At 64.2% G+C, this 112,572-nt stretch carries 110 protein-coding genes and 1 tRNA gene (2 of these 111 running past the window's edge); 62 read left to right on the top strand and 49 right to left on the bottom strand.

Going from position 1 to position 112,572, the window contains the following annotated elements:
- From boxC to E1B25_RS15870, 7 genes are all read left to right on the top strand, one after another.
- A protein-coding gene (boxC, locus tag E1B25_RS15845; RefSeq protein ID WP_132830496.1) for a 2,3-epoxybenzoyl-CoA dihydrolase crosses the window boundary here: on the top strand, nt 1–629 show its end. 1,030 nt of this gene lie to the left of the window's left edge; only the last 629 of its 1,659 coding nucleotides appear in the window; its start codon lies beyond the left edge, outside the window; it ends in the stop codon at nt 627–629.
- A gap of 92 nt (nt 630–721) precedes the next feature.
- On the top strand, nt 722–2,173 hold the full coding sequence (boxB, locus tag E1B25_RS15850) for a benzoyl-CoA 2,3-epoxidase subunit BoxB (RefSeq protein ID WP_132830497.1): 1,452 nt from the start codon (nt 722–724) through the stop codon (nt 2,171–2,173).
- A 205-nt stretch (nt 2,174–2,378) separates the two neighbouring features.
- Nucleotides 2,379–2,555 (top strand): hypothetical protein, encoded by a 177-nt coding sequence (locus E1B25_RS22190; protein WP_165937641.1) that lies wholly within the window; start codon nt 2,379–2,381, stop codon nt 2,553–2,555.
- Nucleotides 2,552–3,748, top strand: a complete 1,197-nt coding sequence (boxA, locus tag E1B25_RS15855) for a benzoyl-CoA 2,3-epoxidase subunit BoxA (RefSeq protein WP_132830498.1) — start codon at nt 2,552–2,554, stop codon at nt 3,746–3,748. Before E1B25_RS22190 ends, boxA begins: the two co-directional genes overlap by 4 nt.
- Nucleotides 3,749–4,189, top strand: coding sequence for an acyl-CoA thioesterase (locus E1B25_RS15860; RefSeq protein ID WP_132830499.1), 441 nt, complete (start codon nt 3,749–3,751; stop codon nt 4,187–4,189). It abuts the gene before it with no gap.
- 133 nt (nt 4,190–4,322) lie between these two features.
- A complete protein-coding gene (locus E1B25_RS15865) occupies nt 4,323–5,240 on the top strand; it encodes a helix-turn-helix transcriptional regulator (protein ID WP_132830500.1) in 918 nt (305 codons plus the stop codon).
- Between the two features lie 2 nt (nt 5,241–5,242).
- Complete coding sequence (locus E1B25_RS15870; RefSeq protein WP_132830501.1) at nt 5,243–6,331, top strand: 3-hydroxyacyl-CoA dehydrogenase family protein; 1,089 nt, start codon at nt 5,243–5,245, stop codon at nt 6,329–6,331.
- Here E1B25_RS15870 and E1B25_RS15875 read toward each other — a convergent pair.
- A complete protein-coding gene (locus E1B25_RS15875) occupies nt 6,328–7,353 on the bottom strand; it encodes a LacI family DNA-binding transcriptional regulator (RefSeq protein WP_132830502.1) in 1,026 nt (341 codons plus the stop codon). The genes E1B25_RS15870 and E1B25_RS15875 overlap by 4 nt on opposite strands.
- Nucleotides 7,354–7,466: 113 nt before the next feature.
- Here E1B25_RS15875 and E1B25_RS15880 point away from each other — a divergent pair.
- Both E1B25_RS15880 and E1B25_RS15885 read left to right on the top strand, forming a co-directional pair.
- Nucleotides 7,467–7,543 (top strand) — tRNA-Arg (locus tag E1B25_RS15880).
- A 230-nt stretch (nt 7,544–7,773) separates the two neighbouring features.
- The gene (locus E1B25_RS15885) at nt 7,774–7,980 is read left to right on the top strand and encodes a cold-shock protein (RefSeq protein WP_132830503.1); all 207 of its coding nucleotides are present in this window, start codon (nt 7,774–7,776) and stop codon (nt 7,978–7,980) included.
- 577 nt (nt 7,981–8,557) lie between these two features.
- On the opposite strand, the gene E1B25_RS15895 is transcribed toward E1B25_RS15885, so the two are convergent.
- Both E1B25_RS15895 and E1B25_RS15900 read right to left on the bottom strand, forming a co-directional pair.
- Entirely contained in the window at nt 8,558–9,259 is a 702-nt protein-coding gene (locus E1B25_RS15895) for a winged helix-turn-helix domain-containing protein (RefSeq protein WP_132830505.1), read from the bottom strand.
- Nucleotides 9,231–9,530: a hypothetical protein gene (locus E1B25_RS15900; RefSeq protein WP_132830506.1), complete on the bottom strand. Its 300-nt coding sequence runs from the start codon at nt 9,528–9,530 to the stop codon at nt 9,231–9,233. The genes E1B25_RS15895 and E1B25_RS15900 overlap by 29 nt, the downstream gene beginning before the upstream one ends.
- 184 nt (nt 9,531–9,714) lie before the next feature.
- Between E1B25_RS15900 and E1B25_RS15905 the strand changes: the two genes are divergently transcribed.
- From E1B25_RS15905 to E1B25_RS15920, 4 genes are all read left to right on the top strand, one after another.
- Nucleotides 9,715–10,122, top strand: a complete 408-nt coding sequence (locus E1B25_RS15905; protein ID WP_132830507.1) for a hypothetical protein — start codon at nt 9,715–9,717, stop codon at nt 10,120–10,122.
- A gap of 254 nt (nt 10,123–10,376) precedes the next feature.
- On the top strand, nt 10,377–11,639 hold the full coding sequence (locus E1B25_RS15910; protein ID WP_132830508.1) for a SulP family inorganic anion transporter: 1,263 nt from the start codon (nt 10,377–10,379) through the stop codon (nt 11,637–11,639).
- 55 nt (nt 11,640–11,694) lie between these two features.
- A complete protein-coding gene (locus E1B25_RS15915; RefSeq protein WP_132830509.1) occupies nt 11,695–12,327 on the top strand; it encodes a ribonuclease HII in 633 nt (210 codons plus the stop codon).
- An 88-nt stretch (nt 12,328–12,415) separates the two neighbouring features.
- Entirely contained in the window at nt 12,416–13,522 is a 1,107-nt protein-coding gene (locus E1B25_RS15920; RefSeq protein ID WP_132830510.1) for a site-specific DNA-methyltransferase, read from the top strand.
- Between the two features lie 198 nt (nt 13,523–13,720).
- Here the strand turns inward: E1B25_RS15920 and E1B25_RS15925 are convergent, their stop codons facing one another.
- On the bottom strand, nt 13,721–14,863 hold the full coding sequence (locus tag E1B25_RS15925) for an alkane 1-monooxygenase (RefSeq protein ID WP_132830511.1): 1,143 nt from the start codon (nt 14,861–14,863) through the stop codon (nt 13,721–13,723).
- 66 nt (nt 14,864–14,929) lie between these two features.
- Complete coding sequence (locus tag E1B25_RS15930) at nt 14,930–15,997, bottom strand: A/G-specific adenine glycosylase (RefSeq protein WP_132830512.1); 1,068 nt, start codon at nt 15,995–15,997, stop codon at nt 14,930–14,932.
- Between the two features lie 93 nt (nt 15,998–16,090).
- Between E1B25_RS15930 and E1B25_RS15935 the strand changes: the two genes are divergently transcribed.
- Genes E1B25_RS15935 through E1B25_RS15945 form a run of 3 tightly spaced genes read left to right on the top strand, consistent with a single transcriptional unit; the run spans nt 16,091 to nt 18,366 of the window.
- The gene (locus tag E1B25_RS15935) at nt 16,091–16,597 is read left to right on the top strand and encodes a DUF721 domain-containing protein (protein ID WP_132830513.1); all 507 of its coding nucleotides are present in this window, start codon (nt 16,091–16,093) and stop codon (nt 16,595–16,597) included.
- A 36-nt stretch (nt 16,598–16,633) separates the two neighbouring features.
- Nucleotides 16,634–17,251, top strand: a complete 618-nt coding sequence (locus E1B25_RS15940) for a DsbA family protein (protein WP_132830514.1) — start codon at nt 16,634–16,636, stop codon at nt 17,249–17,251.
- Nucleotides 17,248–18,366, top strand: a complete 1,119-nt coding sequence (locus tag E1B25_RS15945) for a CaiB/BaiF CoA transferase family protein (RefSeq protein WP_132830515.1) — start codon at nt 17,248–17,250, stop codon at nt 18,364–18,366. Before E1B25_RS15940 ends, E1B25_RS15945 begins: the two co-directional genes overlap by 4 nt.
- Before the next feature lie 146 nt (nt 18,367–18,512).
- Here the strand turns inward: E1B25_RS15945 and lpxK are convergent, their stop codons facing one another.
- From lpxK to E1B25_RS15975, 6 genes are all read right to left on the bottom strand, one after another.
- Entirely contained in the window at nt 18,513–19,514 is a 1,002-nt protein-coding gene (lpxK, locus tag E1B25_RS15950; protein ID WP_132830516.1) for a tetraacyldisaccharide 4'-kinase, read from the bottom strand.
- Nucleotides 19,501–20,727: a 3-deoxy-D-manno-octulosonic acid transferase gene (locus tag E1B25_RS15955; RefSeq protein WP_165937642.1), complete on the bottom strand. Its 1,227-nt coding sequence runs from the start codon at nt 20,725–20,727 to the stop codon at nt 19,501–19,503. The genes lpxK and E1B25_RS15955 overlap by 14 nt, the downstream gene beginning before the upstream one ends.
- A 4-nt stretch (nt 20,728–20,731) precedes the next feature.
- Nucleotides 20,732–20,974, bottom strand: a complete 243-nt coding sequence (locus tag E1B25_RS15960) for a DUF4170 domain-containing protein (RefSeq protein WP_132830518.1) — start codon at nt 20,972–20,974, stop codon at nt 20,732–20,734.
- A gap of 123 nt (nt 20,975–21,097) precedes the next feature.
- Nucleotides 21,098–21,901 (bottom strand): 3'(2'),5'-bisphosphate nucleotidase CysQ, encoded by an 804-nt coding sequence (locus tag E1B25_RS15965; protein WP_132830519.1) that lies wholly within the window; start codon nt 21,899–21,901, stop codon nt 21,098–21,100.
- Nucleotides 21,888–23,234: a TldD/PmbA family protein gene (locus tag E1B25_RS15970; protein WP_132830520.1), complete on the bottom strand. Its 1,347-nt coding sequence runs from the start codon at nt 23,232–23,234 to the stop codon at nt 21,888–21,890. Before E1B25_RS15970 ends, E1B25_RS15965 begins: the two co-directional genes overlap by 14 nt.
- A 124-nt stretch (nt 23,235–23,358) precedes the next feature.
- Entirely contained in the window at nt 23,359–24,882 is a 1,524-nt protein-coding gene (locus E1B25_RS15975; protein ID WP_132830521.1) for a DUF2125 domain-containing protein, read from the bottom strand.
- Nucleotides 24,883–25,008: 126 nt separating this feature from the next.
- Between E1B25_RS15975 and E1B25_RS15980 the strand changes: the two genes are divergently transcribed.
- The 3 genes from E1B25_RS15980 to E1B25_RS15990 all read left to right on the top strand — a co-directional run bounded on the left by E1B25_RS15980 (nt 25,009) and on the right by E1B25_RS15990 (nt 27,728).
- Nucleotides 25,009–25,758, top strand: a complete 750-nt coding sequence (locus tag E1B25_RS15980) for an SDR family oxidoreductase (protein ID WP_132830522.1) — start codon at nt 25,009–25,011, stop codon at nt 25,756–25,758.
- Entirely contained in the window at nt 25,755–26,366 is a 612-nt protein-coding gene (locus E1B25_RS15985; RefSeq protein WP_132830523.1) for an enoyl-CoA hydratase/isomerase family protein, read from the top strand. The genes E1B25_RS15980 and E1B25_RS15985 overlap by 4 nt, the downstream gene beginning before the upstream one ends.
- 129 nt (nt 26,367–26,495) lie before the next feature.
- Nucleotides 26,496–27,728, top strand: coding sequence for a TIGR03862 family flavoprotein (locus E1B25_RS15990; RefSeq protein WP_132830524.1), 1,233 nt, complete (start codon nt 26,496–26,498; stop codon nt 27,726–27,728).
- On the opposite strand, the gene E1B25_RS15995 is transcribed toward E1B25_RS15990, so the two are convergent.
- The 5 genes from E1B25_RS15995 to E1B25_RS16015 all read right to left on the bottom strand — a co-directional run bounded on the left by E1B25_RS15995 (nt 27,698) and on the right by E1B25_RS16015 (nt 33,035).
- Nucleotides 27,698–28,288, bottom strand: a complete 591-nt coding sequence (locus tag E1B25_RS15995) for a glutathione S-transferase family protein (protein ID WP_132830525.1) — start codon at nt 28,286–28,288, stop codon at nt 27,698–27,700. The genes E1B25_RS15990 and E1B25_RS15995 overlap by 31 nt on opposite strands.
- Before the next feature lie 99 nt (nt 28,289–28,387).
- Nucleotides 28,388–29,416, bottom strand: coding sequence for a DNA polymerase III subunit delta (gene holA, locus E1B25_RS16000; RefSeq protein WP_132830526.1), 1,029 nt, complete (start codon nt 29,414–29,416; stop codon nt 28,388–28,390).
- Nucleotides 29,413–29,898, bottom strand: coding sequence for an LPS assembly lipoprotein LptE (gene lptE, locus E1B25_RS16005; protein ID WP_132830527.1), 486 nt, complete (start codon nt 29,896–29,898; stop codon nt 29,413–29,415). Before lptE ends, holA begins: the two co-directional genes overlap by 4 nt.
- Nucleotides 29,885–32,443: a leucine--tRNA ligase gene (gene leuS / locus E1B25_RS16010; protein ID WP_132830528.1), complete on the bottom strand. Its 2,559-nt coding sequence runs from the start codon at nt 32,441–32,443 to the stop codon at nt 29,885–29,887. The genes lptE and leuS overlap by 14 nt, the downstream gene beginning before the upstream one ends.
- Before the next feature lie 85 nt (nt 32,444–32,528).
- The gene (locus E1B25_RS16015; RefSeq protein ID WP_132830529.1) at nt 32,529–33,035 is read right to left on the bottom strand and encodes a DUF3576 domain-containing protein; all 507 of its coding nucleotides are present in this window, start codon (nt 33,033–33,035) and stop codon (nt 32,529–32,531) included.
- A 307-nt stretch (nt 33,036–33,342) separates the two neighbouring features.
- On the opposite strand from E1B25_RS16015, the gene E1B25_RS16020 reads away from it, so the two are divergent.
- Both E1B25_RS16020 and E1B25_RS16025 read left to right on the top strand, forming a co-directional pair.
- On the top strand, nt 33,343–34,338 hold the full coding sequence (locus tag E1B25_RS16020) for a porin (RefSeq protein WP_132830530.1): 996 nt from the start codon (nt 33,343–33,345) through the stop codon (nt 34,336–34,338).
- 127 nt (nt 34,339–34,465) lie between these two features.
- Nucleotides 34,466–35,125, top strand: coding sequence for a YggS family pyridoxal phosphate-dependent enzyme (locus E1B25_RS16025; protein ID WP_132830531.1), 660 nt, complete (start codon nt 34,466–34,468; stop codon nt 35,123–35,125).
- 6 nt (nt 35,126–35,131) lie between these two features.
- On the opposite strand, the gene E1B25_RS16030 is transcribed toward E1B25_RS16025, so the two are convergent.
- Together E1B25_RS16030 and ribA are read right to left on the bottom strand one after the other, a co-directional pair.
- Nucleotides 35,132–35,632 carry a L,D-transpeptidase family protein gene (locus E1B25_RS16030; protein ID WP_206338565.1) on the bottom strand — a complete coding sequence of 167 codons (501 nt, stop codon included), beginning with the start codon at nt 35,630–35,632 and terminating at the stop codon, nt 35,132–35,134.
- Nucleotides 35,629–36,720 carry a GTP cyclohydrolase II gene (ribA, locus tag E1B25_RS16035; RefSeq protein WP_132830532.1) on the bottom strand — a complete coding sequence of 364 codons (1,092 nt, stop codon included), beginning with the start codon at nt 36,718–36,720 and terminating at the stop codon, nt 35,629–35,631. The genes E1B25_RS16030 and ribA overlap by 4 nt, the downstream gene beginning before the upstream one ends.
- A 159-nt stretch (nt 36,721–36,879) precedes the next feature.
- On the opposite strand from ribA, the gene E1B25_RS16040 reads away from it, so the two are divergent.
- From E1B25_RS16040 to E1B25_RS16060, 5 genes are all read left to right on the top strand, one after another.
- Nucleotides 36,880–37,566 carry a response regulator transcription factor gene (locus tag E1B25_RS16040; protein WP_132830533.1) on the top strand — a complete coding sequence of 229 codons (687 nt, stop codon included), beginning with the start codon at nt 36,880–36,882 and terminating at the stop codon, nt 37,564–37,566.
- Nucleotides 37,567–37,818: 252 nt separating this feature from the next.
- Nucleotides 37,819–38,607 (top strand): exodeoxyribonuclease III, encoded by a 789-nt coding sequence (locus E1B25_RS16045; protein WP_132830534.1) that lies wholly within the window; start codon nt 37,819–37,821, stop codon nt 38,605–38,607.
- A 107-nt stretch (nt 38,608–38,714) separates the two neighbouring features.
- Nucleotides 38,715–39,632 carry a thioredoxin gene (trxA, locus tag E1B25_RS16050; protein WP_425358939.1) on the top strand — a complete coding sequence of 306 codons (918 nt, stop codon included), beginning with the start codon at nt 38,715–38,717 and terminating at the stop codon, nt 39,630–39,632.
- 27 nt (nt 39,633–39,659) lie between these two features.
- Nucleotides 39,660–40,301 carry an LON peptidase substrate-binding domain-containing protein gene (locus tag E1B25_RS16055; RefSeq protein ID WP_132830536.1) on the top strand — a complete coding sequence of 214 codons (642 nt, stop codon included), beginning with the start codon at nt 39,660–39,662 and terminating at the stop codon, nt 40,299–40,301.
- Nucleotides 40,298–40,504: a Trm112 family protein gene (locus E1B25_RS16060; protein WP_132830537.1), complete on the top strand. Its 207-nt coding sequence runs from the start codon at nt 40,298–40,300 to the stop codon at nt 40,502–40,504. The genes E1B25_RS16055 and E1B25_RS16060 overlap by 4 nt, the downstream gene beginning before the upstream one ends.
- Before the next feature lie 54 nt (nt 40,505–40,558).
- Here the strand turns inward: E1B25_RS16060 and E1B25_RS16065 are convergent, their stop codons facing one another.
- A complete protein-coding gene (locus tag E1B25_RS16065; protein WP_132830538.1) occupies nt 40,559–41,782 on the bottom strand; it encodes an FAD-dependent monooxygenase in 1,224 nt (407 codons plus the stop codon).
- An 85-nt stretch (nt 41,783–41,867) separates the two neighbouring features.
- Here E1B25_RS16065 and E1B25_RS16070 point away from each other — a divergent pair, with 85 nt between their 5' ends.
- From E1B25_RS16070 to E1B25_RS16085, 4 genes are all read left to right on the top strand, one after another.
- On the top strand, nt 41,868–43,199 hold the full coding sequence (locus E1B25_RS16070; RefSeq protein ID WP_132830539.1) for an amidase: 1,332 nt from the start codon (nt 41,868–41,870) through the stop codon (nt 43,197–43,199).
- Nucleotides 43,200–43,307: 108 nt separating this feature from the next.
- The gene (locus E1B25_RS16075) at nt 43,308–44,489 is read left to right on the top strand and encodes an aminotransferase class I/II-fold pyridoxal phosphate-dependent enzyme (RefSeq protein WP_132830540.1); all 1,182 of its coding nucleotides are present in this window, start codon (nt 43,308–43,310) and stop codon (nt 44,487–44,489) included.
- Nucleotides 44,490–44,512: 23 nt separating this feature from the next.
- On the top strand, nt 44,513–47,584 hold the full coding sequence (locus E1B25_RS16080; RefSeq protein WP_132830541.1) for a DNA translocase FtsK: 3,072 nt from the start codon (nt 44,513–44,515) through the stop codon (nt 47,582–47,584).
- A 41-nt stretch (nt 47,585–47,625) separates the two neighbouring features.
- Nucleotides 47,626–48,225, top strand: a complete 600-nt coding sequence (locus E1B25_RS16085) for a LolA family protein (protein WP_132830542.1) — start codon at nt 47,626–47,628, stop codon at nt 48,223–48,225.
- Between the two features lie 30 nt (nt 48,226–48,255).
- Here the strand turns inward: E1B25_RS16085 and E1B25_RS16090 are convergent, their stop codons facing one another.
- Complete coding sequence (locus E1B25_RS16090) at nt 48,256–48,834, bottom strand: transglycosylase SLT domain-containing protein (protein WP_132830543.1); 579 nt, start codon at nt 48,832–48,834, stop codon at nt 48,256–48,258.
- A 230-nt stretch (nt 48,835–49,064) separates the two neighbouring features.
- Here E1B25_RS16090 and hspQ point away from each other — a divergent pair, with 230 nt between their 5' ends.
- Nucleotides 49,065–49,391, top strand: coding sequence for a heat shock protein HspQ (hspQ, locus tag E1B25_RS16095; protein ID WP_132830544.1), 327 nt, complete (start codon nt 49,065–49,067; stop codon nt 49,389–49,391).
- Between the two features lie 288 nt (nt 49,392–49,679).
- Here hspQ and E1B25_RS16100 read toward each other — a convergent pair whose 3' ends face one another.
- Nucleotides 49,680–50,147: an ATP-binding protein gene (locus E1B25_RS16100; protein WP_165937643.1), complete on the bottom strand. Its 468-nt coding sequence runs from the start codon at nt 50,145–50,147 to the stop codon at nt 49,680–49,682.
- A 37-nt stretch (nt 50,148–50,184) separates the two neighbouring features.
- Nucleotides 50,185–50,523, bottom strand: coding sequence for an STAS domain-containing protein (locus E1B25_RS16105; RefSeq protein WP_132830546.1), 339 nt, complete (start codon nt 50,521–50,523; stop codon nt 50,185–50,187).
- 88 nt (nt 50,524–50,611) lie between these two features.
- Between E1B25_RS16105 and E1B25_RS16110 the strand changes: the two genes are divergently transcribed.
- Both E1B25_RS16110 and E1B25_RS16115 read left to right on the top strand, forming a co-directional pair.
- A complete protein-coding gene (locus E1B25_RS16110) occupies nt 50,612–51,784 on the top strand; it encodes a thiolase family protein (RefSeq protein ID WP_132830547.1) in 1,173 nt (390 codons plus the stop codon).
- A gap of 107 nt (nt 51,785–51,891) precedes the next feature.
- The gene (locus tag E1B25_RS16115; RefSeq protein WP_245510736.1) at nt 51,892–52,356 is read left to right on the top strand and encodes a GAF domain-containing protein; all 465 of its coding nucleotides are present in this window, start codon (nt 51,892–51,894) and stop codon (nt 52,354–52,356) included.
- Here E1B25_RS16115 and E1B25_RS16120 read toward each other — a convergent pair.
- Entirely contained in the window at nt 52,353–52,535 is a 183-nt protein-coding gene (locus tag E1B25_RS16120) for a hypothetical protein (RefSeq protein ID WP_132830548.1), read from the bottom strand. The two genes, E1B25_RS16115 and E1B25_RS16120, sit on opposite strands and share 4 nt — an antisense overlap.
- A 296-nt stretch (nt 52,536–52,831) precedes the next feature.
- Here E1B25_RS16120 and E1B25_RS16125 point away from each other — a divergent pair, with 296 nt between their 5' ends.
- The 4 genes from E1B25_RS16125 (at nt 52,832) to rarD (ending at nt 57,602) form a co-directional block, all read left to right on the top strand.
- A complete protein-coding gene (locus E1B25_RS16125; RefSeq protein ID WP_132830549.1) occupies nt 52,832–53,404 on the top strand; it encodes a helix-turn-helix domain-containing protein in 573 nt (190 codons plus the stop codon).
- 7 nt (nt 53,405–53,411) lie between these two features.
- Nucleotides 53,412–54,032 carry a LysE family translocator gene (locus E1B25_RS16130; RefSeq protein ID WP_132830550.1) on the top strand — a complete coding sequence of 207 codons (621 nt, stop codon included), beginning with the start codon at nt 53,412–53,414 and terminating at the stop codon, nt 54,030–54,032.
- Between the two features lie 86 nt (nt 54,033–54,118).
- On the top strand, nt 54,119–56,566 hold the full coding sequence (locus E1B25_RS16135) for a GcvT family protein (protein ID WP_132830551.1): 2,448 nt from the start codon (nt 54,119–54,121) through the stop codon (nt 56,564–56,566).
- A 118-nt stretch (nt 56,567–56,684) separates the two neighbouring features.
- Nucleotides 56,685–57,602, top strand: coding sequence for an EamA family transporter RarD (gene rarD, locus E1B25_RS16140; RefSeq protein WP_132830552.1), 918 nt, complete (start codon nt 56,685–56,687; stop codon nt 57,600–57,602).
- A gap of 6 nt (nt 57,603–57,608) precedes the next feature.
- Here rarD and E1B25_RS16145 read toward each other — a convergent pair whose 3' ends face one another.
- The gene (locus E1B25_RS16145; RefSeq protein ID WP_132830611.1) at nt 57,609–58,019 is read right to left on the bottom strand and encodes a nuclear transport factor 2 family protein; all 411 of its coding nucleotides are present in this window, start codon (nt 58,017–58,019) and stop codon (nt 57,609–57,611) included.
- A gap of 118 nt (nt 58,020–58,137) precedes the next feature.
- Between E1B25_RS16145 and E1B25_RS16150 the strand changes: the two genes are divergently transcribed.
- On the top strand, nt 58,138–58,782 hold the full coding sequence (locus E1B25_RS16150) for a pseudouridine synthase (protein WP_132830553.1): 645 nt from the start codon (nt 58,138–58,140) through the stop codon (nt 58,780–58,782).
- 21 nt (nt 58,783–58,803) lie between these two features.
- On the opposite strand, the gene E1B25_RS16155 is transcribed toward E1B25_RS16150, so the two are convergent.
- Both E1B25_RS16155 and E1B25_RS16160 read right to left on the bottom strand, forming a co-directional pair.
- The gene (locus tag E1B25_RS16155; RefSeq protein WP_132830554.1) at nt 58,804–59,649 is read right to left on the bottom strand and encodes an alpha-1,2-fucosyltransferase; all 846 of its coding nucleotides are present in this window, start codon (nt 59,647–59,649) and stop codon (nt 58,804–58,806) included.
- Nucleotides 59,650–59,812: 163 nt separating this feature from the next.
- Nucleotides 59,813–61,252 (bottom strand): aldehyde dehydrogenase family protein, encoded by a 1,440-nt coding sequence (locus E1B25_RS16160; RefSeq protein ID WP_132830555.1) that lies wholly within the window; start codon nt 61,250–61,252, stop codon nt 59,813–59,815.
- A 187-nt stretch (nt 61,253–61,439) separates the two neighbouring features.
- Between E1B25_RS16160 and E1B25_RS16165 the strand changes: the two genes are divergently transcribed.
- Nucleotides 61,440–62,093, top strand: coding sequence for a peroxiredoxin (locus E1B25_RS16165; protein WP_132830556.1), 654 nt, complete (start codon nt 61,440–61,442; stop codon nt 62,091–62,093).
- Here E1B25_RS16165 and E1B25_RS16170 read toward each other — a convergent pair.
- From E1B25_RS16170 to rbfA, 10 genes are all read right to left on the bottom strand, one after another.
- Nucleotides 62,090–62,809: a glycosyltransferase family 25 protein gene (locus E1B25_RS16170; protein ID WP_132830557.1), complete on the bottom strand. Its 720-nt coding sequence runs from the start codon at nt 62,807–62,809 to the stop codon at nt 62,090–62,092. The genes E1B25_RS16165 and E1B25_RS16170 overlap by 4 nt on opposite strands.
- Nucleotides 62,810–62,892: 83 nt before the next feature.
- Nucleotides 62,893–65,034, bottom strand: coding sequence for a polyribonucleotide nucleotidyltransferase (gene pnp / locus E1B25_RS16175; RefSeq protein ID WP_132830558.1), 2,142 nt, complete (start codon nt 65,032–65,034; stop codon nt 62,893–62,895).
- 190 nt (nt 65,035–65,224) lie between these two features.
- The gene (locus E1B25_RS16180; protein WP_206338566.1) at nt 65,225–65,851 is read right to left on the bottom strand and encodes a DUF2239 family protein; all 627 of its coding nucleotides are present in this window, start codon (nt 65,849–65,851) and stop codon (nt 65,225–65,227) included.
- 59 nt (nt 65,852–65,910) lie between these two features.
- Complete coding sequence (gene rpsO / locus E1B25_RS16185) at nt 65,911–66,180, bottom strand: 30S ribosomal protein S15 (protein ID WP_132830560.1); 270 nt, start codon at nt 66,178–66,180, stop codon at nt 65,911–65,913.
- Nucleotides 66,181–66,389: 209 nt separating this feature from the next.
- Nucleotides 66,390–67,565, bottom strand: a complete 1,176-nt coding sequence (locus E1B25_RS16190) for a calcium-binding protein (RefSeq protein WP_132830561.1) — start codon at nt 67,563–67,565, stop codon at nt 66,390–66,392.
- 80 nt (nt 67,566–67,645) lie between these two features.
- The gene (locus E1B25_RS16195; protein ID WP_132830562.1) at nt 67,646–68,167 is read right to left on the bottom strand and encodes a DUF1643 domain-containing protein; all 522 of its coding nucleotides are present in this window, start codon (nt 68,165–68,167) and stop codon (nt 67,646–67,648) included.
- Between the two features lie 110 nt (nt 68,168–68,277).
- On the bottom strand, nt 68,278–68,649 hold the full coding sequence (locus E1B25_RS16200) for a DsrE family protein (RefSeq protein ID WP_132830563.1): 372 nt from the start codon (nt 68,647–68,649) through the stop codon (nt 68,278–68,280).
- Between the two features lie 185 nt (nt 68,650–68,834).
- Entirely contained in the window at nt 68,835–69,740 is a 906-nt protein-coding gene (gene truB / locus E1B25_RS16205; RefSeq protein ID WP_132830564.1) for a tRNA pseudouridine(55) synthase TruB, read from the bottom strand.
- Nucleotides 69,741–69,828: 88 nt separating this feature from the next.
- A complete protein-coding gene (locus E1B25_RS16210; protein ID WP_132830565.1) occupies nt 69,829–70,566 on the bottom strand; it encodes a phosphodiester glycosidase family protein in 738 nt (245 codons plus the stop codon).
- Nucleotides 70,563–70,955, bottom strand: coding sequence for a 30S ribosome-binding factor RbfA (gene rbfA, locus E1B25_RS16215; protein ID WP_132830566.1), 393 nt, complete (start codon nt 70,953–70,955; stop codon nt 70,563–70,565). Before rbfA ends, E1B25_RS16210 begins: the two co-directional genes overlap by 4 nt.
- 90 nt (nt 70,956–71,045) lie before the next feature.
- Between rbfA and dapB the strand changes: the two genes are divergently transcribed.
- A complete protein-coding gene (dapB, locus tag E1B25_RS16220) occupies nt 71,046–71,855 on the top strand; it encodes a 4-hydroxy-tetrahydrodipicolinate reductase (protein WP_132830567.1) in 810 nt (269 codons plus the stop codon).
- 255 nt (nt 71,856–72,110) lie between these two features.
- Here dapB and E1B25_RS16225 read toward each other — a convergent pair whose 3' ends face one another.
- Nucleotides 72,111–72,317 carry a DUF1674 domain-containing protein gene (locus E1B25_RS16225; RefSeq protein ID WP_132830568.1) on the bottom strand — a complete coding sequence of 69 codons (207 nt, stop codon included), beginning with the start codon at nt 72,315–72,317 and terminating at the stop codon, nt 72,111–72,113.
- A gap of 86 nt (nt 72,318–72,403) precedes the next feature.
- Between E1B25_RS16225 and E1B25_RS16230 the strand changes: the two genes are divergently transcribed.
- The 7 genes from E1B25_RS16230 to E1B25_RS16260 all read left to right on the top strand — a co-directional run bounded on the left by E1B25_RS16230 (nt 72,404) and on the right by E1B25_RS16260 (nt 81,257).
- Nucleotides 72,404–73,669, top strand: coding sequence for an RsmB/NOP family class I SAM-dependent RNA methyltransferase (locus tag E1B25_RS16230; RefSeq protein ID WP_132830569.1), 1,266 nt, complete (start codon nt 72,404–72,406; stop codon nt 73,667–73,669).
- A gap of 81 nt (nt 73,670–73,750) precedes the next feature.
- A complete protein-coding gene (locus E1B25_RS16235) occupies nt 73,751–75,493 on the top strand; it encodes a heparinase II/III family protein (protein WP_132830570.1) in 1,743 nt (580 codons plus the stop codon).
- 264 nt (nt 75,494–75,757) lie between these two features.
- The gene (purH, locus tag E1B25_RS16240; RefSeq protein ID WP_132830571.1) at nt 75,758–77,347 is read left to right on the top strand and encodes a bifunctional phosphoribosylaminoimidazolecarboxamide formyltransferase/IMP cyclohydrolase; all 1,590 of its coding nucleotides are present in this window, start codon (nt 75,758–75,760) and stop codon (nt 77,345–77,347) included.
- A gap of 7 nt (nt 77,348–77,354) precedes the next feature.
- Nucleotides 77,355–77,849 carry a signal peptidase II gene (gene lspA, locus E1B25_RS16245; RefSeq protein ID WP_132830572.1) on the top strand — a complete coding sequence of 165 codons (495 nt, stop codon included), beginning with the start codon at nt 77,355–77,357 and terminating at the stop codon, nt 77,847–77,849.
- A gap of 53 nt (nt 77,850–77,902) precedes the next feature.
- Nucleotides 77,903–78,421, top strand: coding sequence for a DUF3035 domain-containing protein (locus E1B25_RS16250; RefSeq protein WP_132830573.1), 519 nt, complete (start codon nt 77,903–77,905; stop codon nt 78,419–78,421).
- Nucleotides 78,422–78,504: 83 nt separating this feature from the next.
- Entirely contained in the window at nt 78,505–79,947 is a 1,443-nt protein-coding gene (locus E1B25_RS16255; RefSeq protein ID WP_245510737.1) for a M16 family metallopeptidase, read from the top strand.
- Nucleotides 79,944–81,257 (top strand): M16 family metallopeptidase, encoded by a 1,314-nt coding sequence (locus tag E1B25_RS16260; RefSeq protein ID WP_132830574.1) that lies wholly within the window; start codon nt 79,944–79,946, stop codon nt 81,255–81,257. The genes E1B25_RS16255 and E1B25_RS16260 overlap by 4 nt, the downstream gene beginning before the upstream one ends.
- A gap of 41 nt (nt 81,258–81,298) precedes the next feature.
- Here the strand turns inward: E1B25_RS16260 and E1B25_RS16265 are convergent, their stop codons facing one another.
- The 3 genes from E1B25_RS16265 to deoC all read right to left on the bottom strand — a co-directional run bounded on the left by E1B25_RS16265 (nt 81,299) and on the right by deoC (nt 85,734).
- Nucleotides 81,299–82,144, bottom strand: a complete 846-nt coding sequence (locus tag E1B25_RS16265; RefSeq protein WP_132830575.1) for a glycosyltransferase family 2 protein — start codon at nt 82,142–82,144, stop codon at nt 81,299–81,301.
- Nucleotides 82,145–82,345: 201 nt separating this feature from the next.
- Nucleotides 82,346–84,688: an aldehyde dehydrogenase family protein gene (locus E1B25_RS16270; RefSeq protein ID WP_132830576.1), complete on the bottom strand. Its 2,343-nt coding sequence runs from the start codon at nt 84,686–84,688 to the stop codon at nt 82,346–82,348.
- A gap of 62 nt (nt 84,689–84,750) precedes the next feature.
- Entirely contained in the window at nt 84,751–85,734 is a 984-nt protein-coding gene (deoC, locus tag E1B25_RS16275; protein ID WP_425358940.1) for a deoxyribose-phosphate aldolase, read from the bottom strand.
- Nucleotides 85,735–85,986: 252 nt separating this feature from the next.
- On the opposite strand from deoC, the gene mutL reads away from it, so the two are divergent.
- The 5 genes from mutL (at nt 85,987) to E1B25_RS16300 (ending at nt 92,066) form a co-directional block, all read left to right on the top strand.
- A complete protein-coding gene (mutL, locus tag E1B25_RS16280; RefSeq protein WP_132830578.1) occupies nt 85,987–87,882 on the top strand; it encodes a DNA mismatch repair endonuclease MutL in 1,896 nt (631 codons plus the stop codon).
- A gap of 78 nt (nt 87,883–87,960) precedes the next feature.
- Nucleotides 87,961–89,397 carry a DNA recombination protein RmuC gene (locus tag E1B25_RS16285; RefSeq protein WP_132830579.1) on the top strand — a complete coding sequence of 479 codons (1,437 nt, stop codon included), beginning with the start codon at nt 87,961–87,963 and terminating at the stop codon, nt 89,395–89,397.
- 18 nt (nt 89,398–89,415) lie between these two features.
- A complete protein-coding gene (locus tag E1B25_RS16290; RefSeq protein ID WP_165937644.1) occupies nt 89,416–90,708 on the top strand; it encodes an adenylate/guanylate cyclase domain-containing protein in 1,293 nt (430 codons plus the stop codon).
- A gap of 84 nt (nt 90,709–90,792) precedes the next feature.
- On the top strand, nt 90,793–91,107 hold the full coding sequence (locus E1B25_RS16295; protein ID WP_132830581.1) for a DUF3775 domain-containing protein: 315 nt from the start codon (nt 90,793–90,795) through the stop codon (nt 91,105–91,107).
- 254 nt (nt 91,108–91,361) lie between these two features.
- Entirely contained in the window at nt 91,362–92,066 is a 705-nt protein-coding gene (locus E1B25_RS16300; protein WP_132830582.1) for a VIT1/CCC1 transporter family protein, read from the top strand.
- A gap of 183 nt (nt 92,067–92,249) precedes the next feature.
- Here the strand turns inward: E1B25_RS16300 and E1B25_RS16305 are convergent, their stop codons facing one another.
- The 6 genes from E1B25_RS16305 to E1B25_RS16330 form a co-directional block, all read right to left on the bottom strand.
- Nucleotides 92,250–93,392, bottom strand: a complete 1,143-nt coding sequence (locus tag E1B25_RS16305; RefSeq protein WP_132830583.1) for a saccharopine dehydrogenase family protein — start codon at nt 93,390–93,392, stop codon at nt 92,250–92,252.
- A 12-nt stretch (nt 93,393–93,404) separates the two neighbouring features.
- Complete coding sequence (locus E1B25_RS16310; protein ID WP_132830584.1) at nt 93,405–93,653, bottom strand: SemiSWEET family sugar transporter; 249 nt, start codon at nt 93,651–93,653, stop codon at nt 93,405–93,407.
- Nucleotides 93,654–93,655: 2 nt separating this feature from the next.
- Nucleotides 93,656–94,714, bottom strand: a complete 1,059-nt coding sequence (locus E1B25_RS16315; RefSeq protein WP_132830585.1) for a saccharopine dehydrogenase — start codon at nt 94,712–94,714, stop codon at nt 93,656–93,658.
- Between the two features lie 35 nt (nt 94,715–94,749).
- Nucleotides 94,750–95,415, bottom strand: coding sequence for a histidine phosphatase family protein (locus E1B25_RS16320; RefSeq protein WP_132830586.1), 666 nt, complete (start codon nt 95,413–95,415; stop codon nt 94,750–94,752).
- A 142-nt stretch (nt 95,416–95,557) separates the two neighbouring features.
- On the bottom strand, nt 95,558–96,259 hold the full coding sequence (locus E1B25_RS16325) for a response regulator transcription factor (RefSeq protein ID WP_132830587.1): 702 nt from the start codon (nt 96,257–96,259) through the stop codon (nt 95,558–95,560).
- Nucleotides 96,256–98,127, bottom strand: coding sequence for a hybrid sensor histidine kinase/response regulator (locus E1B25_RS16330; protein WP_425358941.1), 1,872 nt, complete (start codon nt 98,125–98,127; stop codon nt 96,256–96,258). The genes E1B25_RS16325 and E1B25_RS16330 overlap by 4 nt, the downstream gene beginning before the upstream one ends.
- Nucleotides 98,128–98,402: 275 nt before the next feature.
- Between E1B25_RS16330 and E1B25_RS16335 the strand changes: the two genes are divergently transcribed.
- From E1B25_RS16335 to E1B25_RS16370, 8 genes are all read left to right on the top strand, one after another.
- Nucleotides 98,403–100,376 carry an AMP-binding protein gene (locus tag E1B25_RS16335; protein ID WP_132830589.1) on the top strand — a complete coding sequence of 658 codons (1,974 nt, stop codon included), beginning with the start codon at nt 98,403–98,405 and terminating at the stop codon, nt 100,374–100,376.
- A 105-nt stretch (nt 100,377–100,481) separates the two neighbouring features.
- A complete protein-coding gene (locus E1B25_RS16340; protein ID WP_132830613.1) occupies nt 100,482–101,300 on the top strand; it encodes an ABC transporter ATP-binding protein in 819 nt (272 codons plus the stop codon).
- Nucleotides 101,301–101,347: 47 nt separating this feature from the next.
- Nucleotides 101,348–102,334, top strand: coding sequence for a branched-chain amino acid ABC transporter permease (locus E1B25_RS16345; protein WP_132830590.1), 987 nt, complete (start codon nt 101,348–101,350; stop codon nt 102,332–102,334).
- A 2-nt stretch (nt 102,335–102,336) separates the two neighbouring features.
- Nucleotides 102,337–102,591, top strand: coding sequence for a hypothetical protein (locus tag E1B25_RS16350; RefSeq protein ID WP_132830591.1), 255 nt, complete (start codon nt 102,337–102,339; stop codon nt 102,589–102,591).
- A 1-nt stretch (nt 102,592) separates the two neighbouring features.
- Nucleotides 102,593–103,669, top strand: a complete 1,077-nt coding sequence (locus E1B25_RS16355) for a branched-chain amino acid ABC transporter permease (RefSeq protein ID WP_132830592.1) — start codon at nt 102,593–102,595, stop codon at nt 103,667–103,669.
- An 80-nt stretch (nt 103,670–103,749) separates the two neighbouring features.
- A complete protein-coding gene (locus E1B25_RS16360) occupies nt 103,750–105,033 on the top strand; it encodes an ABC transporter substrate-binding protein (protein ID WP_132830593.1) in 1,284 nt (427 codons plus the stop codon).
- Between the two features lie 108 nt (nt 105,034–105,141).
- Nucleotides 105,142–105,966 carry an ABC transporter ATP-binding protein gene (locus E1B25_RS16365; protein ID WP_132830594.1) on the top strand — a complete coding sequence of 275 codons (825 nt, stop codon included), beginning with the start codon at nt 105,142–105,144 and terminating at the stop codon, nt 105,964–105,966.
- Nucleotides 105,967–106,086: 120 nt separating this feature from the next.
- On the top strand, nt 106,087–107,262 hold the full coding sequence (locus tag E1B25_RS16370; RefSeq protein ID WP_132830595.1) for a phenylacetate--CoA ligase family protein: 1,176 nt from the start codon (nt 106,087–106,089) through the stop codon (nt 107,260–107,262).
- A 29-nt stretch (nt 107,263–107,291) separates the two neighbouring features.
- Here the strand turns inward: E1B25_RS16370 and E1B25_RS16375 are convergent, their stop codons facing one another.
- Entirely contained in the window at nt 107,292–108,566 is a 1,275-nt protein-coding gene (locus E1B25_RS16375) for a DNA polymerase IV (protein ID WP_132830596.1), read from the bottom strand.
- A 71-nt stretch (nt 108,567–108,637) separates the two neighbouring features.
- Between E1B25_RS16375 and E1B25_RS16380 the strand changes: the two genes are divergently transcribed.
- Nucleotides 108,638–109,129 carry an NUDIX hydrolase gene (locus E1B25_RS16380; RefSeq protein WP_132830597.1) on the top strand — a complete coding sequence of 164 codons (492 nt, stop codon included), beginning with the start codon at nt 108,638–108,640 and terminating at the stop codon, nt 109,127–109,129.
- A gap of 171 nt (nt 109,130–109,300) precedes the next feature.
- On the opposite strand, the gene pyrF is transcribed toward E1B25_RS16380, so the two are convergent.
- Both pyrF and E1B25_RS16390 read right to left on the bottom strand, forming a co-directional pair.
- Nucleotides 109,301–109,996 carry an orotidine-5'-phosphate decarboxylase gene (gene pyrF / locus E1B25_RS16385; protein WP_132830598.1) on the bottom strand — a complete coding sequence of 232 codons (696 nt, stop codon included), beginning with the start codon at nt 109,994–109,996 and terminating at the stop codon, nt 109,301–109,303.
- An 89-nt stretch (nt 109,997–110,085) separates the two neighbouring features.
- Complete coding sequence (locus E1B25_RS16390) at nt 110,086–110,352, bottom strand: hypothetical protein (RefSeq protein ID WP_132830599.1); 267 nt, start codon at nt 110,350–110,352, stop codon at nt 110,086–110,088.
- A gap of 246 nt (nt 110,353–110,598) precedes the next feature.
- Here E1B25_RS16390 and clpB point away from each other — a divergent pair, with 246 nt between their 5' ends.
- Nucleotides 110,599–112,572, top strand: partial view of an ATP-dependent chaperone ClpB gene (gene clpB, locus E1B25_RS16395; protein ID WP_132830600.1) — the 5' portion only. It continues 645 nt past the right edge of the window; 1,974 of the gene's 2,619 nt are visible here — the first part of the coding sequence; the start codon lies at nt 110,599–110,601; its stop codon lies beyond the right edge, outside the window.

Raw genomic sequence — 112,572 nt, forward strand, 5'->3', positions numbered from 1 at the left:
ACAATGGCGATCACTGGCTGGCCAACGAGATCCTGAAATTCTGGAAACGCGTGCTCAAGCGGGTCGATCTGACCTCTCGCTCGATGGCGGCGATGGTGGAACACGGCAGTTGCTTTGCTGGCGTGCTGGCCGAACTGCTCTGGGCCTGCGATCGCGGCTATATGATGCTGGATGATTTTGAGGGCGACAATCGCCCGACGGCCACCGTCACGCTGACGCCGGGCAACTTCGGTCTGTACCCGATGAGCAACGATCTGACCCGGCTGCAAACCCGGTTCTTGGGCACGCCCGAGACCGTGGACGCGCTGAAGGCGAAGATCGGCGAGCCGATGGAGGCCGACGCGGCCGACAAGGCCGGGCTGATCACCTATGCCTTTGACGATATCGACTGGGAGGACGAGGTGCGTATCTTCCTTGAAGAGCGTGCCAGCTTCAGCCCCGATGCGATGACCGGGATGGAGGCCAACCTGCGCTTTCCCGGGCCAGAGACGATGGAAACCCGTATCTTTGGCCGCCTGACCGCGTGGCAGAACTGGATTTTCCAGCGGCCCAATGCGGTTGGCAAGGACGGGGCGCTGCAACGTTACGGCACCGGCATCCGCGGCGATTACAATATGGAACGGGTGTAACAACAGCGGGCGGGCCTTGGCCTGCCCGACGGCATTTTCCGGTGTAGGATGGGCAAGGGCCCGCCGCTCCGGGCTCAAACGGAGGAAAATTCATGCTCGATCTGATCAACGTCAGCTATGACACGCAAATCCCCAACAACGTCGGCCTCAGCTCGGACAAGCGGGTTCTCAAGGCGCTGGAGAAATGGCACCCCGGGTATATCAACTGGTGGTCCGACCTGATCCCGCAGAACTTTCAGCAATCGCTGGTCTATCTGCGCACCGCCGTTTCGGTCGACCCCAAGGGCTGGGCGAAATTCGACTATGTGAAGATGCCAGAATACCGCTGGGGCGTGCTGCTGGCACCGCAGGTCGAGGGGCGCACCATCCCCTGTGGCGAGCATTTTGGCGACCCGGCGTGGCAGGAAGTGCCCGGCGAATATCGCAACCTGCTGAAACGTCTGATCGTGATTCAGGGCGATACCGAGCCGGCCTCGGTCGAACAGCAACGCTTCCTTGGCCTGACCGCGCCGTCGCTTTACGACATGCGCAACCTGTTTCAGGTCAACGTCGAAGAGGGCCGCCACCTTTGGGCGATGGTCTATCTGCTGCACAAGTATTTCGGTCGCGATGGTCGCGAAGAGGCGGATGATCTGTTGCTGCGCTCGTCTGGCTCGGAAGAGGCACCGCGGATGCTGGGGGCCTTCAACGAGGAAACGCCGGATTGGCTGTCGTTCTTCATGTTCACCTATTTCACCGACCGCGACGGCAAGATGCAGCTGGAAAGCCTGGCGCAATCGGGCTTTGACCCGCTGTCGCGCACCTGCCGCTTCATGCTGACCGAAGAGGCGCACCACATGTTCGTGGGGGAAACCGGCGTCGGTCGGACCATCCAGAAGACCTGTGAGGTGATGAACGAGCACGGGATCGACGATCCCTATGATATCGACAAGATCCGCAGCTTTGGCGTGATCGACCTTCCGACGATCCAGAAGAAGCTGAACCTGCACTATACGCTGTCGCTCGACCTGTTCGGACAGGAGGTCTCGACCAATGCCGCCAATGCCTTTAACGCCGGCATCAAGGGTCGGTACATGGAGCATCGCGTCAAGGACGACCACAAGCTGACCGAAGACACCTACAAGGTCTGGGATATGGTCGACGGCAAGCTGGTGCAACATGACGTCCCGGCGCTGACCGCGATCAACATGCGCCTGCGCGATGACTATTCCCGCGATGCCGCCGGTGGAGTGTCGCGCTGGAACAAGATCATCGAAAAGGCCGGTGTCGCCTTCGAGATGAAGCTGCCGCACGAGGCCTTTAATCGCAAGATCGGGGTCTTTGCCGAAAAGCTGTTTGATCCAGAGGGCACACTGGTTACGGGCGCGGAGTATGACGCCGGCATGAAGGAGTGGCTGCCGACCCATGCGGATGGCGATTTCATCCAAAGCCTGATGAAGCCGGTCACCGAACCCGGCAAATATGCAAGCTGGATCGCGGCACCGAAGGTCGGGATCGACAACAAGCCGGGCGATTTTGAATACGTCAAGCTGCACATGGCCTGATACGTGACAGAGACCGGTCTGGGCCCCGCGCCCGGGCCGGGTGTCGCAAGCCGTCCGGCGGTTTTGCGGAGACCGGCAAAGACATGCTAGACAGGGAATCGAAAGCGCGCTTTCGGGATCCGGTCGGGCGGTCGGCTCTACACGAGCCGCAAGCAAGACGCGAACACGACTCAAGCACGACGCCAACACAACGGGAGCATCTGACATGACGATCAGCAGGACCAAATCCGAAACGCCCCGTTTGAACGCGCTGTCGGTCGAGATATCGCAGCTGAACGGGCCCTGCGTCGGCTGCGACGATTGCGGCGGCCTGTGCGTGGCGCTGATCGATGCGCTGGTCTTGCCGGACGTGATCCTGAGAAAAAAGCGCGAGAGCCAATGAACAAGCCGCTGAAACAGCACCTGATCGACCCCGAAATCTGCATCCGCTGCTATACCTGCGAAATGACCTGCCCGCTCGAGGCGATCGAGCATGACGACAACAACGTTGTGGTCGATGCCTCCAAGTGCAACTTTTGCATGGATTGCATTCCGGTCTGCCCCACCGGCTCGATCGACGAATGGCGGGTGGTAAACGATCCCTATTCGCTTGATGAGCAGTTCGAATGGGACGAATTGCCCGCGCAGGCGGATATCCAGACCGCCGGTGGCGAGGTCGAGACCGGGATGGAGGCACTGGACGAGGCCATGGCCGCGCTTTTGGCCGAGGCCCATGCCGGAGCTGGCGGCAAGGCGAAAGCGCCCGCCTCGGCCTCCAAGCCGACGGTCAACATGTACAACCTTGGCAAACCGGCAAAAGCGGTGGTGCAGGGCAACTATCGCCTGACATCGGAGGACTCCGACAGCGACGTGCGCCACATCATCCTTGATCTGGGCGGCCTGCCGTTCCCGGTGCTGGAGGGCCAAAGCGTCGGGATCATTCCGCCGGGCACCGATGACGAGGGCAAGCCGCACCTGCCACGTCTTTATTCCGTCTCCAGCCCGCGCGACGGGGAACGGCCGAATTTCAACAACCTGTCCTTGACCGTAAAACGGGACGAGGGTGGGCTTTGCTCCAACTATGTCTGCGATCTGAAAAAGGGCGACACGGTTCAACTGACCGGCCCGTTCGGGGCGACCTTTCTGATGCCCGAAGATCCGCAGGCGCGGCTGTTGATGATCTGCACCGGCACCGGCTCGGCCCCAATGCGTGCCTTTACCATGCGCCGCCAACGCTCTGTCGGGGCGAAATCGGGCGGCATGGTGATGTTCTTTGGCGCCCGCACCCCAGAAAGCCTGCCGTATTTCGGGCCACTGAACAAAGTGCCCGACACCCTGCTGAAGAAACATCTGGTGTTTTCACGCATCCCCGGCGCGGCCAAGGAATACGTGCAGGACCGCATGAGGGCCGAAGAGGATGTGGTGGCCGAGATGATCGCCGATCCCAACACGCATATTTACATCTGCGGCTTGCGCGGTATGGAGGAGGGCGTCGAAAAGACGCTGACCAATATCGCCGAAAGCATCGGCCAGCCTTGGGGCGCGCTGCGCGATACCATGCGCAACGAGGGCCGCTATCACGTGGAAACCTATTGAATGACACAGACCAACGAAGCGGCGGTGCCGCCGCCGTTCGAGCATGAGATTCGCGTCACCTGGGCCGATTGCGACCCGGCCAAGATCGCCTATACCGGGCGGCTGCCCTATTTCGCGCTGGATGCGATCGACGCCTGGTGGGAACATCACCTTGGCGGCGGCTGGTTTCATCTGGAACTTGATCTGGGTTTTGGCACACCCTTTGTGCATCTGAGTCTGGATTTCGTCTCGCCCGTGACGCCGCGCCATCGCCTGATCTGCAAGGTCTGGCCCAGCAAGCTGGGCACCAAGTCGATCGAGTTCCGGGTGGATGGCTATCAGGATGGCACGCTGTGCTTCAAAGGCCGGTTCGTGAATGTCTTTACGGTTTCCGAGACCTTTGCCTCGCAACCGGCTCCGCCCGAGATCCGCGCCCTCGTGACGCCTTTGCTGCGGCCATGACCTGCGCGCGCGACCTGTTGCGGGAATCTTCCGCAGGATAGTGCAGGTTTTGACTGTCGTTCGGGGAAAGGGTTTGAATGCGCCCGGACCCCGGTCTAGTTTTGTGCAATATTTTTCATAATCGACCGGTGGCATGACCGAAATCACCAATTTCCGAGGCGAGGCGACACCGCAATCGCAGGCAACCCGGGTCGAGGCCGAGGTTGCGGCGTTGATCCAGCGGGTTGGCGAGCGTGTGCGCCGGGCCCGCGAACGGCGCGGCATTCCGCGCCGGGTGCTGTCGGACATATCGGGGGTCTCGCCACGCTATCTGGCACAGCTTGAGGCTGGCGAGGGCAATATCTCCATCGGCCTGTTGCAGCGGGTGGCCTCGGCGCTTGATCATCGGATCGAATGGCTGATCGGCGAAGAGGATCCGTGGAACTCGGAGGCCTTGCGGGTGGCGGATATGTTCCGCAGTTCCAGCTCTGACGTGCAGCAGGCAATCCTGCGCCAGCTCAACCCGGAACCGGCCGAGACCCTGCGCGCCCGCCGCATTTGTCTTTTGGGCCTGCGCGGCGCCGGGAAATCGACCCTTGGCGCGCTGGCCGGACAGGCGCTGAACATCCCCTTTGTCGAACTCAACGGCGAGATCGAGGAACAGGCCGGCATGCCGGTCGACGAGGTGATGGCACTGTACGGGCAAGAAGGCTATCGTAAGCTCGAGGCGCAGGCGATCAGCCGCATCATCGCCACCCATGACAGCATGGTTCTGGCGGTCGCCGGTGGCATCGTGGCCGAGCCCGAGACCTATAACCTGTTGCTGGGCCATTTCCACACCATCTGGCTCAAGACCTCGCCCGACGAGCATATGTCGCGGGTGCGGGCGCAAGGGGACGAACGGCCAATGTCCGGCAACCCCGAAGCGATGGAGCAGCTCCGCTCGATCCTGACCAGTCGCGAAACGCTTTATGCCCGCGCGCAGGCGCAGCTGGATACCTCTGGTCGATCGGTCGAGACCTCGCTGGCGCAGTTGCTGGCGCTGATCGAAGATCGCAAGTTTCTGGGCTGAGCATGGACACCGCTCTGGTCGTCGGTGCCGGACCTGCCGGGGTGGCGGTCGCGCTGCTATTGAGGCGGGCGGGGTATCGTGTGGATCTGGCCGAGCTTGACGTGGATACCGCACGGCGGGTGCGCGATATGCTGGCGCAGGCCGGGCTGGATCTGGCGGTGATCGACGGGCCGGGTACTCCGCAATCCGCAACCCTTGTTGTCGAGGCGCTGGAGGAGGAGCCGGATCAGCGCGCCCCGGTGCTGGCCGATTTACTGGCCACCTGTCGCGCCGATTGCCTGCTGTTGTCCACCACGCTGACCGGGCTGACCGGGCGCGTTCTGGGGTTTCGCCTGTCTGCTCCCACTGCTTTGCGCCGGTTGGTCGAAATCGCCCCCGGCCCCGAAACCGAGACGCCGCAACTCGCCACCGCCTTTGCCTTGGCCCGCGTTCTGGGGCGTCAGGCCGTTGCGGCCCCCCTTGATCGCCCCTCGATCGGCACGCGGTTGATGCAGCGGCTGTACGAGATGGCGGACATGATGCTGATGGACGGTGCCATCCCGCATGAGCTGGACGAGGCGATGGTGGCGTTCGGCTGGGACATGGGCCTGTATGAGGCGCAGGATCTGGTCGGGCTGGCGCAGGCCTATGGCGCGCGCAAGGCGCAGGCGTCCACACGCGATCCGCGCCGCCGCTATATCCCGATTCAGGACCGTATGGTCGAGGAAGGACGGCTGGGCAAACTCGCCGGGGTGGGCTGGTATCGCTATCCCGGCGGCGGCGGCGCGGTGATTGATCCGCTGGTCGAGGATCTGGTGCGCGAAGAGGCTTGGTTCGCCGGCATCGCCCCGCGCCTGTTCACCGCGCAGGAGATGCAGGAGCGGCTGGCGCTGGCGCTTTTTCATGAGGGGGCATTGATGTTGGCCGATGGCACCGCCACCGCCGCTGGCGATATCGACACGGTCAGCGTTGCTGGCTTGGGTTTTCCTGCCGGGCGCGGCGGGGTGATGGCCTATGCCGAGGCGCTGGGCAGGGATGCGGTGCGGCAATCGCTGGAACCGCTCGCAGACGCGGACCCGGTGATCTGGGCACCGCTGCCGCCTTTGGCCTAGTCCCGCTTCAGCGTATCGCCAAAGCTGATCTTGGGGGTCAGAACGATCTGGCTCTCGACCTCGCGCGGTGGGGTTTCCAACCGCGCCACGATGATCTCTGCCGCCTTGCGGCCGATCTCCAACCGGCAGGCGTCCATCGTCGCCAGTTGCCGTGGGAGCCCCTGCAACAGTTCGACCCCGTTGAACCCGGCAAGCCCGATCTGACCGGGGATGTCGATGCCCTTTTCCAGCAGGTAAAGCAGCCCACCCGCCCCAATCATATCATTGGAGTAATACAGGAAATCCAGATCCGGCGTGCGCGCCAGCATCTCGGCGGTCATTTCCCGCCCCTTGGCGAGCGCCGAGCCGCCAGAATAAAATGCGCGGTCGGCAATCTCGATCCCGTGTTTGGCAAGCTTTTCGGTGAACCCCTCGAACCGTTTCCGCGCCCGGTGGTCCAGCGGCATCTTGGTGCCCAGAAAGCCGATTCGACGATAGCCGGCCTCGACGATGGCGCGGGCGATCTCGCGTCCGGCGCGGCGGTGCGAAATCCCGACCATGGCATCAATCGGCGTGCCGTCGGTGTCCATGATCTCGACCACCGGGATGCCTGCGGCCCTGAGCATGGCGCGGGCGGCCTCCGAATGTTCCAGCCCCGCGATGATCACGCCAGAGGGGCGCCACGACAGCATGTCATACAGCACCCGCTCCTCCTTTTCGGGCAGGTAGTCGGTGACGCCGATCACCGGCTGCAGCTCGGTATGTTCCAGCACCTTGTTGATGCCGGTCAAGACCTCGGGAAACACCATGTTGGACAGCGACGGGATGATCACCGCGATCAGGTTGACCCGATTCGAGGCCAGCGCGCCGGCGATCTTGTTAGGCACATAGCCCAGCTCTTTGGCGGCGGCGAGCACCCTTGCGCGGGTGGCCTTGGAGACATCACCGCGGTTGCGCAGAACCCGGCTGACCGTCATCTCCGAGACACCCGAAGCCTCGGAGACATCGCGCAGGGTGAGCGGGCGTTTGTTTTCAGCCGTCACGTTTGACCCTTTTTGTCGGAATGTCCCGACGTTACCGCGAAGCACCGATCCTGTTCAAGCATCTGTAAAAACGGTGACAAGTGGGATAAACCTGTCTAAACACCGGTTTCGTCGGCCCCGTGGCTCAACTGGATAGAGCAGCCCCCTCCTAAGGGGCAGGTTACTGGTTCGAATCCAGTCGGGGTCACCACCGCTTTTCCGTCTGTCACAGGGGCAATTTTTGGCCGACGCCGGGGCGGGTGCGCACAACGCGGCGACGCTTTTCCTTGCTATCTGAGCGCAAATCGCGTAGTGGCTAAATCTGCAACGTTTTTTCCGACCGCATCCTGTCTCCCGCAACGGCTTCAGTCTGCTTCTTCGAACTGACTGAGCCAGGTTGCCGCGTTCTGTGGGCAACACATACTATGAGGAGACGTCACGATGGCTAAAGGCACCGTGAAGTGGTTCAACCAAACTAAAGGCTTCGGCTTTATCGCACCCGAGTCCGGCGGCAAAGACATCTTTGTCCACATTTCCGCTGTTGAGCGGGCTGGCATCAGCCACCTCGACGACGGCCAAGCTGTGACCTTTGAGGTCGAAGCTGGTCGCGACGGGCGCGAATCTGCACGTGATCTGGCACTCGCCTGATCCGTTACGACACTGCGAAGGCCCGACCGTTTTGGTCGGGCCTGACCTTTTGGGGGGAAGATGGCGCGTAAGGATAAGTATGATGCAGTGTTTCGGGCCCCGGCACCGAAATCACTAAGCCCACACGACAGGGCGACCGCAGAATCAAAGCGGATTGTCGAGGCAGAGACCGCAAAACGCGCGACGCTCACCGCCACACTCAAGGCAGCGCGCCTGGCCAAAGAGGCCGGAGACGCAGCGCCCAAACCAAAGAAATCAGCCGCAAAGAAGCCTGAGCCGGAGACTGACGGCGCTTCCTGACGGCATGCCGACTCATCCGCAGCGGATAGTCAGCGGATGCTCTTCGGAGTGTGAACGGCGAAGAAATTCCTTTGCCGTTTTCGCGTTTCTGATCCCCCCCCTGTTCCTGATCATATTGGCCGCTCTCCAGTGGCGCACCCGCTTGCGGGCCACGCCTGATTCGCCGTTTGCGTGGGGGAAACCGTATCGCATCAAACCGGTCGAGGGAGCGCGCGGGCAAAGCCGGGTGCGAGTCCTTGTGGTCTCAGACGGGTTGGGTCGCCACCGTTGCAGACCCTCACACCATTCGGATCACATCCTTTTCGATCGCCAGCATATAGCCGCGCCGGGCGATGTTCTTGACCAGAAGTTCGCTCACCATCTGGTTGCCCAAGGTGTCGCGCAACCGCTTGATTCGCGTGGCCCCGGCGGCCTCGTCACAATCCGACGAATCGCGCCCCGAGACCACGGCTTCGATCTCGGCCCCTGACAGCACCTCGTCATCCAGCCGCGCCTCGGCCAGAACCGACAGGGTTTCCATTGCGGCGGCGGTCAGCTTGAAGTCCATGTTGTTGAGGTAAACGGTGTTTTCCTCGCGGCTGATCAGCAGCGAGTTGACCTGAATGCCGGCCCGTTCAACCTGAGCCATGCGTCGGTTCAGCCCGGCCAGCAGCACCAGAAACACCAGCGCGGCCACCATCATCGCGGTGGCAAAGACCAGCAGAACAAAGATCACCATACGGTAACTGGCCAGCGTATCGGCAAAGGCGGTGCCGGATTGGGCGAGGATTTCCAACAGCTTGATTTCGGTGCCACTGGTCAGATCGCTTTCGACAAACAGCCGCTCGACCCGCGCATTGAATGCGTTGGCGTCAGGTAGGGTCAGCAGCAACACCACGCCCGCGACGATCAGAATCGCTACGATGGCCGCGATGCCGACCACCACGATCCGGGCGCCGGGGCGGCGCGGCTCAGAACCGGAGATAGAAACGTCCGGCATTGGCCCTCCTCCCTTGCAGCCCTTCGGGGCCAAAGACCGACACCACATTCAGCAGTGTCCAGCCGTTCTGTTGCAGCCGGGCCGAAACCTCGGCCCGCGCAGATTGACGGTCGCAGCCGCCGCGCAGTTGCACAATGCCATAGTGCAGCTTCAGCGGGTTGTCGCGCTTGGCCTTGTAATCGGCATAGCACTCGGCCGCCGAGGCCGGGGCGGCCAATGCGGTTGCCACCAGACCGGCGATCAGGGCGATGGGGAGCAGGATCTGTTTCATTGGATCATCCTGACTGGAGAATGGCGGTCATTCAATAACCACAGGGCTTTGCGGTGGCTGTTATCCGATATCAGCGGGCCGTTATTGCCTGTCTGAGCGCCCCGGGGCGAGGGTGGATGCATCACCGCCACGGATCAAACACCGTCGGCACCGCAACGGATCGCACCCATGAAAGGATCCTCCAATGACACGCAAGGTTTTCTCGCACCGTTCCTTCATCGCCCTGATCTCGGGCCTCGCGCTGACAGTGGCCATCACCGGCGCCACCGCCGCCCCCGCCCGCGCTGATAACGACGCGGCGCGCATCTTTGCCGGTCTGGTCGGACTGGCGATCATCGGTGCCGCCATCGAGGACAGCCGCAATGATCGTGGCCCTGTCGTTCACCAGCGCAGGGTGGTGGTGCATCAGCCGCCGCAGCATGTTTATCAGCAGCCGCGTCCGGTCTATCAGGCACCACGCCCGGTCTATCAGCCGCCGCGCGCCTACGCGCCGCAGCATCAACATCACACCCGCGTTCAGACCCCGCCGCGGCGTCAGGTGATCGTGCGCAAAAGGGTCGTCAACAAGCGCATCGTGCATGTTCATCGCTGACATGCGGCAACACCCCCGACAGGGATTGCAAGGGTGGCCACCGGGGCCGCCCTTTTTTTGTATGGGGGAGTTGAAACTCACCCGCCTATCGCATCATATGCGCTGATCCTGATCCGGACAGGACCCCGCTTGGCTGCCGCGTTTGTTTCGACGCCCCAGCGGGGCCGCGCGCGACAGCGTACGCGACCGACGTCACCCCGAACCGGGCGACGCGGGGCCCTGCCCATCCAACCTCGACATGCATGGGCCGCGCAATGAAACCCAAGATTCTGACCACTTTGAAGACCTATACGATGCCCGATTTCAGCGCCGATGTGCTGGCGGGGATCACCGTGGCGATGGTGGCGCTGCCGCTCAGCCTTGCCATCGCCATCGCCTCGGGGGCTGACCCGGCGTCGGGTCTGATCACCGCGATTGTGGCGGGGTTCCTGATCTCGGCCTTTGGTGGCAGCCGGGTGCAGATCGGGGGGCCGACCGGGGCCTTTATCGTGGTGGTCTACGGGGTGGTCGCGCAACACGGCTATGACGGGCTGGTGCTTGCCACCCTCATGGCCGGGCTGATCCTGTTGGTCGCGGGTTATCTCAGGGCCGGCAGCCTGATTGCCTATGTGCCGGAACCGGTGATCAACGGCTTTACCATCGGGATCGGGGTGATCATCGCCACCAGCCAGATCAAGGATTTCTTTGGCTTTTCAATGGAAACGGTCCCTGCTGATTTCATCGAGAAGATACCGGCGCTTTGGCACGCGCGCGACACGGTCAACTGGGAAAGCTTTGGCATCGGGCTGTTGACGATGGTGGCGATCGTGGCGTTGCGGCGGCTGTTCCCGCGGTTTCCGGGGCTGATCGTTGCGGTCGGGCTGGGCTCGGCGCTTGCCGCGATCTTCACCTTGCCGATTGATACGATCTTTTCCCGGTTCGGGGCGCTGCCCGATCACCTGCCGATGCCGTCCCTTCCCGAACTGTCCTATGCGCGGGTGATCGAATTGCTGCCCTCTGCCGCGGTCATCGCCTTTCTTGCGGCGGTGGAATCGTTGCTCTCGGCGATGGTGTCGGACCGGATGATCGGCGGCAAACACCGCCCGAACGCGGAAGTGCGGGCACAGGGGCTGGCCAATATCGGCTCGGCCTTGTTCGGCGGGCTGCCTGCGACCGGGGCGATTGCCCGCACCGCCACCAACGTGCGCGCCGGCGGCAAGACGCCGGTGGCCGGGCTGGTGCACGCGCTGACCATTCTGGTGGTGATGATGGTGGCCGCGCCGCTGGCGGGCTATCTGGCGATGCCAGCGCTGGCCGCGTTGCTGATGCTGACGGCCTGGAACATGAGCGAGCCTGACAAATGGCACGTCTACATGAAGGCGCGGATGTCGGACCGGGTGCTGCTGCTGCTGACGCTGGTGTTGACGGTGGTCGCTGACTTGACCGTCGCAATCGGCGTCGGTGTGGCGGTTGGTCTGGCGCTGCGCTTGCGCCGCCGCGACGTGCCGCCCGCCGACTGGCACACGCCGGATCGTTGAGCGGATCAATCAATCCCTCTTGTGCTGCCCCGGGTGACGGGGCAGCAAGGCACGCATGAGCCATCCTGATTACAGCCTTGAACAGGCATTGCACGCGCAAGGGCACCTGCGCATCGCCGGCGTTGACGAGGTCGGCCGCGGCCCCATCGCCGGCCCGGTGACCGCAGCGGCCGTTATTTTGAACCCCGACGCCATTCCCCCGGGGCTGAACGATTCCAAAAAGCTTACCGCGCGCCGCCGCGAGACGCTGGACCAGCTGCTGCGCGACTCCGCCGAGTTTGCGATTGCCCATGCCAGCGTTGCAGAGATCGACGAGATCAACATCCTGCGCGCCAGCCATCTCGCGATGCAGCGCGCCGTTGCCGCGCTGGATCCGGCCCCCGATTTCCTGCTGATCGACGGCAATATGATCCCTGCCGGGCTCACCCTCCCGTCGCGCGCCGTGATCGGTGGCGACGCGCGCTCGGTGTCGATTTCGGCGGCCTCGATCATGGCCAAAACCCGCCGCGATCGGATGATGGTGGATTTGGCGCAACAGCATCCGGGTTATGGTTGGGAAAGAAACGCGGGATACCCGACGAAAAGCCATAAAGAGGCGCTGCAAAATCTCGGTGTCACCCCACACCATAGACATTCATTCAAACCGGTACACAATATCTTGTATCAAGAGAAATACCTAAGTGACTGATTCAAAAAAGAAATTGACGTCGAATCGGGATTGACTCATCCTTGTCGCTATAAAACGAGCGCACCAAAGCGCCGAATAGAGGCAGAAAATGACAAAAACCAAAACCAAGGGCGCCGCAGCGCTCCCGTTGAATACTATTCTGGATGGTGACTGCATCGAGGTGATGAACAGTCTGCCGGAGAGCAGTGTCGATCTTATCTTTGCGGATCCCCCCTACAACCTGCAGCTCAAGAACCAGTTGCACCGCCCCGACAACAGCCAGGTCGACGCGGTGGATGACCATTGGGATCAATTCGATTCCTTTGCTGCCTATGACAAGTTCACCCGCGAATGGCTCGCCGCCGCACGTCGGCTGCTCAAGCCGAACGGCGCGATCTGGGTGATCGGTTCCTATCACAACATCTTCCGGGTTGGTTCGGCGCTGCAAAATGAAGGCTATTGGATTCTTAACGATGTGGTCTGGCGCAAGGCCAACCCGATGCCGAATTTCCGGGGCAAACGGTTCACCAACGCGCATGAGACGATGATCTGGGCTTCGAAATCCGAAGGCGGCAAATACACTTTCAACTACGAGGCGCTCAAGGCGCTGAACGAGGGCATTCAGATGCGCTCGGACTGGGTCTTGCCGATCTGCACCGGGCACGAGCGGCTCAAGGACGACAACGGCGACAAGGCGCACCCCACGCAAAAGCCGGAATCGCTGTTGCACCGGGTTCTGGTCGGTTCGACCAACCCCGGCGATGTGGTGCTTGACCCGTTCTTTGGCACCGGCACCACCGGCGCCGTGGCCAAGATGCTGGGGCGTGAATTCATCGGGATCGAGCGCGAGGCCGCCTATCGCAAGGTTGCCGAAAAGCGCATCTCGCGGGTGCGCAAATTCGAACGCGACGCCCTGCAGGTCAGTGTCAGCAAACGCGCCGAACCGCGCGTGCCGTTCGGTCAACTGGTCGAACGTGGTATGCTGCGCCCGGGCGAAGAGCTGTTTTCGATGAACAAACGCTACAAGGCCAAGGTGCGCGCAGATGGCACGCTGGTCGGGGGCGAGGTCAAAGGTTCGATCCATCAGGTCGGCGCCGCGTTTGAGGGCGCGCCAAGCTGCAACGGCTGGACCTATTGGTGCTTCAAGAAAGAAGGCAAGGTCATCCCGATCGACGTTCTGCGCCAGCAGATACGTTCGGAAATGCGCGAGGCATAATCCCCAAGACTGACTCGGCAAAGACGACCACGACATGACCGCCGGTGCCCAAAGGCCGCTTGATGGCCCCTAAGTGGCACCGCACCTGGCCCCGCCGTTCTGGCGGGGCTTTTTTATGGGTGACTGTTTTTGTTGACGACTGTCGGACCCCGGCCTTTGGTGATCGTCACGCCAAAGGCGCAACAGCGCGCCGCGCCCTCAAAGGCTCCGCTTCGGCATCGGGTTCGTCGCCTTGGTATAGGGGGTCCAGTCGGTGATCTCGGGATAATACATCGCCCGCCAATGGCGCACGCGCGGGTTCATCACCCGGCGCCAAAGCGGCGGGATCATCGCCGCCACCGTCATGATCGGATAGCCATAGGGCAGTTGCGGCGCATCCGCGACGGTGTGGTTCTGCAACAGCGGGAACCGCCGGTCAGGTTTATAGTGATGGTCTGAGTGGCGCTGCAGGTTGATCAGCAGCCAGTTTGACACCTTTTGCGCCGCGTTCCACGAATGCTGTGGCAGGACATGTTCATAGGTGCCGTCACCCAGATACTTCCGCGTCAGCCCGTAGTGTTCGACATAATTGACCAGCTCCAACTGCCAGACCGCCACGCCCGCCTGAAGCAGGAACAGCCCCAGCCCGGCCCAGCCGCCCAGCAGACCCGCCAGCAGCAGCATCAAACCTTGCAGGCCCCAATAGCGCCAGAACGGGTTGGAGCCATCGCTCCAGCGTCGCCCCTTGCGCGCAAGCCGGGCCTTTTCAGCCCGGAAGGCCGATATCAGGCTTTGCCGCAGCACTCGCGGATAAAACCGGTGAAACCCCTCGTTATAGCGCGCGGTGACCGCATCGCGCGGGGTGCCGACATAGCTGTGATGCACCAGCAGATGTTCCGAGCGGAAATGAGAATACAGCACCATCGCCAGCAGGATATCGCCCAGCCCGCGCTCCAGCCGGTTCTTCTGATGCATCAGCTCATGGCTGTAATTGATCCCGATGGTGCCGGTGATCACGCCCATGCCAAAGAACAGCACGATCTTTTCAAGCACCGAAAGATGGTCGCTATGGGTGACATACCAGATCATCCCGAACAGCGTGAAAAACTGCAGCGGCACCCAGAGACTGGTCAGCGCCCGGTACCAAAGCAGATCCTCGGCCAGCGTTTCCGGGTCGGCATTCTCAAGATTCAGCCCGGCCACCTGATCAAGCGCGGCGAACAGATACCACGTGATCAACGGCAGCAAGATTACCGTCCAGCCCCCGGCGACCGCCCCCAGCCACGCGACGGGGATCAGCAGGAACGAGACCCAGAAGGGCAGGGCGCTTTGCCAGCGGGCCAGCTTTTCGCGGGGGATCATCGGGCACCTCGAGCAATTGTACGAAACAGGGGCGATTCTACCCAATTTTCCGAGGTTTGCACATGGTTACGCCACGCCGTCGCGCCACAGGTCATAGGCTTTGCGCATCACCGTCGGCAGGTCGCTGGGCCGAAACCCGGCTGCGGTGATGATCTCGCCTGTTTCCGGGTTCATGCGGTCGGGCAAAGGGGCGGTCTTGACCGTCAGGATCAGGTGGAAATGGGTAAAGGTATGGCGCACCTCGCCCGCCAGAGTGTCCCATTGCGCCGCGAACGGGGGGCGCTCTTGCGCGGTCTCGCCCCACTCGGAGCCGGGCCAGCCCAACATGCCGCCCAGCAGCCCCTTGTCGGGGCGGCGTTCCAGCAGCACCGCACCATCGTCGCGCCTTGCAAGATAGACGATGCCGCGCCGGGTCGGCTTGGGCTTCTTGGGGGTCTTTTTCGGCAGTTCCGCTGCCGTCCCTGCCGCCCGCGCACGGCAGGGGGCGCGCAGCGGGCAAATCCCGCAGGCCGGTGATTTCGGGGTGCAGATGGTGGCGCCCAGATCCATCACCGCCTGCGCGTAATCCCCCGGTCGGGTGGTGGGCGTATGGGTGGCGGCACGCGCCGTCAGTTCGGGCTTTGCGCCGGGCAGCGGGGTGTGGATGTCATGCAACCGCGCCATCACCCGTTCGACATTGCCATCCAGCACGGTTTCGGGCCGGTCAAAGGCGATGGCGGCAATGGCGGCGGCGGTATAGGGGCCGATGCCGGGCAACAGCCGCAGCGCCTCGGGGCTATCGGGAAAGCGGCCGTCCAGATCACTGACGACACGGCGGGCGCATTTCAACAGGTTGCGCGCGCGGGCGTAATATCCCAGCCCGGCCCATTCCCCCATCACCGTGCCATCCTCGGCCGCGGCCAGCGCAGTCACATCCGGCCACAGCGTGGTAAAGCGATGGAAATAGGCACGCACGGCGGCCACCGTGGTCTGTTGCAGCATCACCTCGGACAGCCAGACGCGATATGGGTCGGGGCGAACGCCCAACGCCCGCTCGGCCGGGCTCACCCGCCAGGGCAGGTCACGGGCATGGGCGTCATACCACGCCAGCAGCGCATCCGCGACGGGGCCGGCTTCGAGATCTGGGTCACGCAATCTTTATCCGCCTTTATCCGCTTGTTGTTCCGGTTTCGCTGGTACTTGGGTCTGTGGGGCATAGAATAATACCAAAGCAATGGGAATCCACGCATGGCTCGGCGCCAATCCACAACTCGGGGCTTCAAACGCACCGCGACGCTGCTAAACGAGCAGATTCGCCATGCGGGCGAAACCCGTGGCTTTGCCGTGACCCGCGTGCTGACCCATTGGGCCGAGATCGCCGGGCCCGATATCGCCACCATCGCCCGCCCGATCAAGATCGGCTATGGCCGGGGCGGGTTTGGCGCGACATTGACCGTGCTGACCACCGGCCCCCATGCGCCGATGCTGGAAATGCAAAAGGAGCAGCTGCGGGACCGGGTGAACGCGGTCTATGGCTATAACGCGATCAGCCGGGTGCGCATCACCCAGACCGCGCCCACCGGCTTTGCCGAAGGGCAGGCCCAGTTCGATGCCCCGCCGCCGAAACCACGCCCCGAACCGGGACCCGAGATTTGCAAGGCGGCCCATGAAACCGCAGGGGCCATCGCGGACGATGATCTGCGCGCGGCCCTTGAACGGCTGGGGCGCAACGTTCTATCCAAACGAAGAAATTGAGCCAAACGAAAAACCAAGATTGAGAAAGGGGTTCTGATGACCCGAATACTCCCCGCGATGCTTGCGGTCGTCCTGATGACGTTCGGTACAGCCAACGCCCAGGACGCGACCGAGGTCGACACCTCGACCATTGTCGAAATGACGCAAGGCGCCGAGGATGCGCCGGTGACGATCACCGAATACGCCTCCTACACCTGTCCGCACTGCGCCACCTTCGACCAAGGGCCCTATAAAAAGCTCAAGGCCGAATACATCGATACCGGCAAGGTGCGCTTCACCTATCGCGAGGTGTATTTCGACCGCTACGGTCTCTGGGCGTCGATGATCGCGCGCTGTGGTGGCCCCGAGAAATTCTTTGGCATCAGCGATCTGATCTTCAAGGGACAGTCGGACTGGGTGCGCGCCGGTGGCCCGACCGAAATCGTGGATGAGCTGCGCAAGATCGGTCGCCTTGCCGGGCTGGAGAATGACACGCTGGAGGCCTGCTTGCAGGACGGGGCCAAGGCGCAGACGCTGGTCGCTTGGTATCAAAAGAACGCCGAGGCCGATGGCATCAAGGCCACCCCCAGTTTCATCGTCAACGGGAAAAGCGTGTCGAATCAGTCCTGGGAAGATTTTAAGGCGCTGATCGAGGCGGAGCTGGCCAAGCAATGACCTCTCCCCTTTCCGGTTTGAAAGTCGTCGAACTGGCACGCATCCTGGCCGGCCCTTGGGCCGGTCAGACGTTGTCTGATCTGGGCGCCGAGGTGATCAAGGTGGAAAGCCCGCAGGGCGATGATACCCGCGCTTGGGGCCCGCCCTTTGTCGAGCGCGAGGGCGAGGTGTCGGCCGCCTATTTCCATAGCGCCAATCGCGGCAAAGCTTCGGTCATTGCCGACTTCACCACGCAAGAGGGCCGCGAAAAGGTGCGCGCGCTGGTCCGCGACGCCGATATCGTGATCGAAAATTTCAAACTGGGTGGTTTGAAGAAATACGGGCTCGATTATGGCAGCCTCAAACAGATCAATCCGCGGCTGATCTATTGCTCGATCACCGGCTTCGGACAGGACGGGCCCTATGCCCATCGCGCCGGCTATGATTTCATCATCCAGGGCATGTCCGGGCTGATGTCGATCACCGGAGAGCCGGAGGGTCAGCCGCAGAAATCCGGGGTGGCGATCACCGACATCTTCACCGGCATCTATTCGGTCGCCGGGATTCTGGCGGCATTGCATCAGCGTGAGCGCACCGGGCGTGGCCAGCATATCGACATGGCGCTGCTGGATGTGGCGGTGGCGGTGACCGCCAATCAGGCGATGAACTATCTCACCACCGGCACCCCTCCGGGGCGGCTTGGTAATGCCCATATGAACCTGACGCCCTATCAGGTGTTTGACTGTGCCGACGGGCATATCATCATCGCGACAGGCAACGACCCGCAATACCAGCGGCTGTGTCGCATCCTCGGGCTCGACGAGATGGCCGAGGCGCCGGAGTTCCTGCACAACAAGGACAGGATCGCCAATCGCCGGGTGATGATCGCGCGGCTGAACGGGGCCACGGCGCAGCGCAGCAAGAGCGACCTGCTCGCCGCCTGCGAGGCCGAGGGCGTGCCGGCTGGCCCGATCAACGACCTGGCCGAGGTGATGGCCGATCCGCAGGTGGTGGCGCGCGGCATGCAGATCATGCTTGACGGCGTGCCCGGCATACGGTCGCCGTTCAAATTCTCGGATGCCGAATTGTCGCTGCAAAAGGCCGCGCCGAAACTGGGTGCCGACGACGCCGCCTGATCGCCATCGGTCGCGGGGCTTTGTTAGGGCCCCGCACCAGCCGCGGCTCTGTCCGCTTCTTCTTGTTTCAAATACTCATGGCGCAACAGACGATCTTGCGCCGCCGGATCCGAAAAGAGGGCCGCGTTTGCGGCGTCATAGGGGCGTCAGGGCGGCGGCGGTGCCGCCTTGCGCAGCATGTCCTTGATCGCCTCGTCCTCCTCCACCCGCAACCGCACCGGCAAGGTGATCACCTTGCTGCGGAAATCGGCGGGCAGACGGACGGCGTCCTTTTCGGTGCTGACCAATTGCGCGCCAAGGAGTCTTGCCTCGGCCTCCAACCGGGTCATCAGCGCGTTTGATAGCGGCTGATGGTCATCCAGTGGCTCGGCCCGGCGCAGGTCCGCGCCAAGGCCACGCAGGGTGGCAAAGAACTTCTCGGGCTGCCCGATTCCGGCAAAGGCCAGCACCGGAGTTCCGGCCCAGTCCATGCCGGTCTCTAGCGGGCTCACCGCGCCGCGTGCATGTGGCACCGGGATCGCGGCTGACCAGATCCGGTCGAACTGCGCCTGTGCCTCTGGCGTCCCAAGGGACAGGACCAGATCGGCCCGCGCCAGCCCGGCGGCGACCGGTTCCCGCAACGGCCCGGCGGGCAGGCAGCGCCCGTTGCCAAAGCCCTGCGCGGCATCCACCACGACAATCGAGAGGGTTTTCTGGACCGAGGGGTTCTGAAACCCGTCATCCAGAACGATCACGCTGGCGCCCGCCTGCGCAGCCTTGCGCGCCCCGGCGGCCCGGTCCTTGGCCACCCAGACCTCGGCAAAGGCGGCCAGCAACAGCGGCTCGTCCCCGGTTTGCAGCGCGCGGTGGCGCGACGGGTCGACCCGCACCGGGCCGGACAGCTGCCCGCCATAGCCGCGGGTTACCACATGCGGATCATGGCCCAGGGCGCGCAACGCCTCGATGACCCAGATGACCGTCGGTGTCTTTCCGGTGCCGCCGGCGTTCAGGTTGCCGACACAGATCACCGGCACGCCGGGGGCAAATCCGGGCCCCTGCGCCACCCGTCGCGCCGTGGCGCGGGCATAAAGCGCGCCAAGCGGTGCCAGCAGCCGGGCTTGCCAGCCGGGGCGCTCCGGCGGCCGGGTCCAGAAGTCAGGCGCGCGCATCGCGGGTCTCCTTCTGCTCCAGCAGGTCCTGAATCAACTCGACAAGGCGATCGGTGAGGGCGGCGCTTTCGGTGATCGTGTCCCAGCCGGCCAGCGCCATCGCAGCGGCGTTATCGGGGGCTGAAAGCTGCACCACCGCCTGCGCCAAGCTGGCGGAATCGTGCACGATGCGGGCGGCCTGTGCCTGATTCAACCGCTCATAGGCTTCTGCATGGGCCGAGACATGGGGACCATACAGCACCGCCGATCCCAACGCGGTGGCGGCAAAGGGAGCCCGCCCGCTGGCCCCTTCGGTCAGGGATCCGGCCATGAATGTGACCGGGGCCATGCGGTACCAAAGGCCCAGATCCGAACTGTCGTCGCAGATCAGGATCTGCACCTCTTCGCCAATTGAATCGCCGCCGTGCCAGTCGGCAAACCGCAGCCCCGCTGCTCCGGCGGCATCGATCAGGGCACCGGCATCGCCGGGCTCGGCGGGGACGGCAACCAGCAGCAGCCGGTGCTGAAAGCGCAGCGCATCGCGATGGGCGGCCAGAACCGGGGCGAATTCCTCGGGCTGGAGATAGGCAGCCAGCCAGAGCGGCCGCGCCGACAGCACCTGAGTTGCCGCAGCCAGTGCGGTTTCTGGACAGGGCGGCGGGCTGACCCCCATGAGCAGGCGCGAATGTGCCTCAACCTCGGATCGGTGCAGGCCAAGGTGGCGCAGCTGTGCCGCGGCCCTGTCGCTTGTGGTCAGGATGGCGTCGAAACGCTCCAGGCAGGGACGGGTGGTATCGGTCAACCAGCCGGTGCGTCGATGCGGCAGGTCAGCGGTATCGAGATCGGCGATCACCATCAGGGTGCCACGATCGGCGGCCTGGCAGATCAGGTTCGGCATCAGATCGCCGCCGGTCCAAAGGCACAGATCAGGTGTCCAATGTTCGAGAAAGGCCCGCACCGTCTGCGGATGGTCCGACAGCAGCGGCAGTGGCGCGGGATCGCGCCCGGTGCCAGAGGCCGGGACGGTGGCATTCACGGTGATCAACAGATTGATCTCGGGGCGTTGGGCCCGCAACCGCGTTCCCAGATCGCGCAGCGCCAGATGCCGCTCGGGGCTGGTGGCGTGCATCCAGACCAGCGGCCCCCGAGGCCGTGGCGGCGGCTGATCCTGCGCCGGTTGCGCCGCCCGCCAGGACAGCGCGCGATAGGTCGCGAGCCCCAGCGAAAACCGCATGTGCTCAGCCCAGCTCTTCGGTGGAGGAGGCCTCTCGCTCTTCGTCGCGCAGCCGGTGGATGTGGGCAATGAAATAGCGCATATGCGCGTCATCCACGGTGCGCTGCGCCTCGGCTTTCCAAGCGGCATAGGCGCTGGCGTAATCGGGGAACATGCCGACGATATGGATGTTGTCGGGATCCTTGAATGTGCTTTTCGACGGGTCGATCAGTTCGCCACCGAAAACGAGGTGAAGACGTTGCGTCATGTCGGTATCCTTTGCAAATGGAAGGTCCGAATTGAGGGCCTCTGGGTTGGCGGCACCCTACGCCTTGGCGGTGCGGCGTCAAGGCGGGGCCCGGCGCGGATTGGCCCGGTGGCGGGCGCAGGCTCAGGTCGGGGCGATGTCGGGGTCGCGGGGCTCCAGTGCCGCGCTGAGCCGGTCATAAAGCGGCCGACCGGCGGCGATCACACCGTTGACCTGTGGCCGGGGATTGTTGAAGCGCAGCCGCGCACCGCGCCGGTCGGTGCAGATCGCCCCGGCCTCGTGCAGGATCAGATCCCCGGCGGCGACGTCCCATTCCCAACTGGGGCGCAGCGTCATCATGCCGTCGTAACGCCCCTGCGCCACCAGCGCCATGCGATAGGCCAGGGATGGGCGATAGGCCCGGCGAAAACCGGGCACCGCACCGGCGCGCCAGTGCTGCGCCGCCATGTTGGGGCGGGTGGCGAGGATTTCGGCCTGATCCAGATCTTGCGTATCACGGGGGGCAATGGCCGCGCCGTTGAGGCGCGCGCCTCTCCCGCGTGCGGCGCTGTAGAGCAGATCACACATCGGCAGATAGACCACCGCCGCCGTGACGACGCCGTGTTCGGCGACGGCCAGCGCATGGGCCCAGGTGCGGGCGCCTTCGGTAAAGGCGCGGGTGCCGTCGATCGGATCGATGATGAACACCCGGTCGCGCGCCAGCCGCTCGGCGTTGTCTTCGCTTTCCTCGGACAGCCAGCCGTAGTCGGGCCGCGCCGCGCGCAGCCGTTGTTCCAGCATGTCGTTGACGGCAAGATCCGCCTCGGTCACCGGGCCGGCGCCGCCGGGCTTGTCCCAGCGCCGGGCGTCGGGGCCGGTAAAGCTGCAGGCGATTTCGCCCGCCGCGCGCGCGGCCTCGGTCAGGAGGATGAGGTCAGCTTCCCGCAAGTGTCATGCCTTCGATCAGCAGCGAGGGCACCACGCGGGACAGATAGGCGCGCGCATCGTTGGCCGGTATGATCCGCAGCAACATCTCGCGCAGATTGCCGGCAATGGTGCATTCGTTGACCGGATAGGCGATTTCGCCGTTCTCGATCCAAAGACCCGCTGCGCCGCGCGAATAATCGCCGGTGTTGGGGTTGATGGTCGAGCCGATCAGCGAGGTCACCAGCAGGCCGGTGCCCATGTCGCGGATCAGGTCGGCGCGGCTGGCCTCGCCGGGGGTGAGCGAGATGTTCCAGTTCGCCGGCGACGGCGGCGAGGAGACCCCGCGCGCGGCGTTGCCGGTGGGGGCCATCCCCAGTTTGCGCGCACTGGCCAGATCCAACGTCCAGCCGGTGAGTATGCCGTTTTCCACGATGGCGCGGTCCCGCGTCGGCAAGCCTTCGGCGTCAAACGGGCGCGACCCGCCGATTCGGGGACGGTGCGGATTTTCGATCACCGACAGCTGTTCGGGCAGCACAAGTTTGCCCAGATCGTCCTTGAGCCAGGACGAGCCGCGCGCCACGGCCGCGCCATTGGAAGCCCCGAGCAGATGCCCGATCAGGGACGAGGCGATACGTTCGTCGAACAACACCGGGAATTGCCCGGTGCTGGGCTTGCGGGCACCAAGGCGCGCCACGGCACGTTCGCCGGCGCGCTGGCCGATGTCCGCCGGGCTGCGCAGATCGGCCTGAAAGGTGCGGCTGTCGCCGTCATAGTCGCGCTCCATCCCCGTACCGGTGCCGGCAATCGCAACGCAAGAGGTCGACCGCCCGCTGCGCTGGTAGCCGCCAGAGAACCCGTTGCTGGCGGCGATATGCACCGCGTGGCGGCTGTAGGAGGCCCCGGCAGCCTGAACCTGAGTCACGCCCTCGACGGCCAGCGCGGCGGCTTCGGCGGCCTGCGCATCGGCCTGCAACTCGGTCGGGGCCGGTTCGGGGGTCGGATCGTCAAGCTCCAGCGCGGCGGCGTCCCAGCCCTGCGCCAACTGGTCTGGATCGGCCAGCCCGGCATAGGGATCTTCGGGGGTTTCGCGGGCCATGGCGACCGCGCGCTCGGCCATTTCGGTCAGCGTTTCGGGCCGGGTGTCCGAGGACGACACATTGGCCTGTCGCCTCCCTATAAGGACGCGCAGGCCGATGTCGGTGCCTTCGGACCGCTCGGCCTTTTCCAGAGTGCCGGCGCGGATGTCGACCTCGACCGATCCGCCGCTGAGGGCGATGGCGTCGGCGGTCTCTGCGCCGGCCTTGCGGGCAGCGGTCAGGATGGCGTGGCACAGCTCTTCGAGGGATTGGGTCATGGGCGCCCTTGCTTGCAATTCTCAGGCCATGAGGTAGCCCCGGATGGCCCGCGCTGCAAGGGAGCGAACGGAAAACGGGGCCGGTATGACCCGGCCCCGCACCACGTCCCGCAGCGGGACAGGGTTATTTCAGGCGCTGTCCGTTGGCGAGGATATGGCCCTGATCGTTGATCTCGATCGTCGAGTTCAGCGTATCGGGTGCTCCGCCCGGCACCGCCATCATGCCCATCATCATGCGCGCGCCGGTGGCGTCGCCGTCCGACATCACCCCCATCTGGATCAGCTTGTCGATCAGCCCGTTGGCGCCGACCAGCTTCAGCTTGGCAGTGCCCGCCGGTGCGGGGATGCCGTCAAAGCTTTCCATGTCGGTGTTGTCAAAGGTGAAATCACCCGTGCCGGTCAATTCTGCACCGGCGGCCAAGACCCGCAGAGCGTTGATCGTCAGCGCGTGCAGCTCACCCGGAGGGGTGTCGCTGCTCTCGATGGTTTCGGCGATCGCGGGATCCAGCAGATCGGCCAGCAGCTTCAGCTTGCCGCTCAGATCGACGATGATCGTCGCCGGATCACGCGGCAGGATCGCGCCCGGATCGAAGATTCCCCAAAGCTGTTCCGGCATGGTGAAATCGGCGATGGTCAGACCAAAGGCAAAGGGTTGCTGCGCGTCCGACTTGGCAATCGGCATGTTGAGCGCAAAGGCCATCTTTTGCATTGCGATGGCGATTGGAAAGGGCAGTTCGGCCGTTTCCATCGTGATATCGCTCTGGTTCTGCGACACCTCATAGGCCAGATGCGCGGCATCCATCGCCACCGACAGCACGCCCCCCTGCGAGGCGGTGCGCATGGCGAACTGTTCGCCGTCGCCGGTGCCCGACATGTTGCCGGTGCCCGACGCATAGGTGAACCGACCGTCAAAGCCGAACCCGGAGTCCAGCATCCGGGGCAGATCAGAGGCGTCCATCTCCAGCGGCACACTGCCCGAGCCGGCGAAGCCGAGCTTTTGCAGGTCGCCCCGGAAGGTGGCGGCATCTTCGGACTCGGGATCGTCAAAGGCGAGGTCATAGGTCAGCGAGGTCGCGGTCATGCTCTGCTCATAGCTGCGCATGTCGCTCAGCCGCATGTGGGTGCTGCTGATCACGTTGTTCAGCGCCATGGTCATGCGCAGAGCCTCGGGCGGCATGGAGTCGCCGTCGACCGTGAGAGAGTCCATGCGCACACCGATGTTGGCCGATGTGTAGGCATAGGTCATGTCGTCGGGCGCGCCCGAGACCACCATCGCGGCCCCGGATTGGGTCAGCCCGATGACCGCGGTGACGTCTTCCTCGCCATCGGTGACATCAAATGTGATCGGCATCTGTGGCGGCATGACGACATTGACGGTGCCATCGCCATTCTCGGCGAATTGCAGCTGGTCCAGCAGGATCGAGACAGTGCCCTGGTCCTCGGGCAGTTGCAGCGCCATGCTGAGGTCGCTGACGGTCAGCGTGCCGCCGGTCATGCTTTCGCTGGCCGTGATCTGATAGCCAGCCGCAGACAGGTAGCCTTGCCAATCGGTCCAGACGTCCTGCGCAGCCACATCGGCGAGCGCACCATGGGCCGTGCACGACAGGACCAGCGCCATCGCTGAGCCGCGCGTAAGATAAGACATCATGCAAATATCCTCCTGGAAAATTCTGGCGTATGGTCTGTGTTGCGCGCGGGGGCGTCAAGGGGGAAGGACTGGACCGGCACGTCATCGCACAGTACCACTTGCGGCAGGATTTTTGGGAGACCATGCATGGACATGACGGGAAAGACGGTTCTGATCACCGGCGCCAGCCGGGGCATCGGGGCCGAGGCGGGCCGGGTTTTCGCAGCCGCTGGCGCCAATGTGATTTTGCTGGCGCGCAGCGCCGATGCTGTCGCGGCGCTGGCCGATGAGATCGGCCCGAACGCGGTGGCGCTGGGCGCGGATGTCAGTCGCTATGGCGATATGGAGACGGCGGTGCAGACTGCGCTCGACCGGTTTGGCGGACTTGACGTTCTGATCGGAAATGCCGGTGTGATCGATCCGATCACCCGCCTGTCCGAGGCCGACCCCGAGGACTGGGGGCAGGCGATCGACATCAATCTCAAGGGCATCTTTTACGGGATGCGCGCGGCGGTTCCGGCGATGCAGAAAACCGGTGGCGGAACCGTGCTGACGATCAGTTCGGGCGCCGCGCATAATCCGCTGGAGGGGTGGAGCGCCTATTGCAGTTCCAAGGCGGGCGCGGCGATGCTGACCGCCTGTCTCGACACCGAAGAACGCGGCAACGGTATCCGGGCGCTGGGCCTGAGCCCCGGCACCGTGGCAACCCAGATGCAGCGCGAGATCAAGGCCAGTGGCGTCAACCCGGTCAGCCAGCTTGAGTGGTCTGACCATGTCCCGGCGGACTGGCCGGCGCGCACGCTGTTGTGGATGTGCTCGGCCGATGCGGACGATTTTGTCGGCACCGAGATTTCCCTGCGGGATGAGGCGATTCGTCGTCGGGTGGGTCTGGTATGATCCGTCTGGAGCAGGACGACGGGCTGTGGATCGTCACCATCGACCGCCCGGAAAAGGCGAATTCGCTGACCCCCGAGATGCTGGAAGAACTGGCCCGCATCGCCGAGGATGCCGGCGATGCGCGCGCCTTGATCCTGACCGGGGTGGGCAAGGTGTTCAGCGCCGGGGCCGATCTGGAAGCGGCCCGCGCCGGGCTTGCCACCTCGCCGCTGTGGGAACGGCTTTCGGGGGCCATTGCGCGGCTGCCGGGGATGACCGTGGCTGCGCTGAACGGCACCTTGGCGGGCGGCGCCATGGGCATGGCGCTGGCCTGTGATCTGCGGATCGCGGTGCCCACCGCCAAGGTCTTTTACCCGGTGATGAAGCTGGGCTTTTTGCCGCAGCCCTCTGACCCCGGGCGGATGATCGCGCTGATCGGCCCGTCCCGGACCAAGCTGATCTTGATGGGCGGGCAGAAGATCACCGCGCAGGAGGCTTTTGCGTTTGGTCTGATCGACCGGATCGTGGAGCCCGAGGACCTGATGCCGACAGCGCGCGCGCTGGTTGCAGATACCTGTGCCGCCGATCCGCAGGTCGCCCGCGCCATCGCGGCGCTTTGTGCCTCCTGACCGGGGTGCCTGTGCTGGCGGCGGGAGCCTCCGGCGGGAGTATTTGGGTCAAGAAGAAGCCGGGATGATGCGCCCGGGCGATGAACGGGATCGGGTATCGGGCACGGTGCTTCAGGTTGGATCGGGAACATGAGCGAACGCAGCGCAGAGCCCCCCCCCCGCGCTGTGGTGGTGGGCGGAGGCCCGGCCGGGCTGATGGCGGCCGAGATGCTGGCGCGTGCCGGGATTTCTGTGCTGGTGGTCGAGGCCAAGCCGTCACTGGGGCGCAAGCTGTTGATGGCGGGGAAATCCGGGCTGAACCTGACCAAGGACGAGCCGCTTGACGATTTTCTGCGCGCTTATGGCGCGGCGGCAGACTGGCTGCGCCCGATGCTGGAGGCGTTCGGGCCGGATGAGGTGCAGGGCTGGGCCGCAGATCTGGGGCAGGCGGTGTTCACCGGCTCGACCGGGCGGGTGTTTCCGCAGGCGATGAAAGCCTCGCCGCTGTTGCGCGCTTGGTTGGCCCGGCTGGAGGGGCTGGGGGTGCGGTGGCGCACCCGCTGGCGCTGGACCGGCTGGGAGGGTGAGGCGTTGCGATTTGCCACGCCAGAAGGGCTGGTGCGGATCACGCCGGAGCTGACGGTGCTGGCGCTGGGCGGGGCGAGCTGGGCGCGGCTTGGCTCGGACGGGGCCTGGGCGGGGTCGCTGGCGGAGCGTGGTGTTGAGCTTGCCCCCTTTGCGCCGGCCAATGCGGGGCTTTGCGTGGCGTGGTCGGGTCCGATGCGGGCGCGGTTCGGGCAGCCGGTCAAAGGGGTGCGGTTCAGTGCCGGGCGGCTTACCTCGCGCGGCGAGGCGGTGATTTCAGAACGCGGGCTTGAGGGCGGTGGGATCTATCCGCTGACCCCGGCACTGCGCGCGGGGGCGCCGCTTTGGCTCGATCTGTTGCCTGATCTGACGCTTGAGGAGGTCAGCGCGCGGTTGCCCCGGTCGCGCGGCAAGGCAAGCCTGTCAAACCACCTGCGCAAGGCTTTGAGGCTTGATCCCGCGCGGCTGGCGCTGTTGCAGGAGTTCGGCCGCCCGTTGCCTGCCGACCCGGCGGATCTGGCGCGGCTGATCAAGGCGTTGCCGATACGTCATGACGGCCTGCGCCCGATGGACGAGGCGATTTCGACGGCCGGAGGGGTGACCCGAGCCGCGCTGGACGATGTGCTGATGCTGCGCGCCTGTCCCGGGACCTATTGCGTCGGCGAGATGTTGGACTGGGAGGCGCCGACAGGGGGCTATCTGTTGACCGCATGTCTGGCCACCGGGCGCTGGGCGGGCCGCGCGGCGGCGGCCCGGCTGTTGTCAGGTCAGGAGATCAACGCCAGCGTGCGGCCATAGGCGTCGCGCTTGCGCAGATCCTTGAAATAGGCCGTCATCACGTCGTTTTCGACCGGGAAGCCCGCGCTTTTTGCCCAGCCAAGGCAATGGACGCAAAGGATGTCGGCGAGCGTCATTTTATCGCCTTGCAGGAACGGCCCGACAAAGCGTTTGCCCAGACGATCCAGATTGCGTTGAAATTCCCACTTCAGGCTGTCGTCCACCGCCGGGATGCGCCGGTCTTCGGGAAGAACGCTGCGGTGGCGGGCCGCGGTCCACAGGACGGCGTCGAATTCATCCAGAATGGTGTGGGTCAGCGCATCTTGAAGGGCGCGGTCCACGGTCCCAGCCGGATAGGTCAGCGCGCCGTGCTTGTCGGCCAGATAGGTGATGATCGCGACCGAATCCGTCAGCACGGCATCGCCATCGACCAGAATCGGGATCTTGCCCGAAAGGTTCAGTGCCAGAGCCTCGGCGCTGTGCGGTTTGACGTCGTGCATCTCATAAGGCTGACCGATTTCTTCCAGCATCCACAAGACGCGGAAGGCGCGGCTTTGGACGGCACCGTAGACTTTGTACATACGTGTTTCCTTTTGTTTTCCAGCGCAACCTTGATCGGGAACCGCTCGCGCTGCAAGGGGGCAGGCGGCGCCGGTCGGCACCGGGGAAAGGTGCCCCGATCAGCGCGCCCGGCTGAGCATCGCCAAGCGAATCAGCGCGCGTTCCATCACCGCCATGGCGGGGGCGGTCTGCCCGGCCGAGCGCAGGTGCAGATCGGTGTCGGTCAGCAGGCTCAGCGCGGCCTCGAGATTGATCGCGCCCCAGCTTTGCGCTTGCCGCACGATCTGGTCGCGCCGTTTGCCATAGACCGGGGGGCGCAGCCTGCCGACGCCAGCTGCAGCGCCGCCACGATCCGAGGCGGCGGTGTAAAGCGTGCGGAAATGGCGTGTTGTCCCGATGCACAGCGAGACGGCGTTGGTTCCCTGAGCCTGCAACCGGCTGAGCAGCGGGCCGATCTCTCCGGCGCGCCCCTCGGCCACCACATTGATCACATCGTCAAGCGCCGCCTCGGTCGAGCGCGGTGCGCAGGCGTCGATATCCTCAAGCGAAACGGGGAGATCGTCGCCGAATTTGTACAGAGCCAGCTTTTCGATGGTCTGGGCGAAATCGCCAGGCCCAAGGGTGTTGGCCAGATCGGTCAGGGCCGCCATCGAATCGCGCGGCACATCGCGGATGCCCTTGTCGGCCAGCGTCCGCTCGATCTCGTCGCGCGAGGGGGGATCGTCATAGAGACCGACGGCGAAGGTTCTGGCGTGCCCCTCGAACGCCTTGCGCAGTTTCGAGGTCGCCTTGAGCGCACCGGCGGTCACCACGATCTGGGCATCGCCCGGCGCCCAATCTTTTAACGCGGCCTGGATCGCCGGGGCGGTACCGTCGCCGGCCTCTTCAACAAAGACGGCGCGGGCCCCGGGAAAGAACCCCACCGCCTTGACCGCGTCGAGCAGTTGCGCGGGATCCTTGCGCAGGTCGCCGCCGGACAGGCGGGTGAGGCGCATCTCTTCCTCGGCGGTTTCGCCCAGCAGCGTCTTGAGCAGCTGTTGCCGTTTGATCGCAACCCGCATCGCGTCGGCGCCATAGATCAGGATGCCGGTCTTGTCCGGGTCGGGCCGGGCGAAATAGCGGTCCGCCTCGCGCGCCGAAAGTTTCATTCCGGCAGGTCCGCCGTGGCATAGATCCGGGTCACGATCTGATCGGCGAGGATGACCATCAGCCGTTCGCTTGCATCGCTTTCGCCGGCGAGCGATTCGACGGTGGTGCCGGTGCCGGAATAGCCGGTGAAGTTCTTGACTTGACCCGAGGCGACGATGGTCCCGGTTTCAAGCGCGGTCAGGGTATAGTCGGCCTGACCCACAAGGCTGTACCGTGTGGTCTCGTTGGTGGCGGTTATCGCCTGTTCCTCGGTCGTGGTGCTGAGCTTGTAGCTGAGCTGATAGGCGGGCAGCGTCGCGCGGCCCAGCCTGTCTTCGAGGGTGCGCACCAGAACATATTCATCGGGCGACTCGGGGCTTTGAACCTCAACCCGCGCGCGCAGGGCGCTGCCGGTGCCGCCGGGCGCATAGATCGGCGTAAAGCCGCAGGCGGCGAGCGCCAGCGGCAGGATTAGAAGGCTTCTGCGGTCAAACGACGACATTCACGATCCGCCCGGGAACGACGATCACCTTTTTCGGCGCCGCCCCGTTCAGCGCCTTGTGCACAGCATTCACTGCCAGCGCGGCTTTTTCAATCTCTGCCTTGTCCATATCCTTGGGTACGCTGATTTCTCCGCGCCGTTTGCCGTTGACCTGAACCGGCAGGGTGACAGTATCGTCGACCAGCATCGCCGGATCGGCTTTCGGCCAGGGCGCGGTGGCGATCAGCCCCTCACCGGCAAGCAGGGTCCAGATTTCCTCGGACAGATGCGGGGTCATCGGGGCCATGAGCTGTGCCAGCACCAGCGCCGCCTGACGTTTGGCTGCACCGCCGGCGTTGGATTTCGCCAGTGTGTTGGTAAAGGCATAGAGTTTGGCGATCGCGGCGTTGAAGCCAAAGCTTTCGACCCCGCCGGTCACGTCATGGATGCATTTGTGCATCTCGCGCAAAAGGGCGGCGTCGTCATCGTTTGCGGGGGCCTCGGCGTCGATTCCGGCAGCGATGCGATAGACGCGGGACAGATGCTTGAACGCGGCCTCGGCCCCGGCGGCGGTCCATTCCACGTCGCGTTCCGGCGGGCTGTCGGACAGCACGAACCAGCGCGCGGTATCGGCGCCATAGGCCGAGATGATGCTGACCGGGTCGACCACGTTCTTCTTGGATTTCGACATCTTGGCAGAGGGGATGATCTCCAGCGCCTCGCCGGTGGCCTTCAGCTTGCCGTCCTCGACCTCTTCGGGCAGGTGATAGACCGGGCGACCTTTTGCGTCGCGGGTCTGATAGATCTCATGCGTTACCATGCCTTGGGTGAACAGCGCGTCAAACGGCTCAATCGCCTTTGCAGGCAGATGCCCGGTGCGGTTCATCGCGCGAGCGAAGAAGCGGGAATACAGCAGGTGCAGAATCGCGTGTTCGATGCCGCCGATATATTGATCGACATTCATCCAATAGTCGGCGTCTTCCATCACCGTCGGGGTGTCGGCATGCGGCGCGGTGAAGCGGGCATAATACCAAGACGAATCGACGAAGGTGTCCATCGTGTCGGTTTCGCGCCGGGCGGCGGCGCCACATTTCGGGCAGTTGCAATCGCGCCAGCTTGGGTGGCGGTCGAGCGGGTTGCCGGGAATAGAGAAATCGATCGCTTTGCCGTCTTCGTCATAGGGCAGCTTGATCGGAAGATTCTCTTTCTTTTCAGGGACAACGCCGCAGGTGTCGCAATGGATCACCGGGATCGGACAGCCCCAGTAGCGTTGCCGCGACAGGCCCCAGTCGCGCAGGCGGAACTGGGTCTTGCCCTGACCCAGACCGGCGTTTTCGGCCCAGGTGATGGTGGCGTCGATCGCCTCTTGCCCGGTGGCATCTTTGAGACCGGCGGGCTGGTCGATCCAGCGCACTTTCTCGGTTTTCGGCGGCACGAAGGCGGTGTTTTCGACCCGCGCATCGCTGTCCATGGCGGTAAAGGTGTCGATCACCGGCAGGTCGTATTTGCGGGCGAAATCAAGGTCGCGCTGGTCATGCGCAGGGCAGGCAAAGACGGCGCCGGTGCCATAGTCCATCAGCACGAAATTGGCGACCCAGACCGGTAGGGTCTGATCGGGGTACAGCGGGTGCTGCACCGTGATGCCGGTGTCAAAGCCGCGTTTCTCAGCCTTTTCCAGCTCGGCCTCGGAGGTGCCAAGCTTGCGGCATTCGGCGTTGAAGGCGGCGAGATCGGGATTGTCGGCCTCCAGCGCGCGCGACAGCGGGTGATCGGTGGACAGCGCGATAAAGCTGGCCCCGGCCAGCGTGTCGGGGCGGGTGGTATAAATCTCGATCCCGTCGTGGCCATGGATCGATTCGCTCAGCGCGAACCGCATTTGCAGCCCGCGCGACTTGCCGATCCAGTTTTCCTGCATCAGCCGCACCTTGGCGGGCCAGTTTTCCAGCCCGTCGAGCGCATCAAGCAGCTCTTCGGCCATGTCCGAGATCTTGAAGAACCATTGGGTCAACTCGCGGCGTTCAACCTCGGCGCCAGAACGCCAGCCCTTGCCGTCGATCACCTGTTCGTTGGCCAGAACCGTCATGTCGACCGGATCCCAGTTCACCACGGCGTTCTTGCGATAGACCAGCCCGGTGTCGAGCATGTCGAGGAACAGCGCCTGTTGCTGGCCGTAATATTCCGGGTCGCAGGTGGCGAATTCGCGGGACCAGTCGATCGACAGGCCCAGCGGCTTCATCTGGCCGCGCATGTCGGCAATGTTGCCATAGGTCCAGTCCTTGGGGTGGCCTCCGCTCGCCATGGCGGCGTTCTCGGCCGGCATACCAAAGGCATCCCAGCCCATCGGGTGCAGCACGTTGTGCCCGGTCGCCAGCTTATAGCGCGCGATCACGTCGCCCATGGTATAGTTGCGCACATGGCCCATGTGGATACGCCCCGACGGATAGGGGAACATCTCAAGCACGTAATATTTCGGCTTGTCGGCACTACGCCGCGCGGTAAAGATCCCGGCCTTGTCCCAGGCCTGCTGCCATTTGGCTTCGATTTCAGCGGCAGAGTAACGCGACATTGCTGCGGTCCTTTGAATGAAAACGCCGGGTAAAAACCCGGCGTGGTGTTACTGCGGTTTCGGCCCGGTTTCCAGAGCCAGCGTACTAGAGTCTCTTGTCGCGCACGCGCAACTGGCGGGCGCGGGTCAGGATCGCATCCTCGACCGCGCGGGCGGTGCCGGCGGACACCGGGGTGCCGCCTTTGGTTTGCAGTGCTACCTTGAGCGAGCGGGCGTCCAGCGCCGGATCGCTGATATGGATGGTGGCGCGATAGGCGCGTCCGCCCCCCGGCGGTGTGCCGTATCCGGTGGTGATCACACCGGTAAAGGGATCGACCGACTGCACCGGCAGGAAATCCAGCACATCAAGCGAGGCAGACCAGAGATACCGGTTCACCTGTACCCGTGTGTCAGCCTTGCCGCCGCCGAACAGATCCCAGATCGAGGAACGTTCGTAATCGCCGGCGGCTGATTCCCTGTTATGGGTGATTTGATCATCAATCGAGACCGTTTCAACGGCTTGGGCACGGCCCGGGCCACGACTGCAGGAGGCTGCAGCCAGACAGATGGTGACGATCAAGACCACCTTGGTCGGGTTCTTCAGAAAGGTCATTCAGGCAGCCCCGGCTTATCCACTCTGGCCTGTCCTACCCAACAGCGCCATGCTGGGCAAGGCTTTCGTGCGGCTCTCCGCTATGCAGTGTTTACAGCGCGGGGTGGGTAATCCGGCAATACAGTAGGGTAGGAGTGGTTTCGGGGCGTGTAACAGGACTGTGGCAAAGCTGCACCATCCGGAACCACTTTGATCCACGCCTGTCCGCAACTCTTGCCAAAATGGCCCCGAACAAGCGAAACCCCTTTCCATACCCACACCGGATTCCCCGGTTTGGGCGTATGAATTCAAAACCGAGGGAAAGACTATGAAAAAGGTTCTTTTCGCCACGACTGCACTGATCGCGACCGCGAGCATGGCTGCAGCCGAAGTGCGGATCAGCGGCTACGGCCGTTTTGGTATCGACTATAACGACGCCAACGATCGCGCTGTGAACGCAGTTCCCAGCACCACCATCACCAGCCGTCTGCGTCTGCAGTTCGACATGTCCACCGAAACCGATGGTGGCGTTGTTCTGGGCGCGCGTACTCGTGCACAAATCGAAAGCCGTGACAACGCTCCCGGCATTGGTGCCTTCAACGGCGCACGGTTCTATGCCAGCTACGGCGGCTTCACGCTGGGTGTTGGCAACATCATCGGCGCGATCGAAAACATGCCCGGCCTGTACCTGGAAACCCGTACCGCGGGCACTGGTATTGACGGCGCTGGCTTCGTCTCGCTGGTCACCAACGTGAGCAACGAGTACTTCAACTGGGATGCGTATTCGTCGGGTCTCGGTGGCGGTGGCGCCAACGGCGTCGAAGTTCTGTACACCTCGGGCGCCTTCAACGGCCACCTGTCGTACTCGACCAACAACGGTGCCGTTGCTGTTGACCGCGCTGCCGTAGGCGTGTCGTACACCTTTGGTGACTGGACTGCCGCTCTGGCCGCTCAAGACACCGACGAACTTTGGGGCGACAAAGTCGCAGTTTCCATCGCTGGCGATCTGGGTCAATACGGCGTTCGTCTGGCCTATGCCGACAACGAAGGCATCTCCAAATGGGGCCTGTACGGCAACATGGACATCGGCGCAGCGTCGAACGTCTTGGTTTGGGTCACCGAAGAAGACGCAGTTTCGGCTGCTGACGTTCTGGCCGGCCGTGGCGACAACCGCGACACCGCTCTGCTGGATCGTGGCGAAGGTACCTCCTACGGTATCCACTACTCCTATGACCTCGGTGGCGGCGCTTCCTTCGAAGCTGGCTGGCGTGAGTCGTCGGCAGACAACACCACCGTTCAGGCTGGTGTGTACTTCAGCTTCTAATAGCTGTCGTCACGTCTGACGTGATTTGGGCAGGTCTTCGGACCTGCCCTTTTTCTTTTTTGCGGCCCTTTTCATTTGTCGCCAACTGGTGTTTTCCTGCTGCCAGTACTGAAAAAGAGGGTCCGTCATGCCGCTGGAAGAGATCAAAACCCGCATCACCAAGGCCGAGGCCGAGGCCGGGCGCGCGCCGGGGGCGGTCAAGCTGATCGCCGTCTCCAAGGTGCAACCGCTGGAGCGGGTCGAGGCGGTGCTGGATCAAGGCCAACGCGTCTTTGGCGAGAACCGGGTGCAAGAGGCGGCGGGCAAATGGCCGGATTTCAAGACCCGCTATGACGGGGTCGAGCTGCACCTGATCGGCCCGTTGCAAAGCAACAAGGCGCGTCAGGCGATGGGCCTGTTCGACGTGATCCATTCGGTGGACCGGCCCAAGGTTGCCACCGCGCTGGCCCGTCTGGCGCAGGAAGAGGGGCATTGCCCCGCGCTGTTCATTCAAGTGAATACCGGCGAAGAACCACAAAAGGCCGGAATCCTGCCGAGCGAGGCCGATGCCTTTGTCGCGGAGTGCCGGGCGCTGGATCTGCCGCTCATGGGGCTGATGTGCATCCCGCCGGTCGACGAGGAATCGAGCCTGCATTTCGCGCTTTTGGCCAAGATCGCCGCGCGCAACGGGCTGACCGGGTTGTCGATGGGCATGAGCAGCGATTTCGAGACCGCCATCGCGCTGGGGGCCACCCATGTGCGCGTCGGATCAGCGATTTTCGGCGAACGTGTTCCCCCGGCGGCCTGAGAGTGCTTAACGCGCCGGTACGATGATCCGGCTGCCGGGCAGGACCCGTGCCGCCAGCCAGTGCAGATCGGCGCGGGAAAAGGCGATGCACCCTTCGGTCGGAGAACCGGGGCGGCGCCATTGATGCAGGAAGATCGCCGAGCCAGCGCCGGGCTGCGCCTCGGGCCAGTTCCAATCGGTGACCAGAACCAGATCATACAGCGGATCGGCGCGGCGCAACCGCTCGTGGCTGGGGGCATAGGGCGCGCGCACCCAAGTGTTATAGGCCGGATCGCGCCCATCGTCCGACCACAGATCGCGCGGCCCGATGGGCAGAGCCCAATCGTTCGGGCGCCTGATCCGGTCGGGCCGGTACAGCATGCCGACGATCCGATGGATGCCGACCGGCGTTGCGCCGTCGCCCTCGCGTTTGGCGGCAGAAATGCCGCCCTTGCCGATCGAACAGGGCAGCCGCCGTCCGGCAAAGCGCAGCCCCGTGGGCGTCAGAACCAGATCTTCGGGGCTCATAACAGGTGCCCGGATTTCGCGGCCTTGGTGGCCAGATAGGCGCGGTTGTACGCGGTTTCGCCCACTTTGAGCGGCACCCGTTCCGCCACGGTGATGCCGGTTTTTTCCATCATGGCGATCTTTTTCGGGTTGTTGGTCAGCAGCCGGACCGATGAAAAGCCCAGCCCGCGCAGGATGTCGGCACCAAGGCGGAAATCGCGTTCGTCATCCTCGAACCCCAGTCGGTGGTTGGCCTCGACCGTATCGAACCCCTGATCCTGCAGGGAATAGGCGCGCATCTTGTTGGCCAGCCCGATGCCGCGCCCCTCTTGGTTGAGATACAGCAGGATGCCCGCGCCTTCGGCCCCCATCTGCGCCAGCGCGGCGTGCAGTTGCGGGCCGCAATCGCATTTCAGGCTGCCCATCACATCGCCGGTGAAACAGGCCGAATGCAACCGCGCCAGCACCGGTTTGGAGCGGTCGGGGCGGCCGATTTCGATGGCGTAATGTTCTTCCGCGCCGTCCTCGGGGCGGTAGATATGCAAACGCCCCGCCTCCGAAGCCGCGATTGGCAGCCGCGCGTGGACCACCTCGTTCAGCGGGCTGCGTTCGCCCAGATGTGGCACCGCGAGTTGGTGATTGATCCGGGTCAGCCCATGCTCGGCGGCAAAGCGGGTCGCCTCCGCAATCGGCACCACCACGACGGCGGGCAGCAGGCGGGCGGATTTGGTCAGGGCGATGGCCAGACGGTGCAGCGCCGCGCTGCCGCCGCGCTGGCCATTGAGCGGACCTTTCATCGGCGCGTTCAGGTCGTCGGCGGGATCGGCCACCGCACGAATCCACGCCAGATCGGCCCCTTTGGGGATCTCGACCCGTGCCAGATCGCCATCATAGACCCGCGCCTTGAGCGTTTCGGCACGCCGCGCGGTGATGGCGATCACCGGATGTTCGCTCAGTGCGCGCAGATCGCCCAACCGCTCGGCCGTCAGCGTTTCGGCCGCCACGGCAAGCGCCGCGCCGTCCTCGCCGTCAAGGACCACGGGGACGCCCATGCGCAGGTCAGCACGCGCGCGGGCAAGAAGTTCGTTAATATCGGGCAGAAGGCTCATGTGTCAGGGTCCGGCTTTTGGTCGGGTTCTATCTAGGCGGTTTTGTCGGAATATGAAACAAATCCCCTGCAAGGGACACGTCAGCGTGAGCCGTTGCAGCAAAACTTGCCCTCGGTGGGTGCTGGGCTCATTTGGAAAGTAGTGAACAGGAGGACGCCCGTGCCACAGTTGAAAAAGATCTTGTTGGTGGACGATGACGAGGATCTGCGTGACGCGCTGAGCGAACAGCTTGTCATGACCGAGGATTTCGACGTGTTCGAAGCCAGCGATGGCCATGCCGCGATGGAGCGGGTGAAGGAATCGCTGTTTGATCTGGTGATGCTGGACGTGGGCCTGCCTGACACCGACGGGCGGGAACTGTGCCGCCTGATGCGCAAACAGGGGGTCAAGGCGCCGATCCTGATGCTGACCGGGCATGATACCGATTCCGACACCATTCTGGGGCTCGATGCGGGGGCCAACGATTACGTGTCCAAGCCGTTCAAATTCCCGGTTCTGCTGGCCCGCATCCGGGCCCAGTTGCGCCAGCACGAGCAATCAGAGGACGCGGTGTTCCAGCTTGGCCCCTATACGTTCAAGCCCGCGATGAAGATGTTGATCACCGGGGACGAGCGCAAGATCCGCTTGACTGAGAAGGAAACCAACATCCTGAAATTCCTCTATCGCTCGACCGAGGGGGTGGTTCCGCGCGATGTGCTGCTGCACGAGGTTTGGGGATATAACGCGGGGGTCACGACCCATACGCTGGAAACCCACATCTATCGTCTGCGCCAGAAGATCGAGCCGGACCCCTCTAATGCACGGCTTTTGGTCACGGAATCCGGCGGCTATCGCCTGATGGCCTGAACCGAGACAAAATTGACGTAGATCAAGGACGGTTGGCGCCCGACTTCCTTATCTGAAGCCATCCCGTGCATGTCCGGGTTCTGACATGCACCTCCCTGTTGGACTTGGCCGGGCCGTTGTGCCCGGTCTTTTTTTGTCTGGTGTTCGGGGGTGGGGTGTTCGGGCGAGTCCCGGTGGCGGCGCCGGCAAACTCCGGTTGTGGCGCGGGCAAAGGGGCCATACCTTGCCGGCAACGCGATCAGGAGAGACGTCATGCCCTTCAGCCTTGCCACTTGGAACATCAACTCGGTCCGCCTGCGCGAGGGGCTGGTCTGCAAGCTGATGCAGCAGGAGGCCCCCGATGTGCTGTGCCTGCAGGAATGCAAAAGCCCGGTGGACAAGATCCCGTTGGAGGGGTTTCGCGCGCTGGGATACACCCACATGGTCGCGCGCGGGCAAAAGGGCTATAACGGCGTGGCGATCCTGTCGAAACGACCGCTTGAGGACATGGGCGACATGGATTTCGCCGGGCTGGGCCATGCCCGTCATGTGGCGGCGCGGCTGGAAAACGGGGTGGTGATCCACAATTTCTATGTGCCCGCCGGCGGCGACAAACCCGACCGCGAGGTGAACGAGAAATTCGGCCAAAAGCTCGACTACCTCACCGAGATGCGCGACTGGTTTCGCACTGAAAGGTTCGGGAAATCGATCATGGTGGGGGATCTGAATATCGCCCCGCGCGAAGATGACGTCTGGGATCACAAGAAACTTCTCAAGGTGGTCAGCCATACCCCGGTCGAGGTCGCGCAACTGGCCGAAACGCAGGAGGCCGGAGGCTGGGTCGATGTCACCCGCTCGGACATCCCCGAGGGCCAGCTGTATTCTTGGTGGTCCTACCGCGCCCGCGACTGGGACGAGGCCGACAAGGGGCGGCGGCTGGATCACATCTGGGCCACCGCCGACATCGCCGGGGCCGGGCATGGCAGCCGCGTGTTGCGCGCGGCGCGCGGCTGGGAACAGCCCAGCGACCACGCCCCGGTGTTCGCCGAATTCGACCTGTGATCGCGGCGCGCCAAGGGCAATTGCGGCAAAGGCCCGATGCTTGCCCCTTGGTTTCTGCGCCCACAGCTTTCATATAGAACGCAAGCGCAAAGCGGAGAACTGAAATGATGGATATTCTCACAGGCAATGGTGCGGCACCGGCCGCCGACCTGATCAAGGATGCAACCGAGGCCACCTTCATGGCCGATGTGATCGAGGCCTCGAAAGAGCTGCCGATCATCGTCGATTTCTGGGCCCCTTGGTGTGGGCCGTGCAAGACGCTGGGCCCGCAGTTGGAAGAGGCCGTCAAGGCCGCCGGTGGGGCGGTGAAGATGGTCAAGGTCAACGTGGACGAGGCCCAGATGCTGGCCGGGCAATTGCAGATTCAGTCGATCCCGACCGTCTATGCCTTTTTCCAGGGCCAGCCGGTGGACGGGTTTCAGGGCGCGCAGCCGGCTTCGGAAATCAAGGCGTTCATCGACCGGGCGATCGAGGCTGGGGGCGGTGAAGCCGCCGGTGGGCATCTGGACGAGGCCGTCGCCGCCGCCGAAGAAATGCTGGCCGAGGGGGCCGCAGTCGATGCGGCGCAGACCTTTGCCGCGATCCTGGAGGAAGACCCCAACCATGCCGCCGCCTATGGCGGGCTGGTGCGGGCCCATATCGCAACCGGCGATCTGGATCAGGCCGAGGCAGTGCTGAACGGCGCCCCGGCCGAGATTTCGCATGCGCCGGAACTTGAGGCCGCGCATGCCCAGTTGGAACTGGCACGTCAGGCCGCGGATGCCGGCCCGGTGGCCGAGCTTTTGGCGGCGGTCGAGGCCGACGAGAGCAATCTTCAGGCGCGGTTCGATCTGGCCACGGCGCTGCATGCCAATGGCGATGTCGAGGCGGCGGTGGAGCAACTTCTGACCCTGTTTCGGCGCGACCGGGAGTGGAACGATGGTGCCGCCAAGGCCCAGCTGCTTACCATTTTCGAAGCGCTCAAGCCCAATGATCCCATCGTTCTGAACGGACGTCGCAGGCTCAGCTCGATGATATTTGCCTAATGCCGGTTCGGGGCTAGACTCATCGTGATGATGCAAACCTCTGATCTGCCCGATACCGTCGCTGTCTTTCCATTGCCCGGGGCGCTTTTGCTGCCCCGGTCACGATTGCCGCTGCATATCTTTGAACCGCGCTATCTGCAGATGTTGGAAGACGCGCTGAAGACGCCGCAGCGGTTGATCGGGATGGTCCAGCCCAGCCCATTGCCGGGTCGAGCAGACGCGCTGCACAGCATCGGTTGCGCTGGGCGCGTCACCCAGTTTTCGGAAACCGAGGATGGCCGCTATCTGATCACGCTGACGGGGATCAGCCGGTTCCGTCTGTTGCAGGAGGTGGACGGGTTCACCCCCTATCGCCGTGCTGCGGTGTCCTGGGACGGGTTCGAGCGTGATCTTGGCCGGGAGGAGCGCGACCCCGGCTTTGACCGCGACCAGTTTCTGGATCTGCTGGGGCGGTTCTTTGCCGCCCGCGAGCTGAATACCGACTGGGACACGTTGAAACAGGCCGAGGACGAGTTGCTGATCAACTCGCTGTCGATGTTGCTTGACTTCGAGCCTGAGGACAAGCAGGCCCTGCTTGAGGCGCCGTCGCTGGAAACGCGACGTGAAACGCTGGTCACGCTGATTGAGTTCACGATGCGTGGCGGATCGAGTGAGGAGATATTGCAATGACCGACGCCCCGACCAACCGCTCCGCTGTTTCGCCCCCCTTTGATCGCCGCATGTTGGAGGCGCTGATCTGTCCGCAGACCCAGACCACGCTGGACTACGACGCCGCAAATCAAGAGCTGATTTCCAAGGCGGCGGGTCTGGCCTTTCCGATCCGCAACGGCATTCCGGTAATGCTGGTGGACGAGGCGCGCACGCTGGACTGAAGGTGGACTGAACGGCGCGCGCCAACTCAGATCGCGCGGCTCATCTAGCCCGCGTCAGATCTGTTGTCCGCGCAGCAGGCGCGGCAATTCGCCGGTCAGACCGGCGGCTTCGCGTATAAAGCCACGGCGCAGGGCGGGGACGGAATTGACCAGCCCCATGCCCAGATCTCGACCCAGCCGCAGCAGCGGGTTGTCGTTCGAGAACAGCCTGTTGAACGCATCGGTCGCCAGCGCCAGCGTGGCGGTATCGAAATGGCGCCACTGCTGGTAACGCTCCAGCACGCTTAGCGCGCCGATATCTTCGCCCCGGCGGGCGGCATGAACCAGCACCTCGGCCAGCGCGGCGACATCGCGCAACCCGGCATTCAACCCCTGTCCCGCGATCGGATGCATGCCGTGCGCCGCATCCCCCACCAGCGCCAGCCGCTCGGCGATAAAGCTGTTGGCGACGGTCAGGCCCAGCGGATAGGTCCAGCGTGTGCCGGCCAGTTTGATTTCGCCCAGAAAATCGCCAAACCGGGGGCGCAGGGCGGCCAGATATTCGGCCTCGGGCAGGGCGTTGATCGCTTCGGCGGTCTCGGTCCGCTCGCTCCAGACGATCGAGCTGCGGTTGCCGGTCAACGGCAGAATCGCCAGCGGCCCCGGTGGCATGAAGAACTGATGCGCGACACCGTGGTGCGGCTTTTCGTGTTCGATCGCGCAGACCAGCGCGGTCTGGCCATAGCCCCAGCCGGTGCGGGTGATTCCGGCGCGTTTGGCGGTGCCGCTGTTGCGCCCGTCGCAGCCGACCAGCAGCTTGCCGGTCAGGGTGCGGCCATCTGCCAGCACCACCTCGACACCGCTGGGGCCGGTGGTTTGCGCGACCACGGTGCCGTCGATCTGGGTGACGCCCGGCTCATTGTCCAGCGCGTCGAGAAAGGCGCGGCGCAGGTGGCGATCCTCGACCATAAAGCCCATCGGGCCCTCTTCGATTTCGTCATGGTCGAAATGCATGAAAAACGGTGACGGGCCAGCGCCGGCGTGGCCATCGGTGACCTTGATATCCAGCATCGGTTGCGCCTGATCGGCGATCTTGTCCCAGACGCCGATCATCGCCAGCAGCCGTTGCGAGGCCAGCGCCAGCGCATAGGCGCGCCCGTCGAACCCGGCGTCCTTGCGCAGGGCCTCGGGCAGGGCATCAATCAGGGTAACGCGCTGTCCCGTCTGGGCCAGCGCCAAGGCCAGCGCGGGGCCGTTCAGCCCGCCGCCCACGATCACGATATCGGTGTCATTCGTCATGCCCCGCAATATGACCTCTGCTTCGGGATTGTCCATGCGCGACGCTGTCGCTACCGTCGCGAAAACGAAATCCAAGGGGAAAGACATGCGGGACTGGCTGACCATGACGGCGGGCGATTTGGGGCGCGGTATTGAACGGGGAGAGATTGACCCGGTCGCGCTGGCACAAACCTATCTGGAGGCCATCGACGCCGATCCGCAAACGTCGCGCATCTATGCCCGCGTCACCCATGACCGCGCCTTGGCCGAGGCCGGGGCGGCGCAGGCCCGCGCGCAGGCCGGGCGGCGGCTGTCACCGCTCGACGGGGTGCCGGTGAGCTGGAAGGATCTGTTCGACACCGCAGGCACGGCGACCGAGGCGGGCTCTGCCCTGCTCAAGGGGCGGGTGCCGCAGGCGGATGCGGCGGTGTTGCGCAACGCCACCGCGATGGGGCTGGTGTGTCTGGGCAAGACCCACATGAGCGAACTGGCGTTTTCCGGGCTGGGGCTGAACCCCAGCACCGCGACCGCGCCGAACGTGAACGATCCCGAGGGCGCGCCGGGGGGCTCGTCCTCGGGCGCGGCGGCCTCGGTGGCGTTCAATCTGGCGGCGGCGGGGATCGGCTCGGACACCGGCGGGTCGGTGCGCATCCCCTCGGTCTGGAACGATCTGGTGGGGCTCAAGACCACTTCGGGGCGGATCAGTCTCGACGGCGTGGTGCCGCTGTGTCTGAGGTTCGACACCGTGGGGCCGCTGGCGCGCTCGGTCGAGGATGCGGCGCTGTTGCTGGCGGCGCTGGAGGGCAAGCGGCGAGCGCCCGATCTTGCCGGTGCCACGCTGAAGGGGCGGCGGCTGGCGGTGCTGAACACCTTGGCGATGGATGACTTGCGCGAGGCCCCGGCGCGCGCCTTTGACGAAGCGGTGGCAAAGTTCCGCGAGGCCGGGGCCGTGATCACCGAGGTCGAGGTGCCGGAGCTGGTCGGAGCACATGCGCTGTCGCCAGCCTTGTTCACTGGCGAGGCCTATGGGCTGTGGCGCGATGTGATCGAGGCCAATCCCGACGCGATGTTCGGTGAGATCCGCGACCGGTTCCGCGCTGGCGCGAAGGTCTCGGCCCCTGATTACGTCGCGGCCTGGCAAAAGCTGGAGGCCGCCCGCGTTGCATGGGCTCGCGCGACCGCCGGATTTGACGCGGTAATTTGCCCGACCGCGCCGATTCTGCCACCCGAGGTGGACCGGCTGATGACCGACTCGGAGTATTACGTCACCGAGAACCTGCTGACCCTGCGCAACACGCGGGTGGGCAACCTGATGGGGCTTTGCGGGTTGACGCTGCCCACGGGTGTGCCGTCTTGCGGGGTGCAGCTGCTGGCGGCGCCCAATACCGAAGAGGCCCTGTTGCGGCTGGGCGCGGCGGCCGAGGCAGCGCTGGCCTGAATGCCACAATTCCCCGGTTGCCCCCCGGCTTAGGCTGGACGCAAGAGCCACATCCCTGTACCCTTTGGAGAAACGGGACGCCAATGATCCCGACCTTGAGGCAGAGATATGGACTTTCCCGAGCGGTTTTCGAACCTGCCGCCTTACGCGTTTCCGCGTCTGCGCACGCTGCTGGACTCTCACGAGCCCGGCGGTGACGTGGTGCATATGACGATCGGAGAACCCAAGCATGAATTTCCCGCTTGGGTGACCGAGACGATCACGGCCCATGCGGCAGAGTTCAACAGCTATCCGCCCAATGACGGCACGCCCGCGCTGCGCGGCGCGATTTCTGGCTGGCTCGGGCGCCGTTACGGTGTCGAGGCCGATCCCGACACGCAGGTGATGGCGCTGAACGGCACGCGCGAGGGGCTGTATAATGCCGCCATGGCGCTGTGCCCCGAGGTCAAGAATGGCCAACGCCCGGTGGTGCTGATCCCGAACCCGTTCTATCAGGTCTATATGATCGCGGCGCTTTCGGTGGGGGCCGAGCCGGTGTTCCTGCCCGCCACCTCCCTCACCGGGCAACTGCCGGATTTCAACGCGGTTTCCGAGGATGTCCTGAATCGCACCGCCATCGCCTATATCTGTTCGCCCGCCAATCCGCAGGGCGCAGTGGCAAGCCGGGATTACTGGGCCAATCTGATCGCGCTGGCGGAAAAGCATGATTTCCGCATCTTTGCCGATGAATGTTACTCCGAGATCTACCGCGATGCGCCGCCGGTGGGGGCGTTGAGCGTCGCGCGCGATATGGGGGCCGATCCGGAACGGGTCGTGCTGTTCAATTCGCTGTCGAAACGGTCGAATCTGCCCGGGCTGCGCTCGGGCTTTGTCGCCGGTGGGCCGGACAGCATGGCGCGGATCAAGACCTTGCGCGCCTATTCCGGGGCGCCGCTGCCGGGGCCGTTGCAGGCCGCCGCCGCAAGGGTCTGGTCGGACGAGGCGCATGTGGAAGAAAACCGCGCGCTCTATCAGGAGAAATACCGCATCGCCGATACGGTGATGGCGGGCATTCAGGGCTATCAAGCCCCTGAGGCGGGCTTTTTCCTGTGGTTGCCGGTCGAGGATGGCGAGGCCGCCGCGCTCAAGGCGTGGACGCAAACCGGGGTGCGTGTGCTGCCCGGCGCCTATCTTGCGCGCGAGGTGAATGGGCAGAACCCCGGCAAGGGGTACGTCAGGGTCGCGATGGTGGCCCCGAAGACTGAGTTGCAGCGCGGGCTGATCAAGCTCCGCGACTGTTTGTACGTATAAGAACGGCAGGACCGAGGGACAGCATGGCATTTCAATCGCGCAGCCGCGATCCTTTGCTGGATAGCAATATGCAGGCTCTGATCGAGAAACGTGGCAGAGAGCTGATCGGGATTGCCCTGATCTGTCTCGGGTTGGCGGCGGCGGCCATGATTGGCTCGTATACGCCGGACGATCCCAACTGGATGGTTTCGACCGATGCGCCGGTACAGAACTGGCTGGGGCGTCTGGGTGCCTCGATTGCCGCGCCGCTGTTCATGGTGGTGGGCGAGGGCAGCTGGGGCATCGCGCTGGTGCTGGTGGCTTGGGGGCTGCGCTATGCCCTGCACTATGGCGATGAGCGCGCGATGTCGCGGCTGATCTTTGCCCCAATCGCGGTGGCGCTGGGCGCGGTCTATGCCGCCACGCTGGTGCCGGGGGCGCAATGGCACGCGACGCACAGCTTTGGTCTGGGCGGGCTGTTCGGCGACACGGTGATGGGCGCGCTGCTGACGCTGTTGCCGATGGGGTCGCATTTCGCGGTCAAGCTGATGTCCTTGATTACGGCGCTGTCGATGCTGGCATTGGGGGCCTATGTGCTGGGCTTTACCCGGCCCGAGGTCACCCGCGTGCTGCGGTTCGCAATGATCGGTGTCGTGATGGTCTATGGCGCGATCGTTACCCTTGTGGGGCGCGGTGCAGGCGCTGCGGCGCAGGCGGCGCGGGAACGGCAGGCCTTGCGCGCCGAGCGCCGCGAGGCCGAGCGTCAGGCGCAGGCCGCCTATGAGGCCGAACTGGCCCTGCAGGAGGCCGCAGAGCCGGTGATCGAGGCGCCAGAACTGGTCGCGCATGCCGCGCCGGTGGCCGAAGAGCGCAGCAGTTTCCTGTCGCGCATGCCGGCGCTGATCCGTCGTCCCGAACCGATGCCCGAACCCGAACTGGTCGAGCCGGAGTGGGCCGCGCCCGATCAGGCGATGCCGGGCGATGACCGGATCCGCGCCAAGATCTCGGATGCGATCCGCGCCCGTGCTCGGACCGGATTCGTGGCCAAGCCCGTCGCCGATCCCACCCGACCCTTGACCAAGGGCCGCGGGCGCGGTCCGACGCCGCTGGTGCTGGATCGCGTCGGCGACACGAGCTTGCCGCCAGAACCGCCGGTGACCGGGCCGCAGGCCGGGTTGCCGCCTGAACTGCCGTTGACAGCCCCGATTTCTGCTCCGATTTCAACTTCGATTTCTGCGACCTTTGGCTCGGTTGCCGCCCCGATTGCTGCCCCGACTTCTGCGAGCGCCATGCCAATTCTGCGCGGCACATCGAACGCGTACTCTGTGCAGTCTGAGCCCTACCAAGCGACGGCGCAGGACATGATGCCCGAGCTGGCGGACGACGACGACCTGATGCCCGCGCCGATGTCGGAGCCGTCTGCCCCGATGCAGGCCGCAACGATTGCCCCGGTGCCGCAGGCCCGCCCCGTCCTGCCGCAGGTGCCGGTGGCCGAGCCGCGCAAGGTGGTCCAGAACATCCCGCGCAAGGTGGCCGTGCCGTCGCGCCGGGCCCAGGAAGAGGTGCAGCCAGCACTGGCCTTTGACGAGACCGAGGTTGAATTCGAACTGCCCCCGCTGGGCCTGCTGACCAACCCGTCCAATGAAGATTGCATGTATCTCAGCGACGAGGCGTTGGAGGAAAACGCCCGGATGCTGGAAAACGTGCTGGACGACTATGGCGTCAAGGGCGAGATCGTCTCGGTTCGCCCCGGCCCCGTGGTCACGATGTACGAATTGGAGCCAGCACCGGGCTTGAAAGCCAGCCGTGTCATCGGGCTTGCCGATGATATCGCGCGCTCGATGTCGGCGCTGTCCGCGCGCGTCTCGACCGTGCCGGGCCGGTCGGTGATCGGGATCGAACTGCCCAATGAGACCCGCGAGAAAGTGGTCCTGCGCGAGATCCTCTCGTCGCGCGATTTCGGTGACAGCAAGATGAGCCTGCCGCTGGCGCTGGGCAAGGATATCGGCGGCGGATCGGTGGTGGCGAATCTGGCCAAGATGCCTCACCTGCTGATCGCGGGGACCACCGGGTCGGGTAAATCGGTGGCGATCAACACCATGATCCTCAGCCTGCTGTACAAGCTGACGCCCGAGGAATGCCGGTTGATCATGATCGACCCCAAGATGTTGGAACTGTCGGTGTATGACGGCATTCCGCATCTGCTCTCTCCGGTGGTGACCGACCCGAAAAAGGCGGTTGTCGCGCTGAAGTGGACCGTGGGCGAGATGGAAGATCGCTATCGCAAGATGTCCAAGACCGGCGTGCGCAACATCGAGGGCTATAACGGTCGCGTGCGCGAGGCGCTGGCCAAGGGCGAGATGTTCTCGCGCACGGTGCAGACCGGATTTGACGATGATACCGGCGAGCCGGTGTTCGAAACCGAGGAATTCCAGCCCGTCGCGCTGCCCTATATCGTGGTGATCGTGGACGAGATGGCTGACCTGATGATGGTCGCCGGCAAAGAGATCGAAGCCTGCATCCAGCGTCTGGCGCAGATGGCGCGGGCCTCGGGCATCCACCTGATCATGGCGACGCAGCGCCCCTCGGTCGATGTCATCACCGGCACGATCAAGGCCAACTTCCCCACCCGGATTTCGTTCCAGGTGACCTCCAAGGTGGACAGTCGCACCATCCTTGGCGAACAGGGGGCCGAACAGCTTCTTGGGATGGGCGACATGCTGTATATGGCGGGCGGGGCCAAGATTACCCGCTGCCACGGCCCCTTCGTCTCGGACGAAGAGGTTGAGGAGGTCGTGACGCACCTCAAGCAGTTCGGTCCGCCGGATTATGTCAACAAGGTGCTCGACGGTCACGACGACGAAAAGGCCGACAATATCGACGCGGTGCTGGGCCTGTCCACCGGTGGCAATACCGACGTGGAGGATGCGCTCTACGATACCGCGGTGCAAATCGTCATCAAGGACCGCAAATGTTCCACCTCCTATATCCAGCGCAAACTGGCGATCGGCTATAACAAGGCCGCGCGTCTGGTCGAACAGATGGAGGACGAGGGGCTCGTCAGCCCGGCCAACCATGTCGGCAAGCGCGAGATCCTGGTGCCGGAACAGAACTAGCGACGGCTTACAATCGTCGGCTGCCTTCTTATGTTGAGCTTATGAAACAGATCCTTCTTGCCTGTGCGCTTTGCCTGAGTGCCCCCGCCGTCTGGGCGGCGGACAAACTGCCGCTGTCGGAGATTTCCGGCTATCTCAACGGTCTGAGTACCGCGAAAAGCCCGTTTACCCAGATCAACGATGACGGCAGCCTGTCCACCGGCACGCTGTATCTGTACCGTCCGGGCCGGGCGCGGTTCGAATACGATCCGCCCGACAGCGCCGTGGTGGTGGCCGGGGCCGGAACCGTGGCGATTCACGATCCGAAATCCAACCAGCCACCGGAAAGCTATCCGCTCAAACGGACGCCGCTCTCCATCATCTTGGCCGAAAACGTTAATCTGGGTCGCGCCAACATGGTGGTGGGGCATGGGTTCGACGGCACCTCGACCGTGGTGACGGCGCAGGACCCAGAGAACCCGGAGTATGGGCGGATCGAGCTGATGTTCACCGACAACCCGGTCGAGCTGCGCAAATGGGTGATCCATGACGGCGGCGGCGGGCAGACCACGGTGATTCTGGGGGCCTTGGAAACTGGCCTCAAGCTGAGTGGGGGGCTGTTCCTGCCCAATTCCAGCGCCGCAGGGGCGCAGGACCGCTAGACGCGGTCCTCCCCCCCTCCCCTGCTGGGATCAGTTGCAGGACTTGAGCTGGGCGCGATAGGTGCTGGCGCGCCGCTCCACGTCCGAGGCCACGCGCAACAGCCAGCTTTTGCTTTTGTGCGAGCCACGGGAATAACCGGTGTGCCCCTCGTGATAGGCAAGGTACTGGTTGCGCGCATCGGTGAGCGAGATGCCGTTGCGTTCATAGCTTCGTGTCATGTACCAGCCCATGAAATCAGAGGCATCGCGCATCCGGTCCCGCTTGGCCCGACGGTGGCCCGTGGCTTTCTGGTATTCTTCCCACGTGCCGTCGAGCGCCTGACTATAGCCATAGGCGCTGCTGGCCCGGCCCATGGGAATCACACCCAGTTTGTAGCGAAACGGGGTGCGGGCATCAGAGCGGAATTTGCTTTCCTGGTGAATGACCGCCATCTGCACATGCATCGGCACCCCCCATTTGCGCTCGGTGGCGCGAAAGGCGCGTTTGTACTTTGGTCGCTGCGCCAGAATGCTGCAGGCGTTGTCCAGATTGCGCGGTGGCGCCTTGTAGCCGCCGCCACAGGACGCCAGCAGCAAGACGATGATCAACATCCCCAGAGGTCTGTTCATTTGCCTCATGCCCTTTTTGCTGCCTCATGCCTTTTTTTACGGGATTTTAGCGCAAACCTTCGCGGGATGAAATCCTATTCGCAACGCAGTTCATGCGCGACCGGCCGCGGGCCCGGCCGCGGGTACTGTCACGGTCGCTTCCACAGACTGTTTCTGTGAAATTCCCGGCGCAGGGTTGGACAATGACGGGTAATTACGGTTAAGAACGGGCTGTAGGGGCAAAAAAACGCATGTTGAAGACTCGCGCGAAATATCATCTCGGACAGGTGGTCCGTCACAAGAAACACCCGTTTCGCGGTGTGGTCTTTGACGTGGATCCGGAATTTTCCAATTCTGATGAATGGTATGACGCGATTCCCGAAGAAAGCCGTCCGATCAAGGACCAGCCGTTCTATCACCTGCTGGCCGAGAACGAGAACAGCTATTACGTCGCCTATGTGTCCGAACAGAATCTGGTCGCGGACTATTCCGGCGAGCCGGTGGATCACCCCGATATCCCAGAAATGTTCGGTCCGTTCGAAGACGGCACCTATCCGCTGCATTTTCAGTTCAACTGACGCGGTAGGGTTAACCGCTTGGCCTGTTGCAGTGCGGCTTGGTTCCGCAGGGCTGGGCCCCTGACGACAAGGTGATCGCACGCCGGACCAATGGCCCGGAGCAGTCGAGTTTTCGAATCGCTCAATAGCCTCAGGGGATCAGCGGAACTGTGTGTGGAGGGGGGGGAGACCTCGGCGCCGCACACTGGGTGGGGGCACATACAGCGCGGTGCCGAGGGAAGCCTATTGCAGCTACCCCCCCTTTATGTGCGAGCAATCGGGCAGCAGTTTGATCCGAATGTGGCGGTTTCAGGGCGCCGGTGGCGCGCTGCGCTGCCGCTTGCGGCGGGGTCCGGTCAGGAAAAAGCGCATCAACAGGGTGTTGCGTGTGCCGCGCCGCTCATAGCGCAGCACATCGGTCAGCTGATGGATCAGGGACCAGCCAAAGCCACCCTCGGGCAGCGCGGCGCGGGGGCAATCCAGATCGACCGCCTGCATCGGTGGAACGTGTCCGCCGGGCAGCGGTCGGCCAAAGTCAGAAACGCAAAGATCCAGTCCGGTGGCGGAAAGCTGCGCGTCAATGTGGATCAAGCCGCCCCCCAGACCGGCATAGCCATGTTCGACCACATTGTTCACCACCTCGACCAGCGCCAGTTCCACATCCCCTGCATGCTGATCCGCCAGCCCGCGCGCGCGCAACTGCGACATCACCGTGGTGATCCCGTCCCGGACGGTTCTCTCGTTGGCCTTGAAGCTGTGCGAACTGTGATGAGACATCGCGGTGCATTGCTGGTCCGGTCCCTTGAGGCCCGGATCAGCCCTCCAACTCGGCCATGGCATCTTCGAGCGACGGGAACAGGGTAAAGACCGTGTCCATCCGGGTCAGTCGAAACACCTTGTCCACCATCGGGCGCAGCCCGGCGAGATCCAGCCGCCGCCCGGCCCCCAGCTGTTTCATCGCGGCGACGATCGCGCCCAGACCGCTGGAATCGATAAACGAGACATCCGACAGGTTCAGGATCACCCGATCCGGCCCACCCTCGGTTTCGACCCGCATATCTTCCTTGAACTGAATGGCGACGGCGGCATCGATCCGCTCGGCCTTGACGGAGACGATACGCGCGCCCCCCCTTTGGGTGCTGGTCAGGAACATGGCTTTCCTCTGGTGGCAATTCTGGCATGATCAGGCTAGAGCCGAAGTCTTACCAATCGGTTGTTCAGCGCCTTGAGGAGGGACTCAGATGAAAGAAGTTGTGATTGCGGGGGCTGCGCGCACGCCCATGGGAGGATTTCAGGGGGTCTATGACGGCGTTGAGGCTGCCAAGCTGGGCGGAGCCGCAATTCGCGCGGCGCTGGCCGGTGCCGGTCTTGCCACCGTGGACGAGGTCTTGATGGGCTGTGTTCTGCCCGCCGGTCAGGGTCAGGCCCCGGCGCGTCAGGCCGGGTTTGCCGGCGGTCTGGGCCAAGAAGTACCGGCCACCACGCTGAACAAGATGTGCGGTTCGGGCATGAAGGCGACGATGCTGGCCTTTGATCAGATCGCGCTGGGCCAGAATACCAGCATGATCGCCGGCGGCATGGAAAGCATGTCGAATGCGCCCTATCTGCTGCCCAAGATGCGCGGCGGTGCCCGGATCGGCCACGGCGAGGTGATCGACCACATGTTTCTCGACGGGCTCGAGGATGCCTATGACAAGGGGCGTCTGATGGGCACCTTTGCCGAGGACTGCGCCGAGGCGTTCCAGTTTACCCGCGAGGCACAGGATCAATATGCCATCGGCTCGCTCGACAACGCGCTGGAGGCTGAACGCTCTGGTGCGTTCGAGGACGAGATCACGCCCGTCACCATCCATGCCCGCACCGGCGAAACCATCGTGACCAAGGATGAACAGCCCGGCAAGGCGCGGCCGGAAAAGATCCCGATGCTGAAACCGGCCTTTCGCAAGGGCGGCACCGTCACGGCGGCGAATTCCTCTTCGATCTCCGACGGGGCGGCGGCCCTCGTGCTGGCTGCGCGCGATCATGCCGAGGTGCAGGGGCTGACCATCCGCGCCCGGATCCTTGGACATGCCTCGCATGCACAGGCACCGTCGCAGTTCGCTACCGCGCCGGTTCCGGCGGTGCGCAAGCTGCTTGAGCGGATCGGCTGGACGGTTGGTGATGTCGACCTGTGGGAGGTCAACGAGGCCTTTGCCGTTGTTCCCATGGCCTTCATGCACGAAATGGGCATCCCCCGCGACATCATGAACGTCAATGGCGGGGCCTGCGCGCTGGGCCACCCGATCGGTGCCAGCGGTGCGCGGATCATCGTTACCCTGCTGAACGCGTTGGAGAAACGCGGGCTCAAACGCGGGGTCGCCGCGATCTGCATCGGCGGCGGCGAGGGCACGGCCATCGCCATCGAACGGATCTGATCCGTTCTGGCCAACAGGTAACGCCATCGAACGGGTCTGACCCGTTCGGATCATCAGGCTGCGAGGCGGCACAGCGCCGCCTCATCCCCTTTACAGGAGCATCCCGCGTGAACGTCGATTATGACACGCTGTCCAGAACCATCGCGGCGCTGACCGAGGGCGAGACCGACGCCATCGCCCTGATGGCCACCATCGCCTGCGAGGTGCATCACTCCGACGACAGGTTCGACTGGACCGGGTTCTATCGCGTCGTGGCGCCGGAATTACTCAAGATCGGCCCCTATCAAGGCGGTCATGGCTGTCTGAGCATCCCGTTTTCACGCGGCGTCTGCGGCGCGGCAGCCCGCATCGGAACGGTGCAGCGCGTCGCGGATGTCGAGGCGTTTTCGGATCATATCGCCTGTTCCAGCTCGACCCGATCCGAACTGGTGCTGCCGGTGCATGATGGTGCCGGGCGGCTGATCGGGGTGTTCGACATCGACAGCGATCGACCGGACGCCTTTACCGCGCAGGACGCGCGCGAAATGGGTGCCATTCTGGAGCGGGCGTTTTCGCGGGTGATCTCGGATTAGTCGAACCGCGCCAACCGATCGATTTGTGGCGCCATGGTGCACCACTCGTCCTCGTCGGTCAGTACCCAGACCGCATCGCGTTCGGTCGCGTGCACGGTGATCCGGCCCGTGTCCGTGGCGATCAGATCGGGGTTCAGAAGGTTCAGAAACAGCGCGAGGGCCTCGGCGGTTATGCACATGGGGCATCTCCTTTGTGATGACTCGGCGACGCAGCCTGTCCTCCCGCAGCTGTGACAGGATCAGCCTAGCAGGGCCGATCTGACCGGGCGCAGGGAAAATGCCGCATCGCAGCAAATAGGGCAGGTATTCCGCCCTATAGCGGAGGATTGCCCGTGACCTGTGCAGAATCGCCTGAATGCTCCCGCTGATTTTGGGCGGTGGGGTGAAAAAAATGGTGCAAATTTCACCGAATCGCGCAACCATGAAAAAAGGCTAAAATTTTTCACGACGACAGCAGCGCCAAAGGCCCTCCACCATGATCCACGCCGCCCCGGACCAACCGCAGACGCTCGGCGCCGATCTGCGTGCGTTGCGTCGGGCGCGGGGGCTGACGCTGGCGGGTCTGGCAAAGCGGCTTGGGCGCTCTGTCGGCTGGCTCAGCCAGGTGGAGCGTGACCTGTCAGAACCCGCGATTGTCGACCTGCGCCAGATCGCTGGTGCGCTTGATGTGCCGCTCTCGCTGCTGTTCGCGCATGAGGCCCCGCGCGCGGACGAGGCGGGCTATGTCGTGCGCAAGGGCACCCGTCGCCCGCTGGGGTCAGGCGCCGCCGGGCTGACCGAGGAACTGCTGTCGCCCGATCTGACCGATGATTTCGAGATGATGCACTCCACCTTCGAGCCGCAGCAGCGAATTGACCAGTGGGTGACGCGCGCGACGCAGGAGCTGGGCTATCTGATCTCGGGCAAGCTGGATCTGGAGATCGGGGCGCGCGCCTTTACCATTCATCCCGGCGACAGCTTTCGCATCCGTGGCGAGCCGTTTCGCTGGGCCAACCCCTATGACGTGCCTGCGGTGGTGATCTGGGTGATCGCCCCGCCGGTCTATTGAGGATTCCATGAGTTTTCAGGCTTGGACTGTTTTCGCGCTGTTCTGGGTGGTCTTTGTCACCACACCGGGGCCAAACGCGGTCAACTGCATGTCAAACGGCATGGCGCTTGGCTTTCGTCGCGCCTTGGTCGGGGTGCTGGCGATCCTGACCCAAGCAACCGCGTTTCTGTTGCTTTCGGCGGCGGGAATCACGGCGCTGATTGCAGCCTCGCCCACGGCGTTTTTCGTGGCGAAACTGGTGGGGGCGGGCGTGCTGATCTGGCTTGGCATCCGGGGCTGGCGCAGCGCTGGCAACCCCGCCCCCAAGGCCGAGCGCCCGGCGCGCCATGTCTATCTGCACGCGCTGGCCATCGCCACGATCAACCCGAAAAGCGTGGCCGGCTATCTTGCAGCGTTTTCCACCTTTGTGCAGCCCGATGTGCCGATCTGGGACCAGATGATCATCATCCTGCCGACCGCGCTGACGCTTACCATGCTCAGCTATACCGGGTTCACCGCGCTGGGCGCGTTGATGGGCCGCGCGGCGCTGGGCGCGGTGTTCAACATCTGGGTGCGCCGGGTGCTGGCCGCCTGTTTCATTCTCTATGGCGTGTTGCTGGGCACCAGCGCCACGCCGCACGCCCCATGACAGTTATCGCGATTTTCCCCTCACGCCAGACCCGCCCCGTCGATGCTGCGGCGCGGCGCCCAACCGCATAAAGGGACACAGGCCCCATGACAGATCTTCCAACCCAAGCCCGCGTCGTCATTATCGGCGGCGGTGTCGTCGGCTGTTCCGTTGCCTATCACCTGAGCAAACTGGGCTGGCAGGACGTGGTCTTGCTGGAGCGCAAACAGCTGACCTCGGGCACCACATGGCATGCCGCCGGTCTGATCGCGCAGCTGCGCGCCACCGCCAATATGACCAAACTGGCGAAATACAGTCAGGAGCTTTACGGCGAGCTTGAGGGCGAGACAGGTGTCGCCACCGGGTTCAAACGGGTGGGGTCGATCACCGTCGCCTTGACCGAGGCGCGGCGTGAAGAGCTGTGGCGTCAGGCGGCGATGGCCCGCGCCTTTGGCGTCGAGGTCGAAGAGATCACGCCAGACGAGGTTGGCGCGCGCTATGCGCACCTGAACCTCGACGGGGTTCTGGGTGGCGTCTATTTGCCCAAGGACGGGCAGGGCGACCCGAGCAATATCGCGCTGGCCTTGGCCAAGGGCGCGCGCCAGCGCGGCGCGCTCGTGCAGGAACGCGTCAAGGTCGCAGGGATCACTCGGCAGGGCCGCCGCATCACCGGCGTGGACTGGCAGGGCGAGGATGGCAGCGCCGCGCATATCACTTGTGACATGATCGTCAATTGCGCTGGCATGTGGGGCCATCAGGTCGGGCGGATGACCGGCACCAACGTGCCGCTGCAGGCCTGCGAACATTTCTACATCGTGACCGAGGCGATCAAGGGGTTGAGCCGCCTGCCGGTGCTGCGGGTGCCGGATGAATGCGCCTATTACAAGGAAGACGCGGGCAAGATCCTGCTTGGCGCGTTCGAGCCGGTCAGCAAACCTTGGGGCATGGCGGGCATCCCCGACAGCTTTGAATTCGACCAGCTGCCCGAAGATTTCGATCACTTCGAGCCGATCCTAGAGGCGGCGGTGAAGCGGATGCCGATGCTGGCCGACGCGGGCATCCATACCTTCTTCAACGGACCGGAAAGCTTTACGCCCGACGATGCCTATCACCTTGGGCTGGCGCCCGAGATGGACAATGTCTGGGTCGCCGCCGGGTTCAACTCGGTCGGGATCCAGTCGGCGGGCGGGGCCGGAATGGCGCTGGCGCAATGGATGCAGGACGGCGAGAAACCCTTTGATCTGGGCGATGTGGATATCGCGCGGATGCAGCCGTTTCAGGGCAACAAACGCTATCTGGTCGAGCGTGCCACAGAAACGCTGGGCCTGCTCTATGCCGATCACTTCCCGTTTCGGCAAAAGGCCAGCGCACGCGGCCTGCGCCGCTCGCCCCTCCACGCCCATCTGGACGTGCGCGGCGCGGTGTTCGGCGAAACCGCCGGGTGGGAGCGGGCCAACTGGTTCGCCCGGCCCGGCCAGACAGCCGAGTACGCCTATTCGTGGAAACGGCAGACCTTCTTTGACAACGTGGCGCAGGAACTGGCCGCCGTGCGCAACAATATCGGGCTGTATGACATGACCAGTTTCGGAAAACTGCGCGTCGAGGGGCCAGAGGCCGAAGCCTTTCTCAACCATGTCTGCGGTGCCGACATGTCGGTGCCCGTGGGCAAGATCGTCTATACCCAGTTCCTCAACGCGCGCGGCGGGATTGAGGCCGACGTGACCGTGACCCGTCTGTCCGAGACCGCCTATCTTATCGTCACCCCCGCCGCGACCCGGCTGGCGGATGAGACATGGTTGCGCCGTCACATGGGGGCCCACCGCGCCGTGATCATCGACGTGACAGCGGGCGAGGCGGTGCTGGCGGTGATGGGGCCGAACGCGCGCAAGCTGATGCAGGCGGTGTCGCCCAATGACTTTTCCAACGCCACCAACCCGTTCGGCACCGCGCAAGAGATCGAGCTGGGCCTTGGCCTTGCCCGCGCGCATCGCGTCTCCTACGTGGGCGAACTGGGGTGGGAGATCTATGTCAGTGCCGATATGGCCGCCCATGCCTTTGAAACGCTGTGGCAGGCGGGCGAGGGGATGGGGCTGAAGCTGTGCGGCATGCACATGATGGACTGTGCCCGGATCGAAAAGGCGTTCCGCCATTTCGGCCATGACATCACCTGCGAGGATCACGTGCTGGAAGCGGGTCTGGGATTTGCCGTCAAGACCGACAAGCCCGCCTTCATTGGCCGCGACGCGGTGCTGCGCAAGCGCGAGACCGGGCTGGAACGGCGGTTGCTGCAATTCCGCCTGAGCGACCCCGAGCCGCTGCTCTATCACAACGAACCGATCCTGCGCGACGGTCAGATCGTCGGATACCTCAGCTCCGGCGCCTATGGCCATCACCTCGGCGGTGCCATCGGGATGGGCTATGTCCCCTGCACCGGCGAAACGGCGCAGCAGGTTCTGGCCTCGGCTTACGAAATTGACGTCGCGGGCACCCGTGTGCGGGCCGAGGCTTCGATGAAACCGATGTATGACCCCAAGTCAGAGCGGGTGCGGGCCTGAGCGCGCAGCGCCCTTTCACGCGCCCGCTGCGTCGGGCGTGTGATCCGGGAAGCATTTGGCCCCCATTGCGCCGCCTCGGAGGCTGACCTAAGGCTGAGGCCAGACAGGGAGCCCCGCGATGCCGTCGAAAACAGACCCCAGCAAACCGGAAAACACCGACAGCGCGCGGGGCTTTGCCTTTGCGCTGGCGGCCTATCTGATGTGGGGGGTGATGCCGCTGTATATGAAACAGCTGAGCCATATCTCCCCGATCGAGGTGGTGGCGCATCGGGTGATCTGGTCGGTGCCGCTGGCGGGCGTGTTGCTGATCGTGCTGGGGCGCACCGGGGATCTGCGCCGCGCGTTGGCCCATCCCAAGACGCTGGCGCAGGCCTGTCTGACCGCCACGCTGGTCTCGATCAACTGGGGCATCTATGTCTGGGCGATCACCACGGGCCATACGCTGGACGCGGCGCTGGGCTATTACATCAACCCGTTGTTCAGCGTGTTTCTTGGCGCGGTGTTTCTGCGCGAACGGCTGAACCGGGCGCAGATCGCCGCCATCGCATTGGCGGCGGTGGCGGTGATGATTCTCACGGTGCAGGCCGATCGCATGCCCTGGGCGGCGGTCGGGCTGACGTTCAGTTGGGGGTTCTATGCCTTTTTCAAGAAATCCCTGCCGGTGGGGCCGAATCAGGGGTTTCTGCTTGAGGTGTTGATCCTCACGCCGCCGGCGCTAGGTTGTATCATCTGGCTGTCCGCCAGCGGGGCCGGGCATTTCGGCGGGGCCACGATCGACACTGCGTTGTTGCTGGGCACCGGTGTCATCACGGCGGTGCCGCTGATCACCTATGCCAATGGGGCCAAGCTGCTCAGGCTGTCGACCATTGGCATCCTGCAATACATCACACCGACCATGATCTTTCTGATCGCCGTGTTCCTGTTCGACGAGCCAATGGGGCAGGCGCGGATGATCGCCTTTCCGATGATCTGGCTGGCGCTGGCAATCTATACCGGGGCGTTGCTCCGCCAAGCGCAGAGCCGCCGCAAGGGCTGAGGGCGCCTAGCTCAGGGCCTCGCGGAATTTCAGGAACCGCGGGTCTTTCATCACCCGGGCATTCATCGCCTCGCGCAGGGCGGCGACGGTTTTGAGCGGGCGCATCACCACCTCGAAGGTCTCGATCAACCCCTCCGCGTTCAGGGTGATCAGATCCACCCCCACGGCGTCCAGATCTCCGACCTTACACTGGAATTCCAGCGCCCAGTCGACCCCAGCGCCCATCACCCGGCGATAGCGGAAATCGGAAAACACCTGACCGACATGGCCCAGTACGGCGGCCACCGGTTCGCGCCCGGTCCATGTCGCCCAATAGGTCGGCGGCAGGAACCGTACATTTTCGGCCAGAATCTGTGCGATCCGCTCGTGATCGCCCGAGGCGACGATGTCCAGCGCCTGCGCGATCGTCGGGTGCATGTCGGGGTGCAGTTCTGTGCTCATTTCGGGCTCCTCATCTCTGGTTGCAGCTAGATTGGTTGCGGCGGCGCGCTGCGGCAAGCTTGACGTCGGGGCGGGTTTCGCTACGACCCGGGGGATGAGCGACTATGATCCCCCCACCGACCCGCTGGAATTCCTGTATGAGGATGCCCAACTTGTTGCCGTCAACAAACCCGCCGGCCTGCTCTCGGTGCCGGGGCGGGGCGAACATCTGGCCGATTGCCTGTCGAGCCGGGTGCAGGCCGCCTTTCCCGATGCGCTGGTGGTGCACCGGCTGGACCGGGACACCTCGGGCGTGATCCTCTTTGCCCTGACGCCCTATGCGCAGCGCAACCTGTCGATGCAGTTTGAAACCCGGACCGCGAAAAAGACCTATGTGGCGCGTCTTTGGGGGCAACTGGAGCCGAAACAGGGCACTGTCAATCTGCCGCTGATCGTCGACTGGCCCAACCGGCCACTGCAAAAGGTCTGCCACGAGACGGGCAAGCGGGCGATAACCGAGTGGAAAGTGGCGAAATACCGGGAGAATGAAACCCGCGTTCGCCTGTATCCCAGGACCGGGCGCACCCACCAGTTGCGGGTGCATATGCTGGCACTGGGCCATCCGATTCTGGGTGACCCGCTTTATGCCGAGGGCGCGGCGGGGGAGTTTCCCCGTCTGATGCTGCATTCTGAGGAGCTTCGGATCAAGAACCCCGAGGGCGGCGTCTCGCTCAAGCTGCGGGCCAAGGCCCCGTTCTGAGGGAGCCAGACCCTAGCAGGCTCAGGAGGTGATCCGGAGCCAATCTGGTGGTAGGATATCGGGGTTGTTCAGCTTGGGATCGCCGAACCATTGCACCGGGCCGGCCACGCGTTTGTCGTCGTGGGCGTTCAGCCAGGCCGCCCACCAGGAAAACGAGGAGTTGCCGATGATGTTGTGCCGACACAGCGACATCAGGCGCATATCCTCGAAATCCGCCTCTGGCCCGTTGAAATCGACCACCACCTTTTCCACCGGCAGCGGCAGGTTCTCTTTTGCCCAGTCCGGATCGTCGGAAAACACAAACACCGTGGGCGTGCCGGAAAGCCCGTCGAGCAGACGCTCGAGCGCCTTGGCGTAATAGGTCTCGTCGCAGACCGTGTGCGCGTTGAATGTGAGGTAGTCGCCGCGTCGCACATGCAGCGAGATGGCAAGGCCCTCACCGATGCGCGCGGCCATCTCGGCGTTCTGGGTCGAGAACGCGGCGGGAAAGGTGAAGGCGCGGCGGATCTGTTCGGCGATTTGGTTGAAATAACGTTCGCTTTGCCAATAGCCATGCAGATAGCTGTCATCGCCCCAAGTCTCGAACGCCGGATTGTACCCAAGGCCCCGTTCGCGGCGAAAGCGCGGGCTGCGTCCGAATAGCCGCCAAAACGCATAGGGAACGGGGCGCTCGGTGCGGTCCGGCGGCAGCGCATCGGGCGGGACCAGCGGCAAATCAAAGACGCGGGTCAGCACCCCTTCGCCCCGCCGCAGCGCGCCGCGCTCGTCCAGCGCCACCGGCACGCCCAATCGCGCAGCCAGACCGCAGGCGGCAGCATATTGGAACATCTGGTTGCCTAGGCGGCCATGCAGGCGGGTGATGATCATTGGCGGTTGCCCCCGTGGTTGCCCCGGACATAGCTTATCGGGCCACATCGGGGCCAGCGCGAAACGCGCGGATCTTGCCCTTGGCGGAGGGGGCGACCCCACACCCAAAAAGAAAGGCCGCCCGGGTGGGGCGGCCTTTCGCGCTGGGTCTTTGGCTTGGATCTTAGGACGGGGTCCAGCCGCTGACGGCCTTGATTTCGAGGAAATCCTCGATCCCGAAGATGCCGCCTTCGCGTCCGTTGCCGGATTTCTTCATGCCGCCAAAGGGCGAGCCCGGCGCGCGCGAGGTGCCGTTCATCTCGACCATGCCAGAGCGCAGGACGCGGGCCATGCGGTTGGCGCGGGCCCCATCTTGGGTCTGAACATAGTTGGTGAGACCATAGTCGGTATCATTGGCGATCCTGACCGCCTCTTCCTCGGTCTCGAACTTCATGATCGACAGCACGGGGCCGAAAATTTCTTCCCGCGCGATGGTCATGTCCGGGGTCACATCGGCAAAGATCGTCGGGCGCACGTAATAGCCCTTGTTGAAGTTTTCCGGTCGGCCGGGGCCTCCGGAGACCACACGGGCGCCTTCGGCGATGCCCTTTTCGATCAACCCCTGAATCTTGTCCCACTGCGCCTTGTTGACGACGGGGCCGATATGGCGGCCCTCGTCATGGGCGCTGCCGACGGTGATCTTGGCGGCGGTTTCGGCGGCGATCTCGACCGCTTGGTCATAGATTTCTGCCTGCACCATCATCCGCGACGGCGCGTTGCAGGATTGGCCGGTGTTGTTCATCATATGCAGCACGCCGCGTTTCACCGCCTTGTCGTCGGCATCGGCAAAGATCACGTTGGCGCCCTTGCCGCCCAGCTCCAGATGGACTTTTTTCAGCGTATCGGCGGCGTTCTTGGAGATCGCGATTCCGGCACGGGACGAGCCGGTAAAGCTGATCATGTCCACATCCGGATGCCCGGTGAGGCGAGTGCCGACGCCCATGCCGTCGCCATTGACCAGGTTGAAGACGCCGGCGGGGAAGCCGGCCTCGTGGATCAACTGGGCAAAGACCATGGCGTCCAGCGGGCTTTCTTCCGACGGTTTCAGCACCATGGTGCAGCCAGCGATGGCGGCGGCCCCGAATTTGAGCGTGACCTGGTTCATCGGCCAGTTCCACGGCGTGATCAACGCGGCAACGCCAACCGCCTCATAGATGATGCGGTCGTTGGGGGCGCGATCGCTAAGCGGGCGGTCGAATTCAAACGCCTTGGCGGCGCGGATGAAGTTTTTCAGGTGATAGGCCCCGGCGCCGACCTGCTGGGTGCGGGCCATCTCGATTGGTGCGCCCATGGCGACCGACATCGCCTGTGCCAGCTCTTCGCCCCGGGTCATGTAGATTTCGAGCAGCTTTTCGACCAGCGCGATCCGCGCTTCGACCGGGGTTGCCATCCAGCCCGGCAGCGCCGCCTTGGCGGCCGCGACGGCGGCGTCGGTATCGGCATCGCTCCCCAGCGAAATCACCGCGCAGGGCTCTTCGGTCGAGGGGTCGATCACCTCGTAATCGTGCGCCTGTGACGGGGCGACCCATTGGCCGTTGATGTAAAATTCACGTTTCTCGATCATGTCCGGTCTCTCCCAACCCGAGGGTTTTCCCTGACCCTGCGGTCAGGGATTCCGCGTCAATGTGTCATTGCTTCCGATTGGGAACAAGTCAGGGGATGCAACGGCGCATTCAAGATACTACATTCCTGTCGACGCGCGACAGAATCCACGGAACACAAAGCCAAATTTCATCATCAGGAGTAGACATATGGGCCTGCGTATCAACGATATCGTCCCGAATTTCACCGCCGAAACCGACCAGGGCGAAATCACCTTTCACGACTGGATCGGCGACAGCTGGGCCATCCTGTTTTCGCACCCGGCCGACTTTACCCCGGTTTGCACCACCGAATTCGGCGCCGTGTCGCAATTGGCCGACGAATGGGCCAAGCGCGGCACCAAGGTGATCGGCCTGTCGGTGGACAGCGCCGCCGAGCACGTGAAATGGAAGTCCGACATCGAAGGCTTCTCCGGTGCCAAGGCCAGCTTTCCGATCATCGCCGACACCGATCTGAAAGTGTCCAAGCTGTTCGACATGCTGCCCGCCGACGCCTATCTGCCCGATGGCAAGACCGCGGCTGACAGCGCCTCTGTCCGCTCGGTCTTTATCGTCAGCCCGGACAAGAAAATTCAGTTGATGATGATCTACCCGATGACGGTGGGCCGCAACTTTGCCGAGGTGCTGCGCGCGCTTGACGGTCTGCAACGCACCTACAAGCAGCCGCTGGCCACCCCGGCCAACTGGACCGCGGGTCAGGACGTGATCGTGGGGCTGGCGCTGGACGACGCCGCCGCCGAGGCCAAGTTCGGGAAACTGGACAAGAAGCTGCCGTATCTGCGCTTTGCCAAAAACCCGGCCTAAGCCGGTCGCTGTGGGCGCAGGGCAACCCGCGCCCGATAGACGGCCCGTTTGATTTCCCGCGCCAGCTTGCCGCTGGCGCGGGTTTTCTTTTGGATGGTCGACCCCCCCAGATCCGCCGTGAGTTCGCGCACGCCGCTGCCTGTCAGGCTGTGGATCGGCTGACCGGTGACCCAGTGCATCTGCAGCAGGGTATCCACCGGCCGGTCGAGGATCTGCGTCGCGTCCAGCAGGCGTGCCGCTGCGCCGCGCCCGACCACCTGTGCCACGGTCTGCAAGCCGATCTTACGGGGCAAGATCAGATCCAGCCCGTCGCGGTGCCCTAGGATTTGCGCCGCCCGTTCGCGTGGTTTCACCGGCAGGCGGATATAGCTGTCGGGCGTGACATGGTCCGCGATCAGGTCCAGCGCAGCGGTGAACCGGGCCGGGTCGATGGCGAGGTCGTCCTCGACGATCAGGGCATGGTCCCAACCCTCGGCCAGAATACGCCGCCAACAGCGTCGGTGGCTGAGGAAACAGCCAATCTCACCGGGCGCGAGCGCAAAGGGATAGGCCGGGGAAAAGGCATCTCCGGGCCGAATCATCACGCCGGTGACCTGCGCCGGATCGCGCCCGTCGACCGCCTCGATCAGCATCGGGTCGGGCAGGGTGCGCAACAGGGCCTCGGCATTCGGTCGCCGGGCGGTGCTGCTGGACATATGGATGATCAGCGCGTGCATGGATCTGTCATACCCCTGTCATCGGCAACGAAAAAGCCCCGGCATTTCTACCGGGGCTTTCAGTCTGGTCAGAGAGCTGCGAATCAGTCCGCGGCTTCGTCTTTCTTTTCGGGATCGACTTCTTCGCCGGTCTCTTGATCGACGATTTTCATCGACAGGCGCACCTTGCCGCGATCGTCAAAGCCGAGCAGCTTGACCCAAACCTCCTGGCCTTCCTTCAGCACGTCGGAAGGATGGTTCAGGCGGCGGTTTTCGATCTGGCTGACGTGCACGAGGCCGTCGCGCTTGCCGAAGAAGTTCACGAAGGCGCCGAAATCGACGATCTTCACGACCTTGCCCTTATAGACTTTGCCTTCTTCCGGCTCTGCCACGATCGAATAGATCATGTCATAGGCCTTTTGGATGGCATCGCCGTTCGCCGAGGCAATCTTGATGATGCCATCGTCGTTGATGTCGACCTTGGCACCCGACACTTCGACGATCTCGCGGATCACCTTGCCGCCGGACCCGATCACTTCACGGATCTTGTCGGTGGGGATCTGCATGGTCTCGATGCGCGGCGCGTGGACCGAGAAGTCAGCCGCGCCAGAAAGCGACTTGTTCATCTCGCCAAGGATGTGCATCCGGCCTTCTTTGGCCTGTGCCAGCGCCTTTTCCATGATTTCCGGCGTGATGCCGGCAATCTTGATGTCCATCTGCAGCGAGGTGATACCCTCTTCGGTGCCTGCGACCTTGAAGTCCATGTCGCCGAGGTGATCCTCGTCGCCCAGAATGTCGGTCAGCACCGCATAGGAGCCGTCGTCTTCCAGAATGAGACCCATGGCCACACCGGCCACAGCGGATTTCAGCGGAACGCCCGCATCCATCATCGACAGCGAGCCACCGCAGACCGACGCCATCGAGGACGAGCCGTTCGATTCGGTGATCTCGGACACGAGGCGCAGGGTGTAGGGGAAGTCGGTCGAGGCCGGCAGAACCGCCTGCAACGCGCGCCACGCCAGCTTGCCATGGCCGATCTCGCGACGGCCCGGGCCACTCACGCGGCCCACTTCGCCGACCGAATAGGGCGGGAAGTTATAGTGCAGCATGAAGTTCGATTTGAAGTTGCCGTGCAGCGCGTCGATGAACTGTTCGTCATCGCCGGTGCCCAGCGTGGTCACGACCAGCGCCTGGGTTTCGCCACGGGTGAACAGCGCCGACCCATGGGTGCGCGGCAGCAGCCCGTTTTCGCACACGATCGGGCGAACCTGATCCAGCGCGCGGCCGTCGATCCGGCGGCCGTTCTTGACCACGTCGGAACGCAGAACCGTCGATTCGAGCTTTTTCAGCGCGGCACCGAGGTTCTGGTCTGCCAGTTGCTCTTCGCTCAGCGTGGCGCGAATCGCGTCTTTGGCGGCCGAGACAGCATTCTGACGTGCCTGCTTGTCGGTGATGGCATAGGCCGCACGCATCTTGTCTTCGCCCGCAGCCTTGGCGGCGTCAAACAAAGCAGAGTAATTCGGCGGGGTGAAGTCGAACGGCTCTTTTGCCGCGTCTTCGGCCAAATCAATGATCAGGTCGATCACCGGCTGAATCTGCTCGTGGGCAAAGGTGACGGCGCCCAGCATTTCGGCTTCCGACAGCTCATAAGCTTCGGATTCGACCATCATCACGGCGTCTTTGGTCCCGGCAACCACCAGATCGAGCCGCTGCTCGGGGTTGTTGCGCAGGTTGTGCATGTCTTCGACTTCTGGGTTGAGGATGTATTCGCCATCCACATAACCCACGCGACAGCCTGCGATCGGCCCCATGAAGGGCACGCCAGACACGGTCAGCGCGGCGCTTGCGGCGATCATCGCCACGACGTCGGGGTCGTTGACCAGATCGTGGCTCAGCACGGTGCACATCACCAGCACTTCATGTTTGAAGCCGGGGACGAACAGCGGACGGATCGGCCGGTCGATCAGACGCGCGGTCAGCGTCTCTTTCTCGGTCGGACGCGCCTCGCGCTTGAAAAAGCCACCAGGCACTTTGCCGGCGGCATAGTATTTTTCCTGGTAATGCACGGTCAGCGGAAAGAAATCCTGCCCGGGCTTGGGTTCTTTGGCGAAGGTCACGTTGGCCATCACGCGGGTTTCACCCAGCGTCGCGATGACCGAGCCGTCGGCCTGACGGGCAATCTTGCCCGTTTCGAGAGTAAGGGTGTCTTCGCCCCACTCGATTGATTTCGTTGTCACGTTAAACATCATCGTATCCTGTTAGGGAGCACTCCCGGCCTTCCGGGTCTCCCGTTTGTGTGGCGGCCCCATTGCCGCCGACCCCTGTTGATCTTCATGTCGCGCGCCGGGGTCCGGGCACACGGTCTCAGATGCAGGCCGCATACAGGAGAATGCTGCACATTGAAAGGATTGATGCGGGTGGGGGTGGCTTGAGCGGTCAGGGTGTGGCGGGTTCGGCGGCCAACTGACGGGCATAGGCGCGGATGTCGTCGGGCCAAGTTGAAAGCCGAGCAGTAAACGTCGCCATGTCGTCGGCAAAGAGGGCGCGGGCGGCCTCTTCGAAACCGGGCAGATCCCCCGCCATAGCCGAGAGGAAGCGATAGCAGGCTTCGCGCGCCGCGCGGGCCTCGGTGGCGCCGCCGTCTTGTCGGCGGGCGGCCTCGACCAGCCGGCGCAGCGCAGCAGAGGCGCCGCCGGGCTGTGCCGCCAGCCAGTCCCAGTGGCGCGGCAACAGCGTGACCTCGCGCGCGACTACGCCCAGTTTGGGTCGACCGCGGCGGGGTTTCTGCGGGGCGGGATCTTGGGCGGCGTCAGGATCAGGATCGGGGGCGGGTCCGGGGGCGGGGGCGGGGGACAACCGGGCTGTGATCTCGGCCGCGCTGCCGCGCAGATCCAGATCGATCACCGCGCCGGTCTTGTCATCGAACACCTGAACCTGTGGCGATGTGGTCGATTTCAGCGCCAACGCCACCTCGGCCAGCGGGCCGGAGGCGATCCGCGAGGTGCCGGAAAACGCGGTGCAGGGTCTGGAGCGCGGCCCGGCAGGCAACTGCCCTCTAGACAAAGAAAAACCGCGCCCCGGATAAGGGGACGCGGCCAATTGATCCGTCGTTGCGGCTGCGCTTAGCGGCGCAGGCCCAGACGCTTGATCAGGTCCTGATACCGGGCATCGTCTTTGCCCTTCAGGTAGTCCAGCAGCTTGCGGCGCAGGGCCACCATCTTCAGAAGGCCACGGCGACCGTGGTTGTCCTTCTTGTGGATCTTGAAGTGCTCGGTCAGGGTGGCAATCCGCGAGCTGAGGATCGCGACCTGAACTTCGGGCGAACCGGTGTCGCCCTCTTTGGTCGCGTATTCTTTCATCAGCCGTGTTTTTTCTTCAGCAGTAATCGACATCGGGGTCTCCTTTAAAAGGTTAGAGTGGATGGCGCAGGCCGGGATGTCGTCCAGCACAGGCCCATGGAGAAACACCGGTCCGGGCGGGGTAACCCGTTGCCGGAGCGGATGCAGGCGTATAGGCGGATTCCCCGTTGATGCAAAGGAAAATCGGCACGGCGGCGGGGGGCCGGGGTCTGGCCCGGGATCTGCCCGGCCTCAGACCGCCATCAGGTCGGGGTCAAATCGGGCATATCGGCGTAATCGACCAGCTCGATATCGCCTGCCGACATCGCCCCGCTGCTGTACACATGCGCCAGTTCGCCGCCGTTCACCAGAATATGGCTTAACCCCGGCGTCAGCGGGTCGGCCAGCACTTCGATTTCCGGGTCGGGATCGGATTTCATGTCCCAGACCAGCGTCAGCTGATCCTCGGCCGGGTTGTAATCCGTCAGCTCTGCCGCTTCGCCGTCCAGAATCCAATCGCCCAGCACGATGCTGTCGCCATCCTCGCCCGCCGTCACCACGTCGCCGGCCCCGGTTACGATGGTGTCGGCCCCCGCTCCGCCATTTAGAAAATCGGCATTCAGGAAATCGCTGCCCGCCAGCCCATCGGGGTCCGCATCGCTGGTATCGGGTCCGGTGTCGGTTCCGGCGACTGGGTTTGCGGTGTCGGGGCCTTCGCCCGGTTCCAGCCCGGACAGGGTATCGTCGCCCCAGCCGCCAAAAAGGGTGTCGACCCCGGCACCACCCACGATCAGATCATCGCCCTCGGCCCCTTGCAGCGAGTCATCGCCCGCCCCGCCCCAGAGCACATCGTCGCCCAACCCGCCCTCAATCCGGTCGGCCCCGGCGCCCCCGTCCAGCAGATCGGCCCCGTCATGACCAAAAAGCTGATCCTGCCCGGCCTCGCCAAACAGGCTGTCGGCACCATAGCCGCCATGAAGCTGGTCCGCGCCGCCACCACCATACAGGGTGTCATCACCAGCCTCGCCAAACAGCTGATCATCCCCCGCCGCCCCGTCAAGCCAGTCGTCGCCGCCATAACCGTTGAGCTGGTCCGGCCCTGCGGCCCCGTCCAAGCTATCGTTCCCGTCGCCACCGGCGAGAAAGTCGACACCCGGCCCCCCCGAAAGGATCAACCCATCAGACGCGCCGCCGGTTTCAAGCCCCGGGTCCTCAGCGAGGCCGTCGTCTGCCGTCGTGTCGCCCGTCGTGTCCCACGTCGTATCGCCGGTGGCGTTGTTCAGCCAGTCTTCGGGCGGGATCGGATCGGTTTGCGCGTCGAGCAGATCCGGGTCGGCCTCTGACTCGTCGTCAGAAAATTCATTGTCGTCGGAAAAGATATCGGCCAAGGCCATGCCGCCAACTGCAACGAGGCCAAGCAAACCCGCCGGCCAAAACATGCTACCGCTCCACTGGGAAAAAGATACGCCCCCAACAGCCACAAAGCCGGGCGCAGGTCAAAGCATTCCGGCCTGTCTGGTTAACAGGTGCTTTCCGGCCCCCAGGGCTCGGGCTGGCGCGCATAGGCGATATAAAGCGGGTGTTTCGGATGCCCGTCCTTGGTCAGCCCAAGGTGATACAGCGGCTGGCCGGTGCCGCGCAGCAAGGCCTCGACCGCAGGACCCCGGCCCAGATGCGCGCCATGGGTGCCCCAGGCGGCAATCACCCGGTCGGCCCAACCGACACCATCGAGAATCGCGGCGTCATTCTCGGGCCCGACAGGATCGTCGGCGCGGCGCATCGCGCGCGGATCGGTGTCGCGCCAGGCAAAGATATTGGTCACCCGGAACGCGCCAAACCCCAGCGTCCGCGCCCGCCGTTCGCAGCGTTCGACCGTCGGGTCGTTCTGGACTTCGGTCGCGGTTGACGGGTTCAGCATCACGAACAGCGCCCGTTTGCCGCCCGCGTCCCAGACCCGCGTCAGGCTATAGCGATAGCGTTCGCAATCGGAATAGACGGCGGTCGAGGGCGCGTCGCCCTTGGTATGGCTGCGGGTAATCATGCAAACGGATTTAACGCGGCGCGGGGCCGGGGGAAACCACAAACCGCCGCGAGGGGCGCGGACCCGGACCCTGCCGGACTGGCCGGTGCGTGGTCCGGGGCGCGCGGGCCTCAGGTGATTTGCAGCGAGCCTTTGGCATCCATCAAAAGATCTACCACATCAGGGGCAGTGATGATCTCATATTCGGGGGCCATGTCCTCGGCGGTAAAGCCGTTGTGGATCATGCAGGCGCCGCAGATGCCGATCCGACCACCGGCAGCCAGAAACTGCTCCAGCAGCTCACCGGCGGGCTGGAACGGCTTGCCGATGTCGATCGCGTTCAGCATGCCGGGTTTGCCCAGCTCTACCGCCTCGACCATCAGCAGAACCATCGCGCTGTGGCCCTTGTTCAGCGCATTCAACGCCATGGTGTAGGCAACGGTGATCTTGTTGGGGTTAGCGGTGCCGTCAAACAGCGTGGCAACGAAATCCACAGTTTTCATGTCAGTCTCCTTTTGGCGCGGGGAGGGGCCCCGCCGCCGGACGGGACAGTCACGCCAATGAGATGAATTCGCAAGTACGAATGTGTCGCACCCCCGCTGCTGGCGTGCCCCATAGACCCGGCACCGCCCGGGCCGCGGGCGCGGCCGGACGGTGCCCATCTTGGGGTAAGATGCCAGCCTTTGGATTACAGGTTGAACACCCGGCTGGGGTGCAGCTGCCCGGCCTTGTAGCGGCCGATCGCCACCGCGCGCCCATCGAAAGAGGCCCAGCATTCGTCGCCGTATTCCACATCGGAGGGCAGCACCGTGCCGGGGTTGCCGTTGCGCAGTTTTGCCGCGCCCTCGGCTGTGCATTTGACCTGCGGAAGGTCGGCCAGCCCCTCTTCCAGTGGGCGGACATATTCATCCAGCGCCGGGGTTCTGGCCAGCTCTTCGATCTTCTCAAGGCTCAGCCCGTCTTCGGCGTCGAACGGGCCGGACCAGACCCGCCGCAGGCGCACCACGTGACCAAAGCAGCCCAGCGCCGCGCCCAGATCGCGGGCGATGGCGCGCACGTAACCGCCCTTGCCGCAGGTCATTTCCAGCTCCACATGATCGGGGTCTGGGCGATCGGTCATCACCAGCTCCTCGACCCAGAGCGGGCGGGCCTCGACCTCGAACTCCTCGCCGTCGCGCGCCAGCTTATAGGCGCGCTGCCCGTCGATCTTGACGGCCGAATACTTCGGCGGCACCTGCATGATATCGCCGATGAACTGGCCCAGCGCGGCCTTGATCTCATCGTCGCTGGGGCGGGTGTCGCTTTCGGCGATGACCTCCCCCTCGGCATCGTCGGTATTGGTGGACTGGCCCAGCCGCACGGTAAAGCTGTAGGCCTTCAGCGCGTCGGTGATGTGGGGAACGGTCTTGGTCGCCTCGCCCAGCGCCACGGCCAGCACCCCGGTTGCCTCGGGATCAAGCGTGCCGGCGTGGCCCGCCTTTTTCGCCTCCAGCGCCCAGCGCACCTTGTTGACCACCGAGGTGGAGGTGAGGCCGGCGGGCTTGTCGACCACCAGCCAGCCGGAAATGTCGCGCCCTTTGCGTTTGCGTGCCATGTCGTCCCTGTTCTTGATTCAAGGGCGGCGGGGTAGCCTACCCCCCCCGCACTGTCAATTTGTGGCGGTGAAAAAGCGGCGCTTTCCGCTATTCGGCGGGGGTGACCACGCCGACGATGGGCCCCAGATCAAAGCCGCGATCATGTCGCCCGAGCTGTCGCGCATAAAGACGCGACACATTGCCGTCGAAATACAGCGCCTGTGGCAGGCCAAGGTGATCGCGGAACAGCCGCCCGAACTCGTGAAAGGTGACGAGGTTGCGCGACAGCACGAAGACCACGCGCGTGCCGTCGGCACTGCTTCCCACCCCGTTGCGGATATGACGCGAACTGCTGTCCGGCAGGAACCGGGGATGCAGCGCCCCGTTGATCACCAGCATCGGCCCCGATTGCGTGGCGTAGGTGCACTTTGGTTTGCGATCAAGAAAGGCTTGGGTTTCGATCACGTCGGCGCGGTCCGGACGGATGCAGAAGACCCCATTCGGCAACAGGCCGAAATTTCCCGGCCCGGCATTGGGAATCACGCGCATCAGCTCGCGCCCGTCTTCGACATAATGGCCAACCGGCGCACGATCATCGTGATACATGCCCGCGTTCATCGCGAAAGACAGCCGCTTGCCCTCGGCGGCCAGCATTGCGTCCACCGCCGGGAACTGGCCCAGCCGGTTGCCCTGATCGTCGTCAAGGAACAGGCGCAGGTCCTCTTGCGCGGCATCGACCTCGCAGATCGTATAGCGGGTGCCCTCGAAACTGGTGTCGCCGCATTCAACCGCGCTGGCCGGGGCGGCGATTACGGCCGCCAACAGGATCAGCGCGGCGCGGATCACTCCTCCAGATCGCGGCGCACCGCGTCCTGCGACAACATCCGGCGGGTTTCGTCCATCTGATCAAAGGTCTGATCCAGCTGGAACCGCAGGTCGGGGGTGAACTTCAGCCCGGCTTTCTTGCCGATGATGTGGCGCAGCTCGCCCTTGTGGCGGGCCAGCAGTTTGACCACTTCTTCCTTCCCCTTGCCGCCCAGGGGCAGCACATAGGCGGTGGCGATCTTGAGATCGGGCGAGGTGCGCACCTCGCCCACGGTGATCGACATCCGGTTCAGGTCCGGGTCATGGATGTCGCCGCGCGCCAGCACCTCGGCCAGAGTGCGCCGGATAAGTTCGCCAACGCGCAGCTGTCGCTGCGTGGGGCCGGAGTCATGATATTTGTTCTTTGCCATGACTTCGATTTAGGGCTTTGACGGGGCTTTGCCAAGCGGTGCCTGAGCGGGTAGGGAGAAAGCGCAGGATCGCAGCAAAAGGGACGCCACATGACACAGACGCCGGGGATTGTCGTGACCGGGGCATCGGGCCGCATGGGCCAGATGCTGATCAAAACCATCAGTGACAGCGACAAGGCGCATCTTGTCGGCGCAGTGGAGCAGGCCGGTCATTCCTGGGTTGGCCGCGACGTGGGCGAGGCGATGGGCGGCGCGCCCTTGGGCGTGACGGTCACCGACCAGCCGCTGGAGGTCATTGCCCGCGCCCAGGCGATCATCGATTTCACCGCGCCCGAGGCAACGCTGGAGTTCGCGGCACTGGCGGCGCAGGCCCGTGCGGTGCATGTGATCGGCACCACGGGTATGACGCCGGAACAGATCGCCCGGCTGGGTCCGGCGGCACGGCATGCGGTGATCGTCCGGGCCGGCAATATGAGCCTTGGCGTCAACCTGTTGGTGCAATTGACAAAACGGGTGGCCGCCGCGCTGGACGAGGATTTCGACATCGAGGTCATCGAGGCGCATCACCGCCACAAGGTCGATGCGCCCTCGGGCACCGCGCTGATGCTGGGCGAGGCCGCCGCCGAGGGGCGCGGCGTCGATCTGGCAGATGTCTCTGACCGCGGTCGCGATGGCATCACCGGCGCGCGGGAACGCGGGCACATCGGCTTTTCCGCGATCCGGGGCGGCGATATCGTGGGCGAACACGAGGTTCTGTTCGCCGCTGATGGCGAGCGTATCGTGCTGCGCCATGCGGCGACCGACCGGGCGATCTTTGCGCGTGGTGCGCTCAAGGCCGCGCTTTGGGGGCAGGGCAAGGGGCCCGGCGAATACGACATGGTGGATGTGCTGGGGTTGTAACGCCGCGTCGGTTTTGCCGGGGCGTTTGGGTCCGTCTTTTGGGCCCGTCGCCTAGGACCGTCTTCCAAAGACGTCTGCCAAGGCCGTTGCGCGGTGGGGGATCGCCCCGCCGCCGAAGGTGATTCGCACCTGTTCGACGCGCAGCCGCCACAAGATCGCGATCCGCCCGACCGGGCAAGCGCGCCCTCCAAGGCTGGCCCCCGGGTCGTAGGAGATACGTCGCAGGGGGGGACGATGGGGCCGAGGCCGGGGGTCTCAGAAATCCACCGCGATTCCCTTTTTCTCCCAATCGCCATAGCGTACAGGCTCGGGGCCGTCGCGCCCGCCCATTTCCTTGGGCAGGGCGGCTATCCGGGCTTCGGCCTGTTCGCGGCGCTCCTCGGCTTCGGCCAAGGCGCGCTGGGCTGCGGCGGGCAGGGCGGATTTCTCGTCAGGGTGGTCTGGGCTGTCGTTCTCGCTCATCGCGGGTTCCTTTGTCCTCTACCCGTGATATACGCCCCTGTTGCCTGGGAACAAGCCGGGCGTCCCGGTGGAATAGGCATATCAGTATGGACAATAGCGCAACGGCAGCGCGGCGCAGCGCGATCTATCTGCTTGATCAGGTTCTGGGCGAGGGGCGGCTGATGTCCGAATGCCTTGCCGAAGGGGCGCTTGATCGGCTCGATCCCCCGGACCGTGCCCGTGCGCAGCGGCTTGCCTCCGACACTCTGCGCGGGTTGGAGCGCGCCGACCGCTTGTTGCAAAAACACCTGCGCAAGGCCCCGGCGCTGCCGGTGCAGAATGCGCTGCGGCTGGGCACGGTCGAACTGTGCAGCGGCGCGGCGGCGCATGGGGTGGTGAACGCGATGGTCGAGATCATCGGACGCCACCGGCGGCACGGGCATCTCAAGGGGATGGTCAACGCGGTGCTGCGCAAGATCGCCGCCGAGGGACCGACGGAATGGAACCGGCTGCGGGTGCCGCGGTTGCCGAAATGGCTGCGCAAACCGCTGGTCGAGGCCTGGGGCGCCGAGGCGATGGCGGCGATGGAGGCCGTGCATTTTGCCGGCGCACCGCTGGATATCACGCCGCGTCCGGGGGCCGAGGTCACGCTGCCGGGGGCGCGCCTGCTGCCCACCGGATCGCTGCGGCTGGACGTGCCGGGGCAGGTTACGGCGTTGCCGGGATACGCGGACGGCACCTGGTGGGTGCAGGACGCCGCCGCCGCGCTGCCCGCGCGGGTGCTGGCCGCGCAGCCGGGGGAAAAGGTGCTGGATCTCTGCGCCGCACCGGGGGGCAAGACCCTGCAACTGGCCGCCGCCGGGGCCGATGTGGTGGCGCTGGACATCTCGGACGCCCGCCTGAATCGTCTGCGCGAAAATCTGGCGCGTACCGGGCTTGTGGCGCAGGTCGTCACCGGCGACGCGTTGGAGCAGGAGGGCCAATATGATGCCATCCTGCTGGATGCGCCCTGTTCCGCCACCGGCACGATCCGCCGCCACCCCGATCTGCCACAGGCCAAGGACGGGGCCGAATTCGGGATGTTGATCGAATTGCAGGCGCATATGTTGGCGCATGCCTGGTCCCTACTCAAACCCGGCGGGCGGCTGGTCTATTGTACCTGTTCGCTGTTGCCCGACGAGGGCGAGGTGCAGGTTGAAGAGGCGTTGGACATTCTGGAAGGCGTGGCCATCGACCGCGACGCGCTGGCTTTGCCGGGGGTGGATCCGGCCTGGATCACCGAAGAGGGCGGGCTGCGTCTGCGCCCGGATTACTGGCCTGAACTGGGCGGTATGGATGGATTTTATATCGCCTGCCTGCGCAAAGCTGCCTGACCGGCGGTTTCGTCGGTGACTCGTGAGGGGTTGGACGCTATCATCTGCTGGAAACGCCAGAGAGCGTAAGAGGCAGAGCGCATGTCCAGTCCTGACACATTTGCCAACCGCCGCACACGGCTGCTCAACCGGTGGTACGCCCGGCAGAGCAGACGGCAGCGCGCTGCGACCGGATTCGTGTCGCAGCCCGAGCCGCGTACAATCGGCTCTTTTGCCCGGGGTCGGCAGTTGACTGCGGGCAACCTGCTGTTCGCCGGCTACCTGATCGAATCACGTGACACCGCGCTTTGGGATGTGAGCGCCCCCAATGCCGCCTTTGATGCCGAGCGCCACGGGTTTGCCTGGCTCGACGATCTGGCGGCGGTGGGCGACATGGCGGCTAGGCAAAAGGCACAGGCGTGGCTTTGGGGCTGGATCGAGACGCATGGCGGCGGCACGGGGCCGGGCTGGACCCCGGATCTGGCCGGACGGCGGGTGATCCGCTGGATCAACCACGCGCTGTTTCTGCTGCGCGGACAGGACAAGGCGGCGAGTGAGGCGTTCTATCGCGCGCTATCGGCGCAAAGCTGGTTCCTGTCGAAACGCTGGTCTGGCGCCGCACCCGGCCTGCCGCGATTCGAGGCGCTGACCGGGTTGATCTATGCCGGGCTGTCGCTGCAGGGGCGCGAAGAGCTGGCCGATCCGGCGGTCAAGGCCTTGTCCCGCGAATGCGCCACGCAGATCGACGCCCAAGGGGGGCTGCCCACCCGCAATCCCGAAGAGCTGTTGGAAGTCTTTACCCTGCTGACCTGGGCGGCGGCGGTGCTGCACGATGCCGGGCGCGGCGTACCGGGGCCGCATCAGGAGGCGATCGAGCGCATCGCGCCGACCCTGCGCACGCTGCGCCATGCCGATGGCGGGTTGGCGCGGTTTCATGGCGGGGGTCGTGGGCTTGAAGGGCGGCTTGATCACGCGCTGGCGGCTTCTCAGGTCAGGCCGGGACATCCCGAAGGGCTGGCGATGGGCTATGCGCGCCTTACCGGCGGGCGCTCCAGCGTGATCGTTGATGCTAGCCCGCCGCCAAGCGGGGCGGCCTCGTTCAACGCACATGCCTCGACCTTGGCGTTCGAGCTGACCTCGGGGCGGCGGCCTTTGGTGGTCAATTGCGGCTCGGGGGCCTCTTTCGGGGTCGAATGGCGCCGGGCCGGGCGGGCGACTCCTTCGCATTCCACGCTTTGCCTTGATGGCTATTCCAGCGCCCGGCTAAGCGATCCGGCGCGTGGCTCGGGGCGCGAGGCGCTGATCGAAGGGCCGCGCCGGGTGCCGATCGAGATCGCGCAGATGAGCGATGGCATCCGGTTTCAGGGTGGCCACGACGGCTATCTGCGCACATTCGGCCTGACCCATGCACGCAGTCTTGACCTCACGTTCGATGGCCGCGGGCTGGCGGGCGAGGATATGCTGCTGGCGGTCGAGGATGCCGACAAGCGCCGCTTTGACAAGGCGATGGATGCCACTGTGCTGTCGGGGGTCGGGTTCGACATCCGCCTGCACCTGCACCCCGAGGTCGACGCGGCGCTGGATCTGGGCGGGGCGGCAGTTTCGATGGCGTTGAAATCCGGCGAGATCTGGGTGTTTCGCCACGATGGCGGCGACTCGCTGTCGCTGCAACCCAGCGTCTATCTTGAAAAGGGCCGGTTGAAACCGCGTGCCAGCAAGCAGATCGTTCTGTCGGGTCGCGCGCTGGACTATCGCACCCGCGTGCGCTGGACCCTGAGCAAGGCGCAGGACACTGCGGTTGCGGTGCGCGATCTGCACCGGGATGAGCCCGATTTCCCGAGTTAGGGTTTTCCTGAGCTTGGGTTTTTCGGTCCCATGCCCGTCCCTCTCTGTGTCAAAGACGGTGCTTCGATGGGCGACAGTTGCAGGCATCAGGGGGCGCTGAGCTGCTGAATACTCCTTTCCAGCAGGCCTCCAAGGTCCGGATCGGCCGGAAATCCACCAATTCGGGCCCTTTCATGCCGCAGCGCGGCAAAACGGGTGGTTCTATCCCGGCAAGATATAGACTATGCCGCGCGCAGACCTTTTTTGAGAATGAGGATCGACCCCATGACCGACCTGTACCCTGTGCGCCGTGCTCTGCTTTCCGTCTCCGACAAAACCGGCCTTATCGAACTGGGCCAGGCCTTGGCCGCGCGCGGGGTCGAGCTGATCAGCACCGGCGGCACCGCTGGCGCGCTGCGCAATGCCGGACTGGAGGTGCGCGACGTCTCCGAAGTGACCGGCTTTCCCGAAATGATGGACGGTCGGGTCAAGACGCTGCACCCGATGGTGCATGGCGGTCTGTTGGCGCTGCGCGACGACGCCTCGCATGTTGCGGCGATGGATACCCATCTGATCGCGCCGATCGACCTGCTGGTGGTCAACCTCTATCCGTTCGAGGAAACCGTCGCCAAGGGCGCCGACTACGAGACCTGCATCGAGAATATCGACATCGGTGGCCCGGCGATGATCCGTGCCGCCTCCAAGAACCACGCCTTCGTCAACGTGGTGGTCGATGTGGCCGATTACGACGCGCTGCTGGCCGAACTGGACGCGAACGACGGCCAGACCACCTATGCCTTCCGCCAGAATCTGGCGCTGACCGCCTATTCCCGCACCGCGGCCTATGACGCCGCCGTCTCGGCGTGGATGGCCGCAACGCTGGAAGACGAGGCGCCGCGCCGTCGTGCCTTTGCCGGGACGCTGGCGCAAACCCTGCGCTATGGCGAGAACCCGCATCAAAAGGCGGCGTTCTATGTCGATGGTTCGGCGCGCCCCGGCGTTGCCACGGCGCTGCAGCATCAGGGCAAGGAGCTGTCGTACAACAACATCAACGACACCGACGCGGCCTTTGAACTGGTCGCCGAATTCTCCCCCGAAGACACCGCCGCCTGCGCCATCATCAAACACGCCAACCCCTGCGGCGTGGCCAAGGGCGCGACCCTGCTCGAGGCGTATAAATCGGCGTTCGACTGTGACCGCACCTCGGCCTTTGGTGGCATCGTGGCGCTGAACAAACCGCTGGATGCCGAAACGGCACAAGAGATCACCGGCATCTTCACCGAGGTCGTGATCGCGCCGGGGGCATCGGACGAGGCCAAGGAGATCTTTGCCAAAAAGAAAAACCTGCGCCTGCTCACCACCGACGGTCTGCCTGATTCGCGCATCGGCGGGAAAACCTTCCGTCAGGTGTCCGGCGGCATCCTCGTGCAGGACAAGGACAACGGGTTCATCGACCTGGATGACCTGAAGGTGGTGACCAAGATCGCCCCGACCGAGGACCAGATGCGCGATCTTCTGTTCGCCTGGAAGGTGGCCAAACACGTGAAATCCAACGCTATCGTCTATGTCCGCGATCAGGCCACCGTCGGCGTCGGCGCGGGCCAGATGAGCCGGGTCGATTCGGCCCTGATCGCCGCCAAAAAGGCCGAACGCATGGCCGAGGCGCTGGGCCTTGCCAAACCGCTGACCATCGGCTCGGCCGTGGCCTCGGACGCATTCTTCCCCTTCGCCGATGGTTTGCTGGAGGCTGCCGCCGCTGGCGCGACCTGTGTCATTCAGCCGGGCGGCTCGATGCGCGATGACGAGGTGATCGCGGCTGCCGACGAGGCCGGGCTTGCCATGGTCTTCACCGGCATGCGCCATTTCCGGCACTGACCGCCGCATGCGCTTTGCACTGCTGTTCTGGGCCGGGTTCTGGGCCTTTCTGCTGGATCAGGCCAGCAAATCCCTAGTGGTTCACTGGATGGGATTGGTGCGGCTGCGCGAAATCGACGTGCTGCCGCCGCTGCTCAACTTTCGCTATGGCGAGAACCGGGGCATCAACTTTGGCCTGCTCGACAGCGGGTCCGAGGTGGCGCGCTGGGCGCTGATCGGCTTTTCGCTGGCCGTCTGCGTCGCCGTTTTCCTCTGGGTTCTACGCCAGCGGGCGGGGCGTTGGATGCTGCTGTCCGCCGGGCTGTTGATCGGCGGCGCGCTGGGCAATGTGGTGGACCGGCTGCTGTATGGTTATGTGCTGGATTTTCTCAATATGTCCTGCTGTGGCCTCAACAATCCCTTCGTGTTCAATCTCGGGGATGTGTTCATTTTTGCCGGCGCAGCCGGGCTGATCCTGTTCGAAGGACGCAGTCCGCAGGGCAAACGGAAAAAGGCCCCGTGACCTTGTCTAACAAATCGGTTAAACAGCCCGGAAACAGGCGGGAGAGAGTGGCCATGTGGCGCCCTCTGGGTATCATGATCATGCTGTTTGCGGCCGTGTCGGTCGCAGGGTGCTCGAAAAACGGCTTGCGCGATCTGCGTGCGCCGGGTCCGGGTCCGGACGAATTCATGATTCTGCCGGTCAAGCCATTGACCGCGCCGCAGGATTACACCGCGTTGCCGGCGCCCAAGCCGGGCCGCGGAAATCTGGTTGATCAGACGCCCACGACCGAGGCCGTCGTTGCCCTTGGCGGGCGTGCCGAGGCCATGGTGCCGGGTGGCGTGCCCGCTGCCGATGGCGCGCTGGTCACCGCCAGCAGCCGCTATGGCGTCGAGTCCGACGTGCGCGAAACGCTGGCGCAAAACGATGCCAAGTTCCGCAAGCGGCAATCGCGCATGACCCGCTTCCGCTTGCTGCCGGTGGATCGCTATGAGCAGGCCTATCGCCGTCAGGCGCTTGAGCCCTATCCGGAGAACGAACGCTATCGTTGGGCCGGGGCAGGGACGCCGACCGCGCCGCCGGCAACGCGCTGACACCCCTCACGTTTTCGAGACTTTGACTTGAACCCGGGCGGGCCGTGCGTAGGTTGACTCACGCAGGAACAGAAGGTGCCCGTATGCTCAAGACATTTGCCGCAACCGCCGCCATGCTTGGCGCGCTTTCGGGGGCCGCCGCTGCCAGTCAGGCGGTCGGCGCGACCAGCGATGCGCCAAAGGCAGCCCCTGAAACGGCGGCCCCTGAAACGGCGGCCGATTCAGCAACCGACCCGGTGATTGCCTCGTCGACCGAAGGGGTCAGCAGTTTCACGCTGGCAAACGGTATGCAGGTGGTGGTGGTCGAGGATCATCGCGCCCCGGTGCTGCAACATATGGTCTGGTATCGCGCCGGCTCTGCTGATGAGCCGATCGGCTCGTCCGGGGTGGCGCATTTTCTGGAACATCTGTTGTTCAAGGGCACCGACACCATGGCCCCGGGAGAGCTTTCGGCGACCGTGGCCGCCAATGGTGGGCGTGACAATGCCTTTACCAGCTATGATTATACCGCCTATTTTCAGCGTGTCGCCGCCGACCGGCTGGGCCTGATGATGAAGATGGAAGCCGATCGGATGACCCATCTGCGGCTGAGCGAAGACGACATCGCCACCGAACGCGACGTGATTCTGGAAGAGCGCAACATGCGCACCGAGAACAACCCGGGCGCGCTGTTTTCCGAACAGATGAATGCGGTGCAATATCTCAACCATCGCTATGGCGTGCCGGTGATCGGCTGGAAGCACGAGATGGAAACGCTGGACCTGCAGGATGCGCTGTCGTTCTATCATCGCTATTACGCGCCGAACGATGCCATTCTGGTGGTGTCTGGCGATGTGACACCGCAAGAGGTGCTGGCGCTGGCGCAAGAGCATTATGGCAAGATCCCCGCCAACCCAGACCTGCCGCCGCGCATCCGCTCGCAAGAGCCGCCGCAACTGGCCGAGCGGCGGTTGCAATACCGCGATGCGCGCGTCGCGCAGCCCTATGTCAGCCGGTCCTATCTGGCCCCGGAACGCGATCCGGGCGCGCAGGAGCAGGCCGCCGCGCTGTATCTGCTGTCCGATATTCTGGGCGGTGGGCAGACCTCGTATCTGGCAGACAAGCTGCAATTCGACAGCAACATCGCTGTCTACACCGGCGTTTTCTATAATGGCGTCTCGCTTGACGACACCACCTTTGATCTGGTGGTGGTCCCGACCGAGGGGGTCTCGCTGGAGGCCGCCGAGGCGGCGCTGGACGATGCCTTGCGCGCCTTTCTGCGCGAGGGGGTCGATCCTGAACACCTCGCCCGGATCAAGCTGCAACTGCGCGCCGCCCAGATCTATGAGCGTGACGATGTCGCCGACATCGCCAACCGCTATGGAAAGGCGCTGGCCACCGGGCTGACGGTCGAGGATGTGCAGCGCTGGCCTGATCTGCTTCAGGCCGTGACCGAAGGCGATATTCTGGACGCCGCACGCAGCGTTCTGCGCCGGGAAGGATCGGTCACCGGCTGGTTGATGCGCGACGAAGAGGTGACGCAATGAGGGCCCTGTTTACAGCTTTGATCCTGATGGTGCTGGCGCTGCCGGCTATGGCCGCGGTCAAGATTCAAGAGGTGACCAGCCCGGGCGGCATCCGTGCCTGGCTGGTCGAGGATCACTCGATCCCCTTCACCGCGCTGGAGCTGCGCTTTCGCGGCGGCACCTCGCTGGACGCGCCGGGCAAACGCGGTGCGATCAACCTGATGACCGGGCTGCTGGAAGAGGGGGCGGGCGATCTTGACGCACGTGCCTATACCCGCGCGCTGGAATCGCTGGCCGCCTCGTTCTCGTTTGACAGCGGGGCCGATTCGGTTTCGGTCTCGGCCCGGTTCCTGACCGAGAACCGGGGCAAGGTGATGGACCTGCTGCATGAAACCCTCCACGCGCCGCGCTTTGATGCCGACGCTGTTGAGCGGGTGCGGGCGCAGGTTCTGTCCGGGCTGCACTCGGACGCCAAGGATCCCAACGATATCGCCGGCGCGGCTTTTCGTGCGATGACCTATGGTGATCACCCTTATGGCAGCACTGGCAAGGGCACGCCCGAGTCGGTGGCCTCGCTCACCCGCGACGATCTGCTGCTGGCCCATAGTGCGGTTTTTGCCCGCGACCGGCTTTTTGTCGGGGCGGTGGGCGATATCACCCCCGAGGCGCTGGGGGCGCTGCTGGATGGGCTGTTGGGCGATCTGCCCGCGAGTGGCGCGCCGATGCCGGGCAAGGCCGATGTGACGTTCAGCGGCGGTGTGACCGTGGTGCCCTTTGCGACGCCGCAATCGGTGGCGCTGTTCGGGCAGCCGGGGATGGACCGGCACGACCCTGATTTCTTTGCCGCCTATGTGCTCAACACCATTCTGGGCGGTGGCAGCTTTGAAAGCCGGTTGATGAGTGAGGTGCGCGAAAAGCGCGGCCTGACCTATGGCGTCTATTCCTACCTCATGCCGCGCGATCTGGCCTCGGTCTATATGGGCAGCGTCGCCTCGGCCAATGACCGCATTGGCGAGACGGTGCAGGTGATCCGCGACGAATGGAGCCGCATGGCGCAACAGGGCGTCACCGAGGAGGAGCTGGACAAGGCCAAGACCTATCTCACCGGGGCCTATCCGCTGCGGTTCGATGGCAACGGGCAGATCGCCAGCATTCTTGTCGGGATGCAGATGGACAACCTGCCCATCGACTATATCACCACCCGCAACGACAGGGTGAATGCGGTGACGCTGGCGGACGCGAATCGCGTCGCGGCGGAGCTGCTGAAACCCGATCAGCTGCGCTTTGTCGTGGTCGGTCAGCCCGAGGGGCTGGCAACCACCACCAACTGACCAGCCCTGTGAGGGGCTTGTGACGGCTTGCGACTGCGGCGCTACTGGGCGCTGCGGTCACGGTCCCAGCGGGTTCGGGATTTGAAAAACGGGGTCCTCACCATCAGCGCCACGGTGGCGTAAAGGATGAAACCCGGCGGGTCGCGCAGCAACAGCCCAAGCTTTTCGCCGAACCCGGGGGCGGTCCCGCCCGCATTCTGTACAAGATCGGGCCGTTTCTCCCCAAGCTCGGCCAGCCCGCGGTTCTGACGCCGCCGCACCCGCACCAGCGCGCCAAAGCCTTCGGCGATGGGCCAGAGGAACTTGTCCGACACGGCGACCCTTTCACCGGGCGCGAAGTGGCTGCGCATAAAGATGTCGTCCGAGATCACCTCCGGGATCTTGTCCCAGCGGGCCCGTCCGGCGGCATTGACCGCGCAAAGCCCGCAGCCCGGCACCCCCTTTGCCAAAAACGGCAGGCGCAACCAGAATCGCGCATAGATCCGCGACAACAGGCTGTGGGCGCGCCGGATGCAGAACTGCCCGCTGGCATAAACGGGCTCGGGCCGGTCCACCGCCGCCGCCAGCGCCGCGACCAATCCGTGCGAGACATGGATATCGGCATCCAGAAAGAGCAGCCGGGGATAGCGCGCCGCGTCACTGCCGGCGTTCAGTGCCCGGGTCTTGCTGCCCTCAGGCAGCTCGATCACCTGAAACTGCCAGCCCCGCGCGGCGAACTGCGGGGCGCGGGCGCGGGCCTCTTGCGCGGTCGCATCCGTGCAGCCGTTGGGCAGGACGATCACCTCGACCGGATCATCGCCCTTTGGGTCGCGCGACCGCAGCAGGGCATCAAGACTGTCCCCGATGTACCCTTCTTCGTTGTAGGCCGGGATCACGATCGAGATCATGCCGCCCCCCGTTCCACATCCGCCGCGGAAAACGATCCGGGCGCATCGTCGCCCATCCCTTTGATAGGGTCTGAAATTTCGCAAAATTCCGGCCGCGCGATCCGGAGTATCGCCTCGCCCGGCTCCAGCCCCCACCGGGGCTGGCCGAGTCCGTGAAAGCTCAGGACCGGGCGGTTTTGGTCCGGGGCGCGCATCATCATCCTATTCCCCGTAGGGCACCCAGATGGTCTTGATCTCGGTCGCCGCCTCCAGAACCGGGCGCAGGTCCGGTGCAAACCAGTCGGTGGCGCGTGCGTTGTTCACCCATGTCCGCTTGAGATTGCCCGCCGAGGCGCGTTCGATGTCGCCCGAAAGATCGGTGGAGGAAAAGCTCCAGACCGCGTCCACACCCAGATGCGACGCCAGTGGCGCGGCCAGATCCGCGTGCGATCCGGTCAGGATGTTGACCACCCCCGCCGGCACGTCCGAGGTCTCCAGCACCTGATAAAAATCGGTGGCGGCCAGCGGGAACGGCTCCGACGCCGCCAGCACCACCCGGTTGCCCATGGCGATGGCGGGTGCCATGACCCCGACCAGCCCCAAAAGCGGCACCTCGTCAGCACAAAGCGCGCCAATGATACCAACCGGTTCCTTCATCGCCAGCGCCACGCCCCGGATCGGCACGCCATGGACCTGACCATCATATTTGTCGGCCCATGCGGCGGCGCTGAACAGGCACTGTATCGCGGCCTGAACCTCCTTTTCGCCGCCGCGCTTTGCGGTCATGGCGTCAATTCGATGGGCAAACTCCCCGGCCCGCGCTGAAAGGTTCTCGGCCAGATAATACAGGATCTGCGCCCGCAGATGCCCCGAGGTCTGGGCCCAGCCTGCCGCCGCCTGCGCCGCCTCGACCGCGTTGCGCACATCCTTGCGACTGGCCATCGGCACATGCCCCAGCAGCGCGCCGCGTTTTGACCAGACCGGGTGTGCATAGCCGCCGTCGGGTCGCGCCTGTTTGCCCCCGATATAAAGCTTGGCGGTCCGGTCCAGCGGATCCACGGGCGCGCCATCGCCTGCCGCCATCGGGGCAACCGGGGCCAGCGCCTTTGGCCGCGCCTTGGGCCGGGTATAGGCCGACAGCCCCTCCCATCCGCCTTCCCGGCCAAAGCCGCTTTCGCGCACCCCGCCAAAACCGGCGGCGGCGTCGAACAGGTTGGTCGCATTGACCCAAACCACCCCGGCGGCCAGCTTTGGCGCGGTATCAAGCGCAAGGTTCACATTCTCGGTCCAGACCGAGGCGGCCAGCCCATAGCGCGTGTTGTTTGCCAGTTGCACCGCCTCAGCCGGGGTGCGGAAGGTGGTCGAAACCAGCACCGGGCCAAAGATCTCTTCTTGCATCAGCCGGTCCGAGGGCGACAGCCCGGTGATCAGCGTGGGGGGATAGAAACAGCCCCGGTCCGGCAGGGCGACATCGGCGTGATGCACCGCGCCCTCGGTATTGCTCGCCACCATGGCACTGATCGCCGCGTGCTGCACCGGGTCCACCACCGCGCCCACGTCGATGCATTTGTCCAGCGGATCGCCGATGCGCAGCTTGTCCATCCGCGCGCGCAGCTTGTCGTGGAACCGCTCTGCCACCGGCTCATGCACCAAAAGGCGCGATCCGGCGCAGCAGACCTGCCCGGCATTGAACCAGATCGCATCGACCAGCCCTTCGACCGCTGAATCGATATCGGCATCGTCAAACACGATATAGGGGGATTTGCCGCCCAGCTCCAAGGTCAGCGCCTTGCCGGTCCCGGCGGTCGCCGCGCGGATCTTGCGCCCGACCTCGGTCGAGCCGGTAAAGGCGATCTTGTCGATATCGGGGTGCGCCACGATCCTCTCGCCCACCGCGCCATCGCCGGTGACGATATTGACCACCCCCTTGGGCAGCCCGGCCTGACGGCAGATGTCCGCGAACAGAAGCGCCGTCAGCGAGGTATATTCCGCCGGTTTCAGCACCACGGTATTGCCCATGGCCAGCGCCGGCGCCACTTTCCACGCCAGCATCAGCAAAGGGAAGTTCCAAGGGATGATCTGGCCGCAGACCCCGATGGCTTGGGCGTCGGGCAGTTCGGTCTCCATCAACTGGGCCATGCCCGCATGGTAATAGAAATGGCGCTGCGCCAGCGGCACGTCGATATCGCGGCTTTCACGGATCGGTTTGCCGTTGTCCAGCGTCTCCAGCACCGCGAACAGACGCGCGTGTTTCTGCAACAATCGCGCGATGGCATAAAGATAGCGCGCCCGTCCCGGCCCGCCCAGATGCTCCCATTTGCCCTGCGCCCGGCGGGCGGCGGAGACGGCGGCATTGACCTCTTCGTCGCTGGCCTGGGTCAAGGTGGCCAGCACCTCGCCCGTGGCGGGGTTGCGGCTGTCGAACCCCGGCCCCGGCGCGGTAAAGGTGCCATCGATGAAATGGCCAAAGCGGTCGCCCTGATCGACCAGCCAGCTCAGCGCCTCGGCCGCGCTTTCGCGGGCGGGGCCGTATTCCATCGTGTCGAAGATCTGTTTGACGGTCATGGCTTCTTCTTGTTCCAAATACTCATTGGCCTAGCGTCGGCCAAATGTGCCGCAGTCACGTTTCAGCCTATCGCGTGGCGGTAAGCGACGGAATAGGCCCCGGTGACGTGATGCTCCAACTGTCGTTCGATATCGCCCAACAGCGACGAGGCGCCAAAGCGGAACAGGTCGGGCTGCAACCAACGGTCGCCCAGTTCCTCCTTGATCAGCGCCAGATAGGTCAGCGCATCCTTGGCCTTGGAAATCCCGCCCGCAGGTTTGTAGCCGATGCGATAACCGCTGCGCTCGTGATAGTCGCGGATCGCCCGGATCATCACCAGAGATACCGGCAGGGTGGCGTTCACCGCCTCTTTGCCGGTTGAGGTCTTGATGAAGTCGGCGCCGCCCATCATGCAGACCAGACTGGCGCGCGCCACGTTGCGCAGGGTGCCCAGCTCTCCGGTGGCCAGGATCGCCTTGATATGGGTCGTGCCGCAGGCGGCGCGAAAGCTGCGCATCTCGTCATACAGCGCCTGCCAGTTGCCCTCCAGCACATGGCGGCGCGAGATCACGATGTCGATCTCCCCCGCGCCGGCCTTGACGCTTTCGCCAATCTCGGCGACGCGCAGGGGGAACGGCGACAGCCCGGCGGGAAAGCCGGTCGAGACGGCGGCGACCGGGATGCCGGATCCCTCCAGCGCGGCGACGGCGGGGGCGATCATGTCGTGATAGACACAGACCGCGCCCACGCGCAGCCCCTCGATCCCCAGCGCCTGCAGCAGATCGGGGCGCACCGGCTGGCGGGCCTTGGCGCACAGGCGGCGCACGCGGGCAGCGGTATCATCGCCCGACAGCGTGGTCAGGTCGATGCAGCTGATCGCCTTGAGCAGCCAAGCCGCCTGATAATCTTTCTTGACGCTGCGGCGGCCGGGCAGGGTGGCGGCGCGCCGCTCGATGGCCGAGCGGTTGGCCTGCGCCGCGCGCACCCAGTCAAGGTCCAGCGCCATGCCGGGATTGCGCGGCTCGCTCACCTGCGGCAGTTGCGCGGTGTGTGACGTCTCGGTCATGTCCATGCGGCGGGTCCGGTGGTTGGTTTTGGTCTGATAGATTTGCGGGCAGGCTGGCACGGGCGCGCCGCCTTGGCAAGCGACCCGCGCCCTTGCGCCTTGGTTTGCACCCGAGTTTGCACCATGGTTAGTGCCCGATTTAACGCGGCCCCGACCCCGCACAATTCCATCGCGTTTCGACCCCGGCCTGCGCGGATTGGACCGCATCATCGATCTGGCAGAATCGCTGCCTCTTATGCTAGGTTTAGCGGTATGATAACCCAGTACCGCAATATCGGCGAAGATCGCCCCGTGATCCGGCAACTTGACGAAACGGCCATCAACCGCATCGCCGCGGGCGAGGTGGTCGAACGCCCGGCCTCTGCCGTCAAGGAACTGGTCGAGAACGCCATCGACGCCGGGGCCACCCGCATCGGGATCGAGATTGCCGACGGCGGCAAAACCCTGATCCGCGTCACCGACGACGGCTGCGGCATCACGCCGGGCGACCTGCCGCTGGCGCTGTCACGCCATGCCACCTCCAAGATCGACGGTTCGGACCTGCTGAACATCCACACCTTCGGGTTTCGCGGCGAGGCGCTGCCCTCGCTAGGCGCGGTGGGGCGGTTGAGCATCACCAGCCGCGTCACCGGCGATGAGGCGGCGACGATCCGCGTCTCTGGCGGCAAGCCAGAGCCGGTGCGCCCCGCCGCCCTGCGCAACGGCACGGTGGTCGAATTGCGCGATCTGTTCTTTGCCACCCCCGCGCGGCTGAAATTCATGCGCAGCGACCGCGCCGAATCGCAGGCGATTTCGGACGTGGTAAAGCGGCTTGCCATGGCCGAGCCCTCGGTCGGGTTTACCCTGCGTGACGTGTCGGGCGGCGGCGAGGGGCGGGTGACCTTTCGCGCCGATGCCGAAAGCGGCGATCTGTTTGACGCGTTGCTGGCGCGGCTGACCCGCGTGATGGGGCGGGAGTTCACCGAAAACGCCCTGCCCATCGATGCCACGCGCGAGGGGATCCGGCTGTTTGGCTATGCTGCGCTGCCGACCTATTCGCGCGGCGCGGCGGTGGCGCAATACCTGTTCGTCAACGCCCGCCCAGTGCGCGACCGGACGCTGACCGGCGCCCTGCGGGCGGCCTATTTCGATTTTCTCAGTCGCGATCGCCACCCGGCGGCCGCGCTGTTTCTCGATTGCGATCCGACGCTGGTGGATGTGAACGTGCACCCGGCAAAATCTGAAGTCCGCTTTCGCGATCCCGGCGTTCCGCGCGGGCTGATTGTCTCGGCGCTGCGCCATGCGCTGGCCGAGGCCGGGCACCGTGCCTCGTCAACCGTGGCCACCGCGACGCTGGGGGCGATGCGCCCTGAAATGCCCGGTGCGCCGCCGCGCGTCTATCAGATGGACCGTCCCTCGCCGGGCGCACGCATGGCCGCCTATCAGGCGCAGGCCCCGTTCACGCCCGCCCCGGCCTATGGCGAACGCCCCGCCCCCGAGCCGGGCTTTGCCGAGCTGTCCAGCGCCTATAGCGGCCGGATCATCGAGGAGCCGGACGCGCCCCGCGAAGATCAGGCGACGTTGGAATCGCTGCCGCTTGGGGCCGCGCGCGGGCAGGTGCATGAAAACTATATTATCGCCCAGACCGAAACCGGCATGGTGATCGTCGATCAACACGCGGCGCATGAACGGTTGGTCTATGAAAAGCTGAAACATCAGATGGCCGAAAACGGCGTTGCGGCGCAGGCGCTGCTGATCCCCGAAATCGTCGAGCTTTCCGCCGGCGATTGTGCCCGGCTGCTGGAGGTGGCGGCGGATCTGGAAAAACTGGGGCTTGGCATCGAACCCTTTGGCGGCTCTGCCGTTGCGGTGCGAGAAACCCCTGCCATTCTGGGCGAGGTCAACGCCGCAGCCATGTTGCGCGATATTCTCGATGAACTGGACGACGCGGGCGAAAGCCAGCTGGTGCAGGCGCGGATCGAAGCGATCCTGTCGCGCGTCGCCTGTCACGGCTCGATCCGATCGGGCCGCCGGATGCGGGCGGAAGAGATGAACGCCCTGTTGCGCGAGATGGAGGCAACACCGCATTCCGGCCAATGCAACCACGGACGGCCCACCTATGTGGAGCTGAAGCTCGCCGACATCGAACGGCTGTTCGGGCGCACTTGATCCCGGACTTGTTATTTCCCGCCGGGTGGGTCAACTGGAGGGCGAGAGAACCAAGCGGGAACAGGGACGGCGCCAGAGATGACAGTGGACGACGTTTTGAACGCGATACGGGCGATCCCGCCGCAGCACTTGCTGATCTGGGCCTGCGTGGCGCTGGCGCTGCTGGTTCTGGCCCTGTTGCTGCGCCAGTTCGCGCTGCGCTCCCAACTCCGGGAGCTGCGGCCGCTGGAGGCCGAGGCTTGGCACCTGCGCGAGGATCTGGCCGAACAGCGCGCGCAGGTCGGGCGCATTCCGGAGCTGTTGCAGGTGATCGAGGATCTGCGTCGCTTGCACGGCGCGGAACAGCAGCGCCGCATCATGGCCGAGACCGAGCTGAGAACGCTCAAGGCCCAGCACGCGGCCCGGCTTGAAGAATTGCGCGGTATGAAGACCGAGATCGAGGATCGCTTTTCCGTGCTCGCCTCGGGCGTGTTGCAGAAGAATTCCGAATCCTTCCTGAAACTGGCCTCTGAACGGTTCAAATCGCACGAGCTGACCGCCAGTGAGGATCTGGAAAAGCGCAAGACGGCGATCGAGAATCTGGTCAAACCGCTGAACGAAAAGCTCACCGTGTTTGACACCCGCATCAAGGAAATCGAACAGGCCCGCAACGAGGCCTATGGCGCCATCCGGCAGCAGGTCAAGCTGTTGGCCGAGGGGCAGGCCAGTCTGGGCACCGAGACGCGCAAACTGGTGCAGGCGTTGCGCGCGCCCAAGACCCGCGGCCGCTGGGGCGAGATGCAGTTGCGCCAAGTGTTCGACATGGCCGGCATGGCGGAAAACGTCGATTACACGCTGGAGCATCATCTGGCCACCGATGACGGGCCCCGACGCCCCGACGCCATCGTAAAGATCCCCGGCGGCAAGAGCATCGTGATCGACGCCAAGACCCCGTTGGAGGCCTATCTGGACGCGCTGGAATGCGAAACGCCGGAACAACAGCAACATCATCTGGCCCGTCACGCCGCGCAGGTGCGCCAGCATGTCAAACTGCTGTCCTCCAAGGCCTATCAGGACCAGATCCCGACCACGCCGGATTTCGTGGTGATGTTCATCCCCGGCGAAACCTTTGTCTCGGCAGCGGTAGAGGCCGACACCGGCCTGATCGAATACGCGTTCGAGCGTAAGGTTCTGATCGCCACCCCGACCACGCTGATGGCGCTGGTCAAGGCCATCGCCTATGGCTGGCAACAGGAAAAGATGGCCGAGAACGCGGTCGAGGTGCAGAAGGTCGCGAAAGAGCTGTATGATCGGCTCAACACCTTTGGCGGCCATCTCGACGCGGTCGGCAAGGCGCTGAACCGCTCGGTGGATCATTACAACAAGGCGGTGGGATCGATGGAAAGCCGGGTTCTGCCCTCGGCACGCAAATTCGAGGCGATGGGCGTGGTCACCCAAGGCTCCGAGATCGAGACTCCCGCCTTGGTCGAAAGTCAGGCGCGCGGCTATGCCGCCCTGACCGACAGCAGCGTCTAGGGCGGCGGGCCGATGCGGATGACCGTGGATACCGCCGCGCTGTTTCGTCAGGCCGAACTGCGCGCCGAAGGGCTGGTGGGGCTGTTGCGGATGCTCGCGGTGCTGGCGCTGGCACTGTCCTTTGCGCTGGCGGTCCGCGATCATTCCGCGCCCAAGGGGTCGGATCTGCTGGCGCGGCAAGTGTTCAATGCCGGCACCATGATGGCGGGGTATTTCATCCTCGGCGCGCTGGCGTGGTGGGGGTATCGGCGCGACTGGCTGCGGATCTGGATGATCTGGCCCGCCGCTGCTGCCGACTGCCTGTTCTTTCTGTATGGCGTGTGGATGAGCATGGAAAACACCGCGCTTCCGGGCAGCCATGCGTTCATTTTTCCCGCTGTCTGGCTGGCGCCGCTGGTGCTGGCCTTTGGCGTGCTGCGGTTCAATCCCGGTATTCAGGCGTTCATCGCGACGCTGACCGTGGGGGGGCTTACCCTGTTGATCAGCCTGCCCGCGGGCGAGGGGTTTACGCCGCGCTCCGGCACGGCGTCGGTTTTCCTGTCCTTCCCCCCCAACATCATGCGGGTGGCGATGCTGGCGCTGGCCGGCGCGGTTCTGGTGGTGGCGGCGGTGCGCACCCGGCGGCTTTTGCTGCGCTCGATCACCGAGACGCAGAACGTCACCAACCTCACCCGTTATCTTCCCGGACAACTGGCGCCACGTCTTGCCGCCGGCGGGCTGGACGAGCTGCGCCGGGGCCGCTGGCACGAGGCTGGGGTGTTGTTCATCGACCTGCGCGGCTTTACCCACCTGTCGCAGGGCATGACGGCGGATGAGTTGTCGGCATTCGCCACCGAATACCGCCGCCGCGTCACCACCGTGGCGCGGGTAAGGGGCGGGATCCTAGACAAGTTCATGGGCGACGCGGCGATGATCGTGTTCGAAGAGGGCAAGGATGCGCCCGCTGCTGCTGCGGCCTGTATCGACTGTGCCTTTGACCTGTGCGCCACGATTGCCGAGTGGTCGGCCCGGCGCGTTGCCGCTGGCGCTTCCCCGTTGCGGGCCGGGATCGGGTTGCACTGGGGCGCGGTGTTCAGCGGTGTGGTGGGCACCCGCGACCGGCTGGAATACTCGGTCTTTGGCGATACCGTGAACACCGCTGCCCGGCTGGAGGAAGAGACCAAGCGCTTGCAGGCGGATATTCTGGCCTCGTGTGATATCTTGCGGATCGCCGGGCGCGACAAGGACGGCGCGCCCTGGGATCTGGCGGCTGAAACCACGCTGCGCGGCCGCGATGGCGTGTTGCGCCTGCGCGGATTGCGGTGCAGGTAACGCAGGTATCTTGCGCGGGATCAAAGACCGCACTTGCCGGCCGGTATTAGATGGCCGAACCAACGCGAACAGGAGGACGACAAGATGGAAATTTCCCCACGTAAAGTGGCGCAGGTGGCGGTAATGGCGCGGGAGCTGAAACGCGCCGAGGGCGAGTTGCGCGCCTTCATCGACCGCATGAGCGAGGACGAGCAGGCCGAACTGGTGGCGATCATGTGGATCGGGCGCGACAGTTTTGACGCCGCCGATCTGGAAGAAGCCATCGCCACTGCCCGGGCCGAGGCATCGACCCCCTGTGCTGACTACCTTCTGGGCACACCGCACCTGTCCGACAATCTGGAAAACGGGCTCGAGGCTCTGGGCATTTCGCCTGAGGACGTGGAAAACGACCTTATGTGAGGGGGCACCGCGCCTGGACATTTTCCACCTGAGCTATTTCAGCCGCGCTTGAAAGACGACGGTTTTGCCGGGGTTTTGCCGGGGTTCTACCGGTGAAAACCGCCCTGTGCCTGTCAGGCTGTGTCGGGCCGAACGACCAGACGCAGGTCTTTTCTGCGACATAGTTGCCCGTCCGGTGAAGAGATCTTCGTTTTTGAATGTATCTCGATTAAGACAACTCTTGCAGATCCGCGACCAGAGAAAGGGCATCCTGAATGCACCATATTTCGGCCCATCCGGGAGAGCCCCACTATATCACGCGCAGTGGCTGGCTTCGTGCTGCTGTGCTTGGTGCGAATGACGGCGTGGTTTCTGTCTCGTCCCTGATCGTGGGGGTTGCTGCGGCGGACCCAAGCCCGAACGCCGTTATCATCGCGGGCATTGCGGGGCTCACTGCCGGGGCAATGTCGATGGCTGCGGGCGAATATGTTTCGGTCTCGTCGCAATCCGACACCGAACGCGCCGACATCGCGCGCGAAGCCGATGCGCTGGAGAAATTCCCCGAGGCCGAACTCGCCGAACTCGCCTCCATCTATCGCGAGAAAGGGCTGTGCGAAGAGACTGCGCTCGTGGTCGCGAAAGAGCTGACCGAGCATGACGCGCTTGGCGCCCATGTTCGAGACGAGCTGGGCCTTTCAGAGGTGCACGCCGCCAACCCCTTGCAGGCCGCCTTCACCTCGGGCGTGACGTTCAGCGTGGCCGCTGCGATCCCTTTGTTGGCCGCGTTTCTCGCGCCGGCGGGGTCGATCATTCCGGTTGTTCTTGTTGTTACCGTGATTGCCTTGGCCGCCCTTGGCGCGTTCGGGGCCAAGGCGGGCGCGGCCCCGGTTCTGCGCGCGACGATCCGCGTGGTGGTGTGGGGCGTTTTCGCAATGGCCGTCACGGCGGGCGTGGGCTGGCTTTTTGGTGTGAGCGTCTAGCAAGGCCCGATTGCGCGCGGCGAGGGGGCGATTGTTGTCGCCCTATCTCGCAGCCGGTGCATGCCAGCGGCCGGCATCTGCGTGCCCTTCTTGGTTTCGGAACAATCGACATTTGCAGCTACCGAAAAGGGCCCGCTGGATCATCCCGGCGGGCCCTGATGTTCGCTCAGATTGTGCTGCCGCTCACGCGAGGTGATCGACCACTTCCAGATGCTGCGCCAGCGCGCCGATCTCGCCCAACCAGTCGCCGACCAGATCAGGTGCGCTGGGGGCGGCATGCACCCCCGGTTCGATCCGGCCTGCCAGCACCGATTCGACCGCCAGCGCCACGGTGATCGAGACCAGTCGCGCCATGGCTGTGCCCTGTGCATCACCCGAGGCATCCATCACATAGGTCTTGTGCCAGACCTCTTGGCCGTCCTGTTCGGCGGTCAGCCCGACACAGAGCACCACCCGGTCCGGTTCGCCGTCGTCATAGGCGTTCTCGTCCCAGAACTGGTCCGACATCTGTTTCAGCCGCGCGTCGCCCTCAGGCCCGCTAAGGGTCTCGACCTCGGCGAACACATCCGCCCAGGCCTGTGCCCAGCCATCCAACCGCAGCGTACCGCGCACAAAGTGCTTCACCGGCCAGCCAGCCTCAAACCCATAGTCCGCCATGAAAGGAACGCTGTCGCGGTTGGGATAGACCTCGAACGCCTCGGCCTCGGGTAGCGGCGCGGTATAGCTGCTGATCGCGTCCCAAGGGCGGTCCACCCGTAGTTCCTCGAAATCGCGGATCGAACGCGACGGCGAGCGCAGCGCCTTGAGCACCCCCAGCGGTGACCAGCTGAACTTGTAGCGGAACGCATTGGGGATCTTGGGCACCCCGCCGCAATAGGAAATGAAGCTGAGCTGATTTTTCGGGTCAAACGCGTCCGAGGCCCGGTAATCTGCCATCAGCGCATGCGCCATCAGGTGATCAATGCCCGGATCAAGACCGACCTCGTTCACCAGCGCCACGCCGGCCGCCTTGGCCCGGTCATCCAGCGCCCGCATCTCCGGCGCGATATAGGAGGATGAGACGAAGTTGGCGTCCTTGGAGATCGCCAGTTCGGCCAGCGGCACATGCCAGTCGCCCGGCAGCATGGAAACCACCACGTCGCCCTTTTCCAGCGCCGCGCCAAGGGCGTCGATGTCAAAGGCGCGAATATCCTGCGTCAGGTCGCCGACCGCCTCGCGCGCCTTGTCCACCGTCCGGTTCCAGACGGTGACCTTGTGCCCCGCCTCGAGCAGCCTGCGCAGGCCGGGAATGGCCGACAGGCCGGTGCCGCACCAATGAATGGTCATGGATGGTTCTCCCTATTTGTATTTCAGTTTTGCCACTACGATGCTCAGCACGATCAACAGACCGCAGCCATTGGCAAGGATCAGCGGCAAGTCGCCCACCAGCAGACCATAGACCAGCCAGAGTGTCACGGTCGCCAGGAACAGAAGGTTCGCGGCCAGTGACAGGCCAGAGGTATCCTGGGTGCTCCAGGCCTTCCAAGTCTGCGGCACCCAGCAGATGGTGCCAAGAACACCGGCGAGATACCCGATATAAAGTTCCATTCTCAGCCCGCCTCGCCCATATGGGCGTCAAAGGTGGCCTTGGCCCGGCCCCAGACGCCGCCCGACAGATCCTCCAGCGTCAGCAGCACCGGCAAAAGCTGTGTCGCGTAATCTTGCGAGCTTTCCACCGGCAACATCGAAGGCAGGTTGTCGATCGCCATCACGTCCAGCACCGGGTTTTCCGCCACCCGGACCACGGGCGCCTCCCATGTCGTGGCGCGCTCGTACACCGGGACCGGGTTGTAATCGCTGTCCGGATCGCAGGCCACATCGCCAATCGCGCTCAGTTTGCGCGGCGTGGCAAGCGCCGTGCGGGGAACAAAGACCGGCGTGCCCGGCCGGGCAAAGATGCAGTTGAGGAACACGTCATGGTCAAGGATCTGCGGGAAGGGTCCGCCGCTTGCGGTCTCGGCCATGTCCCATTTGGTCACCGTCACGCCCACCGCTGCACACAGATCCGCCGCGCCGGTGCCGACCCGGCCCAGCGCCCCGATCACGATGGCGCGGGGGCGCTCGAGCTCCAGCGCGTCCAGCTCTGCCGCCAGTTCCGTCACCAGCGCGTCCTTGCCGGAATAGACCCCGACCGGTCCGCAAAGGCCGCCGCGCTGCTGCGCCGCCCAGGCTTTCAGCGTCACCGCCGCCCCGGCATAACCGGCCCAATAGCCAAAGGCGGCCACCCGGCGCCCGGCTTCGTCCACCAGATATTCCAGATCATACAGCGTGCCGCCCCCGGCCTTGAACCGCGCCAGCAGCGCCTTGCCCGAATGTTGCCCCTTGAAGGCATGGCCGAACATGATGTGGCGGTGCGGCAAGGGGGTGCCATCCTCGGGCAGTTCCTTGAGCCCGAAGATGATCGCGTCCAGCGGCGCCTGCGGCCAGCTGTTCTCCGCTGCGATCTCGCAACCGGCGGCGCGATAGCCCTCGATCGGGAGGGCGCGGACCGCGCTGTGTTCGACCGTCACTGTGATCCCGCGCGCGATCAGCTGCGCGGCGCCCTCGGGGGTCAGCCCCACCCGATCTTCGTTCTCACGCTGTTCGGCGCGGACCCATAGATGTGTCATGGCAGGCTCCTTTCCGGGGGATGCGCGCGGCGGCGCTACAGATGGGTTTGCGCGTAATGCCGCTCTGGCGCTTCCAGATGCGGCACCGCGTTGAACAGAACCGGGCTCAGGGTGTCGCCGATGGGAAACAGCCGATGCACCGAGGTATTCATGATCGCCAGCGCCATGCGCGCCATTGAGGCGATGTCCAGCCCCAGAACCTGGCGCATCGCCATGGCGATCAGCCCGCCCGAGGTCACCACGGTGGCGGGACCGGCGCCAGCGGCGATCTCGGTCATCGCCTCGCGCACCCGGGTTTCGAACTGCTCGAAGCTTTCCGGCGGATGCTCGATCTCGCCGCGCTGCCAGGCCTGAAACACCCTCGGCAGATGGGTGATGAACCCTGCGCGATCAGCCGGGATCGCAACCCCATGCTGCTGTTCCATCAACTGGGCCAGGGTAAAATACTCCAACTCGTTCAGGCGCGGATCGCAAACGAGATGATCGCCCAGACCCATCGCCTGCGCCGTTTCCTGATGCCGGGTGAGCGTGCCGCAATAAATCCGTCCGTGGATGTGGCCGCCATCCGAGGACGAGGTGCGCAAATGCGCGCCCAACCACTGCGCCTGCTGCTTGCCCAGCGGACTCAGACGATCATAGTCGGCCTCGTTCCGGGCGGTGGTATTGGCCTGCCCGTGCCGGATCAGGGTGATAAGGGACATTGCGCCACTCCTGCTTTGCTTCCGTCTTATGCGAGCGCCGCGCAGGGGAAAAGGGGGGCCGGCCCAGACCGGGCATTTCCGTCGGGGCGCGCCTGCTGCTGCTTCTTGTTGCAAATACTCTCGCCGAAGGCGCAGCACAGCGTCAGCTCCAGCTCACATCGCCCAGAAAGATATAACCGGCGCCATAGATCGTCTTGATCAGGCGTGGGTTCTTGGGATCTTCGCGCAGTTTGGTGCGCAGGCGCGAGATGCGCACATCCATCGCCCGGTCAAAGCTTTCGCCCGCCGCGCCGCCCAGCCCGTCCTGCATCTGGGCCCGGCTGATCAGCCGCTTGGGGCTGTCCAGAAACAGCCGCAAAACCTCGCCCTCGGCATGGGAAAACGGGGTTTCCGTGCCGCTCTCGTCCTCCAGCACATAGCGATCGAAATGGGCGATCCAGCCGTTGAACCGCGCGGTCTGTCCCGATTGCGGCGCGCTGCGGCTGCTGCGCAGGCGGGCGCGGATCCGGGCGACCACCTCGGCCGGGTCGAATGGCTTGGTGATATAATCATCCGCGCCCAGCTCCAGCCCGGTCACCCGGTCCTGAACCTGGGCGCGGCCGGAAATGATGATTACCGTCGCCCCGCGTTCCAGCGCCAGCCGGTGCACCAGCGTCAGCCCGTCGGTATCGGGCAGCGACAGATCAACCAGACAGACATCCGGCACCACCCGTTTCAGCGCCGCCTCGAATTCGCGCGCGCGGGAAAAGCTCTGGGTGCGAAACCCCGCCTCTTCCAGCGCCTCGGTCAGGATGGCGCGGATTTCCGGCTCGTCGTCCAGAATGCTGACCAGCGGCGCGTTCATGCGATGGACTCCAATCGGGTCAGCGCGGCAAGCTGGCGCGGGGTGAAGGGTTTGCGCAGCACCGGCGCGCGGGCCAGCGCGGCGCGGTGCAGCGGGTCAGAGGGCGGTAGCGAGGTCATCAGGATGCAGGGCAGCCCGCTGCCCTCGGTGCGGTCCAGCAGGTCCAGCCCGGTCGCGCTCCCCTGCAAGCGGATGTCCGACAGCACCAGCCGGATATCCTCAAGATCGGCCAACAGCGCGCAGGCCTCATCGACCGAGGCCGCCTCGATCACCGTATGGCCCAGCGTCACCAGCATGTCGCGCACCGCTTCGCGCAGATCGTCGCTGTCCTCGACCAGCAAGGCCAGCCCCCCGGCAACCGTCGGCGCCGCACGATAGGGCAGGCGCATTGTGACGCTGGCCCCGCTGGGCGTATTGGCCAACCGCAGATCGCCACCGCCCAGCTTGACCATGTCATAGACCATCGGCAGGCCAAGCCCCGAGCCTTCGCCGCCCTTGGTGGTGAAAAACGGGTTCAGCGCCCGCTCCAGCGCCTCGGGCGAGAATCCCGGGCCGGTGTCGCTGACCACGACTTCGATCCAGATCTGGCCGACGGCATGGGCGCTGACGGTGATCTGCCCGCTGGCGCCGCAGGCGTCGCGCGCGTTCAGAACCAGATTCAGCAGCGCGTCCTGAAACATGCCCGGATCCATCATCACCGGCCCGTCTGGGGTATGATCGAGTAGGCTCAACCCCACGCCGCGCGGCAGGCTGGGGGTGGCGAGGATCGTCAGATCCTCCAGCAGCGCGTGCAGATCCGTCGCCTGCAGTCTGAGCCGCCGCTTTCCGGTCATGTCGGCGATCCGGCTCAACAGCCGCCCACCGCGCCGTGCCGTGGCCTGGGTTGCGGCGACCAACTCTTGCGCCTCGGGGGGCAGATCGGTCTTGGCCAGCTTGCCCTGCATGCCCAGAATGATGGTGAGAAGATTTGAGAAATCATGCGCCAGTCCGCTGGTCATCTGCGCCGCCAGCGCCCGGCGTCGGGTCTGTTGCAACGCGCTACGGGCCTGGGTTTCCTGCGTCACATCCATCGACATCAGATACACCCCGCCCTCGCCGTCGGGGGTCATGGCAACGCGGATGCGGCGTGAATCGCGGTCTTCGGTGAATTCGAACACCGGGCTGCGCCCGCCATAGGCGGCGGTCAGATGCGGCGCCACCTTGGCAAAGCTGCTGGCCCCAAGCGCCTCTGGCATAGGCATGCCGACAATATCCGACGGAGACCCCGGCAGCACCGTGCTGAGCCGCCGGTTGGAATAGGTATAGCAACCGTTGCTGTCCACATGCGCAATATGGGCCGGCATCATCTCGGTGGTCAGCCGGGTGCGGGCCTCCATCGCGGTCAGTTGCCGTTTGGTCTCTTCCAGCGCGGTGATGGTCGCCGCCAGTTCACGGTTGGTCGCCGAGAGCTCCTCCGCATGGGTCAGCAGCTGATCCGACAGCGCCTCTGATCTGGTGCGCAGCAGGGCTTCCGAGCGTTTGGCGCGGCTGATGTCGGTATAGACCGTCACCCATCCCCCCTGCGGCAAGGGCGAACCCTCGACCGAGATCATGCGGCCGTTGGCGCGGGGGCGTTCCATGTAATGCGGCTCAAAAGCGCGGGCCTGTTCGACCTTTTGTGCAATAAAGGCCTCGATATCAGTCACATCGCCATATTCGCCGGTCTCGACAAGATAGCGGATGGTGTCGTCGAACCGCGCGCCCGGCGTCACCAGCCAGTCCGGCAGATCGAACATTTCCTGAAATCGGCTGTTGGAGACCGCCAGCCGCAGCTCGCGGTCATAGATCGTCAACGCCTGTGCGATCAGGTTCAGCCCCGCGTTGGTCATCGCCCGGATCTGCTGGTCGGTTTCGCTCACGCTGCTCTCCTTGCTCCCCGTTTATGGCTATCACCGCCGGCGCGTGGCGCAAAGGGGGCGATGCGGCGGGAGGGGGCCACTTGGATTACGCCCGCCCCGTCATTTCCGAACCTTTGTAACAATTCGTAAGGTTTGAGAAAACATCAGGAAAAAGTTGACGTCATGATTGGGCCTTGTCCTAATCGGGGCAAGACCGTGGGAGACGGTCGCGCCGGCGCCAGCGCCGGACAGGGAGGAGAACTAAATTGGCTCAGACGCAGTCTGGCGCCGAAGGGCTTTTGTCCCTTCCGGCGCTGCTTCATCGCAATGCGACCACTTTCGCGACGGCACCGGCCTATCGCGAAAAGGAATTCGGGATCTGGCAAAGCTGGAACTGGGCCGAGACCGAGCAGGAAATCGAGGCGCTGGCGCTGGGGCTGATCAATCTGGGCGTCAACGAGGGCGACTTCATCGCCATCATTGGCCACAACCGCCCCTATCTGTATTGGGCGATGGTCGCCGCCCAGTCGGTTGGCGCGATCCCGGTGCCGCTGTATCAGGACGCGGTGGCCGAAGAGATGGCCTATGTGCTGGGCCATTGCGGCGCGCGGTTCGTCATCGTCAGCGATCAGGAACAGGTCGACAAGGTCGTTGAGGTGCAGGACCAGCTGCATCAGTTCGAGCATCTGATCTATCTCGATCCGCGCGGCCTGCGCAAATACGATCATTCTCATCTGCACGAATACAGACATGTGCAGGAGCAGGGCCGCGCCGCCCATGACGAGTTCATCGCAGACCTGAAGGCCCGGCGCGCAAAGCTGACCTACGACAGTACCTGCGTGATGCTCTATACCTCGGGCACCACCGGCAAGCCCAAGGGCGTCGTGCTGTCCAACCGCAACGTGATCGAAAGCGCCAAGAACTCGGTCGAATTCGATCATCTGGGCCGCAATGAGGATATCCTGTCCTATCTGCCGATGGCTTGGGTTGGCGATTTCATCTTTTCCGTGGGCCAGGCCTATTGGTGTGGCTTCTGCGTGAACTGTCCCGAAAGCGCCGAAACCATGATGACCGATCTGCGCGAGATCGGGCCGACCTATTTCTTCGCCCCGCCGCGGGTGTTCGAAACCCAGCTCACCAATGTGATGATCCGCATGGAAGATGCCGGGCGGCTGAAGCAGGCGATGTTCAACCACTTCATGGCGCACGCCCGCAAGGTCGGCCCCCGCATTCTGGACGGCAAGCCGGTGAACGCCTGGGACCGGTTGAAATATGCAATCGGCGATATGCTGGTCTATGGGCCGCTCAAGGATACGCTGGGCTTTTCGCGCATCCGCGTCGGCTATACCGCGGGCGAGGCGATCGGGCCGGAGATCTTTGATTTCTACCGCTCGCTCGGCATCAACCTCAAACAGCTTTATGGTCAGACCGAGGCGACGGTGTTCATCACCGTTCAGCCCGACGGCGAGGTGCGCGCCGATACCGTTGGCGTGCCCGCCCCGGATGTGGAGATCAAGATCGCCGAAAATGGCGAGATCTTCTACCGCTCGCCCGGCACCTTTGTGGAATACTACAAGAACCCCGAAAGCACCGCCTCGACCAAGGATCCCGAAGGTTGGGTTGCCACCGGAGATGCCGGCTTCATCGAGGAAAGCAGCGGCCACCTGCGCATCATCGACCGGGCCAAGGACGTCGGCACGATGGCGGGCGGCGCGATGTTCGCGCCCAAATATGTCGAGAACAAGCTCAAGTTCTATCCCGATATTCTGGAGGCGGTGCTGTTCGGTAATGGCCGTGACCACTGCGTCGCCTTCATCAATATCGACCTGACCGCCGTCGGGAACTGGGCCGAGCGCAACAACATCGCCTATGCCTCCTATCTGGAGCTTGCTGGCCATCCCATGGTGCTGACCGCGATCCAGCAGCATGTGGAAGAGGTCAACCGCTCGGTGGCGCAGGACACGATGCTGTCGGGCTGTCAGGTGCATCGCTTTGTCGTGCTGCACAAGGAGCTCGACGCCGATGATGGCGAGATGACCCGTACCCGCAAGGTGCGCCGCGCCATCGTCGAACAGAAATACGCCGACATCATCGCCGCGCTGTATGACGGCTCTGCCTCGGTCTCGACCCGCACCGAGGTCACCTATGAGGACGGCCGCAAGGGCCATATCAGCGCCACGCTGAAGATAGGTGACGCCGCCGTGCAGCCGGTCGCGCCGCATAAGGTGGCGGCGGAATGACCGGCATGGGGCAGGGGGCCACCTTCGATGGGGCCACGATTTATGGGGCCATGGTCGGGACCGCCTCCGGCGGGAGTATTTGGACAAAGAAGAAGGATGGACCGCATGCTTGATCAGGCCGGGGGGTACACCACCGTGGATGGCCGCAAGATCGGCGGCGTGGTGATGGAGATGAAGAACATCACCCTGCGTTTCGGCGGCGTGGTGGCGATCAAGGACATTTCCTTTGACATCCGCGAGGGCGAAATCCGCGCCATCATCGGCCCCAACGGGGCCGGGAAATCGTCGATGCTGAACGTGATTTCAGGGTTTTACGTGCCCTCCGAGGGCGAGGTCTGGTTCCACGGCGAGAAACGGCCGCCGATGCGCCCCTTCGAGGTGGCGCGTCAGGGCATCGCGCGGACCTTTCAGAATATCGCGCTGTTCGAGGGGATGAGCGTGCTCGACAACGTGATGACCGGGCGGCTCACCCATATGAAGACCGGGCTTTTTTCCCAAGCCTTGTGGAAAGGCCCGGCCGAGAAGGAAGAGACCGAGAACCGCGAAGTGGCGGAAAAGATCATCGACTTTCTCGAAATCCAGCATATCCGAAAGACGCCGGTGTCGCGGCTGCCCTACGGGCTGAAAAAGCGGGTCGAACTGGCCCGTGCGCTTGCCGCCCAGCCCAAGTTGCTGCTGCTTGACGAGCCGATGGCGGGGATGAATGTCGAAGAGAAAGAGGACATGTCCCGCTTTATCCTCGATGTGAACGACGAATTCGGCACCACCATCGCGCTGATCGAGCACGACATGGGCGTGGTGATGGATCTGTCCGACCGTGTGGTGGTGATGGATTATGGCAAGAAGATCGGCGACGGCCCGCCTGACGAGGTGCGCAACAATCAGGACGTCATCGACGCCTATCTGGGGGTGGCCCATGACTGACCGGAGCAACGCCCGCACCGTGCGACCCGAACAACAGGGAGGCCGTTATGCCTGATCAACTGCTTTACGCCATGGAAGTCACGCTCAACGGTCTGATGGCCGGGGTGCTGTATGCGCTGGTCGCGCTGGGCTTCGTGCTGATTTACAAGGCTTCCGGCATCTTCAACTATGCGCAGGGCGTCATGGCGCTTTTTGCGGCGATGACGCTGGTGGGGATCACCGAGGGGCAGGTGCCGTTCTCGCATCTGATCAACGCGATCTTTGGCACCGAGATCCATAATTTCGGCTGGCAGCTGCCGGGGCTGGTGGCGATCCTGCTGACCATGGTGGTGATGGTGGGGCTGGCGTGGTGCGTGCAGCAATTCGTCATGCGCCATCTGGTCGGGCAGGCACCGATCATCCTGTTCATGGCCACGATCGGGCTGGCCTATTTTCTCGAAGGGGTCTCGGACCTGATGTGGGGCTCGGAGATCCGCAAGCTTGATATCGGTTTGCCGCAGGGGATCAACGAAACCCTCGACCGGGTCACCTATGACCTGTTCGGCTATGGGTTCTTCATCGACAATCTCGATGTCGTTGCCAGCGTCATCGCGGCGCTGCTGGTGATCGCGCTGGTCGCCTTCAGCCAGTACACCAAGCAGGGGCGCGCGATGCGGGCCGTTGCCGACGATCACCAGGCGGCGCTGTCGGTGGGCATCTCGCTTAACTTCATCTGGGTCATGGTGTGGTCGGTGGCGGGCTTTGTCGCGCTGGTCGCGGGCATCATGTGGGGCACCAAATCGGGGGTGCAGTTCTCGCTGTCCCTGATCGCGCTCAAGGCGCTGCCGGTTCTGATGCTGGGGGGCTTTACCTCGATCCCCGGTGCCATCGTAGGCGGGTTGATCATCGGAGTGGGTGAAAAGCTGTTCGACTTCATGATCGGCCCGATGGTGGGCGGCGCCACCGAGAACTGGTTCGCCTATGTGCTGGCGCTGGTCTTCCTCGTGTTCCGGCCGCAGGGCCTGTTCGGCGAGAAAATCATCGAGAGGGTGTGAGCATGAAGCAGCTGATTGCCATCCTCAACGTGATCGCCTGGTCGGGCTTCTGGGCCTTTGGCTATATCGCCCTCACCTCTGACGATCTGTCAGAGCGCCAGTTGGTGATTGCCGCGATTCTGGCCTTTGTCGGCTTCCTGATCGGGGTGCTGGCCTATCTCAAGCTCAGCCGTGCCTCGGAAGACAGTGGCTTCGAGCCACGTAAACAACTCGACGCGGACACCCGCGAACGGGCGCAATCGCAGGGGAGAATCTGACGTGTTTTACCGTGAAGCGGGCGATTTCAAGACATCGTACCAGCAGGACAGCCAGACCTTTCCGATCCGGTTCGATCGCTATCGTTACTATGTCGTTCTGGCGGTGGCCTTCGGGGTGGTGCCGTTCCTGATCAATGATTACTGGGCCAACGCCATTCTGGTGCCCTTTCTGATCTATGCCATCGCGGCGATCGGGCTGAACATCCTGACCGGCTATTGCGGACAGGTCTCGCTTGGCACCGGCGGGTTCATGGCGGTGGGGGCCTATGCCTGCTACAAGCTGATGACCGCCTTTCCCGAGGTCAGCATGTTCATCCATGTGATCCTGGCCGGCGGCATCACTGCGGCGGTCGGCGTGCTGTTCGGCCTGCCATCCCTCCGGATCAAGGGGTTCTACCTTGCTGTGGCGACGCTGGCGGCGCAGTTCTTTCTGGTTTGGCTGCTCAACCGGGTGCCGTGGTTCTACAACTACTCCGCCTCGGGCCAGATCTCGGCCCCCGAGCGCGAGGTGTTCGGCATCATGATCACCGGTGCCAATGCGCCATCCTGGGCGGTCTACCTGTTCTGCCTGATCTTCCTGTCCCTGGCCGGTATCCTTGCCCGCAACCTGACGCGCGGCACGATGGGGCGCAGATGGATGGCGATCCGCGATATGGACATCGCCGCCGAGATCATCGGGGTGAACCCGCTGACCGCGAAACTCACGGCCTTTGCCGTCAGCTCGTTCTTTGTCGGCATCTCTGGCGCGCTGTTCTTCTCGGTCTATCTCGGCGCGGTCGAGGTTGGCGAAGCCTTCGGCATCCAGAAATCGTTCCTGGTGCTGTTCATGGTCATCATCGGCGGGCTGGGTTCGATCTTTGGCGCCTTTGCCGGCGCGGCCTTTCTGGTGGTGCTGCCGGTGGCGCTGAAGCTGGTCGGCGTCGACGTGCTGGGCTGGGCCACGGATATCGTGGCGCATCTGCAGCTGGTTATCGTCGGCGGGCTGATCATTACATTTCTGGTCTTGGAACCGCATGGGCTGGCACAGCTCTGGCGGGTCGCCAAGGAGAAGCTGAGACTCTGGCCTTTCCCGTATTGAATGGGGGGGAGGCTGCACCTGTCCGGTGGGTGCGACATATCAGAGATACATCGGAAACAACCAATGGGAGGAGGAACCCGATGAAGACAAGATTGACAGCACTGGCGCTGGGCGCCCTGATGGCTGCGGGGCCCGCAGCAGCGGATCTCGTGTTCCCGTCGCTGAGCTATCGCACGGGACCCTATGCGGCGGGTGGTATTCCCTTCGCGGACGGGTATGCCGATTATTTCACGCTTTTGAACGAGCGTGACGGCGGCATCGGCGGCGAGAAGATCGACGTGCCGGAATGCGAAACCGCGTATAACACCGAGAAGGGTGTTGAATGCTACGAGTCGACCAAAGACCTTGGTTCGCTTGTCTATCAACCGCTGTCCACCGGGATCACCTATCAGCTTATTCCCAAGGTGACGGCGGACGGCATTCCGATGCTGACCTCGGGTCTGGGCAGAACCTCGGCCAAGAACGGGGCCATGTTCCCCTGGGTGTTCAACTTCCCGGCCAACTACTGGGATGGGGCCTCGGTCGCGATCAAGCATATCCTTGATGAGGAAGGCGGCGATCTGAAAGGCAAGAAAGTCGCACTGGTCTATCACAACTCGGCCTACGGCAAGGAACCGATCCGCACGCTCGAGGAACTGTCCAAGAAGCATGGCTACGATCTGACCCTTCTGCCGGTCGATCACCCCGGTCAGGAACAAAAAAGCCAGTGGCTGCAAATCCGCCGTGAAAAACCGGATTATGTGATCATGTATGGCTGGGGCGTGATGAACCAGGTTGCCGTTCAAGAGGCGGTCAACATCCGCTTCCCGATGGATCATTTCATCGGCATCTGGTGGTCGGGCTCGGAAAACGACGTGCTGCCCGCGGGTGAAGGCGCAGATGGCTACAAGGCGCTGACATTCCATAACCTCGGCGACAACTACCCGCTGTATGACGACCTGAAGAGCTATGTCTATGACAAGGGGCTTTCCGCAGGTGCAGGCGATCAGCACGGCACGGCGATCTATGACCGCGGTATGTATGGCGCGATGTTGGTGGCCGAAGCCGCGAAGACCGCTCAGAAAATCCACGGCACCAGCAAGATCACCCCGGCGATGATGCGCGACGGGATGGAAGCCCTTGAAATGACGGAAGAGAAGATGACGGCTCTCGGGCTGCCGAACTTCGGTCCTGAATTCAAGGTCTCTTGCGAGAACCATGGCGGCAACGGTTTCGCTGCCATCGGCCAGTGGGATGCGAAAGCGCATGAATGGAAGCTGATCACCGACTACATGCAGTCGGATCAGGATGTCGTTCAGCCCCTGATCGAAGCCGACTCGATGGCTTTCGGCAAGGAAAACAACATCACCCCCGGCTGCAAATAAGCCCGGTGGGATGACATATCGGGGACGGCGGTCAGCCGCCGTTCCTACCCCAAACGGTCAAACCGCCCGCGACGGCGCTGTCGCGGAATTCGGAAAGAAGGACACCAGATGCTGGACGCCGGACAAACCAGGGAGACCCTGCTCGAGGTCAACAATATCGAGGTGGTCTACAACCACGTGATCCTCGTGCTCAAAGGGGTCAGCCTTAATGTGCCCAAGGGCGGCATCACCGCGCTTTTGGGTGGCAACGGCGCGGGCAAGACCACCACGCTCAAGGCGATCTCGGCCCTGTTGCAATCGGAACGCGGCGAGGTCACCAAAGGCTCGGTCAAGTATCGTGGCGAGGATGTGCATCACGCCGACCCGGCCGATCTGGTGCGCAAGGGCGTGATCCAGGTGATGGAGGGACGCCATTGTTTCGAACACCTCACCGTCGAGGAAAACCTGCTCACCGGCTATTACACCCGGAAATCCGGCAAGGCCGAGATGATGAGCGACCTTGAAAAAGTATATGCCTATTTCCCCCGTCTCAAGGAACGCCGCCGCAGTCAGGCGGGCTATACCTCGGGCGGCGAACAACAGATGGTCGCCATCGGGCGCGCCATGATGGCCAAACCGGAAACGATCCTGCTGGATGAACCCAGCATGGGGTTGGCACCGCAACTGGTCGAAGAGATTTTCGGCATCGTCAAGGATCTCAACGAACGCGAGGGCGTGACCTTCCTGCTGGCGGAACAGAATACCAACGTGGCGCTGCGCTTCGCCCACTACGGCTATATCCTTGAATCCGGTCGCGTGGTGATGGACGGCCCCGCCGCCGACCTGCGCGAGAACCAGGACGTCAAGGAATTCTATCTCGGCATGTCCGACGAGGGGCGCAAAAGCTTTCGCGACGTACGCTCTTATCGCCGCCGCAAGCGGTGGCTGAGCTGAGCGCGCCCGCCAGATTACAGGCGCATTCCCTGCCCACCGGGGCAGCGGCCCAAAAGCGCGGGCCAAGGACAAGGACAGCGGCGCAAGAACGCGGCTCAAGGACAAGGACGAGGTCGAATAATGACTGTTCATTTTGACGATTTGGAAACCCGCTCCGCCGATGCCCGCACGGCCGATCAGCTGTTGGCGCTGAACGCCAATCTCGCCCGCAACGGGCTCGATTCGCTGGACGATCTGGGCGGCCTCACCGCCTTGCCGGTGCTGCGCAAATCCGACCTCAGCGCGCGGCAGAAGACCACGCCGCCGTTTGGCGGGCTTCCGGTGGCCAATGTCGCCCATATCTTTCAGTCGCCGGGTCCGATCTATGAGCCGGGCGGCATCAGTCATGACTGGTGGCGCATGGGCCGCTTTCTCTGTGCCGCTGGCATCGGCAAGGGCGACATCGTGCAGAACTGTTTCGGCTATCACCTGACCCCTGCCGGCATGATCTTTGAAAGCGGGGCCCGCGCAGTCGGGGCCGCCGTGGTGCCCGCCGGAACCGGCCAGACCGAACTTCAGGCCCGCGCCGCCCATGATATCGGCGTTACCGCCTATGCCGGTACACCCGACTATCTCAAGATCATCCTCGACAAGGCCGAGGCGATGGGGCTGGCGCTGAAAATCACCAAGGCGGCGGTGGGCGGCGGCGCCCTGTTCCCGTCGCTGCGTCAGGAATACACCGATCGTGGTATCGCCTGCCTGCAAAGCTATGCCACCGCCGATCTGGGCAATATCGCCTATGAAAGCGCGGCGATGGACGGAATGATCGTCGACGAGAAGGTCATCGTTGAAATCGTTACCCCCGGCACCGGCACGCCGGTCGCCCCCGGCGAGGTCGGCGAGGTGGTGGTGACGACGTTGAACCCGGATTACCCGCTTGTGCGTTTTGCCACCGGTGATTTGTCCGCCGTGCTGCCGGGGCAATCGCCCTGTGGCCGTACCAACATGCGGATCAAGGGCTGGATGGGACGGGCCGATCAGACCACCAAGATCAAGGGCATGTTCGTGCGCCCGGAACAGGTGGCGCAACTGGTCGAAAAACATGCCGAGATTATCAAGGCCCGGGTGATCGCCACCCGCGACGGCGAAATGGACGCCATGACTGTCCAGATCGAAGCCGAAAGCGGCGGCGATGGCGGGACCTATTCCGCCAGCGTGGCCGATCTGCTCAAGCTCAAGGGCAAGATCGAGGTGGTGGCCCCTGGTACGCTGCCCAAGGACGGGCTGGTGATCGAGGACCAGCGCAAGTACGACTAGCGGTCCGGCCTTTCGGGGCCGGGGGTCGCTTAGCGCAACGCCCGGCCTTTCTTGATCGCATCCGCGCCGAACCGGCGTCTGATCTCGTCTGCGGCCCGCTCTGCATCGCTGCGTCGGGCCGCGCCCGGGTCAAGCAGATCGCCGGACATATCCGCCTCGGCCTCGGGGCAAAGCTCGGCAATCCCGACCCCCAACAGCCGATAGGGCCCCCGGTCGCCCAGCTGATCGAACAGCGCGCGCGCGCTGCGATACAGCCGGTCGGCCATCTGCGTCGCATCGTGCAGCGCCACCCGCCGGGTCAGCAGGCTGTGATCCGAGCGTTTCAGCTTCAACACCACGACTCGTCCGGCCAACCCCTTGGCCTTGGCTCGGCCCGACACCTTTTCGGCCATCCGCCACAGATGCCCGTCAAGGATGTCGGCATCACCGGTATCCTCGCGAAAGGTGGTCTCGTTCGAGATCGACTTCATCGGCGCATTCGCCTCAACGCGGCGCCGGTCCTCGCCACGCGCCAGATGGTACAGCCGGTCGCCCATATTACCGAACCGCGCCTGCAGATCGCGCCGCTCCCAGCGCAGCAGATCGGCAAAGGTCCGGATCCCGGCGCGCTCCAACGCACCCTGCGCCGCCGGTCCGATCCCCCAAAGCATCCGCACCGGCCGGTCGCGCAGGAACGCTGCCGTCTCGGCCTGCCCGATCACCGCGAACCCCTGCGGTTTGTCGAGGTCCGATGCCACCTTGGCGAGAAACTTGTTGTGGCTCAGCCCGATGGATCCGGTCACCCCCAACTCGTCCTTCATCCGCCGAACCAGCCGCGCCAGCATCACCGCCGGGGGCGCGCCATGCAGCTTTTCGGTGCCTGACAGATCCAGGAACGCCTCGTCCAGCGACAGCGGCTCGATCGCCGGGGTCAACTCCTGCATCATCGCGCGGATCTGGCGCGAGACTTGGGCATAGACCTCCATCCGGGGCGCGATCACCACCGCATCGGGGCACAGTTTCAGCGCCTGAAACATCGGCATCGCCGAATGCACCCCCCGGATCCGCGCCACATAGCAAGCGGTTGATACCACCCCGCGCCGACCGCCGCCGATAATCACCGGCTTGCCCGCCAGTTCGGGATTGTCGCGCTTTTCCACGCTGGCATAGAAGGCGTCACAATCCATATGCGCGATGCTCAGGCTGAACAGTTCGTCATGCGCCAACACGCGCGGACTGGCGCAAGACGGACAACGGCGCGCGCGCCCGGGCGCCGGGTCCGAGGCGTCAAATTGTGTCAGGCAATCACGGCAAAGCGCATGCATGGGCGGTGGAATCTCGGCTGGGTGGTGGTTATCTCTGTCAGACCATAGGCCGGATCAACGGAACAGTCAGCATGACAGATCAGCGTGACATCGAAATCGCGCCCTTTTCCGGGGCCAAGCTGGCGCTGTTTCTGGGCCCCGACCTGTTGGTGATCCAACGCGATGATCGCCCCGACATCCCTTGGCCCGGCCATTGGGATCTGCCCGGTGGCGGCCGCGAGGGTGGCGAGACCCCGATGGACTGTGCCCTGCGCGAAACCTGCGAAGAGGTGAACCTGACCCTGTCGCCGGATCAGATCACGTGGTCGCGCAGCTATCTGCGCCCGCATGGCCGGGTCTGGTTCTTCGCCGCGCATCTGCCCGCCGCCCGTGTCGCCGGAGTGCGGCTGGGGGACGAAGGGCAGGGCTGGTGCCTGATGGCGCCGCAAACCTATTGCCAGCATCCGCTCGCGGTGCCGCATTTCGCCGAGACCCTGACGCTGTATCTGGGGCAGCAGGCGGAAGCGGGGGATTCAGGAGATCTCACAGAAAGACCCCCCGCTGCTGAGGCGGGGGGAAGGTAACGAACCACAGGAAGAAAAGGTTCGTTGGGGGAGTGTCCTAAATTTAGAATCGCTCAAAACAGGCTTGTTTTGAAGCCCGGATTTCCGCCTCGGCCAAACAGGCGCCCGAAATGTGCCTTTTCGGCCACGGATGCTGTGCAGCGCTGCAACATATTTGTGCTGTTCTGAGGCTTAAAGCGCGGCCAGCTCGCTCAGGATCGCCTGCGCCGCCTCGCGTGGGTTTTGGGCCTGCCAGACCGGGCGCCCGACCACGATATGATCGGCCCCGGCGGCAATCGCGCTGCCCGGTGTCGCCACCCGTTTCTGATCGCCAGATGCGCTGCCTGCCGGGCGCACCCCCGGTGTCACGATCAACCGGCCCTCTGCCTGCGGCAGCGCCCGGATCGCGGCGGCCTCCTGTGGGCTGGCGATCACCCCGTCGGCCCCGGCCTCAAGCGCGCGCGCGGCACGCTCCACCACCAGTTCGGCCAGATCGCCCGGTTTGATCAACCCGTCGTCCAGATCGGCCCGGTCCAGCGAGGTCAGGATCGTCACCGCGAGGATCTTCATATCCTTGCCTGCCGCGCCCTCCTTGGCGGCGCGCACCACATGCGGGTCACCATGCACGGTCAGGAAATCCAGATCGAATTGCGCCAGCCCCCGCACCGCCGCCTCGACGGTGGCGCTGATGTCGAACAGCTTCATATCAAGAAAGATGCGTTTGCCCTGCTCGGCGATCAGCTCATGCGCAAGGCCCAGACCGCCCCCGGTCAGCATCCCCAACCCGATCTTGTAAAAACTGACGCTATCGCCCAGCTTTTCGGTCAGCGCGAGCGCCTGAATGGCGTTGGGCACGTCCAGGGCGACGATCAGGCGGTCATCGGACATTGGGCTTCTCCTCGGGTTGCGGCGGCCCCTCTTTAGGCTGCGCCGCCGTCCCAGACAAGAGACAGGCCCCGTTCAGGCGAAACCCGCGATCAGGCAAAACCCGGGTGTGGCGTCAGCCCGTCGGCAACCTCCAGCGTTGCGCGCCCGGCGCGAAACTCTGGCATCCGTTTCATCTGCCGCAGCGCATCGCCCAGAAACGCCGCCCAGCGCGCCTCTGCGCCAGTCTCGGCGGTCAGCTCGATGGAACAGAACAGCGTCACGATCCGGTCGGCCAGTGTCAGGCAGACGCTGGCCCGGTGCCGTGCCTGCTCGGGGCAATACTCGGGGGCGGAAATCTCGACGTCGGTGATCTGCATGATGGCCTCCTGTTTTGCCCCGGTATTGTCCGCAATTGGTGCAGCAATATGGCGGCGGGCAGGAAATTTCGCGACACCCCCGACCGCCCCCTCCCGCCTGCGGTCCGGGACGATTTCCGGCCCGTTTTCCGGTCATTAGGTCTTGAACTACCCCGCCTTCTCCCCAAATCTATCCCTGAGGCCCGGTCCCCGGTGCGCCGCAAAGTGGGCATCGAACTTACCGGGCGCTTTAACAAGGAGAGACGCATGGACTTGAACAAGTTCACTGAGCGGGCACGTGGTTTCGTGCAGGCGGCCCAAACGATCGCGATGCGCGAAGAGCATCAGCGCGTGGTCCCCGAACATCTGCTCAAGGCATTGATGGACGACGATCAGGGGCTGGCCAGCAACCTGATCACCCGCGCCGGGGGCACCCCCGCCCGCGTGGTCGAGGCGTTGGAAGTCGCCGTGAAAAAGCTGCCCAAGGTCAGCGGCGACGCGGCCCAGATCTATATCGACACGCAAACCGCCAAGGTGCTGGACGAGGCCGAGAAGCTGGCCAAGAAGGCTGGCGACAGCTTTGTGCCGGTGGAACGCGTCCTGATGGCGCTTTGCATGGTCAAATCCGGCGCGAAAACGGCGCTGGAGGCGGGGGCTGTCTCGGCGCAAAAGCTGAACGAGGCGATCAACGATATCCGCAAGGGGCGCACCGCCGACACCGCGTCGGCCGAAGAAGGCTATGATGCGCTCAAGAAATATGCCCGCGACCTGACCGAGGCCGCCGAACAGGGCAAGATCGACCCGATCATTGGCCGCGACGAGGAAATTCGCCGCTCCATGCAGGTGCTCTCGCGCCGGACCAAGAACAACCCGGTGCTGATCGGCGAACCCGGTGTCGGCAAGACCGCCATCGCCGAGGGGCTGGCGCTGCGCATCATCAACGGCGATGTGCCCGAAAGCCTGCGCAACAAGAAACTGTTGGCGCTCGATATGGGTGCGCTGATCGCCGGGGCGAAATACCGTGGTGAATTCGAAGAACGCCTGAAAGCGGTCCTGAACGAGATCGAGGACGCCGCGGGCGAAATCATCCTGTTCATCGACGAGATGCACACGCTGGTGGGGGCCGGGAAATCTGACGGCGCGATGGATGCGGCCAACCTGATCAAGCCGGCGCTGGCACGTGGCGAGCTGCACTGTATCGGTGCGACCACGCTGGATGAATACCGCAAATACGTCGAAAAAGATGCGGCTCTTGCCCGCCGGTTCCAGCCCATCGTGGTCGAGGAGCCGACTGTCGAGGACACCATTTCGATCCTGCGCGGCATCAAGGAAAAGTACGAACTGCACCACGGCGTGCGCATCTCTGATGCGGCGTTGGTTGCGGCCGCGACCCTGTCCAACCGCTATATCACCGACCGGTTCCTACCCGACAAGGCGATCGACCTCATGGACGAGGCCGCCTCGCGTCTGCGGATGGAGGTGGACAGCAAACCCGAAGAGCTGGACCAGCTCGACCGCCAGATCCTGCAATTGCAGATCGAGGCCGAGGCGCTCAAGAAAGAGGACGACACCGCCTCCAAGGACCGGCTGGGGGCGCTGCAAAAAGAGCTGTCGGATCTGCAGGAACGCTCTGCCGAGATGACCGCGCAATGGCAGGCCGAGCGGGACAAGCTGGCCTCTGGTCGCGAGCTCAAGGAACAGCTTGACCGCGCCCGCGCCGATCTCGACATCGCCAAGCGCGAGGGCAACCTCGCCAAGGCCGGGGAACTGTCCTATGGCGTGATCCCGCAGCTTGAAAAACAGCTGGCCGGGGCCGAACAGGCCGAAGCCGATGGCATGATGGTCGAAGAGGCCGTCCGCCCCGAACAGATCGCGGCGGTGGTTGAACGCTGGACCGGCATCCCCACCTCCAAGATGCTGGAGGGCGAGCGCGAAAAGCTGCTGCGCATGGAAGACGAGCTGCACAAGCGCGTCATCGGGCAGGACGCCGCCGTGCGCGCGGTTGCCAATGCCGTGCGTCGGGCGCGTGCGGGTCTGAATGACGAGGGGCGCCCGCTGGGATCGTTCCTGTTCCTCGGGCCGACCGGCGTCGGCAAGACCGAGCTGACCAAGGCGGTGGCCGAATATCTGTTTGACGACGACAACGCGATGGTGCGCGTCGACATGTCCGAATTCATGGAGAAACACGCGGTCGCCCGTCTGATCGGCGCACCTCCGGGTTATGTCGGCTATGAAGAGGGC

This window comes from Antarcticimicrobium sediminis, from assembly GCF_004348975.1.
Taxonomy (GTDB): Bacteria; Pseudomonadota; Alphaproteobacteria; order Rhodobacterales; family Rhodobacteraceae; genus Antarcticimicrobium; species Antarcticimicrobium sediminis.

Bases quoted from the DNA above. Each gene is read 5' to 3' on its own strand.
- boxB (WP_132830497.1), top strand. From the start codon at position 722: ATGCTCGATCTGATCAACGTCAGCTATGACACGCAAATCCCCAACAAC.
- E1B25_RS22190 (WP_165937641.1), top strand. From the start codon at position 2,379: ATGACGATCAGCAGGACCAAATCCGAAACGCCCCGTTTGAACGCGCTG.
- boxA (WP_132830498.1), top strand. From the start codon at position 2,552: ATGAACAAGCCGCTGAAACAGCACCTGATCGACCCCGAAATCTGCATC.
- E1B25_RS15860 (WP_132830499.1), top strand. From the start codon at position 3,749: ATGACACAGACCAACGAAGCGGCGGTGCCGCCGCCGTTCGAGCATGAG.
- E1B25_RS15865 (WP_132830500.1), top strand. From the start codon at position 4,323: ATGACCGAAATCACCAATTTCCGAGGCGAGGCGACACCGCAATCGCAG.
- E1B25_RS15870 (WP_132830501.1), top strand. From the start codon at position 5,243: ATGGACACCGCTCTGGTCGTCGGTGCCGGACCTGCCGGGGTGGCGGTC.
- E1B25_RS15885 (WP_132830503.1), top strand. From the start codon at position 7,774: ATGGCTAAAGGCACCGTGAAGTGGTTCAACCAAACTAAAGGCTTCGGC.
- E1B25_RS15895 (WP_132830505.1), bottom strand. From the start codon at position 9,259: ATGCCGGACGTTTCTATCTCCGGTTCTGAGCCGCGCCGCCCCGGCGCC.
- E1B25_RS15900 (WP_132830506.1), bottom strand. From the start codon at position 9,530: ATGAAACAGATCCTGCTCCCCATCGCCCTGATCGCCGGTCTGGTGGCA.
- E1B25_RS15905 (WP_132830507.1), top strand. From the start codon at position 9,715: ATGACACGCAAGGTTTTCTCGCACCGTTCCTTCATCGCCCTGATCTCG.
- E1B25_RS15910 (WP_132830508.1), top strand. From the start codon at position 10,377: ATGAAACCCAAGATTCTGACCACTTTGAAGACCTATACGATGCCCGAT.
- E1B25_RS15915 (WP_132830509.1), top strand. From the start codon at position 11,695: ATGAGCCATCCTGATTACAGCCTTGAACAGGCATTGCACGCGCAAGGG.
- E1B25_RS15920 (WP_132830510.1), top strand. From the start codon at position 12,416: ATGACAAAAACCAAAACCAAGGGCGCCGCAGCGCTCCCGTTGAATACT.
- E1B25_RS15925 (WP_132830511.1), bottom strand. From the start codon at position 14,863: ATGATCCCCCGCGAAAAGCTGGCCCGCTGGCAAAGCGCCCTGCCCTTC.
- E1B25_RS15935 (WP_132830513.1), top strand. From the start codon at position 16,091: ATGGCTCGGCGCCAATCCACAACTCGGGGCTTCAAACGCACCGCGACG.
- E1B25_RS15940 (WP_132830514.1), top strand. From the start codon at position 16,634: ATGACCCGAATACTCCCCGCGATGCTTGCGGTCGTCCTGATGACGTTC.
- E1B25_RS15945 (WP_132830515.1), top strand. From the start codon at position 17,248: ATGACCTCTCCCCTTTCCGGTTTGAAAGTCGTCGAACTGGCACGCATC.
- lpxK (WP_132830516.1), bottom strand. From the start codon at position 19,514: ATGCGCGCGCCTGACTTCTGGACCCGGCCGCCGGAGCGCCCCGGCTGG.
- E1B25_RS15955 (WP_165937642.1), bottom strand. From the start codon at position 20,727: ATGCGGTTTTCGCTGGGGCTCGCGACCTATCGCGCGCTGTCCTGGCGG.
- E1B25_RS15960 (WP_132830518.1), bottom strand. From the start codon at position 20,974: ATGACGCAACGTCTTCACCTCGTTTTCGGTGGCGAACTGATCGACCCG.
- E1B25_RS15970 (WP_132830520.1), bottom strand. From the start codon at position 23,234: ATGACCCAATCCCTCGAAGAGCTGTGCCACGCCATCCTGACCGCTGCC.
- E1B25_RS15975 (WP_132830521.1), bottom strand. From the start codon at position 24,882: ATGATGTCTTATCTTACGCGCGGCTCAGCGATGGCGCTGGTCCTGTCG.
- E1B25_RS15980 (WP_132830522.1), top strand. From the start codon at position 25,009: ATGGACATGACGGGAAAGACGGTTCTGATCACCGGCGCCAGCCGGGGC.
- E1B25_RS15985 (WP_132830523.1), top strand. From the start codon at position 25,755: ATGATCCGTCTGGAGCAGGACGACGGGCTGTGGATCGTCACCATCGAC.
- E1B25_RS15990 (WP_132830524.1), top strand. From the start codon at position 26,496: ATGAGCGAACGCAGCGCAGAGCCCCCCCCCCGCGCTGTGGTGGTGGGC.
- E1B25_RS15995 (WP_132830525.1), bottom strand. From the start codon at position 28,288: ATGTACAAAGTCTACGGTGCCGTCCAAAGCCGCGCCTTCCGCGTCTTG.
- holA (WP_132830526.1), bottom strand. From the start codon at position 29,416: ATGAAACTTTCGGCGCGCGAGGCGGACCGCTATTTCGCCCGGCCCGAC.
- lptE (WP_132830527.1), bottom strand. From the start codon at position 29,898: ATGTCGTCGTTTGACCGCAGAAGCCTTCTAATCCTGCCGCTGGCGCTC.
- leuS (WP_132830528.1), bottom strand. From the start codon at position 32,443: ATGTCGCGTTACTCTGCCGCTGAAATCGAAGCCAAATGGCAGCAGGCC.
- E1B25_RS16015 (WP_132830529.1), bottom strand. From the start codon at position 33,035: ATGACCTTTCTGAAGAACCCGACCAAGGTGGTCTTGATCGTCACCATC.
- E1B25_RS16020 (WP_132830530.1), top strand. From the start codon at position 33,343: ATGAAAAAGGTTCTTTTCGCCACGACTGCACTGATCGCGACCGCGAGC.
- E1B25_RS16025 (WP_132830531.1), top strand. From the start codon at position 34,466: ATGCCGCTGGAAGAGATCAAAACCCGCATCACCAAGGCCGAGGCCGAG.
- E1B25_RS16030 (WP_206338565.1), bottom strand. From the start codon at position 35,632: ATGAGCCCCGAAGATCTGGTTCTGACGCCCACGGGGCTGCGCTTTGCC.
- ribA (WP_132830532.1), bottom strand. From the start codon at position 36,720: ATGAGCCTTCTGCCCGATATTAACGAACTTCTTGCCCGCGCGCGTGCT.
- E1B25_RS16045 (WP_132830534.1), top strand. From the start codon at position 37,819: ATGCCCTTCAGCCTTGCCACTTGGAACATCAACTCGGTCCGCCTGCGC.
- trxA (WP_425358939.1), top strand. From the start codon at position 38,715: ATGGATATTCTCACAGGCAATGGTGCGGCACCGGCCGCCGACCTGATC.
- E1B25_RS16055 (WP_132830536.1), top strand. From the start codon at position 39,660: ATGATGCAAACCTCTGATCTGCCCGATACCGTCGCTGTCTTTCCATTG.
- E1B25_RS16060 (WP_132830537.1), top strand. From the start codon at position 40,298: ATGACCGACGCCCCGACCAACCGCTCCGCTGTTTCGCCCCCCTTTGAT.
- E1B25_RS16065 (WP_132830538.1), bottom strand. From the start codon at position 41,782: ATGACGAATGACACCGATATCGTGATCGTGGGCGGCGGGCTGAACGGC.
- E1B25_RS16070 (WP_132830539.1), top strand. From the start codon at position 41,868: ATGCGGGACTGGCTGACCATGACGGCGGGCGATTTGGGGCGCGGTATT.
- E1B25_RS16075 (WP_132830540.1), top strand. From the start codon at position 43,308: ATGGACTTTCCCGAGCGGTTTTCGAACCTGCCGCCTTACGCGTTTCCG.
- E1B25_RS16080 (WP_132830541.1), top strand. From the start codon at position 44,513: ATGGCATTTCAATCGCGCAGCCGCGATCCTTTGCTGGATAGCAATATG.
- E1B25_RS16085 (WP_132830542.1), top strand. From the start codon at position 47,626: ATGAAACAGATCCTTCTTGCCTGTGCGCTTTGCCTGAGTGCCCCCGCC.
- E1B25_RS16090 (WP_132830543.1), bottom strand. From the start codon at position 48,834: ATGAACAGACCTCTGGGGATGTTGATCATCGTCTTGCTGCTGGCGTCC.
- hspQ (WP_132830544.1), top strand. From the start codon at position 49,065: ATGTTGAAGACTCGCGCGAAATATCATCTCGGACAGGTGGTCCGTCAC.
- E1B25_RS16100 (WP_165937643.1), bottom strand. From the start codon at position 50,147: ATGTCTCATCACAGTTCGCACAGCTTCAAGGCCAACGAGAGAACCGTC.
- E1B25_RS16105 (WP_132830546.1), bottom strand. From the start codon at position 50,523: ATGTTCCTGACCAGCACCCAAAGGGGGGGCGCGCGTATCGTCTCCGTC.
- E1B25_RS16110 (WP_132830547.1), top strand. From the start codon at position 50,612: ATGAAAGAAGTTGTGATTGCGGGGGCTGCGCGCACGCCCATGGGAGGA.
- E1B25_RS16120 (WP_132830548.1), bottom strand. From the start codon at position 52,535: ATGTGCATAACCGCCGAGGCCCTCGCGCTGTTTCTGAACCTTCTGAAC.
- E1B25_RS16125 (WP_132830549.1), top strand. From the start codon at position 52,832: ATGATCCACGCCGCCCCGGACCAACCGCAGACGCTCGGCGCCGATCTG.
- E1B25_RS16130 (WP_132830550.1), top strand. From the start codon at position 53,412: ATGAGTTTTCAGGCTTGGACTGTTTTCGCGCTGTTCTGGGTGGTCTTT.
- E1B25_RS16135 (WP_132830551.1), top strand. From the start codon at position 54,119: ATGACAGATCTTCCAACCCAAGCCCGCGTCGTCATTATCGGCGGCGGT.
- rarD (WP_132830552.1), top strand. From the start codon at position 56,685: ATGCCGTCGAAAACAGACCCCAGCAAACCGGAAAACACCGACAGCGCG.
- E1B25_RS16145 (WP_132830611.1), bottom strand. From the start codon at position 58,019: ATGCACCCGACGATCGCGCAGGCGCTGGACATCGTCGCCTCGGGCGAT.
- E1B25_RS16150 (WP_132830553.1), top strand. From the start codon at position 58,138: ATGAGCGACTATGATCCCCCCACCGACCCGCTGGAATTCCTGTATGAG.
- E1B25_RS16155 (WP_132830554.1), bottom strand. From the start codon at position 59,649: ATGATCATCACCCGCCTGCATGGCCGCCTAGGCAACCAGATGTTCCAA.
- E1B25_RS16160 (WP_132830555.1), bottom strand. From the start codon at position 61,252: ATGATCGAGAAACGTGAATTTTACATCAACGGCCAATGGGTCGCCCCG.
- E1B25_RS16165 (WP_132830556.1), top strand. From the start codon at position 61,440: ATGGGCCTGCGTATCAACGATATCGTCCCGAATTTCACCGCCGAAACC.
- E1B25_RS16170 (WP_132830557.1), bottom strand. From the start codon at position 62,809: ATGCACGCGCTGATCATCCATATGTCCAGCAGCACCGCCCGGCGACCG.
- pnp (WP_132830558.1), bottom strand. From the start codon at position 65,034: ATGTTTAACGTGACAACGAAATCAATCGAGTGGGGCGAAGACACCCTT.
- rpsO (WP_132830560.1), bottom strand. From the start codon at position 66,180: ATGTCGATTACTGCTGAAGAAAAAACACGGCTGATGAAAGAATACGCG.
- E1B25_RS16190 (WP_132830561.1), bottom strand. From the start codon at position 67,565: ATGTTTTGGCCGGCGGGTTTGCTTGGCCTCGTTGCAGTTGGCGGCATG.
- E1B25_RS16195 (WP_132830562.1), bottom strand. From the start codon at position 68,167: ATGATTACCCGCAGCCATACCAAGGGCGACGCGCCCTCGACCGCCGTC.
- E1B25_RS16200 (WP_132830563.1), bottom strand. From the start codon at position 68,649: ATGAAAACTGTGGATTTCGTTGCCACGCTGTTTGACGGCACCGCTAAC.
- truB (WP_132830564.1), bottom strand. From the start codon at position 69,740: ATGGCACGCAAACGCAAAGGGCGCGACATTTCCGGCTGGCTGGTGGTC.
- rbfA (WP_132830566.1), bottom strand. From the start codon at position 70,955: ATGGCAAAGAACAAATATCATGACTCCGGCCCCACGCAGCGACAGCTG.
- dapB (WP_132830567.1), top strand. From the start codon at position 71,046: ATGACACAGACGCCGGGGATTGTCGTGACCGGGGCATCGGGCCGCATG.
- E1B25_RS16225 (WP_132830568.1), bottom strand. From the start codon at position 72,317: ATGAGCGAGAACGACAGCCCAGACCACCCTGACGAGAAATCCGCCCTG.
- E1B25_RS16230 (WP_132830569.1), top strand. From the start codon at position 72,404: ATGGACAATAGCGCAACGGCAGCGCGGCGCAGCGCGATCTATCTGCTT.
- E1B25_RS16235 (WP_132830570.1), top strand. From the start codon at position 73,751: ATGTCCAGTCCTGACACATTTGCCAACCGCCGCACACGGCTGCTCAAC.
- purH (WP_132830571.1), top strand. From the start codon at position 75,758: ATGACCGACCTGTACCCTGTGCGCCGTGCTCTGCTTTCCGTCTCCGAC.
- lspA (WP_132830572.1), top strand. From the start codon at position 77,355: ATGCGCTTTGCACTGCTGTTCTGGGCCGGGTTCTGGGCCTTTCTGCTG.
- E1B25_RS16250 (WP_132830573.1), top strand. From the start codon at position 77,903: ATGTGGCGCCCTCTGGGTATCATGATCATGCTGTTTGCGGCCGTGTCG.
- E1B25_RS16255 (WP_245510737.1), top strand. From the start codon at position 78,505: ATGCTCAAGACATTTGCCGCAACCGCCGCCATGCTTGGCGCGCTTTCG.
- E1B25_RS16260 (WP_132830574.1), top strand. From the start codon at position 79,944: ATGAGGGCCCTGTTTACAGCTTTGATCCTGATGGTGCTGGCGCTGCCG.
- E1B25_RS16265 (WP_132830575.1), bottom strand. From the start codon at position 82,144: ATGATCTCGATCGTGATCCCGGCCTACAACGAAGAAGGGTACATCGGG.
- E1B25_RS16270 (WP_132830576.1), bottom strand. From the start codon at position 84,688: ATGACCGTCAAACAGATCTTCGACACGATGGAATACGGCCCCGCCCGC.
- deoC (WP_425358940.1), bottom strand. From the start codon at position 85,734: ATGACCGAGACGTCACACACCGCGCAACTGCCGCAGGTGAGCGAGCCG.
- mutL (WP_132830578.1), top strand. From the start codon at position 85,987: ATGATAACCCAGTACCGCAATATCGGCGAAGATCGCCCCGTGATCCGG.
- E1B25_RS16285 (WP_132830579.1), top strand. From the start codon at position 87,961: ATGACAGTGGACGACGTTTTGAACGCGATACGGGCGATCCCGCCGCAG.
- E1B25_RS16290 (WP_165937644.1), top strand. From the start codon at position 89,416: ATGACCGTGGATACCGCCGCGCTGTTTCGTCAGGCCGAACTGCGCGCC.
- E1B25_RS16295 (WP_132830581.1), top strand. From the start codon at position 90,793: ATGGAAATTTCCCCACGTAAAGTGGCGCAGGTGGCGGTAATGGCGCGG.
- E1B25_RS16300 (WP_132830582.1), top strand. From the start codon at position 91,362: ATGCACCATATTTCGGCCCATCCGGGAGAGCCCCACTATATCACGCGC.
- E1B25_RS16305 (WP_132830583.1), bottom strand. From the start codon at position 93,392: ATGACCATTCATTGGTGCGGCACCGGCCTGTCGGCCATTCCCGGCCTG.
- E1B25_RS16310 (WP_132830584.1), bottom strand. From the start codon at position 93,653: ATGGAACTTTATATCGGGTATCTCGCCGGTGTTCTTGGCACCATCTGC.
- E1B25_RS16315 (WP_132830585.1), bottom strand. From the start codon at position 94,714: ATGACACATCTATGGGTCCGCGCCGAACAGCGTGAGAACGAAGATCGG.
- E1B25_RS16320 (WP_132830586.1), bottom strand. From the start codon at position 95,415: ATGTCCCTTATCACCCTGATCCGGCACGGGCAGGCCAATACCACCGCC.
- E1B25_RS16325 (WP_132830587.1), bottom strand. From the start codon at position 96,259: ATGAACGCGCCGCTGGTCAGCATTCTGGACGACGAGCCGGAAATCCGC.
- E1B25_RS16330 (WP_425358941.1), bottom strand. From the start codon at position 98,127: ATGACCAACGCGGGGCTGAACCTGATCGCACAGGCGTTGACGATCTAT.
- E1B25_RS16340 (WP_132830613.1), top strand. From the start codon at position 100,482: ATGCTTGATCAGGCCGGGGGGTACACCACCGTGGATGGCCGCAAGATC.
- E1B25_RS16345 (WP_132830590.1), top strand. From the start codon at position 101,348: ATGCCTGATCAACTGCTTTACGCCATGGAAGTCACGCTCAACGGTCTG.
- E1B25_RS16350 (WP_132830591.1), top strand. From the start codon at position 102,337: ATGAAGCAGCTGATTGCCATCCTCAACGTGATCGCCTGGTCGGGCTTC.
- E1B25_RS16360 (WP_132830593.1), top strand. From the start codon at position 103,750: ATGAAGACAAGATTGACAGCACTGGCGCTGGGCGCCCTGATGGCTGCG.
- E1B25_RS16365 (WP_132830594.1), top strand. From the start codon at position 105,142: ATGCTGGACGCCGGACAAACCAGGGAGACCCTGCTCGAGGTCAACAAT.
- E1B25_RS16370 (WP_132830595.1), top strand. From the start codon at position 106,087: ATGACTGTTCATTTTGACGATTTGGAAACCCGCTCCGCCGATGCCCGC.
- E1B25_RS16375 (WP_132830596.1), bottom strand. From the start codon at position 108,566: ATGCATGCGCTTTGCCGTGATTGCCTGACACAATTTGACGCCTCGGAC.
- E1B25_RS16380 (WP_132830597.1), top strand. From the start codon at position 108,638: ATGACAGATCAGCGTGACATCGAAATCGCGCCCTTTTCCGGGGCCAAG.
- pyrF (WP_132830598.1), bottom strand. From the start codon at position 109,996: ATGTCCGATGACCGCCTGATCGTCGCCCTGGACGTGCCCAACGCCATT.
- E1B25_RS16390 (WP_132830599.1), bottom strand. From the start codon at position 110,352: ATGCAGATCACCGACGTCGAGATTTCCGCCCCCGAGTATTGCCCCGAG.